This is a genomic window from Chachezhania antarctica (genome assembly GCF_003646465.1).
In the GTDB taxonomy this organism is placed as follows: domain Bacteria; phylum Pseudomonadota; class Alphaproteobacteria; order Rhodobacterales; family Rhodobacteraceae; genus Chachezhania; species Chachezhania antarctica.
This window is the reverse complement of the sequence record NZ_QZEX01000003.1, coordinates 172,061-285,083: the sequence shown is the minus strand read 5'-3', so window position 1 is coordinate 285,083 and position 113,023 is coordinate 172,061. Positions and strand designations below refer to the sequence as shown.

Below are 113,023 nucleotides of genomic sequence, written 5' to 3'. Positions count from 1 at the left end.
GACAGGGGGGCTACGGCATCCAGACCGCGCCCGCGATGGCGCAGTTCGCGGCATCAGCCGTGCTGGGCCATGCACTGCCTTTCCATATCGCGGATGAAGGGTTCGATCCCGCTGATGTGCGCCCGTCGCGGATAAAGGCGGCGGCATGATCTGGGTCGTCCCCATCGCCGCGATCCTGTTCCTGGGCTCCGGCCTGGCGCTGGCCTACGTGATCGGCGGATCCGCGGTTCTGGCCTTCATCGTGTCGGACAACACCCGCTACCTGGCCGTGCTGCCGCAGAAGGTGTTTTCCAACATCTCGGTCTTCTCCTTGCTGGCGATGCCGCTCTTCATCCTCGCGGGTGAGGTCATGAACCGTGGCGGCGTGACAAAGGCGCTGATCGACCTGTCGATGGCGCTGGTCGGTCGGCTGCGGGGCGGGTTGGGGCACGTGAACATCCTGACCTCGGTGTTCTTCGCCGGGATCTCGGGATCGGCCGTGGCCGATGCCGCGGCGCTGTCGAATACGCTGGTCCCTGCCATGCGCGAACGCGGCTATTCCGCGGCCTATGCCGGTGCGATCACGGCCGCGTCGTCGATCATCGGTCCCATCGTGCCGCCGTCGATCATCCTGATCTTCTATGGCGCAGTCATGCAGACTTCGGTCGCGGCCCTCTTCGTCGCGGGTATCCTGCCCGGTCTGGTACTGGCCTGCGCGCTTTTCGCCGTGAACGCCTGGTATGCCTGGCGCGAGGATCACCCACGCGTCGAAAAGGGTGAATCGCCACCGCTTGGCATGTCGATCTTCCGCGCGCTGCCGGCCCTGCTTCTGCCAATGATCATCGTGGGCGGCATTGTCTTCGGCTGGATGACCCCGACCGAGGCTGCCGCCGTCGCCGTGATCGCCGCCGCGCTGGTGGCCCGGTTCTACGAGGGCCTGTCGCTGGATGATATCTGGCAGAGCCTCAGCCGTTCTGCCATCCTGACGGGGTCGATCTTCATGATCCTGTGCGCCGTCGCAGCCTTCGGGCACCTTGCCGCGCTGGAGCGTATTCCGCAGGCCATCGCCATGCTGGTGACCGACCTGGGGCTGGGGCCCGTGGGCTTCATGATCCTGCTGAACGTGATCCTGATCATCGCGGGCATGATCCTGGATGTCACTGTGGCGCTGGCGTTGCTGATCCCGCTTCTGGCGCCCGTGGCGTTGGCGAACGGGGCCGACCCGGTGCACCTGGGGATCGTGATCTGCTTCAACCTGACCATCGGGCTTGTCTCGCCGCCGCTGGGGGGCAGCCTGATGATCGTCTCGACGGTGACGGGCGTGCGCTACTGGGAACTGGCGCGCAAGGTCGTGCCCTTCGTGCTGGCCGAAATCGGGGTGCTGGCCATTCTTGTCGCGGTCCCGGAAATCAGCCTGATGCTGCCGCGCATGATGGGGCTTTGGAACTAGAAAAACCAATCAACAGGAAGGAAAGACAATGAAACTGGCACACGGATTTGCCGCCGCCGCCGCGGCGGTGCTGCTGGCCCTGCCGGCACAGGCCGAGGTGAAGGTTGCGCTCGACAGCCCGCCGGACCTGAAACAATCGGGCACCTATGTATGGGCGAACACCTTCGCCAACTACCTGAACGAACATGGCATGGACGCCGTGGAATACGAACGCAACGCGCTTGGCGAAGAGGCCGAACGGCTGGACCAGGTGTCGACGGGCCTGCTGGAAGTGTCGATGTCGGACATGAAGTCGGCCGGTCAGCTTGACGGCACGATCTTTGGCACCTCGATGCCCTTCTTCTTCAAGGATGGCGAGGAGCTGGACAAGGCTCTCGACGAAGGCGGCATGCTGGAGCGGATAAACGACGGCACCACGCCCCACGGCGTCCGCGTGCTGGACATCGTCTACCTTGGCCTGCCGGCGGGCATCTTTACCACTGAAACCCCTGTTCGCACGTTTGAAGATTTTGCTGGCATCCGCATGCGGGCGCTGGATGAACTGCAGATCCAGGTGTTCGAAACCTGGGGCGCCAAGGGCACCATCGTGAGCTGGAGCGAAGTGCCCAACGCACTGCAGACCGGCGTTGCCGGCGGCTACATCAACCCGCCCTTCGTGCCGCTGGTCTATGGCCACACGTCGTTCATCAAGTACTTCACCGACACCAAGTCGTCGAACTCCGTCCGGATCGCGATCGCATCGGAAGACTGGTACCAGGGCCTGAGCGATGACGAGCGTGCCATCGTGGACGACGCCACCGCCGCCGCGCATGATGCCAACCGTGACTTCCTGCTGGAACGCGAAGCCGTCTTCGCCGATCTGGAAGCCGCCGGGATCGAAGTGATCGAACTGCCGGATGAAGAGATCGCGAAATTCCGCGAAGCCTCGCAGCCGCTCTATGAGAACGTCGACATGCCCGAAGGTGCGTTCGAGGCGTGGAAAGCAGCGGTCGGCCGGTGACCGGATTGCGCGCCATAGCAAAGGGGCTGGACCGGTTATCGGCCCAGCTCAACCGCGTCGGTCTGGCCGTGGCCGTGGTTGCGGTCGTGGTCATGCTCGGCTCCGCCACTTGGCAGGTGTTCGCGCGCTACCTGCTGGCGCAGCCGCCGATCTGGACCGAGGAACTGGCCCGCTTTTCCATGGTCTGGGGCGGCATGATGGGCGCGTCCTGCGCGTTCCGCCTGAAGGCTGACCCGACGCTCTTTCCCGAGGCGCTGGCCTGGCGCGGGGCGCTTGGCATCGGCACCACGCTGGTGCGCAGCACCGGGGTTCTGGTCTTTGCGATCTCGGTCCTGTGGTTCTGCCTGTTCGGCCCCAACATGAACATCGCCCGCGGCTACATCGCGCGGCTGTACGGACGGCAGTCGGAAACCATGGATGTGCCGGTGCTGGTCTTCGGCATCGCCATTCCCATCGCGCTGAGCTTCATCATCATCCACGTCGCGGCAGACATCGCCCGCGCGCTGGTCGCTTCATCCGAACCCGAGACGGCCGCACATGCGGCAACAGAGGACACCGCCGCATGAAACTGTTCATGGCATCGCTCGCCACCGAAACGAATTCCTTCTCGCCTATCCCCACGGGCTGGTCCGGGTTCAAGGAGAACCTCTATTCCAAGAACGCCTCGACCGAGGGCGCGCAGGTTTACGCCACCGCGCTGAAGGTCTGGCGGACGCGGGCCGAGGCGCTGGACTGGGACGTGGTGGAAGGGCTTGCCACCTACGCCCAGCCGGCCGGTCCCACGGTGCGGCACGTCTACGAAACGATGCGCGACGACATCCTGGCCGACCTGACGGCCGCGATGCCTGTCGACGTGGTGCTGCTGTCGATGCACGGCGCGATGATCGCCGAAGGCTATGACGATTGCGAAGGCGACATGCTGGCCAATGTCCGCGCCATCGTCGGCCCGGAGGCCGTGGTCGGGCTGGAGATCGACCCGCATTGCCACCTGACACCGCTGATGATGGACAACGCGACGGCCATCATCTGCTACAAGGAATACCCCCATATCGACATCGCCGACCGGGCGGAGGACCTGTTCACGCTCTGCGCCGATGCCGCCACGGGCAAGACGAAGCCGGTGATGCGCGATTACGATTGCAAGATGCTGGCCATGTACCACACGCCGTTCGAACCCATCCGCAGCTATGTCGACCGCATGTCGGCGATGGAAGGGACGGGGGGCATCCTCTCCGTCTCGCTCGCCCACGGCTTTCCTTGGGGCGACAGCCCCCATGTCGGCACAAGGTCGCTGGTGATCACCGATGGCGACCCGGATTTGGCCGGGACGCGCGCCGAGGAGTTGGGCCACGAACTCTGGGACCTGCGCGACCAACTGCGCACCTTCCCGGACATGGCCACGGGGCTCGACCGAGCCGTCGCGGCGAATGCCTACCCGGTGGTGCTGGCCGATTTCGCCGACAACGCGGGCGGCGGGGCGCCATCGGATTCGACCTTCGTCCTGAAGGAGGTTCTGGACCGCGGTCTGAAGGACGTCGCGCTCTGCACCTTCTGGGATCCGGTGCTGGTGAACATGTGCATGGATGCCGGCGTTGGCGCCGTGATGCCGGTGCGCGTGGGCGGCAAGATCGGCCCCATGTCGGGCGATCCGGTCGACCTGACCGTCACCGTCCGCGGCATCAACCCGGATGCCTACCAGCACTTCGGCCCCTCGCTTGCGGGCCTCGGCGCCACCGTCTGGCTGGAGGCCGATGGCGTGCACCTGGCCCTGTCCTCGCGCCGGACGCAGACCTTCAGCCCCGAGGTGTTCGAAGATCTTGGCCTGAAGCTCGACACGATGAAGATCGTCGTGGTGAAATCGTCCCAACACTTTTACGACCGCTTCGCCCCCATCGCGTCCGAGGTCATCCACCTTGCCACCCCGGGCGCCATCCCGCCGGATTACACGATCATCCCCTACACCAAGCGGAACGACAATTTCTGGCCCAAGACCGAAAATCCATTCGACGAAAGCAAAGCCCAATGACCCATGACCTGCTGATCAAGAACGGCCGCGTGATCGACCCCGAAACCGGGTTCGACGAGGTCTGCGATGTCGCGATCAAGGACGGCGCCATCGCCGCCGTGGGCTCCGATCTGGGCGAGGCCGCAAAGGAAATCGATGCGACGGGCCTGATCGTGGCGCCGGGCTTCATCGACATCCACGCCCACGGCCAATCCGTCGCGGCCGACCGGATGCAGGCTTTCGACGGCGTAACCACAGCGCTGGAACTGGAAGTGGGCACATTGCCCGTGGCCGAATGGTACGACGATCAGGCGGGCAAGGGCCGGCCGCTGAACTACGGCACCGCCGCCAGCTGGATTTCGGCCCGCCGCGCGGTGATGAGCAACCTTGAGCCCACCGGCAAGGTGAACCCGGTGGCGCAGATGGGCGCCTCTAACGACACGCGCTGGCACACCGATACCGCCACCGCCGCCCAATCGGCCGAGATCACCGACATCACCCGCACCGCGATGGAAGAAGGCGCCATCGGCATCGGCATTCCCAACGGCTATGTCGCCGGCGCGGGCCTGAAGGAACTGACCGAGATCTGCGATCTGGCGGCCGAATTCGGGCGCCCCACCTATACCCACATCGCCAATGCCTCCAACATCGACCCGAAAAGCTCGGTCGAGGCCTATGTCCGCCTGATCGGGCTGGCGGGGGCGACCGGCGCGCACATGCATATCTGCCACCTGAACTCGACCAGCCTGATGGATGTCGACCGCTCGGCCGAACTGATCCGGAAGGCGCAGGCGCAGGGCCTGCCGGTGACCACCGAAGCCTACCCGTACGGCGCAGGATCGACCGTGGTTGGCGCCGGGTTCTTCGCGGAAGAGAACTTCACCGAACGCACCGGCAGCCCCTACAGCGCGATCGAGCTGGTCAAGAACCAGCACCGGTTCGAAAGCCGCGAGGAGCTGCTGCAGGCCGGCCACGAAAACCCGTCCGACCTGATCATCTGGCATTTCCTCGACATCGACTCGAATTCCGAACACCAGCGGATGCTGGACGTGTCGGTCCTGTTCCCGGGCGGGTCCATCGCGTCGGACGCGATGCCCTGGGTCAAGCCGGACGGCACGCTGTACGAAGGCCACGAATGGCCTCTGCCGGATGACGTGTTCTCGCATCCCCGGTCGTCGGGCACCTTCACCAAGTTCCTGCGCGATTACGTCTGCGACCGGAAGGTGGTGTCGTGGACGGAAGCGATGGCGAAATGCTCGCTCTATCCCGCGCAGGTGATCGAAAGCTGCGCGCCCCAGATCGCACAGAAGGCCCGGCTCAGGGAAGGATTTGACGCCGATATCATCATCTTCGACCCGGAGACCATCGCGGATCAGGCGACATTTACCGAGATGAACAAACCGGCCATCGGCGTGAAACACCTTCTGGTCGGCGGCACGCCAGTCATCGCGGACGGCGCACTGGATACCGCAGCCACCCCCGGCCAACCCATCCGGTGCCCGCAGGGATGAGCGTTCCCGTCCTTCTGGTCACCGGGTTTCTGGGCGCCGGGAAGACAACATTCATCAACACCCTGCTGCACGCAGCGGACGGCAAGAAGATCGCGGCCATCGTCAATGACTTCGGCAGCATCAACATCGACGCGGCGCTGCTGGAGGCGGAATCCGACGGCGTGATCGGCCTGAAGAACGGCTGCATCTGCTGCTCGCTGCAGGGCGACCTGCTGCGAACATTGCGTACGGTTCTGGACGGCGACACCCCCGACCTGATCGTCATCGAAGCCAGCGGAGTCGCCGATCCGCAGGGCATCGTTCAGGGCCTGATGGACCCGATCCTGTGGGATGCCGCGCGGCTCGACACCATCGTCTGCCTCGTCGATGCCCAGGACATGCAGGCGACGCCTGCGCGCTGGCAGGACGACCTGTGGCGCGCGCAGGTGACATCGGCGGACATCGTGCAATTGTCCAAGACGGACGGGGTCGGTGAAGACGACCTGAACGGCCTGATTTCCCGCCTGGGCGGCCTGGGCAAGACGGTCTTCGACGCAGGCGAACCGGGCCGGTCGGTCCTGTCGCTGATCGGCACTGGCCCCGAGACGCCCCGCGCCACTGGACGTACCAGCATCGACGCCACCCGCTTCGCGACGCTGGAATGGCGTAGCGACGCACCCGTCTCCCTTACCGCCTTCCAACGGCTGATGGGCGCCCTGTCGCCCGACCTGGTCCGCGCAAAGGGCTTCCTGACCTTCACCGAAAAACCGGGGCAGACCTACCTCTTCCAACTCGTCGGCCAGCGGGCCAGCCTCGCCCCGCATGCGCGCCCGCCGGACGGCTGCGAACTGGTCCTGATCGGCGAACGCGGCAGCCTCGATCCCGACGCCGCGCGCGCGCGACTGGATACCCTGACCGTCTGATCTGACCTCGCCCCGGGTCCGCCTCCGGCGGGAGTATTTGGGAAAAGAAGAAGAGCAGGCCCTTCAACTTCTTTGGTCCGCAAATACCTCGGGGGACTCGCGCCTGAGGCGGGGCGGGGGCAGAGCCGCCGCAAACCAACCGCGTAGGGTGCGTGCTCTGCACGCACCGCCCGGCCTAGACCTTGGTCCGCGCCCCGGTCGGATCGTACATCGGCTTCAGAGAGGCCTCGGCCTTAACCCGCGTCCCCGCGATCTCGATCTCGTAGGAGGAGGCAAGCACGCTCTTCGCATCTTCGCCGCCGCAGGGCACGTAGCCCAGCCCGACTGCACCACCCAGCGTATGCCCGTAATTGCCCGAGGTCAGGTAGCCCACCAGTTCCCCGTCCCGCAGGATCGGTTCGGCGTGATAGAGCAGCGGCTCGGGATCGGTCAGCCGGAACTGGAGCATGCGGGCCGACAGACCGGCGTCTTTCTTCCGCAGCACCGCGTCGCGGCCGATGAAGTCGGGCTTCGCGGTCTTCACGGCGAAGCCCAGGCCGGCTTCCAGCACGTGATCCTCTTCGGTGATATCGTGGCCGAAATGGCGGAAGCCCTTTTCGATCCGGCAGCTGTCCATCGCGTGCAGACCGCAGAGCTTCAGCCCGAACTCCGTACCCGCGGCCATCAGCGTCTCGAAGACATGCATGCTCTGATCGGTGGGGATGTAAAGCTCCCAGCCCAGTTCACCGACATAGGACACCCGGTGCGCGCGGGCGTGGCCCAGGCCCAGTTCGACCGTCTTCGCGGTGCCGAAGGGATGGGTGTCGTTCGACCAGTCATGCCAGGGTGCGGCCTTGGCCAGCACGTCACGCGCCCTGGGCCCCATCACCACCAGCACGCTTTCGCCCGATGTCACGTCCAGCAGCGACACGGCATGATCGCCGCGGTGCCGGTCCAGCCAGCTGAGATCGCGCACCACCGTCGCGGCGGGGGTGACGACAAGGTAGCGCGTGTCGGACAGGCGGGTGACGGTGACGTCGGCTTCGATCCCCGCGCGGTCGTTCAGGAACTGGGTGTAGACGATCTTGCCCGGCGCGACCGACATGTCGCCGCCGCAGACATCGTTCAGGAACCGCTCCGCATCGCGCCCGTCGACCACGATCTTCCCGAAGGAGGTCATGTCATAGAGCCCCACGCCCTCGCGGATCGCGCGGTGTTCGGCGGCGGAATTCATGAACCAGTTCTGGCGTTTCCACGAATATTCATAAGCCGCGGCCTGACCGGGGGCCGCGTACCAGTTGGCGCGTTCCCATCCGGCAGTTTCCCCGAAGACCGCGCCGCGGAATTGCAACGCGTCGTGGAACGGGGACCGCCGAACCCCCCGCGCCGTGTCCTTCTGGCGGTACGGGTAGTGGTCGGCATAAAGGAGGCCCAGCGTTTCCTTCGCGCGTTCGACAAGGAAGGTGCGGTTGCCCATGAAGGGCTGCATCCTGCGGATATCGACGTCGGACAGGTCAAAGGGGGGGTAGCCGTGCTCCATCCAGTGGGCGAGCGCCATGCCGGCGCCGCCGGCAGACTGGATGCCCACGGAATTGAAGCCCGCCGCCACGAAATAGCCCCGCAGATCCGGCGCTTCGCCCAGGTGGTAGGCATCGTCGGGGGTGAAGCTTTCGGGGCCGTTGAAGAAAGTGTGGATCCCGGCGCGTTCCAGCAGCGGCATCCGGGTGATGGCCTTTTCGAGGATCGGCTCGAAATGGGCGAAATCCTCGGGCAGTTGGTCGAATTCGAAGTCCTTCGGGATGCCGTGCATGCCCCAGGGTTTCGAGACCGGTTCGAACGCGCCCAGCAGGTACTTGCCCGCGTCTTCCTTGAAATAGGCATGTTCGTCGGGCACGCGGAGCGTGGGGCGTTGGGTCAGCCCGGGGACGTTTTCGGTGACGATATAGAAGTGTTCGCAGGCCTGCAGGGGGACGTTGACGTTGTTCATGCGGCCAAGCTCGGCCGCCCACATGCCGCCGCAGTTGACGACGAAATCCGTGGCGATCGTGCCGGTTTCACCGGTGTCGTCGCGGGTCCACGACACGCCCGACACGCCCCGCTGGCCGTTGCGGTCCACTTCGGACACTTGCGTCACGCGGACATGTTCGAAGACCTGCGCGCCGTTCATCCGCGCGCCCTTGGCCAGCGCCAGCGCAATGTTGCCCGGATCGCCCTGGCCGTCCTTCGGCAGGTAGACGGCGCCCTTGAACCCGGCCGTGTTCAGATCCGGGTGCAGGGTTTGCAGTTCGCCCTCCGACAACGGTTCGACATCCACGCCGAAGGCCCGCGCCATCGAGGCCTGACGGTAGATCTCCTCCCGCCGTTCGTCCGTCAGAGCCATGGTGATCGAGCCATTGCGGCGGAAGCCGGTGGCGACGCCGGTTTCCGCCTCAAGCTCTCCGTACAGCTCTTGCGAATAGCGGGACAGTCGGGTCATGTTCTTGGTCGCGCGCAGCTGCGCGATCAGGCCGGCGGCGTGCCATGTGGTGCCCGATGTCAGCTGCTTGCGCTCCAGCAGCACGACATCCTTCCAGCCCAGCTTGGCCAGGTGATAGGCGACGGAACATCCGGCGATGCCGCCGCCGATGATGACGGCGCTGGCCCGGGTCGGCAGGGATTTGGTCATGAGTGTATTCTCCTCGCCCGGACGGCAGGCAGGTCAGTAGGGGACGGGGATCAACCTGCGGGCAGGCTTTCGGCCTGGGCGATGGCGATGGCGGCAAGGTCGGGTTCTTCGGCGCGGTGGCAGGCGACGGCATGGCCGCCCTCGATCACGCGAAGGGGCGGGGTGGTGGCGCGGCAGCGGTCTTCGGCAAAAGCGCAGCGCCCGGCGAAACGGCAGCCTTCGGGGGGCGAGATCGGCGACGGCGGATCGCCCTTCAGCCGGATCCGCGCGTTCCCGTCCAGCCCGATCCGTTCCGGGCTGGGCACGGCCGAGATCAGCGCATGGGTGTAGGGATGGAGCGGCCGGGTGAACAGTTCCTTGCGCGATCCGATCTCGACGATCTGGCCCAGGTACATCACGGCGATCTGGTCGCAGAGATGCTGCACCACCGCCAGATCGTGCGAGATGAAAAGGTATGACAGCCCCAGATCGCGCTTCAGCCGCCCCAGCAGGTTCAGGATCTGCGCCTGAATGGCCACGTCGAGCGCCGAGACGGGCTCGTCACAGACGATCAGCCCCGGATTGGTCGCCAAGGCGCGTGCGACGCCGATCCGCTGGCGTTGTCCGCCGGAAAACTGGTGCGGGAACAGATCTTTCTGGTCGGGGCGGAGGCCCACCAGCGCGAACAACTCGTCCACGCGGGCGTCGCGTTCTGAAGGCGAGCCGATCTCCAGCAGGTCCATCGGGCGGCGCACGATGGATCCGGCGCGTTCGCGGGGGTTCAGGGACGCATAGGGGTCCTGGAACACCACCTGGATATCGCGGCGGGCCTTCTTCAGCTCGGCACCTGAGACATGGGTGATGTCGCGCCCGTTCAGGCGCACGGTGCCAGAGGTGATATCGGTCAGCCGGGCGCAGGCCATGGCGGCGGTCGTCTTGCCCGAACCGCTTTCCCCCACCAGCCCGAAGGCCGTGCCGGGGGCCAGCGTGAAGGACAGCCCGTCGACCGCATGGACCTTGCCGCCCTTGCCGGTCGGGAAATGGACCTTGAGGTTTTCGACCTCCAGCACGTTCGTCATGCCGCGACCTCCGTTTCAAGCCAGCAGGCGACCTTCCGTCCGTCCGCCCGCACCTCCAGCGCCGGGTTTTCATCCCGGCAGCGGGGCATGACCCGGTTGCAGCGCGGCGAGAAAGGGCATCCGGGGCGGTTCAGGTCGCGCGGGGCCGGAACGACGCCAGGGATTTCGAACAGGTCTTCGACCTCGTCACTGGGCGGCATCATCAGGCGCGGAATGCAGGAGACAAGGCCGCTTGTATAGGGATGGCGCGGATCGCGGACGAACTGGGCCACCGGGCCTTCTTCGATCTTGCGGCCGGCATACATGACCATCACCCGGTCGGTCATCTGCGCCACCACGCCGATATCGTGGGTGATCAGGATGATCGCCGCCCCGATCTGCCGCTTCAGGTCCTGAAACAGGTCGAAGATCTGGGCCTGCACGGTGACGTCGAGCGCCGTCGTCGGCTCGTCCGCGATCAGGATCTTGGGCTCGCACACCAGCGCAATCGCGATCATCACCCGCTGGCGCATCCCGCCCGACAGCTGGTGCGGGTAGTCGTACGCCCGCTGGTCAGGCGACGGGATACCCACCAGCGACAGCATTTCGACCGCGCGCTTCCACGCCTTGGCCTTCGACAGGCCGAAATGCACGCGCGCGGTTTCGGCGATCTGCTCGCCGATGGTATAGACGGGGTTGAGCGAGGTCATCGGCTCCTGAAACACCATCGAGATGTCGTTGCCGCGGACCTGGTTCAGGCGCTGTTCGCGGGCGCCGACAAGGTCTTCGCCTTCGAACAGGATCTGGCCCTTGGTCACGCGGCCCGGCGGAGACGGCACAAGGCCCAGCAGCGACAGCGCGGTGATGGACTTCCCGCAGCCGCTTTCGCCGACGATGCCCAGTGTTTCGCCATGGGCCAAATCGAAGGACAGGTCGCGCACGACGGGGATGTCGGTGCCGTCGCTGCGAAACGCGATCTCCAGATCGCGGACGGACAGGAGGGGCGTTGTCATCAGCGTTCCCTCAGCTTGGGATTGAAGGCATCGTTCAGCCCGTCGCCGATCAGGCTGATCGCCAGCACGGTCAGGAAGATGCAGAGGCCGGGGAAGGTCACACCCCAAGGGCTGTCGAGGATGTAGGGGCGGTTGTCGCCGATCATCCGGCCCCAGCTGGTGCTGTTGGGATCGGACAGGCCCAGGAAGGACAAGCCCGCTTCGAACAGGATCGCGGTGCCGATGGCCAGCGCGCTGACCACGATCAGGGGCGGGGCCGCGTTGGGCAGGATCACCCGCCAGATCAGCCGCGTGTTGCCCGCCCCAATGGAGCGTTCGGCCTTCACGAAATCCATTTCGCGTATGCGCATGAACTCGCCCCGCGTCAGGCGCGCGGTGGAGGTCCACGACACGATGCCGATGGCAATCGAGATGTTCAGAAGATCCGGCCCGAACAGCATCACCACGACCATCGCGAACAGGAGGTTCGGCAGGACCTGGAAGAACTCCGTCACCCGCATCAGGAAATTGTCGACCCGCCCGCCGAAGAACCCGGCCAGCGCGCCCACGCTGATGCCGATGGCGACGGTGATCAGCGCGGCGGCAAAACCCACCGCCAGCGTCACCCGGCCGCCATTGATCAACCCGGCCAGCAGATCGCGGCCAAGGTAATCGGTGCCCAGCACGTATTCGGATGTGCCCGGCGGGGTCAGCGGCATCCACACCATGTCGCGCGGGGGGACGGTATAGATGTAAGGCCCCAGCAGAGAGATCACGATGATCGCGATCAGGATCCCCAGCCCCAGCACGGCGGCATGGTTCTGGCGGAACATCCGCCACGCCTGCATCGAGGGCGAGACCGGCTTCGGAGCGGTTGTCGTCACGTCGGTCATCGGGCTTTGATCCTTGGGTCGATGATGCGGTAGACGAGATCGGTCAGCACGTTCATCACCACCACCATCATGGACGAAAAAAACAGGATCCCCAGCAGCGTGGGCGTGTCGCGCCTGAGGATCGATTCAAAGGCCAGCGTGCCAAGGCCGGGCCAGGCGAAGACGGTCTCCACCAGCACGGCGCCGGAAATCAGCTGACCGAATTGCAGCCCGGCGAAGGTGACGACGGGCAGGATCGCGTTCCTGAGCGCGTGTTTGTAGATCACCAGCCTCTGCGGCATCCCCTTGGCGCGGGCGGTACGGACATAGTCCGAGCCCAGAACTTCCAGCATCGAGGCGCGGGCGAGGCGGCTGTAGAAGGCCAGGTAGATCGTGGCCAGCGTCAGTGCGGGCAGGATCAGGTGGTGCAACACGTCCAGCACATGGGCGATCCCCCCGGCTTCGGACGTGGCGGATGTCATGCCGGAAATCGGCAAGAGCGGGATGGAGACGGACAGCAGCAGAATCAGCATGATGCCAACCCAGAAGACGGGAGCCGAGAAGCCCGCGAGCGCGATCACCGTCACGAAATGCGACAGGATCGACCGTCGTTTCTGCGCGGAGAAGACGCCCAGCACCGTGCCGATGATCATGGCCGTCATCAACGCCGTGATGACCAGCAGCATCGTGGCGCCGATACGGTCCCAGATTAGTTGCGTCACCGGTTGGCCGTAGTAGGTGGACATGCCCAGATCGCCCGTCAGCACGTTGCCCAGATAGGTTCCGATCTGCACGATGAAGGGCTGATCCAGCCCGTACTGCGCGCGCATCTGCTCGATCATCTCGGGCGTGGCGCCGCCCATCTCGCCCACGATGGCCTCCACCGGATCGCCCGGCGCGATGTGGATCAGCGTGAAGTTCAGAACCAGCACGGCCACCAGCAGCACGACGGCATTGCCAAGCTTGTTCAACGATCCCTTGAGCACGTCAGGTCCTTTCAGAAAGGGCAGGGGCCGGACGCGTTGGGCCAGCCCCGTACCGGATCACTCTTCGATGTAGACGTCGACCATGGGTGCCAGACCGCCGAAAGGCGACGCAGGCAGACCCTTGACGTTGTCCCGATAGACGGTGACCGAGAAATCCTGCGGCATGTAGATCAGCGCAAGATCGTCCTGGGCCAGCTTCTGGATGTCGGCGTAAAGGGCCTTGCGGGCCTCCGGATCGGTTTCGACCGACGCGGCGTCGAGCAGCTTGTCCATCTCGGGGTTGCAGTACCCTTGGGTGTTCGACCAGATCACGTTCTTGATGTTGTCGCAGTCGAAGTGACGGTGCACGCCGATGGTGGGATCGGGATAGTTGAAAGACCCGTTCATCGTGGCATCGTAATCCCACGCCGCGATCCGCTTCACCCATGTCCCAAAATCGGGTGCCCGGCGCAGTTCGACGTCGATATCCAGCTTGGCAAGCTGCGCCTGCGTGTACTCGGCCATCGGTACATGGGCCTGCGGCGCCCAGGACGGCACGTCCAGCACGAAGGAGAACCGCGTGCCATCGTCACCCACCGGGTAGCCGGCTTCGTCCAGCAGCTTGGCGGCAAGCTCCATATCGGGTTCGTACATGGCGACCTCGGCCGTGTAGAACGGGTTGCCGGTGTGCAGGGGGCCGGTGCCGGCCGCGGTCTTGCCGCCGAAGATGACCTTGGCCAGGAAATCGGTGTCGATGGCATGGGCCAGGGCCTGCCGCACCTTCAGATCGCTGAACGGCTTTTCACGCAGGTTCAGTTCAAGATAATGCACGTAGCCGATGGCATCGTAGCCGTCGGTTGTCACGTTCACACCGTCGGCACGCTCAAGCCGCGGCCAGTCGGTGGGGCGGATGCCTGCGAAACCGGCATACTCCACCTCGCCCTTTTCCAGCATCAGCATCCGGGTCAGCGGATCCTTCACCAGCGGATAGACGATCCGGTCGAGCTTGGGCTTGCCCTCGATGAAGAAATCTTCGTTCTTCACCAGCACCAGACGTTCGGCGGGGTTGTTCTCGGACACCTTGAAAGGGCCCGACCCGATCACATTTTCCATGTTGCGCGGGTGGGATTTCACTTCCTGTCCGTCGCCATAGATGTGTTGCGGGATCACCGGCATCAGCATCGGCTGAAGCGAGACCATCAGGCTGGGTGTCGGTTCGCTCAGGTGCACGACGACGGTATCGTCATCCGGCGTCTCGATGCTGGAGATCTTGCCGAACATCGCCTGCCCGAACGGGTGGTTGGCCGCGACCGTCTCGAACGAGAACTTCACGTCTTCCGAGGTGATGGGCTCGCCATCATGGAAGGTCGCGCCGTCGACCAGATCGAAGGTGACGGTCAGGTTGTCTTCCGAGACCTCCCAGCTTTCGGCGAGGTACGGTTCGATCGCGTAATCCTCTCCCACAGACACGAGGCCCGCGAAGATTTGCGAGCCCGGAGCACCGGTGGCGGCGCCGGACTGGACGGCCGGGTTCAGAGACCGGAAGCCCGAGGTATAGCTTGTCATCGTACCCTGGGCCTGAGCGGTCGACGCGACTGCAACCGTGGCCACAACGGCGGCGGAGACGAATCGTGTCAGTGATCGTGCTTGCGTTAAGCGCATGTGTATCCCCTGATGGATATGGAACGCCGCTTCGTGCGGCTGAAAATTTTGCCTTGCAATTTCACAGCATGCGGTGAAACTGAAAAAATGCAAACGAAATTTCACATCAGTGAGATTTCCGTGACATATACTGGGGAAATGATGAAAGTTCAGTCCGACACAGACGGCACCGGGAAGCCGGAAGTTGCAGTGGGTCACCAGATCAGGGAACTGCGCCGCGCCCGCGGGCAGACACTGACGGAACTGGCCACAAGCATCGGCCGGTCCGTCGGTCATCTGAGCGAACTTGAACGCGGCATCACGCCGATCACCATCGAAACCCTGTCCCAGATCGCCGAGGCGCTGGATGTGTCGATCAGCTGGTTCTTTTCGGCCCCGTCCTCGGAAGACCTGCCCGAAAGCCGCTATGTCATCCGCCGCGGCAAACGGCGCGAGATCAATCTCAGCCAGGCCGGCCTGCGCGAGGAACTGCTCTCGCCCAATCTCACGGGCTCGATCCAGATGGTGCTGACGACCTTCGCCCCCGGCGCCGGCACGGGCGAGGAAGGCCGTGAACGCAAGGGTGATGAAGGCGGCTTCGTCGTGTCGGGCCAGCTTGAACTGGTGGTCGACGGGCTGACGATCCAGCTTGAACCCGGCGACAGTTTCCAGCTGGCAGGGCAGGGCCACCACCGCTGCCACAACCCGGGCGCTGTCGATGCCGTCATCGTCTGGTGCTTCGGCTCCACCAAATTCTAGACGCTCAGGAAGTGCTGCCCATGTCGCCCATCACGGTTTTCACCGCCCGCAAGATCATTACCATGAACGCCTCCATGCCCGAAGCCACCGCCGTGGCCGTGCGCGATGGGCGGATCATCGAGGTGGGCACGCTCGATACCCTGAAACCCTGGCTCGACAGCCATCCGCACGAGATCGACGACCGGTTCGCGGACCACATCCTGATGCCGGGTTTCATCGACCCGCACCTGCATCCGACGCTGGGTGCCACGCTGATGACCTGCCATTTCATCACCGCGATGGAATGGAAGCTGCCCGACCGGACGTGCCCGGCCGTCACCTCGCACGAGGCCTACCTGAAACGGCTGGCCGAGATCGTGGAAGGCGAGGGCGCCGAGGAAGAGATCATCGTGACTTGGGGTTTCCACCGGATCTGGCACGGCAACGTGGACCGCGCGGCGCTGAACAAGGTGTCGGCGACGAAGCCGATCTTCGTCTGGCAGCGGTCCTTCCACGAGATCGTCGCCAACGACGCCGCCATTGCCTGGCTTGGCACCGCGCGCGAGGATCTGGAACGCCACCCGCAGATCGACCTGGAGACCGGCCGTTTTTTCGAAACCGGCATGGCCATCGCCGTGCAGGGCATGAACAAGATCCTGCTGTCGCCCCAACGCTACATGCGCGGGCTTGAGCTGGTGAAGCAGACCGTCCACCTGGGCGGCCACACGACGATTGGCGAACTGGCCTATCCGCTGATGAACGACCAGATGGAATGGCAGGTCCTGAGCTTCGCGCTGGACCAGCCGGAAACGCCGTTCCGGATGAAGATCGTCCCCCGCGCCATGCAGCGCGGCACGTTGGACGGCAGCCCCGAGGACGACGCCAAACGGGTCGAGGCCTTCCACGAACGCAGCACGCAGAAGCTGTTCTTCGGAAGTTCCATCAAGCTCTTCACCGATGGCGGTTTCTTTGCCGAACTCATGCAGATGCGCGATCCGGGCTTCATCGACGGGCACGACGGCGAATGGCTGATGGCACCCGAGGCGTTCGAAACCTATGCGCGCACCTTCTGGAAGCTGGGCAAGCAGATCCACGTGCATTGCACGGGCGACATGGGGCTGGAACTGGCGCTGGACGTGTTGCAGAAACTGCAGGACGAAAAGCCCCGCTTCAACCACCGCTTCACCATCGAACATTTCGGCGTGTCGAACCCCGAACAGGTGCCGCGGATCAAGGACCTTGGCGCGATTATCTCGGCCAATGTCTACTACGTCCATGAACTGGGCGAGGCGTACTGGCAGAAATCGATCGGGTTTGAACGCGCATCGCAGATGGCGCGGCTGGGCTCGGTCGAACGGGCCGGCATTCCCTTTGCGCTGCACTCCGATTTCACCATGGCCCCCGCGATGCCGCTGAATTCGGCCTGGGTGGCGGTGAACCGGATCGCGGAATCCGGCGCGGTGCTCTGCCCCGAAGAATGCGTGTCGGTCCACGCCGCGATGCGCGCGATCACCATCGACGCGGCCTATGTCATAGGGATGGAGGACGAGATCGGCTCGATCCGCGCCGGGAAGAAGGCCGACTTCACGGTGCTGAAGCAGGACCCCTATGCCGTGGCGCCCGAAACCCTGCGCGACATCCCGATCTGGGGCACCGTCTTCGAAGGCCAGCCCTTCCCGATCGCGACATGAGCCGTATCCCTGTCACGGTCCTGTCCGGCTACCTTGGGGCCGGCAAGACGACGATCCTGAACCATGTCCTGTCCGGGCCCGCAGGGGCGGGCATGGGAGTGCTGGTGAACGACTTCGGGCAGGTCAACATCGACGCCGCCCTTGTCAGCCGCCGCAACGAGAACGTGGTGGAACTGTCGAACGGCTGCGTCTGCTGTTCGATCGGTGACGACCTGGGCGAAACGCTGACCGCCATCGCCAACTGGCCCACCAAGCCGGAGCGTCTGTTGCTGGAGGCAAGCGGCGTGGCCAAGCCGTCGCGCGTTGCCATGACGGTCGGCCACTGGCCGGGCTTCGAGCTTGACGCGATCATCACCGCCGCCGATGCCGAAACCGTCATGACCCGGGCGCGGGACAAGTACGTGGGCGCGCTGGTGCGCAACCAGTTGCAAAGCGCCGACATCGTCGCCCTGACGCGCGGGGATCTGGTCGGTGACGAAAAACTGGGTGAGGTTACGGGCTGGCTCCGCACGCTCGACCCCGCCGCGCGGGTGGTGAGGGCGTCGATGGGCCGGGTTCCGGCAGAAGTGCTGACGGGCGCGGGGCCACGCCGCCATGGGGCGGTGCCAGACGATGCCCATGCCCATTTCTCGACCGACACATGGTGGCCGGACGGGCCGGTCGACATGGACGCCCTCGGCGAGGTTCTGAAAACCCTGCCACCGGGTGTTCATCGCGCCAAGGGCTTCGTGGTGGATGCCCGGACCGGCGAAGGCGTGATCGTCCAGCTTGTCGGCACGCGCTGCACCCTGGCGCCAGTACCGGGAGGGGCCGCGTCCTGCGTCGTCATCATCGCCGCGGGCGATGACCGGGACACGGCGCTAACCGAGACCCGCGCCCGCCTGAAGGCCTGCATTCGCTCAGGGGTCGGGGCGGCCTAGCCGGCGTGCCGCTGCAACGGCCTGTGGTGCTTGCCGTGCCGCTTCAGCAGCGACTTGATCTTGCCGCGCTTCTCAAGAAAGGGACGCGCCTGGGCAAAGACCGGGGCCGAGGCCGCGATTATGTCGGGGAAGATGATCGCCAGTTCCTGCTTTGCGGCCTGGGGCAGGGCCTTGATCGTCTCGCGGCCAAGGTACAGGCTTTCGGTGGCACAGCCGTTCGAGAAGACGATCTCGTGACCATGGCACATGATATGGACATAGTGGATGCCGTCGGCCGGCAGAACTGTTTCGATCCCGGCATAGCCCACCAGCTTGACCGCGGGCAGCAGAATCTGCGCGCTGCCGGTCATGCGTTCCGAGATCGCGGAATCCACCAGCACCCGGTGCTGCGGTGAAACGATCAGGTCCGTGCTGGGGTTGCCGTTGCCAAGCGCGCCCGCCGGAATGCGGACAGGCCGCAGGTTCGGCCGCGCCATCAGTTCCAGCGCGCAAAGTTTGCGCTGCCCGATCCATTCCAGCGCCACCGGGCCGCGATCCATCGTCAGGACAAGGTCGCCCGGGGACAGGTTTTCGACCGGGGTCGGGCCGTCCGGTGTTTCAATCAGCGTTCCCGCCGTAAAACAGGGGACGGACGATCCCATGGATTCGAAATCGTCGTACGAGATCCACCGCCCGCTGGGCAGCTGGATGTTGCCCGAGTCGACGGTGTAGGTCATCCCGTCTTCCACGGTAAACGTACCGTTATTGTTGTCGTAGACGACGGTGCCTACCGGCACGACGAACAGATCCTGCCCGCTGCCCCCGTCGATCCCGCCATAGACGATCGTGTCTTCCGTGATCGCAACGATATCCTTGCCACCGCCCGCCTCGATCCCGCTGTTGAAGGTCCCGCCGTTGACGATGATGGTGTCGTCGCCGTGGCCCGTTTCGACCTCGTCATGGACGGTCGTGTTGGTGAAGGTCAGATGGTCGTCGCCGCGGCCCGTGTCGATATCGTCGTTCACGAGGCTGTCGGTGAAGGTCAGAGAGTCATTACCGCTCCCGGTTTCGATGTCTCCGCTGATCTCGGTATCGGTGAAGGACAGCGTGTTGTCCCCGTCACCCGCATTGATTCCGTTCGCGATGACCGATCCGTCCGTGAAGGTGATCGTGTCGTTGCCATCGCCGGTCTGCATTTCGGGATTGATCTGCGCACCCGAGCCCGTGACGGTGTCGTCACCGTCCCCGGTGTTGAATTCCGAATTCACCATGACACCGTCGAGCGTGATATCGTCGTCACCATCGCCGGTATCGATGCCGCCGATCCGGTGCGACAGGGTGCCCGTCGCTTCAATGGTGTCGTTGCCGCCGCCGGTTTCGATCCCGTCATGCACGGTGGAATTGTCGAGGCTGATGTGATCCTCGCCGCTGCCGCTGGAGATTTCGTGATGGATCAGGCTGTTGGTGAGGCTGGCTGTGTTGTTGCCGCCGCCAAGCTCCAGGTCGGCCGCGGTGGAACCCGTCATCGTGACGTCATCGTCCCCGCCGCCCATCGAGATGCCGCTGTACATGTTCGGCGCGTTCGTGATGGTCGCCGTATCGGGGCCGTCGGCCGCCTCGATCCCGCTTACGTTGGATTGGGTCGGGCCGCCAGAGACCGAGCCAGACGTACCAACAACCACGAACGTATCCCCCGAGGGGTTCGCACCGACCAGAACAACCATTTACTCGCCTTCCACCACTTCTCTTGTTAACCGGTATTACGCGCCCGCGCGGCAAGAACCACCCCGAAAACGGCCTTCTGCTGCAAGAATCGCGCCTCGGGCAAGGAACGTTTCCGTGATGCGCGCATATTTCCACCTTTAATAAACATGAAACCCGTACCGGTTGTGCGCCGCGGCGCATCGGGAGGCATGTCACGCGATGCGCAGATATCGGCCGGCGTCTTCCACCATGTCCGGCAAGGGTTGGCAAGGTTCGATATAAGCAAAGGTAAATGCGCGGGTGGCGGTCAGGGCAGTCCCGCGGGGCCTGAAACGGCCGGTCCCTGACGCAAAAGGCGGCGGCCAGAAGCCGCCGCCTTGAGAGGTCTGCTACCGTCAGGCGACCGCGCGCGCCTCGGCCCCGCAATAGGCGGCGGCACTTTCGCCCGCCAGCTTGCCGAAGACGGACCCCGACATCAGGCCGGTGCCGCCCGGGTAGTTTTCGTAGAACAGGCCGCCCACCAGTTCTCCCGCTGCATAAAGGCCGGGGATCGACTGGTCGGTCATGTCCTGAACTTCACCCTTCGTGTTGATCTGCAGACCGCCGAAGGTGAAGGTGATGCCCGTGGTGCAGACGTAGGCCTCGTAGGGCGGCTGGTTGATCGGCAGCGCCCAGTTGGTCTTTTCGACCTCCAGCCCCTTCGTCGTCACGCCATCCAGTACCGACGGGTTGTAGTCGCCGCCCTGACAGGCGTCGTTATAGTCCTGCACCGTCCTGGCCAGCTTCTCCGGGTCCAGGTCCAGCTCGACGGCCAGATCCTCGATCGTGTTCGCGGTGGCCTTGGTGACCTCCTTGATCCGGTATTCGTCGCGCAGGCGGTGGATCGTCTGCTGGTCGAAGATCTGGATCGCGGTGCGGTTCGGCTGGGCCATGATCTCGCGCCCGTACTTGGCGTAGGTCAGGTTGCGGTAATCCGCGCCCTCATCGACGAAACGCTCGCAATCCGTATTCACCATGATGCCCAGCGGGTACGAGTGCTTCTGGAAGTTGTCCAGCACCCAGCGGTCGCCATAGGGCGGGGCCGAGATATCCCATTCGCAGGCATGGCACGACGACCAATTGCCAAAGGGCTTGGCGCCGATTTCCAGCGCGGCCTGGATGCCTTCGCCCATGTTGTGACGGGTGCCCCGCACGCGGCACAGGTCCCAGCCCACGCCAAGGTAGCGCACGCGCCACTGCTGGTTGGATTCGAACCCGCCACAGGCCAGGATCACCGACTTGCCGTGGATCTCTCCGTACCCCTCCTTGGTGCGGGTCTTCACGCCCGTCACCGTGCGGTCGTTCGATTGCAGCAGGCCGATGGCGGCGGTGCCGTAGCGGATCTCGATCCCCAGCTTCTCGGCGCGCTGGATCTCGGCCTCGACCAGACCTGCGCCGCCACCGACGGCTTCGATGTTCACGCCGCCGTAGAAATGATGCTTGCCGTCCACCAGATAGGACTGGCGCCCGAACATCGGCACGAAGCGGATGGCGTGGCTGCGCAGCCATGCCATGGTCGAACGCGACTTGTCGACCAGAAGCTGGGCCAGTTCCTCGTCCGTCTGGTAGCGCGTGACCTCGCGCATCTGGTCCATGAAGAATTCGCGGGAATGGGGCGGCAGGATAATCTGGTTCTGCTCTTCGTCCGACAGGTCGGTCAGGATGTCTTCCATGACATCCTCCAGCCCTTCATGCGCAAAGCGGAAGCCACCGGCGGTAAAGTATGAATTGCCGCCGCGCTCATCCTCGGGCGCGCGTTCCAGCACCAGGGTCTTCGCTCCGTTCTCCTGCGCCGACAGGGCCGCACAGAGAGCCGCATTACCGCAGCCGACGACGATCACGTCATATTCGCTCAACACTCATCTCCTTTTCAGATCCGCGGGTGCGGCAGATGGCACAGCCAAGCATATCCCGCCTGTGACCGCGGTATATATGGCCGAGTCTCTGGCTGTGGTCAACTGTTGACATTAGGAAGGAGCTGCGGCACCTTCCGTCATCGTGAGAGGCAGGCGCCGACGGGGAAGGGTGGATATGGACGGGCATCGAACGGAAACGGGCACGCTGTCGGAGTCGCTGGCGGCCTTTGCCACGGGCCTTCGGTACGAAGACATCCCGGCCCCGGTTATCGACCGCGCGCTGATCCATATTCTTGACGCGCTGGGGATCGCGGTCGCGTCGCGGACCTTCGCCTTTACCGGCCCCACCCTGACGGCCGTCGCCGCCCTGTCGGGGGGCGGATCGGGCACGATCATCGGATCGACCGCGGGTGCCGCGCCGCGGGATGCCGCGATGGCCAATGGCGTGCTGATTCACGGGCTGGACTACGACGACACCCATCTTCAGGCCATCGTGCACGCCACCGTCGCGGTGCTGCCCGCGGTCATGGCCACGGCCGAGCATTGCGGCGCATCGGGTGCCGAGACGCTCACCGCCTTCTGCATCGGGATGGAGGCCGCCGTCCGCATGGGCGCGGCCGTGAAGGGCGGCTTTCACCACACCGGGTTTCATGCGACGGGCGTTCTGGCGCATTTTTCCTCCGCGCTGGCCGCCGGGCGGCTGACCGGCGCCAGTGAGACCGACCATATCAACGCGCTGGGGATCGCGGGGAGCACCGCCTCCGGCATCCAGGTGTTCCTTGAAGACGGCGCATGGACCAAGCGCCTTCATCCCGGCTGGGCAGCGGCGGGCGGCATGACGGCAGCGACGCTCGCGCGCGCGGGCTTCCGCGGGCCTAAGCGCGCCCTCGAAGGCCGGTTCGGCCTGTTCGAAACGCATCTGCATGGCTGGGCCAAGGACGTCGACGCCAGCTACCTGACCGACGGGCTGGGCGAGACATGGATGATGCAGGACACGGCGTTGAAGCCTTACCCTGTCTGCCATTTCATCCACGGGGCCACTGACGCCGCGCTTGACCTGCGGGACGAGATCGCGGGGGCGGGAATCGAGGCGGTGGACATCCTGCTGCCGGCCGACACGCTGAAGATCGTGGCCGAACCGATCGAGGGCAAGCGCCACGCCGGCACCGAGTACGAGGCCAAGTTCAGCGCGCCCTTCGTGATCGCGTCGGCCCTGCTGAAGGGCCGGTTCGGGCTGGCGGATCTGAGCGACGAGGCGCTGTCAGATCCCGCAACGCGGGCGCTGGCGGCAAAGTGTAGCTGCGCCGCGGATCCCGACAGCCTGTACCCGGACTACTTCTCGGGCGGTGTCAAAGTTCATCTGGCAGATGGACGCACGCTCTCCCGGCACGTGCCGGTCAACAGCGGCGCAGGTAGCCGGCAGTTGACGCTGGACGAGGCAACCCGGAAATTCCTTCAGAACACAGGCCTTGCCCTCGACGATACGCAGGCGATGGCGATCCGGGCCGCCGTGCTGGACCTTGCATCCGGGGGCATCGCGCCCCTGATGCGGGCGCTGCAGGCCTGATCGCGGACGGAGAAATGACACAGGTGACCCATGCCCATCGACTATGACAAATTGCTGGCCCGGCCGTTCCCCCAGATCGAACAGCCCTATTCCGCGCGCGACACGATCCTTTACGCGCTTGGCATCGGCGTTGGCGCCGACCCGCTGGACGAAGACCAGGTGCGCTTCGCATTCGAGGAGGCAGAGGGTTTCGCGCCCCTGCCCACCATGCCCGTCGTGATGGCCGGCCCCGGATTCTGGGTGCGCGAACCCGACACCGGTGTGACGTGGGAACAGGTGCTGCACGGCGAACAGCGGCTGACACTCCACAACCCGATGCCGTCCGAAGGCATCGCCGTGGGCCAGACCCGGATCGACGGCATCGTCGACAAGGGCGAAGGGAAGGGTGCGCTGATCTACGTCGCGCGCGAGATCCACGACAAGGCCACGGGCACGCATATCGCCACTTCGGTCTCGACCACCTTCGCCCGGGCGGATGGCGGGTTCGGCGGCCCGGATGGCCCCACGCTGCCAGTCAGCGCGCTGCCGGACAGGGCGCCGGACATGGCGGATGAAGTCACCACAGTCCCTCAGGCCGCGCTGATCTACCGGTTGTCGGGCGATACCAACCCGCTCCACGCCTCGCCATCCGTCGCCACGCAAGCCGGGTTTCCTGCGCCGATCCTGCACGGGTTGTGCTCCTACGGGATCGCGGGCTGGTCAATCCTGCGGTCGTGCTGCGGCGGCGACCCGGCGAAGCTGAAACAGCTTGACCTGCGGTTCTCCTCGCCCGTCTTCCCGGGCGAAACCCTGCGGACGGAGATCTGGCGCGATGGCACCGACGTGTCGTTCCGCACAAGCGTGGTCGAACGCGACAAGGTCGTTCTGAACAACGGCTATGCACGCATAGCACCCTGACGCGTACCCAAGACGAGAAAGGCCGATCATGACGGATCGCTTCGTTCCCAAACCCACCCCCGAAACCCGCCACTACTGGGATGGCGCCAAGGCGGGCGAGCTGCGGCTTCAGCGCTGCACCGCCTGTCAGCAGACCTATTTCCCGCCGCGCCCCTTCTGCCCGGAGTGCGGATCGCGCAGTGTCGCCGTCTACACGGCGTCGGGGAATGGCACCCTGTACAGCTACATCATCAACAATATCGGCGCCCCGGGGCGCGAGCCGCCCTTTGCCGTGGCCATCGTGGAACTGGAAGAAGGCCCGCGGCTGATGTCGAACATCGTGGAGTGCGACCAGACGCCGGAAGCGCTGGTGCTGGACATGCCCCTGGAAGTCACCTTCGAGGTCCTGACCGACGAGATCACGCTGCCGCAGTTCAAACCGGCGAAAGGTGCCTGAGATGACCCCGAATTCCGTTGCCATCGTCGGCGCCGCCGAAACCACCAATCTGGGCAAGCTGCCCGACATGGGCCAGGTCATGCTGCACGCGGATGCGGCGCTGAACGCGATGAAGGACGCGGGTTTAACCGCGAAGGATATCGACGGCGTCGCCACCGCCGGCCACAACCCGGCCGAGCTGGCGCATTACCTTGGCATCACGCCCACCTGGGCCGATGGCACCTCGGTCGGCGGCTGTTCCTACATGATCCATATCCGCCATGCGGTGGCCGCGCTGGAATCGGGGCTGTGCAACACCGTCCTGATCACCCACGGCGAAAGCGGGCGCAGCCGGGCAGGGGCTCTGGCCTCTCCCGTGTTTGCCAACCACTATGACCAGCAGTTCGAGCTTCCCTACGGCGTGTCTATCGCGCCGACGCGGTTCACGCTGCCTGTCATGCGGATGATGAAGGACACCGGGCTGACAGTCGAACAGCTGGCCATGGTTGCCGTGGTCCAGCGCGAATGGGCGGCGTTCCATCCCCGTGCCTCGTACCGCGATCCGATCACCGTCGATGACGTGATGAATTCGAAGATGATCGCCTACCCGTTCCGCAAGCTGATGTGCTGCCTTGTGACCGATGGCGGCGGCGCGCTGATCCTGACGCGGGCCGACCGCGCGATGGATTTCCCGACGAAGCCGGTTTATGTCCGCGGCGTGGGCGAAAGCCTGGAAAGCCCGGCGATCAGCCAGATGGCCGACATGACATCGTCGCGCGCGTTCAGGACCTCTGGCAAGCTGGCCTTCGACAGCGCCGGGATCAGCCATGCGGACGTCGACCACCTGATGATCTACGACGCCTTCGCGCATCTGCCGATCTACGGGCTGGAAGACCTGGGCTTTGTCGGGCGGGGGGAGGCCGGACCCTTCATCGCCGAAGGCAACACCCGCCCGGGCGGCAAGCTGCCGCTGAACACGAATGGCGGGGGCCTCAGCTACATGCATTCGGGGATGTACGGGATGTACGCCCTGCAGGAAAGCGTTCGCCAGATGCGGGGGATTTCGCCCGCCCAGGTGGACGGCGCCGAAATCTCCGTCTGCCACGGTGTGGGCGGCATGTTCACCGCCTCGGGCACGGTCGTGATGACCAACGTCGCCTGAGGATCGGCGAAGACCCGGCGCGGTTCTCCCCTGCGCCGGGTCACTTCATTTCATCATCTTGAAGGAGCCTGAGGCCTTGGCGATCAGCCGGCCGGTCTCGTCTTCGACCTGCGCATCGCAGAAGGCGATGGACCGGCCCCGTTTCACGCAGGTTCCGATCCCGAAGATCTTGCCGCCGGTCACGCCGCGCACGAAGGACGCGTTCAGCGACAGCGTCACCGCGGCCCGGCCAAGCGCCTTGTCCGATCCGTGGGTCAGCGCGGCCCCGCAGGCGTGATCCAGCAGCGTCAGCAGGACACCCCCGTGCACCGTGGGGATGCCGTTCAGGTGCCATGCGTCCAGATCCAGCTCTACCAGGCCCCAGTTGGGCCTTATGGCGATGGTGCGCGTGCCGACATAATCGCCGAAACCCCGCATGTCCGGCGTGGGCGCGGGCGGTGTCACGGGCGGTGTGGCGAGCGTCATTTCGAAACGTGGGACTTGATCAGGTCACGTCCGATCAGTTCGCGCATGATCTCCCCCGTGCCGCCCGCGATCCGCATCATGCGGGCATCCGTCCACGCGCGGGCGATGGGATATTCCCACATGTAGCCGTAGCCGCCGTGCAGTTGCAGGCAGGTGTCCAGCACTTCCGACTGGATCTCGCTGGCCAGCATCTTGGCCATGGCGGCGTCGATGGCCGTCAGCTCTCCCGCCACATGCATCTCGATGCAGCGATCCAGGAAGACCCGCAGCATGACCGAGCGCGACCGTATCTCGGCCAGCTTGAAGCGGGTGTTCTGGAAGTCGGCCACGGCACGGCCAAAGGCCTTGCGCTCGGTGGTGTAGTCCAGCGTCCATTCCAGCGCGGATTCCACCGAAACGGTCGACCGGATCGCTTGCAGCAGCCGTTCCTGGGGCAGTTCGTCCATCAGCTGGGCGAAGCCGCGGCCTTCCTCGCCGATCAGGTTGCCCACGGGCACGCGAACGTCGTGGAAGAACAGCTCGGACGTGTCCTGCGCCTTGTAGCCGACCTTTTCGAGGTTGCGGCCTTTCGTGAACCCTTCCCGGTCGGCCTCGACAAGGATCAGGCTGACGCCCTTGGCCCCGGCTGCCGGGTCCGTCTTGGCGGCCAACACGATGAAATCGCACATCTGGCCATTGGTGATGAAGACCTTCTGGCCGTTGATGACATAGTCATCGCCATCGCGGATCGCGGTGGTACGGATCTCCTTCACGTCGGACCCGGCCGATGGTTCCGACATGCCGATGGCGCCGATCGCCTCGCCCCGTGCCATGCGCGGCAGCCATTCGGATTTCAGCGCCTCGGAGCCATAGTTCAGGATATAGGGCGCCACGATGTCGGAATGCACCGCGAACCCGGGGCCGGAGTAATTGTGATAGGAGAACTGCTCCTGCACCACGGTGGCATACAGGAAATCGACGCCGACACCGCCGTATTGTTCGGGGATCGTGGTGCACAGCAGCCCGACTTCGCCCGCCTTGGTCCACAGCGCGCGGCTGACCTGGCCGTCCTTTTCCCACTGGGCATGATAGGGGGCCACGTTGTCGGCGATGAAACGATCCACGACATCGCGGAACATCTCGTGATCGGAATCGAATAGGGTGCGTTTGAACATGGGGGCCTTCCCGGTACTAATGGATCAAAGGATGCTTTGAAGGTGATCGCGCGCGGCCGTGTATTCGGCGATCAGTGTTTCCACGATCTCGGCCACCGGTTGCGATTGCTGAACGAAGCCAAGCGCCTGGCCCGCGTAGACCATCCCGCGCGAGGTATCGCCATCGGCATAGGTCTTCAGCGCGACACTGCCCGCGACATGGGGCAGAAGCGGCTCGATCCCGGCGTCGGGGTTGGCGCGCTCCAGCTCCGCCACGGTGCGCGTGGTATCGTTGATGAGGCTCCGCGCATTGTTGCGCACGGACCAGAGGGAAATCGTCGTGTCGTTTTCGGTCGCGGCACATAGGGCGGCCTTGTAGCCATCGTGCGCGGGGATCTCCGACGAGACGAGGAACCGCGTGCCCATCAGCACGCCGGACGCGCCCATGGCCATCGCGGCAAGCAGCTGGCTGCCATGGCCGATGCCGCCTCCGATCAGGTAGGGGATCTTCAGCCGCTTCTGCGCAAGCGCTGCGTTGACGATGGACCCCACGGCATTCGGCCCCGGATGGCCGCCGCATTCCCAGCCGACGATTGTCACCATGTCCACACCAACGCTCTGCGCCTTTTCCGCAAAGCGGAGGCCCGGGACCTTGTGCAGCACCTTGATGCCCGCGCCCTGCAGCACCGGAAGGTACGGATCGGGGCTGCGGCCCGCGGTTTCGACAAAGCGCACGCCCTCATCCGCCACGACCTGAACGATCTGTTCGATCCGTTCGTGCACAGCCGATTTCGGCAGCATCGCGATGTTCACGCCAAAGGGCAGGTCACCGCACAGGTCCTGGGCCTTGCGGATTTCCGCCCTGAGCGCGTCATCATCCGGCAGGTGGTTCGCCGTCATGAACCCGATGATTCCGGCCTTCGCGCACCCCGCCACGTATTCGGCATTCGCCAGGAACTGCAGCCCGCCCGCGACCACGGGAAACCGCGTGCCGAACATGTCGGTCACCGCCGTGCGCACAACGGGCGCATTCGCGGTCGTCACGGTGCTGAGGGTTGCGGCTGAGGTCATCTGCATTCCTTCGCTGTTATGTATACTGTCATATGTTGACAATTATGCCGTCGCAATCGAAATTCCACCCGTTCAACGGGCAGGAGGCTCAAATGACGGCACATGCGGAAATCTACGGCTTTGGGGGTCATATCGGGATCAATGTCGATGCGCTCGACAATGGAGAGTCCCGGTTGTCGCTGGAGCTTCAGGATCATCACCGGAACTTCTTTGGCATCGTGCACGGCGGCGTCCTGCTGACGATGCTGGACCAGACCTGCGGCGCCGCACTGCGCAGCACGCGGGCACCCGGTGGCCCGCAGGGCAGCGTGACCGTCGATCTTCAGACGGTGTTCGTAGCGCCCGCGAAGGGCGACACGCTGCATGCGTTCGGCACCTGCCTGCGGTCCGGCCGATCCATCGCGCATTGCACCGCGCGGATCGAGGATGACGAAGGCACGCTGGTCGTCACGGCGACCGGCGTCTTCAAGCTGATCCACTGAACCCCGCATCCCGACGACACCTTAAAACATTGTCGTCGGGAGCAGCAGGGAGATCATCGGGAACGTCACCAGCAGCCCCAGCACGATCAGGTCGCCCACAAGGAACTTGGCCACCCCGAAGAAGATCGTGTGCACCTGGATTTCGCGCGTGACCACGCTGTTGATGACGAAGACGTTCAGCCCCACAGGGGGCGAGATCAGCCCGATCTCCAGCAGCTTGACCACGATCACGCCGAACCAGATCAGATCCAGCCCCATGTTTTCGACCAGCGGCACAAGGAAGGGCAGCGTCAGCAGCATGGTGCCCAGCGGATCAAGGAACATGCCCATCACAAGGTACAGCAGCACGATGCACAGCAGGATGAACCAGTCGGAAAAACCGCTATTGGCGATGAAATCGGCAAAGTCGCGCGTGACGCCGGACAGCGACACGAAGGACACGAAGATCTTGGCGCCGACCGCGATCAGGAACAATGCGGCCGTCTGCGCCGCGGTTTCGCGAAGCGAGAGCAGGATGTCCCCGAAGGACAGCGTGCGCCAGACAAGGCCGTAGAACAGCATGAAGGCAACGCTGATCGCCGCGGCCTCCGTCGCGGTGAAGATGCCGCCGTAGATGCCGCCAATGATCGTGCCCATCAGCACGAAGGCGGGCCAGGCCTGCAGCAGGGCCATCAGGCGTTCGCCGATGCCAAGGTCCTCTGCCACCTTGGGCGCCACGTCGGGGCGCAGTTTCACCCAGATCACCACGGTGATGATGTAGCCCAGAAGGCTGAGAAGGCCGGGCAGGACGCCCGCAAGGAACAACCGGCTGACCGAGGTTTCGGTGAAAAGCCCGTAGATGATGAACAGGACCGAAGGCGGGATCAGCGCGCCCAGCGTGCCGCCGACCGCGACGGAGGCCGTCGAAAGCTGCGGCGAATACTTGTACTTCAACATCTCGGGCACGCAGATCTTCCCCATGGAAGACGCGCAGGCCATGCTTGACCCCGTGATCGCGGAAAACCCGCCGCAGCCGATCAGCGAAGCCACGGCCAGACCACCCGGCACCTGCGCCAGCCAGATCCTGACGGCAAAGTAGATCTTCGTCGTGACCTTGGAATGAAAGGCGAGGTGCCCGGCAAGGATGAACATGGGCACCATGCTGAGCTCATAGGAATGCAGGAACTCGTAGGCGTTCGACTGGATCAGCCCCAGCGCCGGGCGGAAGCCGCGATCCAGGTCGAATTCGGTGCCCGGCCGCCACGAATAGGCGACCAGCGTGCAGACCGTGGCCACCGACACCAGCGTGAAGGCGATCGGGACCCGCAGGGCAAGCAGGATGAACACGGCGCAGAAGCCGTAGATGCCGATGGTACTGATATCCATGAAACCGGTCCGGTCAGAGATCCGCGTGCGCGGGATCGTCGTCTTCGATCACGCCGAGCACACAGAGAAGATCGTGAATGATGAGATCCGTCAGGCGCAGCAGGAACACGGTCACACCGATGATGTAGACGAAGTAGCCCGGCCATTCGGGCAGGTTCAGCGTGCCGAAGAAATAGCTGCCTTCGGTCCACGTCCTGAGCCCGGCCTTGCCCGCGGCGATCGAGATCGGGATCAGCGCGGCCAGACCCACGGCCGAGGCAAGGATATCCAGCCACAGGCGGGCCTTGCGTCCGGCGCGGTTGGTGAAGATCTCGACCGCGACAAAGCCGCGCTCGGCGGCGACATAGGCGAAGGACAAGCTGATCGCGGCGACCATCATCTCGCCGATGATCGACACTTCGTCGTACAGCTTGCCGGCGAAGAAGGTCCGCAGCACGATGCCCGTGGCCACGTACAGCGACATGGCAAGGATCATCAGGGCGGCGATGGTCAGGAAGACCTTTTCCATGCCCCCCAGCACGCCCCGCGATTTGCGCCAGGCGGGCACGAAGAATGCCCGCCTGTCAGGGCCGTTTAACGGGTCCATGGGTAACCTTTTTCGTCACGCTCCTTGGTGTACTTGGCCAGAAGCTCGCGGTACTGGGTCATCGCGGCGTCGGCGTCATAGCCTGCGGCGGCGAATTCGTCCTTCCATTCCTGGATGTACTTCTCGCTTGCGTCCGCCAGCATCGCGGTATCGTCGGCCGATGCGTGAATGACCTGCACGGGCTTGCCGTAACCGTCGTTTTCCAGCGCGTTCAGCGCTGCATCGTGCTGTTCGATCAGCAGCTGCGCCTGACGGTCGGTCAGGGTGACGCCGGCCTCGATCAGGGCGGCCTGCTGGTCTTCGGTCAACCCGTCATAGACATCCTTGTTGATGCCCGACGCGATGCCCACGACCTGGCCCCAGTCAACCACCAGAACCTGGTCGATCACTTCCCAGAACTTGTAGGGATCGATGGTGTACAGATAGACCTGCGAGCAATCCAGAAGCCCGGAATCCAGCGACTGGTAGATGTCGCCGAAGGTCAGGCTGACGCTGGTCGCGCCCATGTCGGACAGCGCCTGGCTGTAAAGCCCCGCACCGCGGACCTTCTTGCCCTGCAGATCGGCCACGCCCTTGATGTCCGCGCCGTTGCACATGAACTGGCCGGCGGTGGTGTGGATCGCGCCGAAATAGACCACGTTCTGACGCGACAGCGCGTCGATCATGTCCGGGTTTGTCGTCATCAGGTCGTACATCGCGCGCGAGCCGACCCATGCATCACCGGAATCGCCAATGGGCAGGTCGCCGATGCGCAGGGCTTGCAGTTCCTTCGGGTTATAGGCCCCGATCAGCGTGCCCATGTCGGCGGTGCCGACGGCCACGCCATCAAGGATCGCACCCCATTTCAGCAGGGCCCCGCCCCAGTGAAACTCGACCCCCAGCTCGTTGTTGGTCAGATCCGAAAGGTTCGTTCCGAACTCTTCGAGCGCGATGGCCTTCGCCCCGCGGTTGGGGCTGCCTTCGACATAGCGCAGCATCATTTCCGCGTTTGCCGTTGCGGCGGCGAAGGGCAACAGGGCACATGTCAGTGCGCCGGAATACAAAAGTGAATTCATTTCCACCTCCCAGTTTGTGATCCATGAGAATGACCTGCCGGTAGGTGTCCGCCTGTGCCGAATTGCCATGCTTTCGCACGGGTCACGCGTGTCGTGCCCTGCAATTCTGCCGGATCTTCTTGGCACCGAAGTTCATGCTCGCCGTGCAGAGTGGTAAACTGTCGCCTGTCAAAGTGTCAACAGTTGATTGTTTTTCATGAGCCGGCTATATCGCTGTCAGAGCGCCGGGCCTAAGGTGGGTTTCGACACGTCAGAACAGGGCTTTACGCCGATCAACTGGATATCGAGGAGGGGTAAGAGTGGAAGGTTCGGTCACAATCGCCGACAGGTACATGACCAATGACGAGGTGATGGCCTATGCCCGGAAAGTTGCCGCCGGTCTGAAGGACGCCGGTGTCGAATACAGCGAAGCCATCAACACCCTGATGCGCAACGATATCGAGTTCGTGGTCTGCATGGCCGCGGCCAAGCTTATGGGCGCCGTCGCCACACCGGTGAACTGGCACTTCTCGGCCGAGGAGATCGCCTACATCATTAACGACAGCGGCTCGCGCGTCTTGGTCGCGCATTCCGACCTCTGGCACAGGCACGGCCCTGCCGTGTCAAAGCTGCTGGACCGTGACGTGCTGGTCTTGCTGGTGGAAACGCCCGACTACCTGCGGGCGCCGTACTCCGTTGCGGACGAAAACTGCCCGCTGAAGGATGGCGAAACATCGCTGGAAGACTGGTCGAACGGGTTCGCGCCGTTCCAGGACGATGTGGAGGTCAAGCCCACGGCGATGGTCTACACCTCCGGCACCACGGGGCGGCCCAAGGGCGTCAAGCGGAAGGCCGCGGTCAGCGTCGCGCTGAAGAACCACCACAACGCCTATATCCACGGGATGCGCTGCCTGCTGGCCGCGCCGATGTACCATTCTGCCCCGCTGTCGACAGCCGATGGCGTCTGGGCCGTGGACGGGCACCTTGTGCTGGTCACAAGGTTCGAGCCCGAGACCTACCTGGCGATGATCGAGAAGTACAAGATCACCCATACCTTCATGGTGCCCACGATGTTCGTGCGCCTGCTGAAGCTGCCGGATGAAGTGCGCCTGAAATACGATGTCTCGACGCTGGAACACGTAATCCACGGCGGCGCGCCCTGTGCGCGTGACATCAAGCTTCAGATGATCGACTGGATCGGCCCCGTGCTGTTCGAACTTTACGGCGGCACGGAAACCGGCATCGTCACCTATGCCACGTCACAGGATTTCCTGGATCATCCCGGCTCTGTCGGGCCGCCGGTGGAAGGCGCCATCGTCAAGATCTTCGACGATGACGGCAACGAACTTCCGGCGGGGGAGGTGGGCGAGATCTACTGCCGCCACCCGGGCTATCCCGATTTCACCTACCAGAACCGCCATCAGGACAGGCTGGACATGGAACGCCACGGCCTCCTGTCGCTTGGCGATGTGGGGTATCTGGACGAAGACGGGTACCTGTACATCACCGACCGCAAGCGCGACATGATCATCTCGGGCGGCAGCAACATCTACTGCACGATGGTCGAAGCCCCGTTCCTGGAACATCCCCAGATCATGGATTGCGCGGCCTTCGGCATCCCGCATGACGAACTGGGCGAAAGCCTGGCGCTTGCCGTGGAGGCCCGCCCCGGCGTCACGCTGGACCCGGCTGACCTGACGGCCTTCGGCAAGACGAAGCTGAGCGGTTTCATGGTGCCCGGGACGTTCATCTTCATGGACGAACTGCCCCGCGATCCGTCGGGCAAGATCTACAAGCGCAAGCTGCGCGATCCCTACTGGTCCGACGCCAACCGCCAGATCTGACCGGCCCCGGTCCCGCCCCGTCGCGGCGGGACCATACGCACGCACGAAAGGAAGTCCCGTTGAGCGATCTTATCGTGACGGAAGAAAACGGTATCCTCTGGGCCTCGATCAATCGCCCGGACAAGGGCAGCGCGATCTCGCGCGCGGTGACCGATGGGTACGTCGCAGCGATCGGGCGCCTTGCCGAGGAGCCAGAGCTGAAAGGCCTGATCTGGACCAGCGAATCCGAACGGGTCTTTTCCGGTGGCATCGACCTGAAGGTGCCCGAGGGTATGAGCGACGCCGACGCTGGCCCCTACCGGGTGAGCATCGTGCGGGATCTGATTGACGCCACGGTGAACTGCCCCCGGCCCATCGTCGTGATGGCCCGGGGCAAGATGCTGGGCGGGGCGTTCATGAATGCACTGCTGACGGACCGGATCGTGGCGGATGACAGTGCCACGTTCCAGATGCCCGAAGTGAAGATCGGCCTCGCCTCGCCCTATTCCGCGGCCATCGTGGAATGCGCCACGAACAAGGGGCTGGCCTATGACATCTGCATGTCGGCCCGCCGCGTGCCCGCGCGCGAATTGCAGGACCGGGGCGGCCCCTGCACCGTGGTTGTGGCGGAAACCCTGCGCGACAGCGCCATTGAGGCGCTGGAAACCTACGCCGCCATGCCGGCCGAGGCCTTCGGCTACATGAAACGCTGGTTCCAGATCCCCCGGATCCAGGCCATCGAGGCCGCGCTTGCCTATTCGGCCGCTGTGAAGCGCGCCTGACTATAACTGACTTACGATCAAGGAATATTGCCCATGAAGGTACTCGTGCCCGTCAAGCGCGTGATCGACTATAACGTGAAGGTCCGCGTGAAAGCGGATGGCAGCGGGGTCGATCTTGCCAACGTCAAGATGTCGATGAACCCGTTCGACGAAATCGCCGTCGAAGAAGCCATCCGTCTGAAAGAAGCCGGCAAGGTCGAAGAAGTCGTCGTCGTCTCCATCGGCGTCAAGCAGGCGCAGGAAACGCTGCGCACCGCGCTCGCCATGGGCGCCGACCGCGCGATCCTGGTCGTGGCGTCGAACGACGTGCACAACGACATCGAACCGCTCGCCGTTGCCAAGATCCTGAAGGGTGTCATCGACGAAGAGCAGCCGGGCCTCGTGCTCTGCGGCAAGCAGGCGATCGACAACGACATGAACGCGACGGGCCAGATGCTGTCGGCGCTGATGGGCTGGAGCCAGGCGACCTTCGCCTCGGCGCTGGACATCGATGGTGAGCATGCCGTCGTCACCCGCGAGGTCGATGGCGGTCTGCAGACGATCAAGGTCACGATGCCCACCATCGTCACCGTCGACCTGCGCCTGAACGAGCCGCGCTATGCCTCGCTGCCCAACATCATGAAGGCGAAGAAGAAGCCGCTGGATGAGAAGTCGGCCGACGATTACGGCGTCGACGTCACCCCGCGGCTCGAGGTCGTGAAGACCTCCGAACCCGCGGGCCGTGCGGCGGGGATCATCGTGGGCTCGGTCGACGAGCTGGTAGCGAAACTCAAAGAAGTGGGGGCTGTGTAATGGCTGTTCTTCTGCTTGCCGAAATCACCGATGGTGAACTCTCTGCCGATGCGACCGGCAAGGCGCTGAGCGCCGCGAAGTCGCTGGGCGACGTGACCGTTCTGGCCGCCGGCGCATCCGCCGCCGGCGCGGGCGAAGCGGCGGCCAAGCTCGATGGCGTGTCGAAGGTACTGGTCGCCGAAGATCCCGCCCTGGGCCACCGCCTGGCCGAAGCCACCGCGGCGCTGATCGCCTCGCTCGCCGGCGATTACAGCCACATCATGGCGCCGGCCACCACCGACGCGAAGAACATCATGCCCCGCGTGGCGGCACTGCTCGACGTGATGGTGATCTCGGACATCTCTGGCGTGGTCGATGCCGACACGTTCGAACGTCCGATCTATGCCGGCAACGCGATCCAGACGGTGAAATCGTCGGACGCGACCAAGGTGATCACGGTGCGGACGGCGAATTTCGACGCCGTGGGCGAAGGCGGCTCGGGCGCGGTCGAAACCGCGACCCTGCCGGACTTCCCGACGNAGCGCGGGCATCGTCGTGTCGGGCGGCCGTGGCGTTGGATCCGAGGAGAGCTTTGCCATCATCGAAGCGCTGGCGGACAAGCTGGGCGCGGCAGTCGGCGCCTCGCGCGCGGCGGTCGATTCGGGCTATGCGCCGAACGACTGGCAGGTGGGCCAGACCGGCAAGGTCGTGGCGCCGGACCTCTACGTGGCCGTGGGCATCTCGGGCGCGATCCAGCACCTAGCAGGCATGAAGGATTCGAAGATCATCGTCGCGATCAACAAGGACGAAGAAGCGCCGATCTTCCAGGTCGCCGATTACGGCCTGGTCGCGGACCTGTTCGCAGCCGTCCCGGAACTGACCGAGAAACTGTAAACCGCGAAAGGTGCGTGGGGACCACGCACCCTACGGGGTGGGCGCCGCGTTGCGCGAGGCGATGCGGCGTTCGACCAGATCCAGCACGCGGGCGGCTTGCGGTGTGGGCGCCTGGCCCGCGCGCTTGACCAGCGAGAACGGTGTCACCGCGATGTCGGCGTCGATGTCCAGCAGCCGGATGTTGCTGCCCAGACCGCTGCGCGCCGCATAGAATTCGCCCACCGATTGGGTGACCGGCGCGACGGCGTTCGTGTCGCTGATCAGCGCCATCGTCAGCAGCAGCGATGACGTGCCCAGCACCCGCTGGGGCAGGGGAAAGCCGTTTTCCAGCAGGTAGGTTTCCACCGTGCGCCGTTGCAGGCCGCCCGGAGGCTGCATCACCCAGTCGTAGATCAGGCAATCCTCGAGCGTGATGCCGTCGCGCCGGGCCAGCGGGTGTTCGGAGCGTACCACCAGCGTCACAGGCTCTGGCCCGATACGCTGCATCTGGAACGACCGGGCATCGAACCCGTCGGGCAGGCGGCCAACGTAGAAATCGAGCGCCTCCGACATGAGCCCCTCGGCCAGCTTGTCCGACGTATCGACCTGCACCGTGATCTCGATATCCGGGTATGTCACGCGCAGGTCGCGGATGACGGGCAGGACAATCTCCAGCGCCGGACCGGTGACCGCGCCGATGCGGACAAGGCCGCGGGTGCCGCGCGACATTTCCGACAGGGCGTGGCTGGTGTCATCCAGATGCCGCAGGATCGCCCGGGCGCGGGCGGACAGCAATTCGCCCGAATCCGTGAGTACGATTCCCTTGGCGTGACGGGTGTAAAGCGTGGCGCCGACCATGCGCTCAAGCTCGGCCAACAGGCGCGACGCGGCGGGCTGGGTGATCGCCAGCTGCGCCGCGGCGGCCGAGACCTGGCCCGTTTCGGCCAATGCCGCCAAGAGGCGAAGCTGCGAGAACCGCAGGCCTTGGCGGACAAGCATGTCGCGAACGGGCTTGGCTGTATCCGTGAGTTTGACCATTTCGATCCGAACCTGATGTTGCGCCCCACATATATCATTTCCGGTATGTTGAACAGCTGTCTTTTAATTTGAATGCGATGGTGCAGCACGTCATCCCTTGCCCACCCGCAGAGCGTAGGGAATGCCGGATCGGCAGAGAGCCCTGCGGACCATCAGGAATAACCTGCCGACGCACGTCCATCGGGGCGGCGGTGCGGCGCATGGGAGGACAGCATGACACTCATCAAACGCGTCTTGGCGACGACGGCCCTTGTGGCTCTGACGGCGGGTGCCGCCGCGGCCCAGGACAAGGGGACGGTCGGGATCGCGATGCCGACGAAAAGCTCGGCCCGCTGGATCGCCGATGGCGAAAACATGGTGAAGCAGTTCGAAGCCGCCGGTTACACGACCGACCTGCAATATGCCGAAGACAACATTCCCAACCAGCTGGCCCAGATCGAGAACATGATCACCAAGGGCGCGAACGTGCTGGTGATCGCGGCCATCGACGGCACGACGCTGACCTCGGCCCTGGCCAACGCGGACGCGGCGGATATCGACGTGGTGGCCTACGACCGCCTGATCCGCGACAGCGATCACGTGGATTACTACGCCACCTTCGACAACTTCCAGGTCGGCGTGCAGCAGGCCAACACGCTGGTCGACGGTCTGAAGGAACGCTTCCCGGATCAGAAACCGTGGAACGTGGAACTGTTCGGCGGTTCGCCGGACGACAACAACGCCTATTTCTTCTATGACGGCGCGATGTCGGTGCTGCAGCCGCTGATCGATTCCGGCGATATCGTGATCCCGTCGGGCCAGATGGGCATGGACACGGTCGGCACGCTGCGCTGGGACGGATCGGTTGCCCAGGCACGCATGGATAACCTGCTGTCGGCCAACTACACCGGCGACGAAACCGTGCATGGCGTGCTCTCGCCCTATGACGGGCTGTCCATCGGCATCATCTCGTCGCTCAGCGGCGTGGGCTATGGCTCGGGCGATATGCCGATGCCGATCGTTTCCGGCCAGGATGCGGAAATCCCGTCGATCAAGGCAATTCTGCGCGGCGACCAGTATTCCACCATCTTCAAGGACACCCGCGAACTGGCGCGCGTGACGGTCGAGATGGTCAACGCGATGCTGGAAGGCGGCGAGCCGCCGATCAACGACACCGAAACCTACGACAACGGTGTGAAGGTCGTCCCGTCCTACCTGCTGGAGCCGGTGCCGGTCACCGAAGCCAACTGGGAAGAAGTGCTGATCGACAGCGGCTACTACACCAAAGACCAGATCGACTGAACCTCCCGGACCGGGGGGCGGCTTCCCTGCCGCCCGCCCGGTCCCCAAACCCCGTCCGGACCTGTCCGGGCGGCGCCCGGCCCGTCTGCGGGCCACGGTACAGCTGTGCGAAGGCAAGTCATGAACCAGATCCTCGAAATGCGTGGAATTACAAAGACGTTCCCCGGCGTGAAGGCGCTGGATGACGTCAACCTGCAGGTCTCGGAAGGCGAGATCCACGCATTGGTGGGCGAAAACGGAGCCGGGAAATCGACCCTGATGAAGGTGCTTTCAGGCGTCTATCCCCATGGCAGCTACGACGGCGACATCGTCTATGACGGCAACGTCAAAAGCTTTCGCGGGATCAACGACAGCGAAAGCGATGGCATCATCATCATCCACCAGGAACTGGCGCTGGTGCCGCTTCTGTCGGTGGGCGAAAACATCTTCCTTGGCAACGAACGCGCCAGGGGCGGCGTGATCGACTGGCACGAGACCCGCCGCCGCAGCAAGGAGCTGCTGGCCCGCGTCGGCCTGTCCGATCCGCCCGAAACCATCGTCGACAACCTGGGCCTGGGCAAGCAGCAGCTGGTCGAGATCGCGAAGGCGCTTTCCAAGAACGTGCGCCTGCTGATCCTTGACGAACCCACGTCGTCCCTGAACGAGGACGACAGCCAGAAGCTTCTGGACCTGCTTCTGGAATTCAAGGCGAAGGGCATCACCTCGATCCTGATTTCCCACAAGCTGAACGAGATCTCCCGCGTGGCCGACACGATCACCGTGCTGCGCGATGGCTCTGCCGTGGCGCGGCTGGATTGCAAGGACGGCATCAGCGAAGACGACATCATCCGCGACATGGTCGGCCGGTCGCTGAAGGACCGCTACCCCGACCGTGACCCGAAGATCGGCGAGACGGTGATGGAGGTGAAGAACTGGACGGTTCATCACCCGCTGCATCCCGAACGCAAGGTCGTGAACGATGTCAGCTTCCATGTCCGCCGGGGCGAGGTGCTGGGCATCGCGGGCCTGATGGGCGCCGGGCGCACCGAACTGGCGATGAGCCTCTTTGGCCGCAGCTATGGCCGCGACATCAGCGGAACGGCGACCATCGAAGGCAAGGCGGCGAACCTGTCGTCGGTGCGCAACGCGATCAATGCGGGGCTGGCCTATGCCACGGAAGACCGCAAGACCTACGGCCTGATCCTTGATGAAACCATCCGCCGCAACGTGCCCTTGGCAAAGCTCGAAGCCATCGCATCGAACGGCATCGTCGAGCCGCGGCGCGAGGCCGAGGTGGCCGAGACCTACCGCGAGCGGCTGAACATCAAGTCGTCCTCGATCGAGCAGGTGACGGTCAACCTGTCGGGCGGCAACCAGCAGAAGGTCGTGCTGTCGAAATGGCTGTTCGCCGACCCGGACATCCTGATCCTGGACGAACCGACCCGCGGCATCGACGTGGGCGCGAAATTCGAAATCTACACGGTGATCCGTGATCTTGCCGCATCGGGCAAGGCGATCATCGTCATCTCGTCGGAGATGCCGGAACTGCTGGGTATCACCGACAGGCTTTACGTCATGAACGAAGGCCGCTTCGTGGGCGAAATGGCAACGGCCGAGGCCAGCCAGGAAAAGATCATGACGCGGATCATCAAGACCGGGTCCGAACGTGGGGAAGATACATGAGCGAATTGGCTAACGATCCGTCCGAACGCGGGGCAGGGGAGGGGCGATCCAGCCTTGCGTTCCTGCGCGGACACCTGCGGGAATACGGCATCCTCTTCGCGCTGATCGCGATCATGGCGTTCTTCCAGATCGCCACCGGGGGCATCCTGCTGAAGCCTGTCAACCTGACGAACCTGATCCTTCAGAACTCGTATATCGTGATCATGGCCATCGGCATGCTGATGGTGATCGTCTGCGGGCATATCGATCTTTCCGTCGGCTCGGTCCTCGGCTTCATCGGGGCCTTGGCCGCGGTGCTGATCGTGGATCTCGATATTCCATACGGCATTGCAGCCGTGATCTGCCTGGCCGTGGGCGCCGTGATCGGCATGGCGCAGGGCTTCTGGGTCGCCTATTTCCGCATCCCGTCCTTCATCGTGACGTTGGCGGGCATGCTGGTGTTCAAGGGTCTTACGCTGTGGCTGCTCGAAGGCCAGTCCGTGGGCCCGTTCCCGGCGGAATTCCGGCTGATCTCATCTGGCTTCGTGCCGGACCTTCTCGGCGGGGAAGAGCTGAACCTCTTCTCCCTCCTGATCGGCGTGGCCGTCGCGACGGGGCTGTTCCTTCTGTCCTTCCGCACGCGGCTGATGCAGCAGAAGACCGGCATCGCCGACGAACCGCTGCCCTTCTTCGTGGTCAAAAGCGTGCTGATCTTCGCCGCGCTCGTCTACATGAGCTGGCTGATGGCCGATTTCCGCGGGCTGCCCAACGTCTTCATCGTCATGGCCCTGCTGATCGCGATCTATTCCTTCGTGACGTCGAAAACGACATTCGGCCGCAGGCTTTATGCCATCGGCGGGAACGAAAAGGCGGCGTCGCTGTCGGGGATCAACTCCAAGCGACTGACCTTCCTGACCTTCGCCAACATGGGGATGCTCGCCGCTCTGGCGGGCCTTGTCTTCGCGGCACGCCTGAACACGGCGACGCCCAAGGCCGGCATCTCGTTCGAACTGGACGTGATCGCCGCGGTCTTCATCGGCGGCGCGTCGATGTCGGGCGGTGTGGGCACCGTGGTGGGGGCCGTCGTCGGCGCCTTCATCATGGGGGTCATGAACAACGGAATGTCGATCCTTGGGATCGGTATCGACTGGCAGCAGGTCATCAAGGGCCTCGTGCTGCTGGCCGCCGTGATCTTCGACGTCATGAACAAGCAGAAGGGCTGAGCAAATGCTGTTGTCGCAATATCGCAAGACCGATGGCCGTATCCAGATTCTGGCCCGTGACGGGACCGAGGCCTTCGAAGTGAAGACCGACCAGAACCTTTATGATCTGGCACTCGACTGCGCCACCAAGGGCGAAGGCCTGCGCGACCGGATCGCGTCGCTGGGGCTGAACGGGGCGGTCGATATCGAACGCCTGTATGCCGAAGGCCACCTGCTACCGCCCGTGCTGCATCCCGATCCGGCGCATCTGCATCTGACGGGGACGGGACTGACGCATCTGGGCTCCGCCTCCACCCGCGCATCGATGCACGCGGGCGCGAAGGTCGAGGACGAAACCGACTCCATGAAGATGTTCCGTATGGGCATCGAAAACGGCAAACCCGCGAATGGGGCCCCGGGCGTTCAGCCGGAGTGGTTCTACAAGGGCAACGGCGATGCGCTGGTCGCGCCCGGCGCGCCGCTGACGTCGCCCACCTTCGGGCTGGACGGCGGGGAAGAGCCCGAGATCGCGGGCATCTACATCATCGGCGACGATGGCACCCCGTTCCGCATGGGCTTTGCCATTGCCAACGAATTCTCCGACCACGTGCTGGAAAAGCAGAACTACCTGTACCTCGCGCATTCCAAGCTGCGCCCCGCCTCGATCGGGCCGGAGATGCTGGTGGGCGATCTCCCGGAGGACATCCGCGGCAAGTCCCGCGTGCGGCGCGGCGACGAGGTTCTGTTCGAAGAGGATTTCCTGTCGGGCGAAGCCAACATGAGCCACACCATTGCCAACCTCGAACACCACCACTTCAAGTACGATCTGTTCCGCCAACCGGGCGACGTGCACGTGCACATGTTCGGCACCGCGACGCTGTCCTTCGCGAAGGGCCTGTCGTGTCAGGAAGGCGACGTCTTCGAGATCGAGGCGCCCGAGTTCGGGTTGCCGTTGCGCAATCCGCTGAAACAGTTGCCGGTACCGGCTGCGCCCGAAATGGCGCGTGTCACGGTACTGTAGGGGGATCCCATGACCTTCACCAAGGCCGAATGGCCCAGAAAGCTGCGCAGCCAGGAATGGTATGGCGGCACATCGCGCGACAATATCTATCACCGCGGCTGGCTGAAGAACCAGGGCCACCCGCATGATCAGTTCGACGGGCGGCCCGTGATCGGCATCCTGAACACGTGGTCGGATCTGACGCCGTGCAACGGTCACCTGCGCGAGCTGGCCGAGAAGGTGAAGGCCGGTGTCTGGCAGGCAGGCGGCTTCCCGGTGGAAGTCCCGGTGTTCTCGGCGTCGGAAAACACCTTCCGACCCACGGCGATGATGTACCGCAACCTTGCCGCCATGGCGGTGGAGGAGGTCATGCGCGCCCAGCCCATCGATGGCGCCGTGCTGCTGGTGGGCTGTGACAAGACCACCCCCAGCCTGATGATGGGCGCGGCCTCGACCGACCTGCCGTCCATCGTCGTGTCCGGCGGGCCGATGCTGAACGGCTGGTTCCGGGGCGAACGGGTCGGGTCCGGCACCGCGCTCTGGCAGATGTCCGAAGACATCAAGGCCGGGAAGATGACGCAGGAAGATTTCCTGGAGGCCGAACAGGCGATGAGCCGGTCGTCGGGCACCTGCAACACGATGGGCACCGCCAGCACCATGGCCAGCATGGCCGAAGCTTTGGGGATGGCCCTGTCGGGCAATGCCGCGATCCCGGGCGTAGATGCCCGCCGCAAGGTGATGGCGCAGATGACGGGCCGCCGGATCGTCGACATGGTGAAGGACGATCTGAAACCGTCCGACGTGATGACGAAAGCCGCCTTCGAAAACGCGATTCGCACCAACGGCGCCATCGGCGGGTCGACCAACGCGGTCATCCACCTGCTGGCGCTGGCAGGCCGCGTCGGCGTCGACCTGACGCTGGACGACTGGGACCGCCTGGGCCGCGACGTGCCGACCATCGTGAACCTGATGCCATCGGGCAAGTACCTGATGGAGGAGTTCTTCTATGCCGGCGGCCTCCCCGCCGTCCTGAAGCGTCTGGGCGAAGCCGACATGCTGAACAAGGACGCGCTGACCGTGTCCGGCGGCCCGATCTGGGACGAGGTGAAGGACGCCGTCAACTGGAACGACGACGTCATCCTGCCGGTCGAAAAGGCGCTGGCCCAGTCGGGCGGGATCGCCGTGCTGAAGGGCAACCTTGCCCCCGGTGGCGCTGTCCTGAAACCGTCGGCCGCCAGTCCGAACCTGCTGAAACACCGCGGCCGCGCCGTCGTGTTCGAGGACATCGACGACTACAAGGCCAAGATCAACGACGACGCGCTGGAGATCGACGAGACCTGCGTGATGGTCCTGAAGAACTGCGGGCCCAAGGGCTATCCCGGCATGTCCGAAGTCGGCAACATGGGCCTGCCGCCCAAGGTGCTGAAGAAGGGCATAACCGACATGGTCCGCATCTCGGACGCGCGGATGTCGGGCACGGCCTATGGCACCGTGGTGCTGCACACCTCGCCCGAGGCCGCCGCTGGTGGTCCGCTCGCCGTGGTGAAGACCGGCGACATGATCGAACTGGACGTAGACGCGCGACGGCTGCACCTCGATATCTCGGACGAGGAGCTTGAGGCGCGGATGGCCGAGTGGACGTCTCCGGTGGATCCGCCTGTCGGCGGGTATACGCAGCTTTACTATGACCATGTCGAAGGCGCCGAAACGGGCGCGGATTTCGACTTCCTGAAAGGGAACCGGGGAAGCGAGGTGCCTCGTGACAGTCACTGACCTCGCTATTGTCGGCGTGGGCAAAATCGCTCGCGACCAGCACGTCCCGGCGATTGCGGATGGCGGACAGTTCCGGCTTGCCGCGACCGTCAGCCGGTCTGGCGGGATCGAGGGCGTCGACAATTACGACACGCTGGAAGCACTGATGGAGGCACGGCCCGAAATCGGCGTGATCTCGTTCTGCAACCCGCCGCAGGTGCGCTATGACGGCGCCCGCGCGGCGCTGGAAGCCGGTCGCCATGTGATGCTGGAAAAGCCCCCGGGCGCCAGCCTGGCGGAGGTCGACGATCTGGCCGCGATTGCCGAAGCAAAGGGCCTGACGCTTTACGCCACGTGGCATTCCCGGCATGCGGAATCCGTGGCCGCCGCCAAGGCGTGGCTGGCGGACAAGACCGTGGCCCGCGTCCGCGTCGACTGGAAGGAAGACGTCCGCGTATGGCATCCCGGTCAGAAATGGATCTGGGAGGCAGGCGGTCTGGGTGTCTTCGACCCCGCGATCAACGCCTTTTCGATCCTGACGGAGATCCTGCCCGTGCCGGTTCACGTCACCGGCGCAGAACTGCGGTTCCCGGCGAACTGCGAAACGCCCATCGCGGCGGAAGTGCAGTTCAAGGGGCCGGGCATGACGATGCTGGCGGATCTGAACTTCCTTGACGAAGGCGATCCGTTCTGGACCATCACCGCCGAAACCGACGCAGGCACGCTGACGCTGACGCAGGGCGGCGCAGTCCTGTCGATCGATTCCGCCGCGCCGACCGATTGGGACGATGTCGCGCCGGGCATTCATGGCGAATACCCCGCGCTTTACGCGCGGCTCGCCGACCTGTTGGCAACGAACGCGTCCGAGGTCGACACCCGGCCTCTGACGCTGGTGGCCGACGCCTTCATGCTGGGCCGCAGGGTCACGGTAGAGGCGTTCCACGAATAGCCGGCGGGGGAGGAGACCCCGATGCCGGCACCAAGAATTCGATCGCGGGATTGGCCTGCGATCGGACTGCTCCGGAAACTTCCGGTACACTTCGTAGGGAGGAAAGACCGATGACATTGAAGACATTGCTTTCGGCCGCAGCCGCACTGGCGATCACCGCCGGTGTCGGGCAGGCTCAGACTGTCGGGTTCAGCCAGATCGGCTCGGAATCCGGGTGGCGTGCCGCGGAAACCACGCTGACCAAACAGCAAGCCGAAGAGCGCGGCATCGACCTGCGCTTTTCCGATGCGCAGCAGCGTCAGGAAAACCAGATCGCCGCCATCCGGTCCTTCGTGGCCCAGGGTGTCGACGCGATCCTCTTGGCGCCCGTCGTCGCCACCGGCTGGGACAGCGTGCTGGAAGAAGCCAAGGAAGCCGAGATCCCGGTCGTGCTGCTTGACCGCCAGGTCGACAGCCCGGACGACCTGTACCTGACGGCCGTGGGCTCGGACCTCGTCCATGAAGGCAAGGTCGCCGGCGAATGGCTGGCCAACACCGTGAAGGGCGAAGACTGCCGCGTGGTCGAGCTTCAGGGCACCACGGGCTCCAGCCCCGCCATCGACCGCAAGACCGGGTTCGAGCAGGGCATCGAAGGCCACGACAACATCGAGATCGTGCGCAGCCAGACCGGCGACTTCACCCGCGCGCAGGGCAAGGAAGTGATGGAGAGCTTCCTGCAGGCCGAAAACGGCGGCCAGGACATCTGTGCGCTCTATGCCCATAACGACGATATGGCCGTCGGTGCGATCCAGGCGATCAAGGAAGCCGGGCTTCAACCGGGCGAAGACATCCTTGTCGTGTCGATCGATGCCGTGCCGGACATCTTCAAGGCGATGGCCGCAGGCGAAGCCAACGCGACGGTGGAACTGACGCCGAATATGGCCGGCCCCGCTTTCGACGCGCTGGAAGCCTACTGGAAGGACGGCACCGTGCCGCCGAAATTCATCCAGACGGACTCCAAGCTCTACACCCCTGCCGACGATCCGCAGGGCGAATACGAAAGCCGGAAAGACCTGGGCTACTGATCCCGGTCACATGAAAGAGACGCAGGCCGGTTGCGGCCTGCGTCTTGCCAGGGGGGGAAGGCATGCTGCTGAGCATACGGTCACTGACCAAGAGGTTTCCGGGCACGCTCGCGCTCGACGATGTGCGTTTCGACCTGAAGGCGGGTGAGGTGCACGCGCTTCTGGGGGAAAACGGCGCCGGGAAGTCGACGCTGATCAAGTGCCTGACGGGCGCTTACCGCCCCGATGGCGGCGACATTACGCTGGACGGTGAAAAGATCTCGCCCCGCTCGACCTCCGAGGCGCAGGAGCTTGGGATCGGCACCGTCTACCAGGAGGTCAACCTCCTGCCCAACCTGACCGTGGCGCAGAACCTGTGCTTCGGGCGCGAACCGCGGCGGATGGGCATGATCCAGACCCGCGCGATGACCAGGCAGGCCGACGCGATGCTGGAGGCCTACGGGCTCGACATCGACGTGACGCGCGATCTGGGGCTGTACTCCGTGGCGATCCAGCAGATCGTGGCCATCGCCCGCGCCGTGGCGCTTTCGGGCAAGGTGCTGATCCTGGACGAACCCACCGCCAGCCTTGACGCCCGCGAGGTCGAGATGCTGTTCGAGGTCGTCCGGGGCCTGCGTGAAAAGGGCCTGGGCATCGTGTTCGTTTCGCATTTCCTGGACCAGGTGTTCGAGCTGTCCGACCGCGTGACCGTCCTGCGCAATGGCCGCCACGTGGTGACGGAAGACATCGCCGAGCTCGACCGCGTGAAGCTGATCGAACACATGCTGGGCCATGCGCTGGAAACCGAAGTGGACGATCACGCCACCCCCCATGACGACAGCGCGCCCAAGCGCCCCGAGATGCTGAAGTTCCGCCAGATGGGGCGGGCAGGGGTGGTACACCCCTTCGATCTGGACGTCCGGCAGGGGGAGGTCGTGGGGCTGGCCGGGCTTCTGGGATCCGGCCGGACGGAAAGCGCGGAATTCCTGTTCGGCCTGCGCTCTGGCGGGACGGCCACGGATACCGACGGCGACGTGCCGCTCGATACCCCGCGCAAGGCCATCGCCGCGGGTTTCGGCTTCGCGCCCGAGGATCGCAAGACCGACGGCATCGTGGCCGACCTGAGCGTGCGCGAGAACATCGCGCTGGCACTGCAGGCCGCGCGGGGCTGGGCCCGGCCCATCCCGCGGGCGGAACAGGCGCGGCTGGCAGACATGTATATCGAGCGGCTGGATATCCGCACCTCCGACGCGGAAAAGCGGGTGGGCGAATTGTCAGGTGGCAACCAGCAGAAGGTCGTTCTCGCCCGCTGGCTGGCGATGAACCCGCGGTTCCTGATCCTCGATGAACCGACGCGCGGCATTGACGTGGGCGCACATGCCGAGATCCTGCGGCTGATCCATGAACTGACGGCGGAAGGCATGGCGCTTCTGGTGATCTCGTCCGAGCTTGACGAGCTTATCGCCGTCTCCGACCGCGTGATCGTGGTGCGCGACCGGCGGCACGTGGCGGAACTGACCGGGTCGGACATCCGGACCGACACCATCGTGCATGCCATTGCGCATCGTGACGACATCGGGGAGGTCGCCTGATGCGACGTTCGCTGACCGCACTGGCCCCGCAACTGATCACGCTGGCCGCCCTTGTCGCGCTGGTGTCGGTGTTCTTTCCCGGCTTCGTCGAAATCCGCCTGATCGACGGCCGGATGGTCGGCCCGATCATCGACATCCTGAAACGTGGCGCGCCGGTGGCGCTTCTGGCCATCGGCATGACGCTGGTCATCGCCACGCGGGGGATCGACCTGTCGGTGGGCACCGTGATGGCGATCTGCGGGGCGGTCGCCGCGTGGTCCATCGACAAGGGGCTTGGCCTTGGCGGAGCGGTCGCGCTGGCCATCGCCGCCGGGCTGGTGGCAGGGCTTTGGAACGGGACGCTGGTGGCGATCATCGGCATCCAGCCCATCGTGGCCACGCTGATCCTGATGACCGCCGGGCGCGGCATCGCGCAGCTGATCACCGAAGGCCGCATCCTGACCTTCACCCATGACGGGTTTTCGTGGTTCGGCTCGGGCACCTTCCTGACGGTGCCGGTGCCCGCCGTGATCTGGGTCGTGACCGGCATCACCGTGGCGCTGCTGATGCGGCGCACGGCGCTTGGCCTGCTGGTCGAATCCATCGGCATCAACCGCCGCGCCTCGGCCCTTGCGGGCATCAACGCCACCGTGCTGCTGATCGCGGTCTACATGGCCTCGGGCCTGTGTGCCGCGCTGGCGGGGATCATCACCGCCGCCGACATTCGCGGCGCAGACGCGAACAATGCCGGGCTGTGGCTGGAGCTTGATGCGATCCTGGCCGTGGTGATCGGGGGGAACTCGCTTCTGGGCGGGCGCTTTTCCGTCGCCGCGTCGCTGCTGGGCGCGATGATCATCCAGACCATCGACACCGGCATCCTGCTGGCGGGCTTCCCGTCGGAATACAACCTTGTCATCAAGGCCGCGCTGGTGCTGGTGATCCTTGTCCTGCAAAGCCCACGCATGGCCGCCGAATGGACAACATGGCGCGCCGCGCGGCGCGAACCCAAGCCCGCGGGCCGCGTGCAGGAGGACGCACAATGACGAACCCCCGCCTGCTGCCGCTGTTCGCTACCATTGCGATCTTCCTTGTCGCCTGCGTGATCTGCTATATCCAGTTCCCGTTCATGGCCTCGACCCGGGTGCTGGGCAACCTTTTGACCGACAACGCCTACCTGGGCATCGTGGCCGTCGGAATGACCATCGTGATCCTGTCGGGCGGCATCGACCTGTCGGTCGGATCGGTCATCGCGTTCTCCGGCGTCTTCATCGCCGTCCTGCTGCGCGACACGAACCTGCATCCGATGATCGTCTTCGCGCTGCTGCTGATCGTCACCACGGCGTTCGGCGCCGCGATGGGCGGGCTGATCCACGTGCTGGCCATGCCCGCCTTCATCGTGACGCTCGCCGGCATGTTCCTGGCCCGCGGTGCGGCCTACATGCTGACCATCGATTCGGTGCCCATCGACGATCCGTTCTTCGAGATGTTGCAGAAGGCCTATTACCTGATGCCGGGCAAGGGGCGCCTGACCCTGATCGGGGTCGTCATGCTGATCACTGTCCTTGTCGGCATGATCGTGGCCCACCGCACCCGCTTTGGCGCCAGCGTCTTCGCCATCGGCGGCGGCGAACAGACAGCCAAGCTGATGGGCGTGAAGGTCGCGCAGACGACCGTCGGGATCTACGCGTTTTCGGGCTTCATGGCCGGTCTCTCGGGCATCGTGTTCTCGATCTACACCGGGTCCGGCTATCCGCTGGCGACCGTGGGCACCGAACTCACTGCCATCGCGGCGGTCGTGATCGGCGGCGCGATCCTGTCGGGCGGGGCGGGGTACGTCTTCGGGACGCTGATCGGCGTGCTGACGATGGGCCTGATCCAGACCTATATCGTCTTCGACGGCTCGCTCTCCAGCTGGTGGACGAAGATCGTGATCGGCGCGCTGCTGCTTCTGTTCATCGTGTTGCAGAAGGGGCTCCTGCGCCTGTCGGTCGCGCGGCTGTCGGGGGGCACGGCGTGACGGCCAGCTGGATCGGCTGCGACTGGGGGACGAGCAACCTGCGCCTCTGGGCGATGGATGCCGAAGGCCGGGTGCTGGAAGAACGCCAGTCCGAAAACGGCATGGGCCGCCTGCAACCCGGCGCGTTCGAGGCCGCGTTGCTGGAGCTTGCCAGCGAATTCCTGCCCGCGTCGGGCACGATGCCGGTCGTGATCTGCGGCATGGCCGGCGCCCGGCAAGGCTGGCGCGAGGCACCGTATCTGCCCGTTCCCTGCACCCCGGCCGCCCATGGCGCGGTGCATGTCCCAACCGCCGATCCCAGGCTTTCCGTCCACATCCTGCCCGGCCTGTCGCAGGCCGATCCGGCCGACGTGATGCGGGGCGAGGAGACCCAGATCGCGGGCGTCCTGCGTGAAGACCCCGGGTTCGACGGCGTCCTGTGCCTGCCCGGCACCCATGTGAAATGGGCGCGCGTCGCCGGTGGCCAGGTGCAGGGCTTCGCGACCTCTATGACGGGGGAGCTTTTCGCCCTGCTCGCCGACCAGTCCGTCCTGCGGCATTCGGTGGGCGCGGGCTGGAACGATGATGCGTTTGATGCGGCGGTGCACGATGCACTGGCCGATCCCGCCGGCTGGGTATCGCGCCTGTTCCCGCTGCGGGCCGAAGCGTTGCTGGGCGACCCCGCGCCGGGCGTGGCCCGGTCGCGCCTGTCGGGCGGCCTGATCGGGGCGGAACTGGCGGCGATGCGCGGGATCTGGCAGGATCGTCCCGTGGGCATCGTGGGGGCGGACGCGCTGTCCGATCTCTATGCCCGCGCCCTGCGACAGGAAGGAACCACCGTGACCCGCAACGACGCGCGCGAGATGACATTGTCCGGCCTTCGCACCGCCCATGCCGCCCTGAGCGAGGTCACGTCATGAGCCGCACCCTTATCGCCATCCTGCGGGGCGTCACCCCGGCGGATGTCCTGTCCATCGCCGATGGGCTGATCGCGGCCGGGATCACCTCGATCGAAGTGCCGCTGAATTCGCCGGACCCGTTCGAAAGCATCGGTCTGCTGGTCGACCGTTTCGGTGACAGCGCCCTGATCGGCGCGGGCACCGTTCTGGCGCCCGACCAGGTGGCGCGCCTGTCCGACATGGGCGCGCGGCTGGTCGTGTCGCCCGATTGCAACCCGGAGGTCATCGCCGCCTCGAAAGCCGCGGGCATGACATCCTGTCCCGGCGTGATGACGCCCACGGAATGCTTCACCGCGCTCCGCGCTGGCGCCGACGTGCTGAAATTCTTCCCCGGATCGCTGATCGGCCCGGACGGGCTGAAGGCGATCCGCGCCGTTCTGCCCGAAGGCACGCAAGCTTACGCCGTGGGCGGTGCCGGGCCGTCCAACTTCGCCGACTGGCACGCCGCGGGGGCCGACGGGTTCGGGATCGGCTCGGCGCTCTACCGCCCCGGCGACCCTGCGGACGAGGTCGCGAAACGCGCGAAATACCTCGTCGCTCGCTATGATGAGGTGTTCGGATGACAACCACCATGTACGATGACCGCCCCTGCCAGCTGGGCGAAGGCCCCCTGTGGCACCCCGAACGGCAGCAGTTCTTCTGGTTCGACATCACCGGCAAGCGCCTGCTGTCGCGGAAGGATGACGAGCAGCTTGACTGGCAGTTCAAGGAACAAAGCTCGGCCGCCGGGTGGATCGACAGCCAGACCCTGCTGATCGCCACGGAAACCGGGCTGCGCCGCTTCGACATCGAAAGCGGGGCGCACGAGCTTGTCGTGCCGCTCGAACCCGGGAACTCTGTCACCCGGTCCAATGACGGGCGGGCCGATCCGATGGGCGGGTTCTGGATCGGGACAATGGGCAAGAATGCCGAGGCCCAGGCGGGTGCCATCTACCGCTTTCATCGCGGCGCGGTGGAACGGCTGGTCTCGCAGGTCACGGTGCCGAACGCGATGTGCTTCAGCCCGGACGGACGGCTGGCCTACTATGCCGATACGGTGACGGAACAGATCATGGTCCAGCCGCTGGATGCCGAAGGCTGGCCCGAAGGCCCGGCCGAAGTGTTCGTGGATCTCCGCCAAGACGGCCTGAAACCCGACGGCGCCGTGGTGGACAGCGAAGGCGGCCTGTGGAACGCGCATTGGGGCGCGGGGCAGGTGGCCCGCTACCGGCCCGATGGCACCTTCGACCGCGCGATCAAGGTCCCCGGCAGCCAGTCCACGTGCCCGGCTTTCGGCGGCCCGGAGTTGGACATCATGTACATCACGACCGCCCGCCAGGGGCTGAGCGACCCGGACGCCGCCCAGGGCTTGACCTACAGCACGAACCCGGGCGTGATGGGACAGGCCGAACACAAGGTGATCGCATGAAGGGGATCGAAACCTTCGGCACCATGCCCGACGGGGAGCAGGTCGACCGCGTGACCATTTCCGGCGGCGGCCTGACGGGGTCGTTCCTGACCTTCGGCGCCACCTTGCAGGATCTTCGGATGGACGGCGTCGATCACCCGCTTGTCCTGGGCTCGCCCGAACTGGCGCCGTACCTTGGCCCGATGCGGTATTTCGGCGCCATCGTCGGCCGCTTCGCCAACCGGATCGGGCAGGCGCGGTTTTCCATCGACGGGCAGGTCTTCGAAACCGATCCGAACTTCCGCGGCCGCCATACGCTCCACGGCGGGCGTATCAGCGCCGGTGCCCGGATCTGGCGGATCGCCGATCTGACCGCCGACAGCGTGCGGTTCGAACTGGATCTTGCGGACGGAGAGATGGGCTTTCCCGGCAACATGACCGTGTCGGCGCTCTGCGCCTTGCCCGGTGACGGCGTGCTGGAATTCGACATCACCACCACCACGGATGCGCCCACGCCGTGCAGCTTCGCCCATCACGGGTACTTCAACCTCGACGGCGCGGGCGACATCCTTGGCCACCGGATGCAGATCGACGCCGCGCATCACCTGCCGGTCGATGACGACCTGATCCCGACCGGAGAGATCGCCCCGGTCGATGGCACCGCGTTCGATTTCCGCCAGCCGCGCCGCATCGCGCCGGGCGGCTATGACGACAACCTGTGCCTTGCCTCTGCCCGCCGCGACCTTACCCAAGTGGCCCGCGTGGACGGGGCAACAAGCGGCCTGTCGATGACGATCCAGACGACCGAGCCCGGCCTGCAAGTCTATGACGGCGCGCATCTCGACACCGGATCGGGGCTCGATGGCCGGGTCTACGGCAAGAATGCCGGGCTGGCGCTGGAAACCCAAGGATGGCCCGACGCGCCGAACCATCCCGAGTTCCCGAACGCGATCCTGCGACCGGGCGACAAGTACCGCAGCCAGACCCGCTACCGGTTCTTCCGCCACTTACCATAACGCTGATTACAGCATTCGGACGCGCAGCCCGGCGCTTCAGGAATAGGCGTCGGTGTCCTCGATCCGGATCTCGCGCAGCGAGGCCTCCCACGCGATCTGGGTCAGGCGCGAGGGTTCGGGCGTGTCCATCTGGTACTGGCTGGCGGTGTGCTTGCAGACCTCCTCCGGCGGCAGGATCAGTTCTGCCCCGCCGGTCATCGCGGCCAGCTGTGCCTGGCAGGCGCGTTCCAGGAAGTAGATGTGATCCCAGGCCTCGGGCACCGTGCGGCCGCCGACAAGCAGGCCGTGATTGCGCAGGATCATCGCCCGGTGCTGGCCCAGGTCGGCCACCAGCCGGTCGCGTTCGTCCAGTTCCAGCGCGATGCCTTCGTAATCGTGATAGGCCAGCCGCCCGTAGTATTTCAGCGCGTGCTGCGACAGCGGCAACAGCCCGTGCTTCTGCGCCGACACGGCGATGCCGGCGGCGGTATGGGTGTGCACCACGCACATCAGGTCCTCCCGCGCGGCGTGGATGGCCGAATGGATCACGAACCCGGCCGCGTTCACGTCACGAGTGTCCCCGTCGACCGGCTTGCCGTCGAGGTCGATCTTCACCAGGTCGCTCGCCCGCATTTCCGAGAACATGCGGCCATAGTTGTTGATCAGGAAGTGATGTTCCGGCCCCGGCACACGGACGGAAATGTGCGTGTAGATCAGGTCCGTCATCCGGTAATGCGCCACAAGGCGGTAAAGCCCCGCAAGCTGGCAGCGCAGGTCCCATTCGGCCTCGCTGACGCTGTCCTTCATGGTGAAATGCTTGTTCATGTCGTGCTCCTCCCCCGGACGTCCGGTCCGAAATTCCTCGGGGCCAGCGTACGCTTCCTGCGTCAATCCGCAAAGCGGGCCGTTGCGGCACGGGGCCCTTCAGGTGCCTTCGATGGGCCGCGGGCGCGCGTGTTCGTCGAGCGCGACAAAGGTAAAGGTCGCCTCGGTCACCTTCTGGCTGGCGCTGCCATAGCGCGTGCGGCGCCAGGCCTCGACGTGGATGTTCATCGAGGTTCGGCCCACATGCACAATGTCGGTATAGACCGACACCTCGTCCCCCACCTTGACCGGCAGCAGGAACGTTACCTTGTCGATGGCGATGGTGGCACAGCGTCCATGCGCGCGCATCGCGGCGGTTGTGCCGGCAGCCTTGTCCATTTCGGACATCAGCCAGCCGCCGAAGATATCCCCGGCCGGGTTGGTGTCGGCCGGCATGGCAACGACACGGATCGTGGGCGCGCAATCGGGCACCTGCGGTTCCTCGGGCATCTGGCGGTCTCCTCTTCCCAGACAGAACCACGCCACGGGGAGCCATGCGCGCGCAACCCCTTATGTCCGGAACTTCGCCGGAAGACGGGCCGGCAATTGCTGTTCGAATTGCATATCAAAGGCTGAAACAACCGGAAACACATTCCGAAACCCGGCCGGATTGTCCGAATTATCGCCGGGTCAGGACGTTTTATTGAAACGTTACCGGAACCTTTCTGGGCAGCGACGGTTAACAATCCAGAACAGAATTTGTGAAAGGGACAAAATATGTTGGAAGTGACGGGAATCGGCGGGCTTATCCTGCTTGCGCTCGACATCTGGGCGATCGTTTCGATCATCGGCTCGGGTGCCAGCACCGGGAAAAAGGTGCTTTGGTGCCTTCTGGTGATCATCCTGCCGCTGATCGGCTTCATCATCTGGCTGATCGCCGGCCCCCGCGGCAGCCGAGGCGTCGCCTGACAGGTTGATATCCTCTCCCTCCCCCCGGTCGCTTCCCCCGCGACCGGCCTCGGCGCTTCGTCCCGTCCAGCGTAGCGCCCCGCCCCGTCCTCTATTCAGAGGCGGGGCTTTTTTCTGGGAAGTCGTGCACGGATTAACCGCATGCCAATCTGATGATGGCACACCCTGTCCTGCAACCTGACCGGAGCGTTTCATGATCAAAGCCGTGCCTGCCCTTGCCATAGCCCTGCTGCTTGCCGTTGCCGCGCCAACCCGTGCGGATACCCTTGTGGCACAATACCTGTCGCTGCTGGGGCCGCCGGATGCCTACAATACCAGTGGCCAACCGCTGGACGACCTGTGCGCAATGGTGCAGCAGGACCGCGCGAACTGGCACAAGCTGGGCCGGCGCGAAGAACACGACAGCGGCGATCCGTTCTTCAACACCACTGAACGGCGCGCCATGATCGCGGGGAAATGCATCTACGACGCGGATTTCTTCGCCAACGCGGCAAACCGCATCCGCAACGGCTCGCGCACCTTCCCCATCTATGTCGAGGTCTTCGCCAGGAAAGGCCGCGTTTCCCATGTCATCGTGACCGAAGGGGCCGGCTAGACCCACGCGGGATTTGCGTCGGATCGCGGCGTTCTGTACGGATTAGGCATCTCTGACCCTGCGCGGACAGGGACAACCGATGATCGCCTTTTCTGTGGAGCGGAGCCATGGCCAGACTGCAAGCGGTTCGACATCTTGCTTCTGTTCTGGTCTGCGCGATCGCCCTGCTTCCGTCGCCCGGCCGTGCGCAGGAGCAGCTGCTGGCACAGTACCGCGCGGATCTGGGCACGGACGATTACTACACTTCCGACGGCGTCCGGCACGACACGCTCGCCGCGCTTCTGGCGCAGGACCGCGAGAACTATCACATCCACGGGGTTCAGCACGGCCATGACAGCCACGATCCGATCTTTGCCAGCGCGGACATGCGCCGGCAGATCAACCTGGCGACGGTCGACGTCTCCTCGTACCATGCGCCCTATGCCAGCAACCTTCTGACCTGTCAGAGCGGGTGCGGCACGTTCCTGTTCGTCAAGGTGTTCGGGACCGGGGACACGATCACGCGTATCAACATCGACGTTCCCGAATAAAGGCCGGGGCCCCTGCGGAGCCCGTTGGCAGGGCCCGAAAGCTCCAAGCCTCGCACACCGCAGAATGCGCCTCCAAACACAAAAAAGCCCTCCCCAAGGGGGAGGGCCTCTTTATCCGACGCATCGCCTGTATCAGGCGGATTCAAGCCACTTGTCGACTTCCTGGTGCGCCTCTTCCTTGGTCTTGCCGTATTTCTTCTGGATCAGGCCTTCCAGCTGTTCGCGGTCGCCCTTGACCTGCTGCACTTCGTCGTCCGTGAGCTTGCCGAAGGCGCTGCGCACGCGGCCTTGGTATTCAGTCCAGTTACCTTGCACGATGTCCCAGTTCATGACGGGCCTCCTTTTCATTTCAGGTTCGCAAGGACAACGCCCGGAACCGGCGCGGGTTCCACATTGTCTTGGCCTGACGAAAGAAAGTTTTGGCACAGGGCGCAAAAATCCCGATCGCCAAGGGAACCCCGGCCGGGCTGGGAAGTTGATGTATCAGGTGGGAGATTACCTGCCTGGCGGGGCGCCGTGCCGTCTAGCACCTGTCCCTGGTTCTGCGCTCCGCCTCTCCCTCCCCCCGACACCAGATCCAGCACGGCCCGCCGGAACTTTGTGTTCATCAAGGCGTTACCTTTCCAATCGGCCCACGAGGCCGCATCGGAACCATAAAAGGAAACCGCCATGTTGGGTTGGGCCCTCACATTTCTCATTATCGCACTCGTCGCCGCCGTTTTCGGCTTCGGCGGTATTGCCAGCGCATCCGCCGGGATCGCGCAGATCCTGTTTGTGCTGTTCCTCATCCTGTTCGTCGTCACCCTCGTGGTTCGCGCCATTCGAGGCCGCGGCGTATGACGCTGGTTTCAAGGGTGCCGGTAACCGGCGGCCTTGATGCCAACCCCTGAAGGAACAAGAAGGAGACATGACATGACCGACGCACTAAACGTCGTCCCGCACGATATCGACACGCATTCCGGCGTGAAGAACAGCGAAACCATTGCCAACGCGCTGAGCGACGTTCTGGCCGACACCTACGCGCTGACGCTGAAGACCCATATCTGCCACTGGAACGTGGAAGGGCCGCTGTTCTACGCGGTCCATAACCTGACCGAAGAGCAGTACGAGGACATGTTCCAGGCCGCCGACGAGCTGGCCGAACGCATCCGCGCGCTGGGGCTGCTGACGCCGATGAAGATGAGCGCCATTCTGGGCGAAACCGTCGTCGAGGAACTGGGCGACCGTCCCAGCGCCGGCGACATGTGCAACGCTCTGGCCGCCGACCATACCCGTCTGGCGCACCGCCTGCGCGCTGTGATCGAGATTTCGGAAGGCAACAACGACGCCGTGACCGCCGACATGGCCACGGCCCGCGCCGCCTTCCACGAGAAATCGGCCTGGATGCTGCACGCGCTTTCGGCGTCTTGATACCGGCTTGATGGTACGTCCGCTATCGTCCGGGAACGCCCGGCATGGCGGACGTTCCTTTCGCCTTCGTCCAATAGCAATACCTGGTAAAGCGGCGGCACACGTTCCGCCAAGCAACCGGGTGCTGCCGCGGTGAAAGCCTCAGGACACGGGGTAACACTGATCGTCTCAGACAATCGAGGTTTGCCACACATGTCTTCGGAAAAATGCACCACCCTCAATCCAGGTTCCGTGGCCGTCGATACACCGCGGGACGGCGAAATAGTGCACGTTCTGCCGGGGGTTCATGCAAAGCTTGTCCACGACAATGCGTTGGACGGACCGCTCGTCGTCTATCTCAGGCTGACGCCGGGCACGTACCTTCCGGGCAATACAGTTACAGACGATGTCCATTTTCTGACAACCAAGGGCGGATGGAGATGGCGCGCTGCAGATGGGACAGCGCAATCGTCGGGCCAGTTCGCCTTTGTACCTGCGGGCCAGATGCAGGAGATCGAGACGGACAGCGGCGCCGAAATGTTCATGACCATCGTCCGCAGGCACAAGATCGAACCCGCCCTGCTTGCGAAAGTAACGCTTTTCCCGAACAGGGGCTGGGTCGCACGCTTGCTCGAAGTGCTGCAAGATCAAAAGCGCAACTCGGCCGCCCGTCCTTGATCCTGATCTCGGCGACCGGCGGCCAACGCATTTGACGATACCATGGGATCAACTCCAGCTCCCGCGGTCGTCAAGTCGCGAGGTTGCAGGCCCCGAAAGGGCCTCCAAAAGTTTGTCAGGGCGTGAGGGCCGCTTTAAGGTCGCGGCCCTGCGATCAGTTGTTCAGCGTTTCCGTCGACGCGAAGAACATTGCCTGGCTGACGGCCGAGATTACCTGATCGGAATCGTATGGTTTGGCGATCAGGAACGTGGGCTCGGGCCGTTCGCCGGTCAGCAGGCGTTCGGGGAAGGCGGTGATGAAGATCACCGGAACCTCGGGCATTTCCTGCAATAGGTCGTTGACCGCGTCGATCCCGCTGGAATTGTCGGCCAGCTGAATGTCGGCCAGGATCAGGTCGGGCTTTTCCGCCTTGCCAAGCGACACGGCGGCAGAGCGCGTACGGGCGATGCCGGTGACGGAATGTCCCATCATCGCGCAGATACCTTCAAGGTCCATGGCGATGATCGCCTCGTCCTCGATGATCATGACACGGCCCTGCATGCCTTCGTGCATCTCGGACCGCGCGGTGCCCACCAGGGTCGCCGCCTCGTCGATGTTGATCTTCATGATGGCCGCCACGTCCTCGATCGAGAACCCTTCGACCGTGTTCAGAAGCAGCGCCTCGCGGCTGCCCGAGGTCAGCGACGACAAGCGTTCCAGCGCCTTGGCGCGGGTTGCGGGGCCGGCGTCGGGCTCGGCCTGCAATTCGCCGCTGCCGGTCCAGATCGCGTGAAACACCGAAAACAGGGCGGCCTTGCCACCCATGGTCGCGGCATCGAAGCAGGACGGTTCGGCCAGAATGGCCTCGAGCGTGGCGGCAGCATAGGCATCACCGCTCGACTGGGCGCCCGTCAGCGCCCGCGCATGACGGCGCAAATAGGGCAGATGGGGCGCAATGAGATCCGAAAGCGTCATCTTGTTGCCGGGTGCGGCGTCGGTGGAGGTCGTCAAAATTATTCTCCCAGAACATCGTTTTTCACGGAACAAACTCGCGACAGCGGCGTTTGTTCCCCACACGCCGGATAATTTCTACGATCGTCAGACCGCCGAAAGCGAAAAGGGCCGAAGGGACCACATGCCACATAAAAGGGAAAAACGAACTGCAGCCGTGCAGATCGACGAAAGCTTGCGCCGCGTCTTCGAGGAAGACGCAGAAGAGGAGCTGCCGCCGCGGCTCCTGAACCTCCTGAACCAGCTCGACCAGATCGATGCGCCCGAAGTCATGCCCGCGCCGCAACGCAGCGACGGGGAGACCGCTCAATGACAACCGTCCACCCTGCCGGCGACCGCCCGAGCGACGGACATCCGACCGAACCCAAACCGAAACGGACAGACCCGGCGGAATTGGCCCAGGTCAAGGAAGAGCTTGTTTCACACATGAAGGTCCTGCGGGCCTTCGCGCTCAGCCTCACGCGGAACTCGGCCCAGGCCGATGATCTGGTGCAGGATACGGTCCTGAAGGCATGGTCGGCGCTGGACCGGTTCGAAACCGGCACCAATATGCGTGCGTGGCTGTTTACCATCCTGCGCAACACCTACTATTCCGACCGCCGCAAGGCGGGCCGCATGGTGGAGGATGCCGAAGGCGCGCTGGTGGGACGGCTGTCGGAAAAACCGGCCCATGACGGACGGTTGCAGATGACGGACCTGCGCACGGCGCTGGCCAAGCTTCCCGTCGAACAGCGCGAGGTTCTGACCTTGATCGGCGTGCTGCAATACTCCTACGAAGAAGCCGCCGATGTCTGCGGCGTGAAGGTCGGCACGATCAAGAGCCGACTGGCCCGGGGCCGTCTGGCTCTGGCCGAACGGATGGGGCTCGAGCCCGATGAAACGCTCGACATGACCGACGCCGCGACGCGCTCTGTCGTGAACGGGAACGGGAGCGGCCTCGCGTGAATTCGACTGAAGCGGGATCGGGTCATGCCAGTGTATCGGGCAGCCCGGTCATCGATGTGCAGGGCCGGTCATGGCGGCGGTCGCTATCCTTCCGGCTGGGGATCGTTCTGACCCTGGCGCTGCTGCCGCTGGGGCTGATTGCCGTGGCGCAAACGCTGCGGCTTCAGAGCGAACTTGACGAAATCGCCTATCGCGACCGCATGATCCGGCTGAAGGAATTCGCCAGCACCGAAGGTGACGATCTGGATACCGCGCGCGCGGCGGCCAGCACGCTGGCCTCGGTCCTGCCCGAGGTCGATTCCGATGCCGAAGCCTGTGCTGCGCTGATGTCCCGCTTCGTGACCGGATCGCGCGGGCGGTTCTCCTATGCCGGCTTCGTGCCGGTCGACGAGGCGCAGACCGCCCTGGAATCCTCTGCCGGGATCGGCCCGCAACCGCCATCGCCCTGCGCGTCGGACAACCGCGCCGCACCCGATGCCGCCACCGCCGGCCGGGGCATCCTGACGATCCGCCGCATTCCGGGTGCGCCCGAAACCAACACTCCGCCCCAGGTCGTGGTCTCGCTGCCGGTCTGGGCGCTGACCGACAACGGCGCGCAATCACGCCTGACGGGCGCCGTGACCGTGATCCTGAAACGCGACGAAGACGACAGCGTCGCACCGGGTGCCGATGAAAGCGCCGCGGGGCCGGTGCATCTGTTCGTGGTCAATGCCGTCGGAGGGGTGATCAATCCCGGCGTATCGCGCCGTACCGACGACGAGCCCGAAACCGTCCCCCTGCCGCCGCAGGAGGTTCGCGCCGCCCTGATCGCCGAATTCGAAAGCCAGAGCGGCCTGATCGGCACCCGCTCCATCCGCATCGCCGAGACCGGAAACCAGGTGCTGGCCGGTGTCCCGATCCTGTCGGGCGCGGCTTTCGCCATGGCTGTCTGGCCGCGGCGCGACACCACTGTCGTGCGGGCCGCCGCCATATCCGCCGCACTCTTCCCGCTGCTGATGTGGGTCCTGTCGCTGGGCCTTGTCTACTGGGCGGTGCACCGCCAGCTTGTCCGCCCCGTTTCCATCCTGGGCGCGCAGATGCGGCGGTTCGGGCGCACCCGCGAATTGCCGAAGCCCGCGCCCGAAGGCACCCTTCCCCACGAGCTTGAAGCGATCGAGGCCGAGTTCATGGCCGTGGCCGAAACCCTGATCCGCGACGAAGCCGGGCTGATGGACGCGCTCCATGACAAGGACGTGTTGCTGAAGGAGGTCCACCACCGGGTGAAGAACAACCTTCAGTTGATCTCGTCGATCATCAACCTTCAGATCCGCCGCACCGACGACATGGAGATCTCGAACGCACTGGCCAGCGTCAACCGGCGGGTTTCGGGCATGTCGACCGTCCACCAGCGCCTGTACCAGGCGGCCGAGCTGGGCCGCGTGCGTGCCGACGAATTGCTGCGCGACGTGATCGGCCCGCTGATCCAGCTGTCGCCGGGCGGACAGTCGAAACGGCCTCAGGTGACGATGGAACTGGCCCCGGTGATCCTGTACCCGGACCAGGCCCTGCCCTTCGCGCTTCTGACCGTCGAAGCCGTGACCAACGCGTTGAAATACCTTGGCCCCGACAGCTCGGACAATCGCTGGCTGACCGTGTCCCTGACCACGACGGGGCAGGAAGACGGCGACAGCATCCGCCTGTCGGTCAAGAACTCGATCGATCCCGACCCCGACTCGCGCGAGACGAACCAGGTCGACACGCTGTCCAGCGGTCTCGGCACGCAGCTGATCACCGCCTTCGCGCGACAGCTCGACAGCGACGCCGTGGTCGAGATCGAGGACGAGACGTATTCGGTATCGGCAGATTTCCCCGTTCAGGCTTTCGATCCCGACCGATAGAACGGAACCATTTCCGCGCCGGGGCGTTCACGTTACATGAGCATGACCGAGTTCGCCCCGACGCACAGCGCCCTTCACGGCCCTGTCCATGGCCCCGCCCCCACCGGACCTGCCCGTGTGCTCGAACGCGCCACGGTGGCCCGCAAACCACACCCCTCCATCGCCAACAGTCTGGCCTACCCGCCGCTGCCCGAAAACCCCGCCGAACCCCGCCCGCGCCGCGTGGGGATCGAGGTGGAGTTCGGCTCCCTGTCTCCGGAGAAGGCCGCGCGCTGTGCCGCCGCTGCGTTGCATGGCGTGGCCGAACGGATGGGCCCGGCCGAATGGAAGGTCGTGGGCTCCGACTGCGGCGATCTCGATATCTATCTCGACAGCAAGTACCGGCCCCAGTCGGAAGGCATGTTCTCGGATGCGGTCGTGTCGCTGGGCCGGTCGGTGATCCCGGTCGAAATCGTGACCGAACCGGTCAGCCAGAACGCATTGCCGCTGATGGAAACACTGCTGTCCGCGCTGACGGCCCGTGGCGCAAAGGGATCGGGCGAGGGGCTGGCCTGGGGCTTCGGGCTGCACCTGAACGCCGAACTGGCCGACCCGGACGATGGCACCGACATGCCGCGTATCGCGATGGCCTATGCCCTGCTCGAACCGTGGTTGCGCACCCGCGATCCGCTGGATTTCAGCCGCCGCCTGCTGCCCTTCACGCAGCGCTTCCCGGAAACCTATGTCGATGATCTGGTCGCGCACGGCCCCGACATGGGGATCGATACCTTCGCCCGGATCACCGGCACGCATATCGCCTCGCGCAATCACGGACTCGACCTGCTGCCAGCGCTGGCCTCGGTCCGGCCCGAGATCTTCGCCGAGTACTACAGCGATCACAGCTCGGTCCGCGCGCGTCCGGCCTACCACTACCGCCTGCCCGACAGTCGCCTGGGTACTCAGGGTTGGAGCCTGGCCTACGAATGGCGCCGCTGGGTGCTGGTGGAACGGGTCGCCCGTTCGCCTCACCTGCTGACCACGCTCGGCGAGGTGTGGCAGGAATACATGGGCGTCGATGCCGACCGCGAGGACGCCGCGATCTACCATGCCGAAGTCACCCGCCTTCTGGGCGCACAGGCGATGCTCGCCCCCGCGGGTGGCGCCAGCTGCGTGGCATGAGCTGGGGCACGACCGAAGCCCTGGCCCGCGGCATTCCCTTCGATGCGCTGGACCGTGCCCGCAAACGCATGGCACGGATCGGCGTGTCGGCCGACGCGCCCCGGATCGCCGTGACAACGTCGCAGCGATCCGGTTGGCGCATCTTTCCGCTGGTGGCCTTCAACCTGTGGCTTACCGGCGGACGCGCCGTCCGGTGGCAGGTGGGCAAGCCATCGGATCTCGGGTCCGTCGATGCGCTGATCATTGGCGGCGGAGACGACATTTCCCCGGCGCTTTACGATGGCGAATGGATCGTCGAGGCCAGACTGGACCCCGACCGCGACGCGATGGAACGCCGTCTGGCCGAAGCAGCTCTTGACCGGGGCATCCCCGTGCTGGGCATCTGCCGCGGCGCGCAGATGCTGAACGTCGCCGCCGGGGGCACGTTGCACGGAGACGCCTTCGCCGCCCATCCCCGCTCCCGCCGCTACTACACCGTCCTGCCCCGCCGCCGCGTGCAGCTGGAACCCGGCTCGCGCCTCGCCCGCGTGGCGGGTGGCGGTGAGGCCGCGGAACGCTTGAAGGTCAATGCGTTGCACAGCCAGGCCGTGGACCGTTTGGGCGAAGGATTCCACGTCGCCGCCCGCGACGAGGGCGGCATGATCCAGGCGATCGAAAGCCCCGGCCCGGGCTTCGCCCTGGGCGTCCAGTGGCACCCGGAACATCTGTTCCTTGTCAAGGCCCAGCGACGCATCTTCGCCGCCCTGACGGCGGCGGCGCGGGCATCGGTTTCGGCTTCAGAACGCGCCCGGGCCTGAGCGTCGGGCCAATGGTGCGTGCGAAGCACACACCCTACGCCAGCCGCATCCGTAGGGTGCGTGGTACCCACGCACCGCCCCGGTTCACACCAGCGCGCCAACCCCGATCAATGCACCTTGCAGCGCCTCAACCTCCGGCGCGGTCCCTGCCCCCGACGTGAGCGCCGCGGCCACGCCTGCCGCCTCGCCCGTGCCGAATGCCGTGCCCATCACACGGATGGACCCGTAGGCGTGGGGATCGGCCCCGATCACCCGACCGCCGTAATACAGGTTCTCCAGCCCCTCGGCCCGGATCGCGTCGAAAGGTACGTGGAAGAACCCCTCTCCGCCCACGAATTCATAGATCGGCTTGCCGGCCTCGGTGTGCAGCTCGATCGGCCACGCCGCCCGCGCCACGCCCTGATCCGACTGGCGGCCTGACAGCACATCGTCATGGGTCACGTCATAGCGCGCCGCCGGATGCCGCGTTTCGCGGATACCCAGCTGCGGGCCGGTCTGGGCCAGCCACGCGCCTTCGAACCCTTCGACCGTGTCGCGCAGCACCTCGACCAGAGTATGCGCCATCTCGCGGCCCGTCTGTTCGGCTTTCGTGAAGGACGCCGAGGTTAGGTCCGGCATCGCCCGGTCGATCACCAGCCACCAGAAATCGTTCGTCCCCGTCACCTTGGTGTAGATCCCGGCATCGTGCCGGTCGATCTTGTGTTCCGAGCGGTGGTTGAACTCGGCAATCGCCGCCTGCATCTTCTGCCGATCGATGCGCAGCCCGGCGGGCAGGCCCCCGATCCGGATCGGCACGGTCGAGGCCTGAAGCCGCCCTTCGCCGTCGCCCACCTGCATCGCCTGTCCCGCCACCAGCGACAGGTTCGCGTCTCCCGTTGCATCCACATAGGCCCCGGCCTGCGCCTGGAACGCGCCGTCCATCCCGGCCAGCGTGACTTCGGAAATCCGGTCGCCGTCGCGCACCGCGCCTGAAATCCGCGTGTGCAGCATCACGTCGATCCCGCGATCCGCCAGCACCCGGTCCAGCCCCAGCTTCAGCCGTTCGGGATCCAGCAACACGATCCAGTTGCCCGTGGTGGGCGACCGGTACGCTGTCCGGTCCACGCCCATCCCGTCGAGCGTGGCCAGCACTTCCTCGCCCGCGCCGCGGATCACCTGCACCGGATCCTCGCCCCGCTGGAAGAACCCGCAATAGGCCAGCACCTGCGCATTGGTGGCCGCGCCGCCCAGAAACCCGTACTTTTCAACAAGGCACACCCTGGCGCCCGCCTTGGCGGCACCCAAAGCGGCGCCTACGCCGGCAGCTCCACCACCGGCGACAATCACGTCATAGTCGGTCATTCAGCTTCTCCAGCTCAGCAGATATTTCTCGGCGCGGCTGATCAGGAAGTTCACGATCAACCCAAGGATCGACAGCATCACCACACCCGCGATCAGCTGGTCGGTGGCCATCAGGTTACCGGCCAGCAGCACGTAGGCGCCGATGCCGTATTCGGCGCCGATCATCTCGGCCGCGACGAGAAGAATGATCGAGATCGAGGCCGAAATCCGCATCCCCGACAGGATCGACGGAAGCGTCGCCGGCAGCACGATCTTGCGGATAATGTGCCAGCGGGACAGGCCGAAACTCTGCCCCATGCGGATCAGCGTGCGGTCCACGCCGTCGATGCCGGAATAGGTGGCAATGACGGTGGGGAAGAAAGATCCGAACAGGATCGTGGCCACCTTGGAACCTTCGCCGATCCCGAACCAGATGATGAACAGCGGCAAAAGCGCGATCTTGGGGATCGGGAAGATCGCCGACACCAGCGGCGAGATGCCGGCCCGCGCCAGCGAGTTCAGCCCGATCAGCGTGCCCACGGTCAGCCCCAGCAGCGTGCCGCAGGTAAAGCCCAGCACCAGCCGTTGCAGCGACGCCGCAAGGTGAAGCTGCAGATCGCCCGACCGGGCGAGATCCATGAAGGCTTCCAGCGCCTCGGACGGGGCCGGCAGCACCAGCGAGGAAATGAACCCGGACCGAGAGCCCCATTCCCAGAAGGCGAACAGCACGATGAAGACGCCCAGCCCCACGAACTTCCGGTCGATGGTCTTGAAGCCACCGCCGCGGAAGGGCACCGGGCGCACGTCGCTGTCAGTCGAGGCACTGTCGATGTCGGTCACACTCATATCCTGTCCTTCCGGTCATCAATGGCCGCGCGCATGGCGGGCGAGGTGGCCGCGCAGCAGACACCGACGGGGTGGGTGGGCGGGCCCGTCAGGCGCGCGGCCCTGCCCTGCCCCATGAATTCAGGTCGTTAGTTCGCGGTCGGCATCCAGCGCTTCTTCGCGCATCATGTCCCACAGATCCTGCTGCAGCTTCGCGATCCGCGGGTCGGTCATGTCGCGATCTTCCAGCGGCATGTCGATCTCAACGATCTCGCGGACCTTGCCCGGCCGGCGCGACAGCACCACCACGCGGTGGCCCAGCCGCACGGCCTCGTTCAGGTTGTGCGTGATGTAGCAGGCCGCGAACCGTTCGCGTTCCCACAGGCCGATCAGGTCGGCCATCAGCAATTCCCGCGTCTGGCTGTCCAGCGCCGACAGCGGTTCGTCCATCAAGAGCACTGCCGGATCGACGGCCAGCGCCCGCGCGATCGCGACCCGCTGCTTCATGCCGCCCGACAGCTGCTTCGGGATCGCGGATTCGAAATCCGAAAGCCGCGTCCGTTCCAGCACGTCCTTGATCCGCGTGTCGATATCGGTCTTCGACAGCCCGTGCCCTTCGAGCACGAGCGAGATGTTCCCGTGCACGCTGCGCCAGGGCAGCAGCGCGAAATCCTGGAACACGTAGGTCAGCGGGTTCAGCGATCCTTCGGGCGGTTTGCCCACTTCAAGGATCTGCCCGCGTGTCGGTTTCTCCAGCCCGCCCAACATCCGCAGAAGCGTGGACTTGCCGCAGCCCGAGGGGCCGATCACGCAGACGATCTCCCCCTCGCCGATGGTGAAGTTGATGTCGCTCAGGACCGGGAGCGGTCCGTAGTCGTGCGAAACGTTCTCGATCCTGAGCTGCATCGTCTTCCCGTCAGTAGCTTTGCACGAAGGACGTATCGACAAGCTGGTCGACCGTCAGGTCGCTGTCGACAAGGCCCTCTTCGGTGAACCACTGCATCTGCTCGGCGATGTCGGTCTTGTTGACCGCGGCACCGTCGTTCAGGAACATCGCGCCCGCCTGGATCGAAGGCGCGGCCTTCTCGTAGGGGCGATCCGCGTAGACGTACTTGTGGATCATCTTGGTGATCTCTTCCTTCTCGGCCGGGTCGGCATCGTCAGAGAGCATCACGCGGTTCATGTCCGCGATCCCCTTGCCGTAGGCCCGCAGGAAGCGTTCCACCATGTCGCGGTTTTCCTCGATGTTCTCGACCGAGGTGATGATGGTCGAGATCTGGTATTCCGCGGATTCGTTCAACCAGCCCAGTTCCTTGGCGGCCCCGGCTTCCACCAGCGCTTTGGCGATGTGCGGCACCATGATCATCACGTCGACCTGGCCCGATTTCAGGGCCGCCACCATCGATCCCACTTTCTGCAACGGCACAAGGCGGATGTCGTCCATGTTCCAGCCTTTGTCCTCGGCGATCAGGTGGGTCATGTAATGGAAGGTGGAGCCCACCTGCGTCATCGCCACCGAATGGCCCGGGATGTCGTCGACCGATGTCAGGCCTGCATCATAGGCCTTGTTCGAGGCAAGGATCATCATCCCGTCATAGCCGGCCTTTTCATGCAGCACGCCGCCCACGATCCGGATCGCGTCCTTTTCGGCAAGGTTCATCAGGCCGCCGGTGACACCGGTCACACCGAAATCGACGTCGCCCGATGCGGTCGCCACGGCGATGGGCTGGGCCGACTGGAAGAATTCCAGGTCCACGTCCAGCCCTTCTTCGGCGAAGTAGCCCTTTTCCAGCGCCACGAAGCCGGCCCCATGGCTGGTGAAGCGCAGCGCGCCCAGCGTGACCTTGTCTTGCGCGAAGACCGGCACGGCCGTCAGCGTCGCCACGGCGGCCAGCGCCATGCCTTTGGCGCCGGCCATCAGGCCGCGGCGCGAAATTGCGTTGAACATCGTTCTTTCCTCCCGATTGTTCCCCGTCCGGGCGCCGCCCGGTCCGGGTGGTACTCTCTCCCTTCGCATCGCGCGGTGCGACCGTCAAACGGCTCAGGCGCGGTGCGTAATCTCGGAGCCGAACCCTACCCCATTTGCCGGCGGCGTACACGTCGGAAACTCGGTGCTGTCATAGCTTCAGGCTATGTCTCACGCTCCGGTGATGCCGAACCGTTCCAGCGCCATGGCGACCTGCGCGCGCGCCATGGCGGCGCCGGTCTGGATCTCGTGTCCCAGCGCCTGTGCGCGGGCCAGGAACGGTGTCACCGGCGGTTTCGTCACCACGTCGGCCACCAGCGCGCCGGGCGTCAGGTCGTCCAGCGGATCGACCATCGACACGCCATCCAGGCCGATGGAAGTCGCGTTCACCACCAGATCGGTGGCGGCGATATCCCCCGGCGCGCCCGACCGGCACGGGCCGCCAAGCCGCGCGCGGATGGTATCGACCTTCGCGTCGTCCGTATCGATCAGCGCCAGGTCCTTGATCCCGCCCTCGGCCAGCGCCCACGCGATCGAGGCCCCGGCCCCGCCGCACCCGAAGATCACCGCCCGCCGTTCCGCCACGACAAAGCCCTTGCTCTCAAGCGCTGTCACGAATCCCGGCCCGTCTATGTTGTCGCCGATCAGCACGCCGTCATCGCCGCGCAGGACGATATTGACCGCCCCGCACAGTTCGGCGGCGTCCGTCACCCGGTCCACCATGCCAACCAGCGGCAGCTTGTGCGGCGCCGTCGCCACGAAGCCGCGGCAGTTCTTCATGTCGCGCACGGATTCGACGAACCGGGCCAGCCCCACGGGTGGCAGATGCACCGGAACCATCACCGCATCGCTGTTGGCCAGACGGGTGTTGACCACCCCGGGCATCACCGTCTGCGCCACAGGATCCCCGATCATGAACGCGAACACACCGGCTGACGTTAACCCCATGCGGGCAACTCCTTTTGTCTGGCTCCGCCCCGCCCTATAGTGTGGAACCGTCTCAAAAGCGACACCCGCATGCTTTCCCTGCGCCAGCTAGAAGTCTTTCGCGAAGTCGTCCGCCGCGGCTCGATCTCGGCCGCCGCGCATTCGTTAAGCATCGCCCAGCCGTCGGTATCCAACACCGTGCGGCGGCTGGAGGACGTGCTGGGCGTGAAGCTGTTCATCCGCACGGCCAGCGGCTTGCGCCCCACGGTGATCGGGCAGCAGGTGTTCGACGCGTCGAACCCGACGCTCGCCGCGCTGGAGCATCTGTCCGAGACGGTGATGGAGGTGGTGAAGGGCGGCCATGTCACCTTCCGCCTTGGCGCCACGCAATCCGTTGCCAATGCGCTGGGGCCGCGGGTGCTGGCGCGTTTCGCGGCCAAGCGGCCCACGACGCGGCTCCGTCTCGACACCATCTCACTAAAGCAGGTGCGGGATTACCTGCTGGTGGGCGAAGGCGATTGCGCGATGACCATCGTGCCGATGGAGGACGCCGCCTTCATCTCGCGCCGGCTGTCGTCGGTTGCGATGACCTGCGTCGTGCCGATAGATCATCCGTTGGCCCGGAACAACGACATCACAACGTCGGATCTGGCGGGCGAGCCACTGGTGTATCTCCACCCCCGCTCTCCCCACCTGGGCAACCTGACGGCGATGTTCGCCGCCGCCAGGGTCCAGCCGCAGATCGCCATCGAGACCCGGTTCGCCAACACCGCGCCGCAACTTATCCGCGAGGGTTTCGGCATCGCGCCGATAGACGAGCTGACCGCCCGCGGCATTCACGACCCCGGGCTGAAGGTCCTGCCGATCCGCGGCTCCCCGCGGCAACCGCTTCTGTTCCAGTGTCGCGCGGACAAGATAGGCGAGGCCGACATCGACCTGTTCTACCAATGCATGTGCGCGGCGCTGGAAGACTTCGGTTTGCCCGACGAATCCGAAGCATTATAGCGTCAGGCTATTCCACCTGACCCGGTTTTACCTACCGTCTGGCCTGCCTTCGGCCCAAAGTCCGGCCAAATTCCGGGAAGGACACGCCATGATCACAGGGACCCAACGCCAGACGATAGCCCTGGCGGCAGACCGCGGCCTGCCCTTCGCGCTGTGGCGCGGGCATGGCGACACCGGGTTCTCGGCGCTGGTCTCGCTGACGGGCAGCGAAGTGGCGCCCGTCTTCGGCACAACCAGACCGAGTTTCGCGATCTGCCCCTTCCATGCCGAAAGCGGCGCCCGCGCGCACATGATCCCGGCCGACATTCTGATCCTTGACGAGGTGCAGTGCTTCACCGGCACCGGATGGTCCAGCACCCCGGTGACGGACGATCAGCGCGCGTTCCTGTCGGCGGAGGCACCGTCCCGTGCCCAAATCGCGGCGACAGGTCCGGCACCGGCCTGCACCGATGAAGCCAGCTACCAGACGATCATCTCCCGTGCGGTTGCAGCGATCCGATCCGGCGTGGCGCGCAAGATCGTCGTCTCCCGGGCCGAGACGCGCAGCCTTGGCCCCGATCACGATCTGATCGACATGGCCGAAGAGCTGGCCGATCTCTACCCCACCGCCTGCATCGCGCTGTTCCACGCGCCGGAAACCGGCTGCTGGCTGGTCGCCACGCCCGAGGTGCTGTTGTCAGCCGACACCCGGAAGCTGGAAACGATGGCGCTGGCGGGGACACAGTGGCCCGACCCCGGAACCGATCCGCAGACCGTCACCTGGTCCGACAAGATCGTCGAGGAACAGGGCCTTGTCGCCGAATACATCCGCACCGCCTTTGCCGAGGCCGGGATCGCCGACGTGTCGGAAACCGATCCCGCCACGGTCGAGGCCGGGCACCTGATGCACCTTCGCAGCGATTTCGAAGCGCCGCTGGCCGGGAACGCGGCGGAATCGCTGGGCCAGCTGCTGGACCGGCTGCACCCCACCTCGGCCGTCTGCGGCATGCCGAAAACGGCCGCGCTGGACTTTCTGGCCCGCGAAGAAGGCTATGACCGGACCTGCTATGCCGGCTATTTCGGCCCCGTGGCGCTGGACGGGCTGACGAAGCTTTACGTCAACCTGCGCTCGGCCCGTGTGTCGGGATCCGAGATATACCTGCATATCGGCGGCGGGATCGTGGGCGATTCCGATCCGGCAACGGAATGGCAGGAAACTGTCGAGAAAGCCCGCATCATCGGGCGCGCCATCCCGGGCTGAGCCTACTTGCCGATGATCCCGCGCGCCGAGCCGGAGATCAGCCGGGCGGCTTCCGACAGGGGGCCCACGGGCGGCAACGACGTCCGGCAGCAGAAGTACCGCGGGTGCCATTCCGGATCGAACTTGGCCTTGAACCGGCGCAGGCCTTCGAAGCTGTAGAACCGCTGGCCCCGGACATAGATCAGGTTGCCGAACCGCGCCCAGAGCGTCGCCCCCTTGCGCCCGGAAAGCCCCGCGAAGGGCACCATGCCAAGGCTGAAGCGGGTCTTGCCTTCGGCCTTCATGGCCAGCAGCAGCTCGACGAACAGGTATTCCATCGTGCCCGCGGGCACCTGGGCGCCGTGGCGCATCAGGTCGATGGCGGCGCTGCGTCCGGTGTCCATGATATTGGCGAAGGCGCAGACCTCTCCGTTCAGGCGCACCACGGCGATGCGTGTCCGCGCAAGCCACGCGGGATCGAACCGGCCGACCGAGAAACACTTTTCCCGCGCGCTCTGATCGGCCAGCCACGTGTCGGACAGCGGGCGCAGCGCTTCTATCAGGTCCGCACAGGGCGCATCCAGGATCTCGAACGTCAGCCCGTCGCGGCGCGCGCGGTTGAAGGTGGTGCGCAGGCGCTTGCGGTCGGGGCCGTCGAGCGAGAAGCGGGCCAGGGGCACGACCGCCTCCTCTCCCATCTTGTGAAGCTTCAGGCCCATGTCGATGGCCTGCGGCGCAAAGGCGGCGGGCGCTTCGTAGAACACCGGGCGGGAGCCGGCAGCGCGGGCGGCATCGCGGAAATCCCATGCTAGGTCGGCAACATCCTCGGCCACGCCCACGGGCGCGCCCATGGCGATCCATGACTTGCCCTTGACGCCGTAGGCCAGCACCGACTGGCCACCGGGTCCGAACATCAGGGTCTTGTCGCCGGTCAGAATGATCATGTCGGCGCCGTCGCCATGTTCGCCGATGATCGCGGCGGCGCGGGCCAGCGCGGCGGTGTCCGGCGCCTCTGTCGTGGCGCGGGCAACGCGGAGCCCGACATAGAGAAGCACCGCCCCAAGGATCACGCTGCCGGCAAGCGTCGTGCGCCACGCGCTGTCTGCCGGGCTGCCGCCCGCCATCTGCCACCACATCGCGTCGGGCGGCACGGCGCCCACATGCAGCAGAACCGCCGTAACCCCGAACGCGGCCAGCATCGACAGCGCGGCGAACCACCAGCGGCTGGAAAGGACGTTCCGGCTAAGCCGGGCGGTGCGGTAGAACTCCCGACGGCAGGGCCAAAGAAGCAGCGCCATGCCCGCCAGCAGCAACACGCGGGCGGTATCTTCTGTCCGTGTCATCGCAAGGAAAGTGCCCAGCACCAGCGCGCCCAGAACAATCCACAGCGCCAGTTGCGACCGGTGCAGCAGCGGGACGGCCAGAACCGCCAGCAAAGTGCCCAGGATCGACGACACCATCGGCCCGCCTGCCAGCAGGGACAGCGGCAGGATCGTCTCAAGCTCCGCCGCCGCCGGATGCGGCAGGAACCCCGCGAACATCATGAACAGCCCCGCCGCCAGCGCCAGCGCGCCGGTCGCGGCCGGGATCATCGACCGCCCGGCCCGGACGACCGGCATCAGGGAGGGTATCTGCGGCAGGCGGGCGCCGGCGGCGCTCCAGACCTCGGTCAGGGACAGAAGCAGCAGCGCCACCATGAACGGCAGCAGGAAGTAGATGAGACGGTAGAGAAGCAGCCCGGTCACCACGTCCTCCACCGGGACGGTGGCGGGGATGGCGGCGATCACGATGCTTTCGAACACGCCGATGCCGCCGGGCACGTGGCTGGCCACGCCGGCCAGCGTCGCAATGGCGAAGACCGCCAGCAATTCTGTGAACGGTAGCGACCCCGCGGGCAAGAGCAGGTACAAGGCCATCGCGGCCATGACGATATCGACGAAGGTGATGACCAGCTGGCGGATCATGTCGCCGCCCGATGGCGCGGTCAGCCGGAACCGCCCCAGTTTCAGCGCGCCGCCACGCAGGGCGATCGCGGCCCCGATTGCAGCCATGACGGCGCAGAGCGCGATGGACCCCCAGCGCACGGTTTCCGGTGGCCACGGCAAGAGATCCGACAGCGCGCCCGGCAACAGCACCAGCGCCACAAGTCCGATCAGCGTGGACCCGACGCCGAAGGCCGTGGCCGCGAAGGTGGAAATCGCCGCCACCTCGAACGCGTCGAGGCCGAGGGCCGAATAGATCCGGTAACGCACCGCGCCGCCCGACACGGCGCTGAGACCGATGGTGTTGCCAAGTGCGTAACCCAGGAACCCGCCAAGCACGACCGATGACGGGGGCGCCGTCCGCCCGATATAGCGCAGCGCCGACCAGTCATAGCAGATCAGCGCCGCATAGCTGGCCACCGTCGCCGCAAGGGCGCCGGCCACAAGATGCGGCGGCGTGGCCAGCACCTGCTGCATCACCACCCGCATGTCGAGCGGCGCCAGCAGGTGATAGAGCGCATAGGCCCCGGCGATGAACAGCAGGCACGTCACGATCAGCGGCGCGTGCCGCTTCAGGATCACCAGGAACGCGCGCGGTGTGTCCGCCTTGTCGGTGCTGATGATATCGGTCTTCGTCATACGTCCTTCTTCATCCGTTCGCGCCCGCAACCGGGCCCCGTGACCCGGGCACGCTTCATGCCGCCGCCGAACCGTGGTTCGGCAACACTCCCTTGGTAGGTGCTGACGATTACAATTTCCCTAGCCGGGCCATTTCCGGGCCCCAGGGACCGTCACGCCGGCCTCGCGCCGCGGCGCGTGCGCGGATACCTTCATCGTCCGGCCTCAATGTCAACGTGTCCCGGCGGGCTGGTTTTCAGGACTGCAACGCCTGCAGGTCGACGGGGCGATTTTCGATGATGCTTTCCATCGCGAAGAACCCGGTCACCGTCGCCAGATCCACATCGGTGATCAGCCGTTGATAGAACCGGTCATAGTCGGCCATCCCGCGGGTGACGACGCGGACAAGGTAATCCCAGTCGCCCCCGATCCGGTAGAAATCCCGCACCTGCGGCAGGGATTCCACGTGCTTGCGGAACATGTCGGCCCAATCTTTTGAGTGATGCCGCGTGCGGATCATCACGAAGACGGTCAGGTCGAACCCCAGCTCCGCCAGCGCGATCTCGGTCCGGCTGGCCTTGATCAGGCCGCTGCCGTTCAGCCGGTTCAGCCGCCGCCAGCAGGCGTTCTGCGACAGCCCCACCCGGTCGGCCAGATCCCGTTGCGAGATCCGGCCGTCCTTTTGCAGGGCATTCAGGATCGCCATATCGAAACTGTCGATCTTGGTGGCGTTGTCGATCATATGACCCAATTCAGAGTAATTTCCGTAAGTATTGAGTGATGATCGAACGGATCGCGATGGATATCAATAGCGTGAACCCCAAAATCCGCTTTCGTTCTCCGTAAAGGTACCTGAATGTCCAACCCGCACCCCATCGACGCCCCCACCGCCCTGTCCCGTTTCCGCGCCGCGCTGGACGGTCCGGATGCCCTGACCCGCCTGCGCGACGGGCTGATCGGCGAAGGCGTGGAGATCGACGGGCCGTTCGGGCCAAAGCCGCTGGTCTATGCCGATTACGTCGCCTCGGGCCGCGCGCACATGGCGGTGGAACGCTTCGTGATGGAGCATGTGCTGCCCTACTACGCCAACAGCCATACCGAGGCGTCGTTCGTCGGCGCGCACATGACGCGGATGCGCAACGATGCCCGCGCGATCATTGCCCGGGCCTGCGGCGCGGGGCCGGACCATGCCGTGATCTTCTCGGGCTCGGGCGCGACAAGCGGGATCAACCGGGTGGTCACGCTGCTTGGCGCAGGCGGCCCCGCTGCCGAAGGCCGGTACGTGCGGGTGATCGTGGGGCCTTACGAACACCATTCCAACATCCTGCCCTGGCGTGAATCCGGGGCCGAGGTGGTCGAGATCCCGGAATCCCCCATGGGCGGGCCGGACATCGCCGCGCTGCAGGCCGCGTTGGACGGGTCCGCCGAATGCGACCGGGTGATCTGCTCCCTGTCCGCCGTGTCGAACGTGACCGGCATCGTCACCGACGTGCCGACCATAACGCGGATGGTGAAACGGGCGGGCGCCGCGATGGTCTGGGATTACGCCGGCGGCGCACCTTACGTGCCCATCGACATCACGCCCGAACCGGACGCGCCGATCGACGCCATCGTCCTGTCGCCGCACAAGTTCATTGGCGGGCCGGGGGCGTCGGGCGTGCTGCTGCTGCGCCGTGATGCGGTGGTCACCGACAGGCCCAGCTGGCCCGGCGGCGGGACCGTCCGGTTCGTATCGCCCCGGCGGCAGGATTACAGCGCGCAGCTTGAAAACCGCGAGGAGGCGGGAACGCCCAACGTGATCGGCGATATCCGGGCCGCGCTCGCCTTCCTGATCAAGGACGCCATCGGCGCGGGCCATATGCAGGACCGGAACACGGCGCTGACCGCCCGTGCCCTGAAGGCGTGCTCGGGGAATGACATGCTGGAGCTTCTGGGCAATCTGGAGGCCCCTCGCCTGCCGATCTTTTCCTTCCGGGTCCGCGATGGCCGGGGCGGTTACATCCACCAGCAACTGGTCACGCGGATGCTCAGCGACCGTTACGGCATCCAGGCCCGCGGCGGCTGTGCTTGCGCCGGGCCCTATGTGCACCGTTTGCTGGGCATCAGCGACGCGCAATCGGACGCGCTGCGCGACAGCATCCTTGCGGGAAACGAGATGGACAAGCCCGGCTTCACACGCCTGAACTTCAGCGTTCTGATGAGCGACGAGAAGGTCGACTACATCCTTCGGTCGGTCGCGGAACTGGCGGGGGAGGCGGAAGAGCTGGCTGCGGATTACGATTTCGATCCAAGCCACGCGATCTTCTTTCCCCGCCAGACCACCGCAGGGGCCGCCTGAACGAAAACCGGCGGCGACCCGAGGGTCACCGCCGACATTTCAGTCCCATGGAATGTGGATCAGGCTTTGGCCAGATCCTGCGGCAGAACCGCATCGGGCAGGTTCTGGTAGCAGACCGGCCGCAGGAAGCGGCGGATCGACAGGGAGCCGACCGACGTCGCGCCGAAATTGGTGGAGGCCGGGTAAGGCCCGCCATGGACCATGCTGTCGGCCACTTCCACGCCCGTGGGGAAGCCGTTGGCCAGGATCCGGCCCGCCTTGCGTTCCAGGATCGGGAGAAGCTTCGACGCCACGTCCGCGTCACCGTCATCCATCTGCAGCGTCGTGGTCAGCTGGCCTTCGAAGCCCTTCGCAAGCTCGGCCATTTCGTCCACGCCAGACACACGCACCACAAGGCCCAGCGGTCCGAAGACCTCTTCGCCCAGGGCGTGGTCCTGCAGGTAGTTGGAAGCGTCAGTCTCGAACAGGTTCGGCGTGGCCTGACGGCCTTCCGCGTCGGTCTTGACCAGCGTCGACACGGCATTGCGCGCGGCGAACTTGTCCCGGCCCGAACGGTAGGCATCGGCGATGCCGTCGGTCAGCATGGGCTGGGGGCCTGCGGCTTCCAGCGCGGTCTTGGCGGCAGCGACGAAAGCGTCGCCCTCGGCCCCCTTTTCGACCACGGCGATGCCGGGATTGGTGCAGAACTGGCCCGCGCCCATGGTCAGCGACCCGGCCCAGCCTTCACCGATGGCGGCCCCGCGTGCCTTGGCGGCGGCGGGCAGGATGAACATCGGGTTGACGGAACCAAGCTCCCCGAAGAACGGGATCGGAACCGGGCGCTGTGCACACAGGTCGAACAGGGCGCGGCCCGCACCCAGCGACCCGGTGAAGCCCACGGCGTTGATCAGCGGATGCTGAACCAGCGCCTGCGCATATTCACGCTGATCGCCCTGGATCAGGGAGAACGTGCCGGCGGGCATGTCGCAGCTCTTGATCGCGGCAAGGATGGCATCGGCCACGATCTCTCCGGTGCCGGGATGGGCCGGGTGGCCCTTCACGACGACGGGGCAGCCGGCGGCCAGTGCGGCGGCGGTGTCGCCACCTGCTGTCGAAAACGCCAGCGGGAAGTTCGACGCGCCAAAGACGGCCACGGGGCCGATCGGGCGCTGGACCATCTTCAGATCCGGGCGCGGCAGCGGCGCGCGGTCGGGCAGCGCTTCGTCGTGGCGGATGTCGAGGTAATCCTCGCTCCGGATATGGTTCGCGAACATGCGCAGCTGGCCGGTGGTGCGGCCGCGTTCGCCTTGCAGACGGGCCTCGGGCAGGCCGCTTTCCGCGGTGCCGATGGCGGTGATCGCCTCGCCGCGGGCCTCGATCTCGTCTGCGATGGCCTCGAGGAACTTCGCGCGGGTTTCGCGGGACGTGTAGCCATAGGTCCAGAACGCATCTTCCGCAGCCTGTACGGCGCGGTCGACATCGGCGGCGGTGCCGCGCGCAACGTCGAAGCCTTCGCCGGTCAGGGGCGCGGAACGGAACGTGTCGGATCCCCCGACCCATTCGCCTGCGATGAGATGCTTGCCGGTCGGGGTAAAGGTCGTGTCAGCCATGAAGGGGCTCCTACTGAAACTTAGTCTCGATATATGGGCTCGGACGTGAACTTGCCGCCCTGGTAGACGGATTCAGGTGCGTCAGCCGGCGGGCATGGCGCGGCAGCTTCGATCTCGGCGCGGAAGTCCTCGGAATTGTGCTTGGGGCGCCAGCCGATCAGCTTGGCCGTCGATTTGTCCCACCAGCCTTCGTCGTTGTCTGACACGCCCCAGATGACGGGGCAACCCAACATCGGGACGCGGAACACGCATTCCACAAGTGAAACGAAATCGTCCGGCGCCATCCACGTGGCCAGCATCCGCCGGTCGCGGGGTTTTTCGAAGCACGAACCGATGCGGATCAGCGCCGTCTCCTGCCCGAACTTGGAATGATAGAGCGAGGCCATCGCCTCGCCAAAGCACTTGGACACGCCATAAAGCCCGTCGGGCTTCATCGGATCCCTGGTGTCGATCACCTGATCCTGGCGGTAGTAGCCGATGGTGTGGTTCGACGTGGCGAAGAAGATCCGCGGCATCCCGTTGGCGCGCGCGGCTTCGTACAGGTTGTAGACGCCGGTGATGTTGCCGCGCTGGATCATGTCCCACGGACGTTCCACCGATACGCCGCCCAGATGCAGGATCGCGTCGCAATCCTTCACAAGGTCGAACACCGCGGCCTCGTCCCCCAGATCGCAGGGCACGATTTCTTCATGGGGGCCGGCGGCGGGCTCCATTTCCGCAATGTCGGACAGGCGCAGCACGTCGGCCATGTGGCCCAGCCGTTCGCGCGCCAGTTTGCCAAGATTGCCGGCGGCACCGGTGATGAGCAGTCGTTTCATCGGGTCAACTTTCCTATTTCAGCAGGCCTATTTCAGCAGGTTCGGCAGCGTCATCGAGATTGCGGGTACATAGGTCACAAGCAGCAGCGCAACCAGGATGGCGGCATAAAACGGCCAGATCGTCTTGACGGCCTCTTCAATCCGTATCCCCCCCACGACGCAGCCCACGAACAGACACGCGCCCACAGGCGGGGTGCACAGACCAAGGCCCAAGTTCATCATCATGATCACACCGAACTGCACCGGGTCCATGCCCAGCCCGATGACGACGGGCAGGAAGATGGGGGTACAGATCAGAATAAGGGCAGCCATGTCCATGATCATGCCAAGAACCAGCAGCGTGAGGTTCAGAAGCAGCAGGATCACGATCGGGTTGGACGAGATCGAGGTGACGAAGGTCGCCAGGTTGTCCGGCACACGGTAAAGCGCGAGCAGGTAGGCAAAGGCGGATGCCGTGGCCACCAGCAGCATGACCAGCGCGGTGGTCCGCACCGCGGCCAGCACGGCGGCCTTGAAGCCTGACCATGTCAGCTCGCGGTAGACGAAGACGGTCACGACCAGCGCCCAGATGGCGCCGAAGGCACCGGATTCCGTCACGGTCATCACGCCCGACAGCACGCCGCCGACGATGATGATCGCCGTCATCAGACCGGGGATCGCAACGATGAAGCTGACCAGCAGCGCGTTCCAGCCCGGGAACTCTTCCGACGGATAGCCGCGTTTCACCGCGACGTACCAGGCGACGATGCCAAGGCACAGGCACATCAGCATGCCCGGCACGATGCCCGCGATGAACAGCTGGGAAACGGAAACGCCCCCGGCCGCCACGGCAAACAGGATCATGTTGTGCGACGGCGGGATGACGACGCCCGCGACCGACGATGTCACGGTCACGTTCACGGCATAATCCGCGTCGTAGCCCTTTTCCTTCATCACCGGCATCAGGATCGACCCCAGCGCCGACGTATCCGCCACGGCGGAGCCCGAGATCCCGCCGAACAGCATCGACGACACCACATTCACGACGCCAAGCCCCCCGCGGGATTTGCCCACGGCGCTGGCGGCAAGGCGGACAAGGCGGCCGGCAATGCCGCCCTGCATCATCAGTTCGCCCGCGAAGATGAAGAAGGGGATGGCCAGCAGCGAAAAGACGGAAATGCCCGACAGGATGCGCTGGAACCCGATGAACATCGGCAGGCCCTCGTACAGGAAGCCTCCGACAGTGGCGAGGCCAAGGGCCAGGGCAACCGGCATGCCTGCGATCAGGCCAAGGCCGAAGATGCCGAAAAGAAGTGCAAGGCCCATTCAGTGCTCCGTCAGGTCGTCGCCACGCCACAGCGCGACAAGGTGATATAATGAGAACAGAACACTCAGCACGCCGCAGATCGCCATCGGCACGGCGCGCCAGCCTTCGGCGATGCCCAGCATCGGGATGCGGCGGCGCCATGTCTTGTCGGCGAGCTCATAGCCGTACCAGGCAAGATAGCAGCCGAAGATGATCACGCCGATCACGGCGATCCAGCGCAGTGGGATGCGGATCCGGTCGGGGAACATCTCGCGGATGAATTCGATGGACAGGTGGGATTTCGTCCAGATCCCGGCGGCAGCCCCCAGGAAGGTGATCCAGCAGACCAGCAGCAGGGCCGCCTGCTCGACCCATGTGGGCGTGTCGTTCAGAACGTAGCGGCCGAAGACCAGCCAGCCGAAGATCGCGATCAACGCCACCAGCTGAACTCCGGCGACGGTCATGCAGGCCATGGCGGCCATGTCACAGGCGCGTTCGACGGGGCCGCGCTCTGCGAGGGGTCTTGGAAGGGTCATGACCTTCTCCGGCAGGGACAGAAAGACCCCGGCCCGTGATCGGACCGGGGCATCATTGGACCAGGATTCAGCTGGTGGACTGGATATCCTTGATCAGCTTTTCCAGATCCGGGTTCGCCTCGATGAACTTCTCGTAGACAGGGCCCATCTTGTCCTGGAAGGCTTTCGGGTCCTGCACTTCGTTGATCTGCGAACCGGCGGCTTCCACCTTGGCGCGGCTGGCCTTTTCGCGTTCGGCCCACAGCGCGCGCTGTTCCTTGGCCGCGGCGACGGCCGCTTCCTTCACGATCGCCTGGTCTTCTTCCGACAGGCTTTCCCACGTGTCGACCGACACGCACAGGCATTCCGGAATGATCAGGTGGTTGGTGATCGAATAGTAGGGCGCCACTTCGAAGTGGTTCGAACTGTCGTAGGACGGGTAGTTGTTTTCCGCACCGTCGATCACGCCGGTTTTCAGCGACTGGTAGACTTCGCCATAGGCCATCGGCGTGGCGTTGCCGCCCAGCTGGTCGACCATGTCGACATACAGGTCGTTGTTCATGACGCGGAACTTCATGCCCTTTACGTCATCCGGCGTCTGGATCGCCTTCGAGGTGGTGTAGAACGACCGCGAACCGCTGTCGAACCAGCTGAGCGCCACAAGCCCCTCTTCCGCCAGCGCGTCCGAGAAGCGTTCGCCGATCTCGCCGTCCATCACCTTGTGCATCTGGTCGACGTCCTGGAAGATGAACGGCAGCGACAGCACGTTGGTGGCGGGCACGATCTGGCCCATCGGGCCCATGTTGAAGTTCGCGAAATCCAGCCCGCCGTTGCGCACCTGTTCGATGGCATCGGGCTGCGCGCCCAGAACCGCGTTGTGGTAGACCTGCGGTTCGATCCGGCCGTCTGTCTTTTCAGCAACCTCGGCGGCGAACGTCTCGAGCGCGATCGAGTTCGGGTAATCTTCGGGGTGAATGTTCCAGCCGCGCCAGTCGTCCGCAAAGGCCGGGGCTGCAACGAAGGCCGCGAAGGCGCACGAAAGCGCGATTCGATTGAAAGTCATCAGGAGTCCTCCCTGTTTTTGTCAGCGGCAGGCACCGCCGGTATGGCGAGGTATGCGAAATCATCTGATAAGTTGTCAATACATATGATGCATTGCGACTGGCATTTGACAAAGTGGTCGTATATCCGGTTAACCTTCCCCGAAAAGGATAGGGACATGGCGCAGATCTCAACCGGCAAGCCAGCACCGCGGCCGCGGCGCAACCTTGTGGCAGAGGTCGCGGACGGCCTGCGGGCCCAGATCACCGAAGGCAGGTTCGCCGTCGGCGACAGGCTCCCGTCCGAAGCCCAGCTGACAGACGCGTTTTCCGTCTCCCGCACCGTCGTGCGCGAGGCCATCGCGGCCCTGCGCGCCGACGGGCTGGTGGAACCGCGGCAAGGTGCCGGCGTCTTCGTTCTGGAACCCGTGGCCGCCGCGCAGAAACCGTTCCAGATCGTCGACCTGGACAAGATTTCCTCTATAATCGAGATGCTTGAGCTGCGAACGGCCGTCGAAATGGAGGCCGCCGCACTGGCCGCGGCCCGCCGCTCCCCCGCCCAGGAAGAAGAGATCTACGAGGCCGAATCGGAAATCCGCGCACTGGCCGAGGCCGGCCACGCCACGACCGAGGCCGATTTCCGCTTCCACCTTGCCATTGCCCGCGCCGCCAACAACCCGCGCTTCGCAGAGTTCCTGAGCGTTCTGGGCGCCACCGTCATCCCGCGCTCGGCCCTGCAAAGCGTCGGGCGCCAGCGCAGTTCCGACAGCTACATCGCGCTGATATCCGGCGAACACCGTGCCATCGCCGATGCCATCGCCGCCGGGGACCCGGACACCGCCCGCGACGCGATGCGCCACCACCTGAAGGGCAGCCAGCAGCGGTATCGCAATCTTCTGCGCGACTCCTCCAAATAGGTCATACAACTTGTTGACACCTATCAGGGATGTCGGCTAGCTCTGGGCCAATCCCGAAACACCGGAGCGCGACATGGACCCGAACGATCTGAAAACAGCCCTTGGCTCTGGGCTTTTGTCCTTCCCTGTGACCCCGTTCGGTGAAGACGGCGCGTTCAACCGCCCGGTCTACGAAGACCATGTGGGATGGCTGGCGGGCTACCCGGCCGCAACGTTGTTCGCCGCCGGTGGCACGGGCGAATTCTTCTCGCTGAAACCGTCCGAGATCCCGGAAATCGTGACGGCCGCGAAGGCGTCGGCAGGCGACATCCCCATCGTTTCGGGCTGCGGCTATGGCACGGAGATCGCGGTGGACATCGCGCAGGCCGCCGAAAAGGCCGGCGCCGACGGTATCCTGCTGATCCCGCATTACCTGATCGATGCCCCGCAGGAAGGCCTCTACGCCCACGTCAAGAAGGTCTGCCAGTCCATCGGCATCGGCGTGATGGTCTACAACCGCGATAACTCAATCCTGCAGCCCGACACCCTGGCGCGGCTGTGCGACGACTGCCCGAACCTGATCGCGTTCAAGGACGGATCGGGCGATATCGGATTGGTGCGCCAGGTCACCGCGAAGATGGGCGACCGGCTGATGTACCTGGGCGGCATGCCCACGGCAGAACTGTTCGCCGAAGCTTACCTGGGCGCGGGCTTCACCACCTATTCCTCGGCCGTGTTCAACTTCGTCCCCGGTCTCGCCATCGAATTCTACGACCGTCTGCGCGCCGGTGACCGGGCCCATTGCGAAAAGATCCTGAACGAATTCTTCTACCCGTTCATGGAAATCCGGAACCGCTCCAAGGGCTATGCCGTCTCTGCCATCAAGGCGGGCGTGCGCGCACAGGGCTTCGCCGTCGGGCCGGTACGGTCCCCGCTGACCGATCTGGACGAGGCCGAGATGGGCATGATGGCCGACCTGATCGCCCCCTACAAACGATGAAGATAGCGGCCGTCCATACCCACCTTCTGGAACACGTGCTGGACACCCCGTTCCAGAGCGCGTCGATGCGCTTCGACCGGCGCCAGCATCTGCTGGTCGAGGTGATCTGCGATGACGGCACGGTGGGCTGGGGCGAATGCCTTGGCCCCGCCGGGCCCAATCGCGCGGTGGTGCAGGCCTATGCGGGCTGGCTGGTCGGCATGGACCCGCTGGAGACGGAAAAGATCTGGGCGGTCCTCTACAACGCGCTACGCGATCAGGGGCAGCGGGGGCTGACCGTCACCGCGCTTTCGGGCATCGACGTCGCGCTGTGGGACATCAAGGGCAAGCACTTCGGCGTCCCCGTCTCCACCCTTCTGGGCGGGCGCTTCCGTGAAACGGTCCGCGCCTATGCCACCGGCGCGTTCAAGCGCGATGGCGTCGACCGGGTGACCGACAACGCGGAAGAAGCCGCGCGCCACCGCGCCGCCGGTTTCCACGCGATGAAGATCAAGATCGGGTTCGACTACCACGAAGACCTTGCCGTCATCCGCGCCGTGCGCGACGCGATGGGCGATGACATGCGCCTGATGATCGACGGCAACCACGGCTATGACACGGTCGAGGCGATCCGCGTCGGCCGCGCCGCGGCCCAATACGATGTCGACTGGTTCGAAGAACCGGTGACGCCAGAACACCTGTCCGCCTATCGCGAGATCCGCACCAAGCTACCGATCCCGGTTGCGGGCGGCGAGACATGGCACACCCGCTGGGGCATGCGCGACCCGGTGGAGACGCGGGCCGTCGATATCCTGCAGCCCGATCTGTGTGGCTGCGGCGGGTTTACCGAGATGAAGCGCATCGCCGATCTGGCCGCTTTGCACAATATCCGCGTGGTCCCCCATGTCTGGGGCACGGCGGTGCAGATCGCGGCCTCGCTCCAGTTCATGGCGGCGATGGTCCCGAACCCCGTCCGCGTGAACCCGGTGGAGCCGATCCTGGAATTCGACCGGACCGACAATCCCTTCCGCCAGGCCGTCATCACCAAGCCTATCGAGCACGAGAACGGCGTCGTCACCATCCCCGACAGCCCCGGCCTGGGGATCGAGATCAGCCGCGACGCGCTGAAAGAGTTCGCGCCGAAGGAGCCTTCATGATCGACCGCAAACTGACCGGAGACCGTCCGGCGATCCGCATGCCGGAAGGCGCCATCGACAGCCAGTGCCACATGTACCTGCCGGGCTACCCTGCCCTGCCCGGAGGTCCGCCGAACCCGCCCGATCCGCTGCCGACGCCGTCGATGTACCTGCAGATGGCGGCGTGGCTGGGCATCGACCGGGTCGTCGTCACGCAGGGCAACGCGCAGCAGGGCGACAATTCCAACCTTCTGGCCTGCTTGGCGGAACTGGGGGACATGGCCCGCGGCGTCGGCTCCATCGACAGCGAAACGTCGGACGCCGAGATGCAGCGCCTGACCGATGGCGGTATCGTCGGCGCGCGGATCATGGATCTGCCGGGCGGTGCCGTGGGCCTGTCCCAGCTGGAGGCGGTCGATGCCAAGGCCAAGGCCCATGGCTGGAAGATGGCCGTGCAGTTCGACGGCAACACCATCCTCGACCACGAAGATCGGCTGAAGGCCCTGCAATCCGACTGGATCTTCGACCACCACGGCAAGTTCTTCGTCGGCGCCGCGCCGGACGGCCCGGAAATCGCCGCCGTGAAACGTCTGATCGACACCGGCAAGTGCTGGTTCAAGCTGGCCGGATGCTACGAAAGCTCGCAAGCCGGCGCGCCCGAATTCGCCGACATCGCTGCCAACACGCGCGAGATCGCGGCCCACGCGCCCGACCGTTTGTTGTGGGGCACAAACTGGCCGCACAACCTGATCAAGACAACCGAGGATTATCCCGACGATGCGGTGCTTCTCGACACCGTGCTGGGCTGGCTGGATGCCGAGACCATGAAGAAAACCGTGCTGGACAATCCGGAAATGTTCTTCGGATTTTCCTGACGATAGCCCCTTCGCCCCTACCGCCGGGCGAAGGGGTCACAAAATCCGCTGATCCCGCGCGATCGTCGTCGCCTGTGTCCGGTTGGTCACGCCGATCTTGCGGTAGAGCGTCTCGATGTGAAGCGGCGATGCACCGGGCGCTGAGCGGCATCGAAACCCGCGCGAAACGCGACGACCTGTCCCCTGCCGACCTGAAGGCGCTGGCCCCCGCTATGGGCCGAAAGCCGCGGCGCGTTGCAGGACCGGCTGGGCGCCGGACGGGCGTTCAGGCGAAGGGATTGACCAGCCGCAACTGGCCTTCGACCAGAAGGCCGGTGTGCATGTCCTCGGTCAGCAGCGTGTCGCAGCCCGCCAGCAAGGCGGCCGCCACGATCATCGCGTCGTAGACGGAAAAGCCGTATCGCTCGGCCAACGCGCGGCCGATGCGATGTGTCCGGGGTGTGAGGTCCGTCACCCGGCACAGGGTTTCGATGCCGGTCAGGAACGCGCCCGCCTCCTCCCAGCTCAGGCCGGCCTTGCGGCGGCAGTTGACCAGCGCTTCGTTCAGGACCTGCACGCTGATGCAGGGGTGCTCCGCCAGCAGCGTCTCGGCCCGGTCGGCCTTCGGGCCGTCGTCGAGAAGATAGAGAATGACGTTCGTGTCGAGGAACTCACCGCTCATGCGCGGCGTCACGGCTTAGCCGTTCGCCCGCAGGCAGGCGGCCGCGAAAACGGCGGAGCCCCGCCAGAACCTCGTCCGCGCGGGGCTGGCGGGTGACGCTCAGACCGTCGTCTCCGGGCACAAGATCGATGCTGTCGCCTTCCTTCAGGTCCAACCGGCGCACAAGATCCGCCGGCAGGCGCACAGCCAGCGAGTTGCCCCATTTCGCGATCTGCATGTTGGTGTCCTCCGGTCTGGATATACAATTCGCAATGTATATCCTTTACCGCCGGATTTCAATCCGCGCGGACCAGCTCCGCCAGCAGGTCCCGCACCAGCCGGATGTCCTCGTCACGGGACAGGCTGGGCGCATGGCCGCAGTCGAACTCCGTCACGCCGGGTTTCGGGCCGCGGCTTTGCATCATCTGCAGGATCTCGGCCGTCAGCAGGTCGGACTGCCGCCCCCGCAACACGTGGCAGGGCGTGGAGATGCGGGCGTATCGGTCCCAGCTTGTCAGCTCCTCGCGCGAGGCCACGAACTGGATCGTGATCTTCGGATCGTAGTGCAGGGTCAGCGATCCATCCGGGTTGCGCCGAACCGACGTCCGCGCCATCCGCCGCCAGAACGCATCCCCCGCCGGACCGAAGGGACGGTAGACAGCGCGGAGCCACGCTTCCGCCTCGGTCAATGTGGCGAAGACCGGCGGTTCGCCCACGTAACTCACGATCCGCTGGATCGCGGCGACGGGCACGTCGGGGCCGATATCGTTGATCAGCAGGCAGGACAGCCGGTCTGCATGGGGCCCGGAGGCCAGCCGCATCCCGATCATGCCGCCCAGCGACGTGCCGAGCCATGCCACCTTGTCGAAGCCGAAATGATCCAGCAGATCGGCGGCGATCCCGGCGTAGTAGTCGATGGAGTACTCGGCCTCGGGATCATGCGACCAGCTGGACAGGCCCCGCCCGATCGTGTCGGGGCAGATCACGTGGTACTGGTCCGACAGCGCGCTGGCGAGCTCGTCGAAATCCCGCCCCGTGCGCGCCAGCCCGTGCCACATCACCAGCGGCGTGTTGCCGGGCGTGCCCCATTCGGTGACGTGGACCTCGTGATCCATTACCGGCACGAAGGAGAAGCACGGCGCGCTCAACTCCGCGCCCCGCGGGCCATCGCGGTGCCGGCGATGCCTTTCGGGAAGAAGTAGACCAGCAGGATGAAGATGATCCCCAGCCAGAACAGCCAACGGTCGGGTGCCAGCAGTTCGGGCAGGACGGGGATACCGGCCAGCGCCTCGGACGCGGCGCCCATCAGGTCGCGCAGGTAATATTGCGCCATCACCATCAGGACCGCCCCGATCACCGCGCCCCACATCGTGCCCATGCCGCCGATCACGACCATCAGCAGGATGTCGATCATGATCGCGAAGGACAGCGACGTGTCGGGCCCGGTGTATTTCAGCCAGACGGCATAGACCGTCCCCGCCAGCGACGCGACCGTGGCCGACAGGCAGAAGATGAAGGTCCGGTAGGCCACGACGCGATAGCCGATGGCCTCGGCCCTTGCCTCGTTCTCGCGGATGGCTTCAAGGACGGTGCCAAGGGGCGACCGCACGAAGCGCAGCATCAGGACGAAGAGGATGAGCGACGAGAAGAAGACAAAGTAATACGCCGCCAGCTTCCCGTTCAACCGCACGTCGAAGATCCGCAGCACCTTTCCGTCGGCATCGGTCAGGAGCTTCGTGGCCGGTTTGAAGAGGTCCGGCGCGCGGTAGGTGATCCCGTCCTCGCCCCCCGTCAATTGCGACAGTTGCGAGACGAGCACCAGCACCACCGACGCGGCGGCGAGCGTGATCATCGCGAAGAAGATAGCCTTTACCCGCAAGCTGAGAAGCCCGATGGCCACGGCCAGAACCAGCGACACGGCAACGCCCGCGATGGCGCCAAGGATCACGGCGTCCCAGCCCGGGCCCATCGTCTTCAGCAAAATCGCGGCCCCGTAGGCGCCGAAGCCGAAGAACATGGTGTGGGCAAAGCTCACGATGCCGGTATAGCCGATCAGCAGATCGTAGCTGGCCACCAGCACGATGAAGATGCAGATCCGCGCGGCCACTTCCAGCGACCGGACGTTCTGGAACAGGAACGGCGCGAAGAGAAGCAGCGCGGCGATGGCCAGCACGACGAGCTTCACGACAAGGGTTCCGGTGGTCTGTTTCATGGTCCCGTTCCCCTATTTCACGGCCGGGCGCAGCCCGTTCGGACGCCACAGCAGGATGGCCACCATCAGGATCATGTTCGACGCCAGCGCCATCTTGGGCGCCAGAAAGCCCAGGTAATTCGACATCAACCCCACCAGCAGCGCGCCCAGAAGCGTGCCCTCGATGGATCCCAGCCCCCCGATGATCACGACGATGAAGACGATGATCATCATCTCGGCCCCCAGCGCGGGGGTGATCAGCGTTTCATACCCAGCCCACATGGCCCCGCCCAAAGCGGCGAGCGCCGAGCCCAGCATGAACACCCCGATGAACATCCGGTCGACCCGGAAGCCCAGCGATTCCACCATTTCGCGATCTTCGACGCCCGCGCGGATCAGCAGGCCGATCCGGGTGCGGTTCAGCAGGACGTAGAGCCCGATGAACGCCGCCAGCCCCAGCAGGAAGGCAAAGCCGCGGTAGATCTCGATACTCACGTCTCCGATGATCCACGACCCTTCCAGGAAATGCGGGCGCGGGACGGAATAGGGCGTGCCGCCCCAGAAGGCGAGGATGGTCTGTTCGGCCACGATCATGGCGCCCATGGTGATCAGGATCTGGCGCAGGTGATCGCGGTAGACGGGGCGGATAATGACGGTTTCAAAGAACCACCCCGCCACCAGCCCGAAAAGGATCGCCGCCGAATAGGCCGCGACCAGTGCTGCCGCGTTCAGCGCGATACTGTCCGATGCCAGCCAGCCCGACAGCCCGCCCAGCACCGTCGCCGCGATGAAGGCGCCAAAGCTGACAAAGGCGGAATGGCCGAAGTTCAGCACGTCCATCAGCCCGAACACGAGCGACAGGCCCGAGGCCATCAGGAACACCATCATCCCCATGGCCAGCCCCGCGACCGTCAGCGTGACCCATGACGACGGCGCGCCAATCAGCACGAAGGCCACCGCGCCCAGAATGATGGGAAGAAGGTTCACCCCGCCCAGTTTTTCGAATGTCTTGCTTACCTGTTCCATGTCCCGTTCCCTACATCGACAGGCCCAGGAGCTTGTCCTGAAGCTCCTGATTTGCCGCGAATTCTGCCATTGTTCCGGCATGGACGACCTTGCCGTCGTCGATCACGGCCATGTCGCGGCCCAGTTTGCGGGCAAAGTTGAAGTTCTGCTCGACCAGCAGGATGGTGCTGTTTTCCGCGATCTCGCGGAACGCCTCGCCCATCGCCTCGACGATCGAAGGGGCCAGCCCCTTCGTGGGCTCGTCGATCAGGATCAGTTCGCGCGGTTCGATGATCGCGCGGGCGACCGACAGCATCTGCTTCTGCCCGCCCGAAAGCGACCAGGCCTGCTTGTCGCGGAATTTCTCCAGCGCGGGGAACAGGCCATGCACCCATTTCAGCCGCGTGGAGTCGATCTTGCCCTTGGCCGTGGCCAGGACCAGGTTCTCGTCCACCGTCAGCGTGCCGAAGATGCCCATGTTCTCGGGCACATACGCAATGCCCAGCCGCGCGATATCGGCGGTGTGCAGGCCGGTGATGTCCTGCCCGCGAAAGGCGATCGACCCGGGCGAGGGCTTCCACAGCCCCATGATCGACCGCAGCGTCGTCGTCTTGCCCGCGCCGTTCCGGCCCAGCAGGACGAAGACACCGCCTTCGGCGACCTCGAAGCTCACGTCATGCAGCACGGCGTACTGATCGATATTGGTTTTCACGTTGTTCAGGGACAGAAGGCTCATGCCGCGCCCTCCGATGTGCCAAGGTACACGTCGCGGACGATCTGGCTTCCCATCACTTCCGCGGGCGGGCCGTCGGCCAGCAGTTCGCCGTTGTGCAGCACGATGATCCGGTCGGCCAGCGCGCGCACGACATCCATCTTGTGTTCGACCAGCAGCACCGTCTTGGTCGGGTCGGCCTTGATCTGGTGGATCAGGTCCAGCACGTCTGGCGCGTGGTCCAGCGACATGCCGGCGGTGGGTTCGTCGAACATGTAGATGTCGGGCTCCATCGCCATCAGCAGGGCGACCTCCAGCTTGCGCTGGTCGCCATGGGGCAGGTTCGCGGCTTTCTGATGCGCGAGCGGCGTCAGGCGGGTGGCCTCAAGGTAATGTTCGGCCTTGGCCGTCAGCCCGCGGAAGCTGGACACGGGGCGCAGCATGCGCCAGCCGTCGCCCGCCCGCGCCTGCACGGCAAGGCGGATGTTTTCCAGAACCGTCAGCTGCGGAAACAGGTTCGTCAGCTGGAACGCACGGCCGATCCCGTGGCGCGCACGGGCCGAGGGCGACATCCGGGTGATATCGGTCCCGTCCTTCGTGACGCTGCCGGACGTCGCCGTCAGCTGCCCCGAGATCAGGTTGAAATAGGTCGTCTTCCCGGCGCCGTTGGGGCCGACGATGACCGTCAGCTCTCCGGGGTGGAAGGCGCAGGACACCTGGTTGACCGCGACGTGACCGCCGAAACGGATCGTCAGGTCCTGGGTGACAAGCGATGGGGTGGACATGGTCTGGGGCGTCCCGATCGTCTGGGGAAAAAGGCGGCAGGCGGCCTGCCGATCCTCTCCCGCCGGGCGGGAGAGGGGGCCGGAGAACTGTTCGGGCCGGCAGAGAACCGGCCCGTCAGCGGCGATCCGGGTCAGCCGTTGTCGCGGCCGATGGGGATGTTCATCTCATCGGCAGGGATGATCCGGACCTTTTCCGGGATCGCCCACTCGACATCTTCATCCACCTTGATCTTGAAGTGCAGCATGTCCTGCAGCGCCTGGTGATCTTCGGGGCGGAAGGTCATTTCGCCCTTGGGCGTGTCCCACGACATGCCTTCCATGGTCTCGATCAGCGTCTCGGTCTCGTAATCCGGCGCCTCTTTCAGGGCCTTCACGACCGCCAGCGCAGCCGACATGCCACCGGCGGTGAAGAAGTCCGGCGGGCTGTCGAAACGGGCCATGTGCTCTTCGACCAGCCAGTCGTTGATCGGGTTGTCGAAGCCTTCGTAGTAATAATACACGGCGCCTTCGAGGCCCGGGAACCGCTTGTAGGTCGGCAGAACCGGCAGGATGTGCCCGCCCATCGAGATCTCGATGCCATAGCGGCTGGGATCCATCGCCTGGATCTTGCCCGGCGCGTCGCCACCGCCGGCGATGTAGATCAGGATGACCTTGCGGCCTTCCTTGTCCTTCAGCGCGTTGAACATGCGTTCGGCCACGGCGGTGAAATCGGTCGTGCCCTGCGGCACGTATTCCTCGGCCACGACTTCCGCGCCGGTCCCGTCGAGCGCCGACTTGAACGCGGTGATGCCGTCACGGCCAAAGGCGTAATCTTCGGCCAGCGTGGCGACCACGAGGTCTTCGTCCGGGTTCAGCGCCAGCGCCTGCGCCTGCATGTCCATGGAAGAATTGCGCGAGGTCTTGAAGACATAGCGGTTGCTGTCGGGCCCGGTCAGGCTGTCCGCCACGGCGGGTTCGACGATCAGGATCTTCTCGTATTCCTCGGCGATGGGCAGCATGCCCACGGTCACGCCGGAAGACGTGGCGCCGACGGCCAGCAGAACCTCGGCATCGCCGTAGGCCTCGGCCAGAACGGCGCGGGCCACGTCGGGCTTGAACTGGGTGTCCTTGATGATCAGCTCGATCGGGCGGCCGTTGATCTCGTTGGTGCCGTCGGTGCCGTATTCGATGCCCATCTCGAACCCGGTCTGCGCCTGTTTCGAAAACGCTTCGAAGGCCGAACCGGACAGACCGTGCAGCAGGGCGATCTTGATCGGCTCCTGCGCGTGGGCGCCGGTGGCGGCGATCAGGCCAAAGGCGGCCGTAGCGACAAGTCGCTTGACGATATTCATGGTATTCCTCCCATTGGGGTAGGGCGGCGTAGCGTTGCGCCCGGTGTCCGGGTTGCCCTACCTTGCGCGCAGAGGATCACCGCAGACGGGAACCGGGGCAAGATCGTGGAAATACTTATCGATGAGGCCTACCGCACGGGGGACTTCGCGGCCCTGGCCTATGCCTTCGCGCCGGTGGGGCTGGTGATCACCGAAAACCGGGTAATCCGCGATTGCAACGCGGCCTTCGCCGACATGTTCGGTTACACCCGCGACGATCTGCGCAACCAGGTCTTCGCGGTGCTGTATCCGTCGGACGAGGAGTTCGTGAACATCCGCGACCGCGGCGTGGCGCAACTGCGCGAAACCAACACCTACTGGGACGAACGCATCATGGCGCGCAAGTCCGGCCACCTGTTCTGGTGCCGCGTCCGGGGCCATTCCTTCACCCCCGACGAACCCCTGATGCGCGCGGTCTGGAGCTTTGCCGACCTGTCCGAAACCCGCCCCTACGTACCGCTCACCCGGCGCGAGCGCGAGATCATCTCGTACCTGTCGGATGGACTGACGAGCAAGGAGATCGCCAAGAAACTGGATATCTCCCACCGCACGGTCGAGGTCTACCGCGCGAAGCTGCTGAAGAAGTTCGGCGTGAACAACACGGGCGGGCTGTTCCATTCGCTGGGGGGCATCGGCAGCGATCACGTCGTGTCGCGCAGCGGCAACTGAGCGTCCGGCACCAATCCGCGTCACCCCCCTACCCTGCCCCGGCCTCTTCAGGCATGGTCCCGGAAAACCGCGGGGAGGGTCGGCGTGCACAGTGACATCGCAGGCAGGGATGGCAGCAAGACGGCGGGCATCGCGCTGATGTGCGCGGGCGTCGCGTGCCTCAGCATCAACGATGCGTTGGCGAAACTTCTCGTGGCGGGCTATTCGCCGCTCCAGATCCTGTTCCTGCGCAACGTGATCGCCCTGCCCTTCGCCATCCTGCTGGCCTTGAAGATGGGCGGCGCCCGCGCCCTGCGGTCCCACAAACCGGCGGCGCACGTGCTGCGCGGCGCGCTCTGGATCGCGGCGACAGTGCTGTTCTTCACCAGTTTCAAGACCCTCGAACTGGCCGAGGCGACGGCACTGATCTTCGTGGCGCCCCTCTTCATCACGGCCATGTCGGCCCTTGTCCTGCGCGAACATGTCGGCCCCCGCCGCTGGTTCGCGGTGTGCGCGGGCTTCGCAGGCGTGCTGATCGCCGTCCGCCCGGGCGCGGCGGCGTTCCAGCCCGCGTCGCTCCTGCCGGTCGCGACCGCCTTTCTCTATGCGATCCTCATGCTGGGCGCGCGATGGGTGGACCCGCGCGAAAGCCCGTGGACGATGCTTTTGTACCTGACCGGCACCAGCGCGATCCTGAGCGCGGTCATCGTGCCCTTCGTCTGGAGCCCGGTGCGCGCGGGCGACCTGTGGCTCTTCGCGGCAATCGCGCTGTTCGGCACGGCAGGCATGACGATGATGACCCAGGCCTTCCGCCTCGCCCCCGCCGCCATCGTGGCGCCGCTGGATTATTCCGGCATCGTCTGGGCCACCGCCCTTGGATGGCTGATCTGGAACGAGGTGCCGGTCGCCACCACGATCCTTGGCGCGACCGTCATCATCGCCAGCGGGCTTTACGTCATCTGGCGGGAACGCAAGGTCGACGCCCGTCCGTGAGAGCGCGCCGCGGAAACCGATGTGGCAAGGGTCAGATCGACAGTGAAAGCTCCGTCTCGGCCGGCCGCGTCCGGGCCACGACCCGGCCTTTCGAGATCACGGCAAGCCGTGCGGGCCGGGTGCGGATCGCCTCGACCGGATCGGGGGCATCCAGCACCAGCAGCGACGCGGGCTTTCCCGGGCCAAGCCCGTAATCCAGTCCCATGATCCGGGCCGAGGTTTCGGTGACCATCTCGAAACAGGACCGCATCTCGTCGGGGCTGGTGAACTGGCCCACGTGCAGGCCCATGAACGCCACATCCAGCATTTCGGCCCCGCCCAGCGGATACCACGGGTCCTTTGTGCAATCCTGCCCGAACCCCACCTCGATCCCCAAGGCGCGCATTTCCTTCACGCGGGTCAGGCCGCGGCGCTTGGGAAAGGTGTCCATCCGGCCCTGAAGCGTGATGTTGATCAGCGGGTTGGGTACGGCGGCGACCTGCGCCTCCGCGATCAGTGGCAGCAACTTGGCGACATAGTAATTGTCCATCGAATGCATCGAGGTCAGGTGCGATCCCACGACCCGGCCCTGAAGCCCGTGGCGAATGGTTTCCGCCGCCAGCGTCTCGATATGGCGGGACATCGGATCGTCGCTTTCATCGCAATGCAGGTCGACCATCAACCCCCGCTCGGCCGCGATCTCGCACGCACGGCGGACCGATGCCGTGCCCGCCTCCATCGTGCGTTCGAAATGCGGGATACCGCCCACGATATCGACACCCATGTCGAGCGCGCGGATCAGGTTCTCCTCCGCCCCCGGGCTGCGATACCAGCCGTCCTGCGGGAAGGCGACAAGCTGCAGGTCGATCACGTCGCGGACCTTCTCGCGGACCTCCAGCAGGCCTTCGACGCCGGCAAGGCGCGGATCTGTGACATCGACATGCGACCGGATCGCCAGAAGGCCCTTCGACACCGCAAGCCGGCAATATTCCAGCGCGCGGTCCACGACCTCCTCCGGCGTCAGCACCGCGCGAAGTTCCCCCCAAAGCGCGATGCCTTCCAGGAGCGTTCCCGACGCGTTGATCCGGGGCGTGCCGTAGGACAGCGTCGCGTCCATGTGGAAATGCGGATCGACAAAGGGGGGCGAGACGAGCTTGCCCGCCGCGTCGATCACCTCCCCGGCGTCCGCCGTGATCTCCGGTTCCACCGCCGTGATCGTGGTGCCCGTGATGCCGATGTCGGCCCGGCTGCCATCGGGCAAGGTGCCGCCCTTTATCAGAAGATCGAATGCCATGTCGTCGCTGTCCTTCGTCAAGACCCCGGGCGAATCCGCCCTTTTGCCACGCGTGGATCTCCCACGATTCATCGTGCGGGCCTGTGAACCCGCAGCACCGCGCGTTCCCTTCGTAGACTTTCGGGGGGCCGTTGAAAACAACGCCTTGCGTGCCTGAACGCCGGGCGTCTCTCGCAGCGACGGCGCGTCAGTACCCAGACATGGTCCGCGAGCTTGCCACGGTGCGAATGTCAGACCTTCCACGCCGGCCGGTGCCCGGCCTCATTCATGCTGCCCGGTGCCCGGCGCGTGTTCGGGGCGGGCCACGCGCGTGACGAAGAGATCGGCGATGAAGGTCGCGTCGTCGCCCAGCCGGTCGGTCGTTTCATCGACGATGGCCTGGATGCTCATGCCGGAAATCGTGCCGGAAATCGCGCGGACGCTTTGTTCGATGTCGATGTCCGGGCGCAGCTGGCCCATCGCCTCGGCCTGCAGCATGTATTCGCGCAGGTTGTCGCGGTAGGCCTTGTGCAGCTCGGTGATCCGCGGCTTCAGTTCCGGAATGGCGCCCGAGGAATCGACGATCAGCTGGTAAAGCGCCACGGCGCTTTCCGGCATGTCGCGCACGGCCTCAAGCTGGAACCGGATCCGTTCGACCATCGCCTCGCAGCCGGTCTTCGATCCGACGCGCTTGGCCACGTGCCGCATGAACCTGTCCTGGATCGCGTCGATCACGGCTTCGAGCAGGTTCAGCTTGGTGCCGAAACGCTGCACCGGCAGGCCACGGCTGTAGCCCGCGTCGATGCCGATCTGCGCAAGGTTGGCCCCGGCCGTGCCCTTCCGCCCGATCAGCGACGTGGCGGCGCGCAGCATCCTGCGGTCAGAGATCTCTCTGCGCCGTTGCTTGGGGCCCAGCTGAACCGCCTGCGGTTCGGGATCCTTGGACATGGTCACGCTACGCTCCCTTCTCGGTCATTCCATCAGACCCGGCAGGAACAGGATGATCTGAGGGAAGGCGATGAACAGCGTAACCGCTATCGCATCCGCTGCAAGGAACAGGAAGATGCCACGGAAGATCGTGGTCAGGCTGGCCTCGCTGCCCACCACGCCCTTGATGACGAAGACGTTCATGCCGATGGGCGGCGTGATCATCCCGATTTCAAGGAACTTGACCAGGAAGACCCCGAACCAGATCAGCGAGATCCCGGCATCGTCGAGGATCGGCAGCAGCACCGGCACCGTCAGCAGCATCGCGCCCAGCGGATCTAGGAACATGCCCAGCACAAGGTAGATGGCCGAAATTCCCAAGAGCAGGATCAGCGTGTTGGCCTGCATCGCGATGATCGCGTCGGCAATCATGTGGCCCGTGCCCGACAGCGTCAGGAACCGGGTCAGCAGCGTGGCACCGATGGCGATCAGGAACAGCGACGATGTCGTCAGCAGGGTTTCCTTCAGCGAGTCCCACAGCCCCTCGCGCGACAGCGACCCTTTGGTCAGCGCGATCAGGATCGCGGCCAGCGCGCCCACGGCCCCGGCTTCGGTCGCGGTGAAGAAGCCGCCGAACATCCCGCCGATGACAACGACCAGCAGGACAAGGATCGGCCATGTCTCGCGCAGGTCGCGCATGCGGTCCTCCATCGGGGGAAGCTCCTTCAGCCGCGGCGCCATGTGGGGGCGGACAAGGGCCAGCCCCACGACGACGGCCATGTAGAGGATCGCCGTCACCAGCCCGGCCCCGATACCGCCGATGAAGAGCTTGGCGATCGGCACCTCGGCGAAGACACCGAACAGGATCAGCAGGATCGACGGCGGGATCAGCGCGCCCAGCGTACCGGCGGCCGCGACCGACCCGGTGGCCAGCCGCATGTCATAGCCCGCGCGCTGCATCTCGGGGATGGCGATGCGGCCCATGGCGGCGGCGCAGGCGATGGACGATCCCGTCACCGCCGCGAACCCGGCCGAACCCCAGATCGTGGCAACGGCCAGCCCGCCCGGCAGCCACGCCAGCCAGCTTTTCGCCACCTGGAACAGCCCGCGCGTCAGCCCGGCATAATAGCAGACATAGCCCATCAGCAGGAACATCGGCACGGAGCTCAACGTCCAGCTGGCGGTGAAGTCGTAGGGCAGCGTCGACAGCATCCCGAAGGCCGGGCGCGGGCCGATCAGGTAATAGATCCCCCCGAACGAGACCGAGATCAGCGCGATCCCGATATGCACCCGCAGTACAAGCAGGCCCAGCATCAGGCCAAGGCCGATCAGGCCGACAATTTCGCGTTCCATGGCCTCAGACCCCTTCGCGCATCGCGTCGCGCACATCGTCGATACGGTCCACCGGCACTTCGCCCATCCCGCTTTGCAGCGGGGTCCACAGGACGACGACACGGTAGAGCAGGATCACCACCAGCAGGGCAAAGCCCACCGGCGGAAAGAAATAGCCGCCCCAGATCGAGATATCCTGGCCGTTCTCGGTCACGAAGGCCCCGGCGTGGAGCTTCTTCATCGCCTCGTCCCACAGGGGCACGGTGATGATTCCGGCGATCAGCGCGGCAAACAGGCAGACGGCGCCGCCCAGCACGCGGCGCACGCCGGCCCCCAACGTCTGGTACAGCACCTCGACCGAAATATGCCGGTCGAGGATTTCGGTCAGGCCCAGCGGCATGAAGGCCACCGCGACCATGTACCAGTTGGTGACAAGCGCCTGGGTGAACGGGATGCGAAGTGTGAAGAGGTTCTTCAGCAGCACATCGGCCGTCACCTGGACCATCATCAGCACGACACAGGCCGCGCCGATCAGGGCGAACCCGTTGGCCAGGCGGTTAAGGATCACTCCGATCAGGCGCATGTCGGCTCCTTACAGGGCGTTGGGGTCAAGCTTGCCGAACAGCTGGTCATAGTAGACCTGCGCCACGGCATCGACATCGGTGGTGTCCACGCCTTCGAACGCCGCTTCCCACTTGTCGACAAGCGCCACGATGGCGTCGATCCGGTCCGGCGCGTCCTCCTGGCCGTACTTCTCGACCGCAAGCCGGGCCACGGTTTCGATCTCGGTCTTGTAGAACTCCTCGGTCGCTTCCTGCAGGGCGGCGTCGGGTTCAACCGTTTCGGCGCCCCCCAGCGCGGGGTCCTGCAGGTAGGCCTGGTTTTCGCCGTAATAGGTGACGGTCACGTGGGCATGGCCAAGGGCCGCGGCTTCCAGCATCGCGGCCTTGTCTTCCTCGGTCATCCCGTCCCACAGGTCGCGGTTCACGGTGAACACGGACGAGCCCAGGTAAAGGCCGATCGGCACGTTCAGCACGTAATCCACCACGTCGCCGTACGAGAGCGATTTCAGCGTGTCCAGGCCTTGGGTATTGCCGTCCAGCGTCCCCTGGTTCAGCGACTCGTAGATATCGCCCGACGGGATCACGACGGCCTTGGCGCCCATCGCCTCGACATAGCGCCCGAAGGCCCCCACGCCGCGCATCGTCTTGCCGGCGAAGTCGTCCATCGACGCGATCTTTTCCTGCGACATCAGGTAGTAGGGGCCGACGGCGCTGAAGCCCAGGTTCAGCTGGTTCTGCGCGCGGAACTCGTCCCGGCAGGGCTCGCATTCGTTCAGGACGTAATCGCTGATCACGCCGGTCATCACCACCACGTCGGGCGATGCCGTCACCACATCCGTCACCATGTTGGTATAGGGGAATTCGGCGCGGCTGTAGGCCGGGATGGTGTAGGCGATATCGACGATCCCGTCGCGGACACCGTTCGTCATCTCGGCGAATTTCAGCAGCGTGCCGGGATAGACCTCGGTCGTGTACTTGCCGTCGGTCAGCGCCTCGAACGCCTCGGCAAAGGCCACCACGCCGCTGTTCAGCCCGTTCTGCGAGGCCGTCCCGGTGGCCACGCGCAGCTCCTCGGCCGCGGCGGCGCCCGGCAGGGCGATGGTCAGGCTGGCGGCAATCGTGCAGGCGCCGGCCAGCGAAACGCTGGTGCGTGAAATCGTCATGAAGTCCTCCCTTCGGCAACGCGCATTCCGGCGATTGCCTTCCCTTGAAAAGTTTCGCTAACTGGCGAGCAAGCGACATCCATTCGCTAACCGGACAGCAAGCCAAAGTAAAGAACGAAGGAGGGGAAACATGTTCAACCTGAAAGGGAAGACCGTCGTCGTCACCGGCGGGGGCCGCGGCATCGGGCGGGGCATCAGCGTGGCGATGGCGGCGGCCGGGGCGAACGTGGTTTGTTCGGGCCGAAATGCCGCGCCGCTGGAGGAGACCGTGGCCGAGATCGAGGCCGCCGGCGGACGGGCCGTCGCGGTCCCGGCCGACATCACCGACATGGCCACCCCGCCGCTGTTGGTGGCGCGCGCGCAGGAGGCATTCGGAAGCATGGATACCTGGGTAAACAACGCCGGAAGCGCCGCCCGGGGCGACGTGGGGGCGCTGATCGACATCGACGAAGGCCAGTGGGACCGGGTCGTGGACCTGAACATGAAATCCGCCTTCTTCGCGGCGCAGGCAGCAGCCCGGGCGATGCGGGATCAGGGCCGCGGGTCGATCATCAACATCACCTCGCGCTCGGGCTCGCACCCCAACCCGATGACGGGCCAGTACGGCGCCGCGAAGGCAGGGGTCGAGAACCTGACGATGACGATGGCGGTTGAGTGGGGCCACATGGGCATCCGCGTGAACGCCGTCGCGCCGGGTGTCGTGGTGACAGAGGAAACCTCGGCCGTCCTGTCCGGCGACCGCGCGCAGAAGCAGATCGATTCGGTCCCCATGGGCCGCCTGGGCCAGCCGCACGACATCGCCTCGGCCTGCGTCTACCTGGCCAGCGACGAAGCGGAATGGGTGTCGGGCATCACCATCCCCGTCAACGGCGGCAGCCGCATCGCCATTGGTCATCTGGCCTACATGCGACGGGTGGCGAAAAACCGCGGCGCCTAGGCGCAACGGGCCACGACCTGCGGCGTGTCACACCCGGCCACGTGCGGAAACGGGGGCGCTGCCCCGGCCGCATCCCCGGCGCGAATCTACCGGGATATTCCGAGACCCGGCACCAAAAGGGCGCGCCCCCGGTTTCTTCTCTTCCCAAATACTCCCGCCGGAGGCCGGGCTGACTCCGACACGCCCGCAGCGGCAGAACCCGGAGGCGCGGGGCGGGCTGCCGTAGGGTGCGTGCTCTGCACGCACCGCCACCCTAAAGGCTCGCGCTGCTGCCCGGCAGCCAGGTGACGATGCCCGGGAAGAAGATCAGCAACAACACCACCGCAATTGCCGTCAGCGCGAACGGCAGGACGCCAAGGAACACGGTGCCAAGGCTGATCTCGCGGCCCAGGTTGGCCTCCGGGTCCGCCGCGATGCGGTGGACGATGAAGGTCAGGATGCCCAGGGGGGGCGTCAGCAGCCCGACCTCGGCCATCACCACAAGGAACACGCCGAACCACAGGGGATCGACGCCCACCGATTGCAGCGGGCCCAGCAGAACCGGGATCGTCAGCAGCATCATGGCCAGCGTGTCCATGAACATGCCCAGGATCAGGTAGGCCACGATCAGCATCAGCAGAAGCTCGATCCGGCCCAGCCCCAGCTCGGCCACTTCGCTGGCGATGAAATTGGGAACCTGGCTCAGCGCCATGGCGCGGGTCAGGACCGCCACGCCGATGATCAGCAGGAAGACCGACGCCGTTCCGGTCAGCGTCCCGATCAGGCTTTCGCGGATCATGCCCCCGATCTCGCGCCAGCCGGTGCCCGAACTCAGCTGATGCAGCACGCCGAAGAACAGCGCCGCGATCATGCCGAAGACGCCGGCCTCGGTCGCGGTGAAGATACCGGCGAACAGGCCGCCGATGACAGTCAGGATCACGATGGCGATGGGCAGCACGCCCAGAAGCGACCGCAGCCGCAGGGCCCATGTCACGTCGCTCATGTCGACGCGGGGGGCAAGGCCCGGGCGCAGCATCGCCTGCCCCACGATCATCGCGCCGAACGCCACCGCCAGCAAAAGGCCCGGCACGACGCCCGCCAGCAATTGCTGCCCCACGGGCAGCGACGCGGCGCCCGCATAGACCACCAGCAGCAGGCTGGGCGGTATGATCTGCCCCAGCGTCCCCGCCGCCGCGACCGAGCCCACGGCCAGTTGCGGATGGTACCCCGATTTCAGCATCTCGGGGATCGACACGCGGCCAAGCGCATAGGTGATCCCGATGGTACTGCCGCTCGACGCCGCCAGTGCTGCGCCCGCGAAATTCGTGGCCACGGCCAGCCCGCCCGGCATCCAGCCCAGCCAGCGGCGCGCGGCCTCGAACGCCGATGACGTCAGCCCGGTCTTCCACATGATCATGCCCATCAGGATGAACATCGGGATGACCGACAGCGACCATGACGCGGTCGCATCATAGGCCACGCCTTCCATGGTCGAGGTGACGACGCGCAGGCCGGACAGGGAATACAGCCCCAGAAGCGCCGCGCCGAACATGGCGACGCCCACGGGAATGCCCATCAGCAACAGGACGATCGACAGCAACACGGTCAGCAGGCCCACCACCTGCTTCGGCAGATCGCCCCACAGCATCGCGCCGCTGGCGCCGATGGCGATGATCAGGCCGATCACGAAGATGATGATGCCAAGCCCGTGTTTCCGATTCTGGGCCAAGGTCGCGCTCATACCGCCTCACCTTCATGGGTATCAGCCGCGCCAAGGGGCAGACGGCCCGTGAAATAGCGCCACGAGGTCGCCGCCGATTGCAGCGCCAGCGCGCCCACGCCCAGAACGGCCACGAACTTGAACGGCCAGATCGCCACCGGCGGGCGGGAGGACGTCGTCTCCCCGTAGCCGAAACTCTCCAGCGCCTCCGCCAGGGCGTACCAGGCAAGGGCCACCAGCAGGGCCGTCGCGATCAGCCCGAAGCAGCCTTCGACCAGCTGCCGCATCCGCGGGGGCAGTGCGTCCAGCAGGATGGTGACCTTGATATGCTCCTGCCGCTTCTCGGTATAGGCGAAGGCCAGCAGCGTCAGCGTCGGCATCCACCACTGCGCCGTCATTTCCAGCGTGCCGGGGAACGGCTGTTTCAGGAACGCCCGGCCCAGAACGTCGACGAAGACGTTCAGCGCCAGCAGCACAAGGGCCACGGCCGCCAGCAGGGCCAGACCAAGGGCCAGCCTGTCGATGGCGCGCAGAAGGGCGGGATCTTTCATGGGGCGGGTGCGGTCCGGCATGTCGTTCACTGCATGGACCGGTCCGCCGCGAAGGTCAGCGGCGGGCCGGGACGGCATGAAGGATGGTTACTTCTTCAGGCCCGGTGTGACCTCGGCATCGAACTTCGCGTAGAAGTCCGACAGATCGACATCGCGCAGGCCGGCAAAGGCTTCCATGATCGCTTCGGGCGTGCGTTCGGCCACCGTATAGCCCTGATCTTCCAGCACCTTGGTCCAGTAGTCGATCCGGTCCTTGTAGGCGGTCACGAAGTCCTGCGGGTTCTCGACCTGCCCGGGCGCAGAGTCCGGCAGCGCCGCGATGAAGGCCGCGCGCTGTTCGGCGGCGACCGGCTCCAGCGCCGATATATCGTTGGTATGGATCTCCTCGCCCGCGGCGATCAGGTCGCCGGCCTTGGCCTCGATCTCGAGATAGCCGGCCCAGATGTCATAGGCGGCCTTGACGTTCTGCTCGATGATGAAGTTCTGCAGTTCCACCGGGAAGCTGTCCCAGACATCCTTGTTCATCACCCAGGTCGATGCCTGCAGCTGCGCCAGCGTCACCGGCACGTATTCCGGCGCAACGTCCTTCAGGACCAGACCGTCGGCATACTGGTTCGGGTTGATGACCATGCAATCGAACACGCCGCGCTGCAGACCTTCGTAGGATTCCCCCCACGCGATGCTGAGCGGCGTCATCCCCAGGGCTTCCACCGTGGTGGACCAGACCGCGCCGATGGCCCGGGCGCGCTTGCCTTGCGCGTCGTCCAGCGACGCGATGGGCGTGTTGCACAGCAGGTTGTAGGCCGGCGTCGCCGTGGCCTGCAGGATCACCGTGTTGTGGCGGGCGTATTCGTCGATCACCGGCTGGTAGGTCAGCAGCGTTTCCAGCGCCGCGGCGCCGCCTGCGGCCACGTCGTGCACGGTCGATCCCGACAGGTCCGCGCCCATGCCGAACATCCACGACGCAACGGGCAGTTTCTGCGGCATGTAGGACGGGATGATCAGGCCGATATCGGCCACCCCGTCGCCCACGCCGTCCAGCGTGTCGAGCGCCCCCAGAAGCGACGACGACCAGTAGTTTTCAAACGTGATCTTGCCGTCGGTGAAATCGGTGATCGCCTCTTCCCAGGCCACCATCGCCTTGCCGAAATTCGCCGTCTGGTCGCCCGAGAAATCCGCCAGCTTCAGCGTCCGGGGTTCCAGGTCGTCCAGCCAGTCGGCCTGCGCCAGCGCCGTCGTCGACATCAGCCCCGCCGCGGCCACGAACGCCACTGCGGAAACCCGTGTCAGAATTCCATTCGATGCCATGTCATCCTCCCCTTTGCCGCACGCGGCAACCTTGATTGATCCGGTCGGACCCTCCTGTCCTGCGCGGACGCTAGCATCTCCTACTTTGTGGGACAAGAATTTCTCAACAGGTTTGCCAATTCCAGAGGCCATCCCGGACCACAAAGAGCGACAACCGGGCTGATAACAGGTGAAAACCCTTGTTCTTCTACACTACGGCAAGGATCTGCGCGGGAAGGCCGCCACCTTTCAGCCCTACGTCCCATGTCCACATTCTGAAACTATATCCTACTATATGGGATACATGGCCGGGCGACGGCGTTTCGTCTCACCACGTGGTCATCCGATCCCGGCCGCACGGCTGTTCGCGGCACGGGGCAGGTCCGGCGCAATCGCGGACCGGATGACCATCGCAACCGCCATCGCCAGCCCCGACGACCGACCGGCAGCCTGGCCCGCACGGAACCGTCATCGGGGGCGTCTGCACCGCCGGCCCTTTTTCTTCGGAACCAAAACACGATCTCGCGCGCTGTACCTCCAATCAGCAAAAGAGGTTTCCCTTGTCAGATAAAGCTCCCGCCTGGGTGGTTCCCGTCATGCGCGCCGGTTACGCGGCCCGCGCCGCCGTCTATCTCATCGTCGGGGGCCTGGCAGTTGTGGCGGCCTGGCAAGGAGGGCAGGCCGAAGGCACGACCGACGCGCTTGCCCAGTTGCGCGGCGTGCCCTGGGGCCTCGCGGCGCTGTGGGTGATCGCCGTGGGTCTTGTATGCTACGCCGTCTGGCGGCTGATCGACGCCGCGCTCGACCTCGACAATTACGGAAATGACGCCAAGGGCGTCATGGCGCGGATCGGTCTCGTGGTCACGGGCCTGATCCACGCCGCAATCGGCGTGTCCGTGGGACGGCTGGCCATGGGGTCGGGAAACGGCAGTGGCGGTAGCGGCGGTGGCGGGGGCGCGGAAAGTGCCACGCAGCAACTGATGCAGATGCCCTATGGTCCTTGGATCGTCGTCGGGGTCGGTCTCGCGACCATCGGCGCCGGGGTCTATTACGTGATCAAGGGCGTCCAGGAACGCTACAAGGAATACATCCGGGTGACCCCCACGGCCAGCCGGCTGGACCCGGTGATGAAGTTCGGCTGCATCGCAGAAGGCATCGTCGTGGGCATCATCGGGGCGACCATCGTGGTCGCGGGCCTGACGACCGATCCGCAGCAAGCCGGCGGCGTGGGCGAGGCGCTGGACCAGGTGCGGTCCGTGGCCTACGGGCGGATCCTTCTGGGCGTGCTCGCACTCGGGCTGATCGGCTTCGCGGTCGAAAACGCGGTCGAGGCCATCTACCGCATCGTTCCGCGCCGGTCCGGCGAAGACGTGATGACCCTCGCCAGACGCGCGCGCCTGAAAGCCGAAGGCAAGCTGCACGACACCGTGTCCTGAGAGCGCGCCCCGTGCGGGCGGGCGACCGGGCCGGGCCCGCCCCGGCCGGTCCCCTCAGGCGCCTGCGGCCAGCCGTTTCTGGGTGGTCGCGATTTCCTCGGTTATGATGTCCTTCCATTCCGCGATCCGGCGGTCATCGACCTCGGGCGCGTGGGCGGCGATGGAAATGGCGATGTCCGGGTCGGGCGCATGGGCGCGGACCCCCACGCCCAGCCCGTAGATCGACCGATAGGCCCGGCCCTGGCTTTCCGCGAACCCCGATGCCCGCGTCGCGGCCACCGCCTCGCGGATCCGCTCGGGCGTCAGGTCGGAATAGGCATCAAGCTCCGGCGTGACCACGGCGATCACCCGTTCGACCGTGTCGTCGGGCAGCCCGGCCAGCAGGGCCGTGGCCCCTGCGCCCACGCCAAGATACCGGCGCTGGCCCACGTCTACCGGGATCACCCGGATCACCTGCCGGCCTTCGGCCTTGTGGACGCAGACCGCCTCCATCCCCGACCGGCGCATCAGGTAGGTGGTCACGTTGGCCCGCTGCGCCACCCGGTCCACCGCACCGGCCCATGGGGCCAGTTGCAGCACCCGGTCCGTCACCGCGAGCCCCAGTTCATAGCTCAGCATCCCGATCTCGTAGCGCCGGGTCTTCTGATCGTAATGCGCCAGCCCGGTATCGGTCAGGCATTTCAGGATGCGGTGCGCGGTGGATCGGGGCAGGCCCACGGATTCCGAGATCCGGCGCAGGCTGGTGGGCTCGTCCTCCGTGACATGCGCGATGCGCTGCAGAATGGCGGCCGCCCGCCGGATCGCCTGGGTTCCATCCTGGTTCATCGTCATCCTCGCCTCGCGTCCACGCTCCCGTCAGCATAGTGGGAAGCCACGCCCCCCGCATCCCGAAACGTGGGAGGTATGGCGCCTAATCCCGTCCCGCCAGCACCGCAAGCCCGTCGACCGCGACGCAGCGGTCGGGCAGGCAGATCAGCGGGTTCACGTCGAATTCGGCAAGGTCATCGGGGAAATCCATGGCGATCTGCGACAGGGCGGCAACCGCCCCGGCCACGGCCCGCAGATCGACCGCGGGCGCCCCGCGATAGCCATCGAAGAGCCGCGCGCCGCGAAGGGATCTCAGCATCCCCTCCGCCTCGTCGACCGAGACGGGGGCCAGCGCCGATACCGTGTCGGCCAGCACCTCGGTCAGGACACCGCCCAGACCGCAGGTCAGAACCGGTCCGAACCCTTCAGCGTTGCGGAATCCGGCAATGATCTCAAGCCCCGCCGGGACCATCTCCTGCACAAGCACCCCGTCGATCGTCGCATCGGGATGGGCGCGCCGGCAGGCGGCCATGATCCGGTCGTAGGCCGCGCCCGCCGCATCCGGCCCCTGCACGTTCAGCACCACGCCGCCCGCGTCGCTCTTGTGCAGGATGTCCGCGCTGTCCACCTTCAGGGCCAGCGTCAATCCGAACGCCGTCGCGGCCTCTGCCGCCTCTGCCGCGCTTTGCACAAGGCGTTCCTGCGGGACGGGAATGCCGTATTCGGCCAGAATGGATTTCGACGCCTGCTCCCCCAGCGCCCGGCCCGTCGCCGCGGCCAGAAGCTTCGCCGCCGCGTCCCGGTTCGTGGGCTGCCCGGCCCCGACCGCCGCGGTCGCCGCGCGCCGTTTGGCACGGTCGGTCCAGGCCCGGATGATCTCGAAAGCGCGGCGCATCGAACCTATGACCGCAACGTTCGGATCGCGTTCTGCCTGCACGCGGCCCGGGCCTTCCAGCAGCTGGGTCAGCCAGACATAGGTGATCGGCTTGCCGTGCTTGGCCGCCAGTTCGCTCAGGCGCGGCTGGCGTTTGGTTGCCGTCTCGTAGGCGTAGGCATAGCCGTAGATCAGCGTCGCGTAGTGCGGATCGCCCAGCAGCGCGTCGGCGCAGTTCAGCAGCGTGTCCATGTCGTTGATCACGCCCGCCGTCACGTCGCAGGGGTTGCGCGCCGGCACGAAGGGGGGGATCAGATCCTCCAGCCGCGCCACGACGTCGGGGGCAGGCTGGGGCATGGGCACGCCCACGATCTCGGCAAAATCCGCCGACATGATCGCGGCCCCGCCCGAGCCTGAAAGCATCGCCGCCCCGTCGCCCTTCGCGGCAGGCGCCTTGGCGAAGAACCACGCGGTTTCGATCAGCGCGTCGAAATCCTGCACCGACACCGCGCCGCCCTTGTCGAAGACGGCCTCCCACAACACCGCCGATCCGGCAAGCGACGCGGTATGCGACATCGCCGCCGCAGCGCCTTCTTCGCCCACCGCCATCTTGTAGACGATCAGCGGCTTGTCCGCCGCCCACGCCGCTTCCGCCGCGGCAAGGAACTTCCGCGGGTCGGCCACGCCTTCGAAGGCGCAGGCGATGGCCGAACAGGTGGGTTCGGCGGCCAGCGCCGAAACCCAGTCGGCCACGTCCACGTCGGACGAGTTCCCGCAGCTGACCACGTGCGAGAACCCAACGCCCCGTTCCATCGCCTGTACCAGCGCGAAGCCCAGGGCGCCCGACTGGCACACAAGCCCGATGGCCGGACCGCCCTCCAGCCGCCCTTCCGGCGTGCCGGCGAAGGTGATCCGCGCGCCGCTGGTGTAGTTCAGAAGGCCCACGCAATTCGGCCCCAGAAGCCGCACACCGGCCTCGGCCGCGCGGCTGGCCATGCGCGCCTGCGCGGCCTGCCCTTCCTCGGTCGCGACCTCGGAAAAGCCCGAGGCATAGACCATCACCGAAGACACGCCCGCCGCGATGCAATCTTCCAACAGCGGCTCGATACTCGCCGCCGGCGTGGTCAGCACAACAAGGTCCGGCACCGTGGGCAGCGCCGCAAGCGAGGGGTAGCAGCGGTGGCCGCCGATCTCGTCGTATTTCTCGTTCACCGGGTAGACGGTGCCATCGAACCCGCCAAGATTTTCAATCGTGCGCCCGCCGAAGGATCCGGGCCGCGGCGACGCGCCGATCACCGCCACGCTTTTCGGATCGTAAAGCGGCAGCAGGTCATCGCGGGTATAGGGGGCTCGGGTCATGTCGTGGATCCTGTGTTGGCCGCGATCCGGCGCAGTTCGGGTTTCTGTACCTTGCCGACGGCGTTCATCGGCAGGGCATCCACCAGCTCCAGCCGCTCGGGGAATTTCTGCCGGGCGAACCCCGCCTGTTCCAGGTGCGCCACCATCTGCGCGAAGTCGAACGCCGCGCCCGGTGCCGGGACAACGAAGGCCACGACCATCTCGCCGCGTTCGGGATCGGGCGCGCCGACGATGGACACGGCCGCCACGCCCGGGTGTTGCTGCAAGGCGTTCTCGATCTCCAGCGGGCTGATGTTTTCGCCCTTGCGGATGATGATGTCCTTGGTCCGCCCGGTGATCGCGACGAAGCTGTCGTCGACCATGCGGCCCAGATCGCCCATCATGAAGAACCCGTCCTCGGTGAAGCTGCCCGCATCGTCCTCCGGGTCCAGATAGCCCACGAACATCTGCGGCCCCTGCACGGCGATCTCTCCCGCGCCGGTCGGGTCCGGGTCCAGCAGACGCACCGAAACGGCCCTTTCGCCATCTGTATCGGCATGGGCCCGGGCGCCTGCCCGGTCACGGATGCCGGGGAAGGCCAGCGGCACCTCGGTCGATCCATAGGCGCGCGAAACGATGGCGTTGGGGAACGCCTCCAACGCATCGCGGACAAGCTCCGGCGGCACGCTGGCACCCCCGCAGATGAAGCGGCGCAGGCCCGGCAGGTTGGTGCCCGCCGCCTTCGCCGCGTCCAGCAGACCGCGCAGGAACGGCGTGGCGCCGGCCATGAAGGTCACGCCTTCAGCATCCATCTGCCTCACGGCGCGGGCCGGGTCCCAGCCGTCTTCAAGGATCGTCCGGCAGCCGGTGATCCACGGGAATTCGAACGCATAGATCGACCCGCCGATATGGGCGATGGGCGACGGGACATAAAGCACGTCATCTTCCCCCATCCCCCAGAACTCGCCCGTCCGCCGCACCACGGCATCCAGCGAGGCATGGGTGTGGATCACCCCCTTGGGCCGCCCGGTGCTGCCCGAGGTGAAGATGATCATCTTGGCATCGGTCGAGGGCGGCAGTTGCGGCGTGGCAGGCGCACTTTCCAGCAGGCCCGCGAATTCGCAGCCCTCCCCCCGCACGGTGACGATGGTGCCGGGCACGTGGGCAAGCCCTTCGACCGTCGCGCGGTAATCCACCTTGGGAGAGGCCGGCGGCACGAAGATCGCATCGACCCCGCAGGCGGGCAGGATCGTTCCCAGTTCCGCCGCGCGGTAGATCGGCAGCAGCGGCACGATCCGCCAGCCGAACAGCGCACAGGCCATGTTGATGACCGTCGCTTCCCACCAGTTCGGCAACTGGAACGCCACGACGGCACCCGGCGTCAACCCCCGCGCCTGCAAGGCGCCGCCCAGCCGGCGGGCCATGGCGACCATGTCCCAGCGGGTGATGTCGCGGCCGTCCTGGCTGATGACGACGCGGTCGGGATCTTCCGCCGTCAGCGCCAGCGCAATGGCCCCCAGCCCGGGCCCAGGCTCGGCCCGGAACCGTCCGGCGGCCTGAAGCTGGGCCAGCCGGCCAGAAAACCGGCCAGCGAACCGGTCGCGGGTCATCGCTTCTTCTCCGCCCGCTCGACAAAGGCCTTCACGCGCTCGGCATGTTCATCCGTGCGGACGGAGAGCGATTCATATGCCAGGCCCGGATCCATCAGCGCATGCGCGATGCGCTTCAGTTCTATATTGATGGTGACCTTGGTCCACCGGATCGCCTGTTGCGCGCCTTTCAGCAGGCGGTCGCACAGGGCATCGACGGCGGCGTCCAGCTCGGCCTCGGGCACGACGTGGTTGACCAGCCCGATCTCGGCGGCCCTGGCGGCGGTCAGGATCTCGCCCGTCAGCAGGAATTCCTTGGCACGGTGAAAGCCCACCAGTTGCGGCCAGATCACCGCCCCGCCATCGCCCGCGACCAGCCCGATGGCGACATGCGGATCGCCGATCCGGGCAGTGTCCGATGCGATCGTCACGTCGCAGAACAGCGCGATCGTCGCCCCCAGCCCCACGGCAGGCCCGTTGATCCGCGCGATCACCGGCTTTTCGATGTCGAGAAGCGTGAAGATCAGCCGCTTGGCACCCTGCACTTCCTCCTCGAAATCGTCGGGGTGGTCCACGAAATGCTGCATCCGGGCGATATCGCCGCCCGCGGAAAAGGCCCGCCCCGCCCCGGTGACGACGATCACGTCCGACCCATCGTCCTGCCCGGCGAAGGCCAGCGCCTGTTCGATCTCGACATGCATCTTGCCGCCGAAGGCGTTCAGCGTTTCGGGCTGGTCCATCGTGATGGTCAGCCGCCGCCCCTTCCGCTCCAGCAGCAGGGTTTCAAAATCCGGCAGCCGTGTCATGCCGCGCCCCAGCGTTCGGTGGCATAGGCAAGGTACGATGCCGACGACCCGCCAAGATCCGCCCGCAAAAGCTTGGCCCGGTAGGACCAGCGGTGCAGCGGATGTTCCAGCGTCAGGCCCATCGCGCCCATGAACTGGTGCAGGTCATAGGTGATCCGCGTGGCGACCCCCTGCACATAGCCCAGAGCGGCGGCGGCATCCTGCGCCGACCGGCTTTGCGCCGCCTTCAGCATCTGCAACCTGGCGCCTTCGATCTCGACCGCCGCCGTCGCCAGCCGGTGCTGCACCCCCTGGAACGCACCCAGGGGCTGGCCGAATTGCCGCCGTTCGCGCACGTGGTCTATCACCGCATCCATCCCCGCCTTCAGCACGCCCGCCAGTTCCGCGGCCACCGCCACCTGCCACAGCGTGCGCAGGTCACCTGTGTCCACGTCCAGCGCGGTCCAGTCCAGCGCATCCCGGTCAACGGTGCCCATCGGGTATGCATAAAGGCTTTCGACAGGCTGCACCGCCCCCTCGGGCAGATCGGCATAGCGCACGCCCGTGGCGGTGATCGACACCAGCCCCTTCGCCTGCGGCAGATACCGGATCGCCCCCGGCGCGTCGTCGACGACCACGGCCAAGGGCCGCGACACATCGCGCCCCAGGAACGGCCGGATCAGGGCCGATGCCGCGCATTCGATGCACACCGGCACCTGTGCGGCCTCGTACACCATCAGGGCTGCGGTGACGCTGCCCAGCTCTTCCTCCCGCGCCGCGTCGAAGAAGCCGTTCTCGTCCAGCTGCGCGTCCAGCGCCGTGCCGTAATCGTACCGCCCCCAGCCTTCGACGGGCTGGAACCCGGTGTCGGGCGCGGCCAGCATCTGTTCCAGGAAGGTCGCGTAGGTGGACTGGTCTTCGTTCAGGTCGAACCGCATGTCAGGCCCCCTTCGGCAGGTTCAGATGGCGCCGGGCCACAAGGTTCAGCTGGATCTCGGCCGCGCCCGCGGCGATGCCGGTGACGATGGCCCGTTCGTGATGCGACAGCATCGACATGTGATCCGAGCCCGAGAACCCGTCCGGCAGGAAATCCATCCCGAAATCCGTCACGGCCTGTTCGGCGGCCACAACGGCGACCCGCGCAAGGTTCGATTCATTGCCCGGCGCCGCCCCCCGCGCGCGTCCGTCGACCACGCGATAGACCTGCAGGCGCGCCGCCTCGCACGCCGCGGCCGCCGCCGCCGCCCGGCTGCGCACCACGCTGTCGGAAAACTGCCCGCGGCGCTGCAGTTCCGCCACCATGGAATCCAGCTCGGCACTGCCCATCTCGTAGCGCGGAATGCCCACGCGTTCATTGGCCAGCGCGTAGGAAATGATCGTCCACCCCTCCCCTTCCTCGCCCAGGCGGGTCGAGACGGGGATGCGGACGTCGGTAAAGAACACCTCGTGAATGTCGCCATGACCGATCAGGCTGGGGATCGCGCGCACCTCGATGCCGGGCGTGTCCATCGGCACAAGGAAGATCGCGATGCCCGACCGCCCGCCCTCGGCCCCGCCCGTCTGCGCCAGCAGGAAACAGGTCGACGCCAGCCCGGCATAGGACGTCCAGATCTTCTGCCCGTTGATGACATAGTCGTCGCCCTCCCGCACCGCACGGGTGCGCAGCGAGGCCAGGTCCGATCCGGCGCCCGGTTCGGAAAACCCCTGGCACCAGATCGCTTTGCCTTCAGCCATCGGCGGAATGTACTGCGCCTGCTGCTCGGCCGATCCGTACTTCATCAGCACCGGGCCGATCCAGTTCACGTTCATGTACTGCCCTCCCCGGGGCTCGCCCGCGCGCCACATCTCCTCGCCCAGGATGAAATGCTCCCACGGGGGTCGCGCCGCGCCGCCCCATTCTTCCGGCCAGTGCGGGATCAGCAGACCTTCGGCGGCCAGCTTGGGGCAGAATTCAAGGCTGAACTCCGTCTGCTCGGGAGAGCCGGGGCCATGGCGGGCGATTTCGTCCCAGTTCGCGGGAAGCTCGCGGGCCAGGAAATCCTTGATGCGGGCGCGATAGGCCGCGTCGTCTTCGGTCCAGGTAAAGTCCATTCACTCACTCGTCCCATATGTCGGGACAATCTCCTCCAAAATTCCCCGCGAACATGACCATCTGCCATGGGCCTGTCAACTCCGCCGTGCTTGACCCGATGGATTGCACAAGTATATCCTCGGAAACGAACACCATCGACGGGCGAGGGGAGCGCAGGATCATGGTAGAGCACCGTACCAATATATGGAACACACTGCGCAGGCCGGCATGAGACTGGACCCAGGCGCCGCGGATCTGGACTTCCGCCAGAAGGCCCGCACATGGCTGGCCGGCAACGTCCCCCACGCCCCCGCCCCGCCGGATGGCCAGGCCTCCCGTGCCTACGCGCTGGACTGGCTGGCAAAGCTGCATGCCGGCGGCTGGTCGGGGCTCGCGTGGCCCGAGGCCTATGGCGGCAAGGGCCTGACCCCCGGTCGCCTGCTGACGTGGTACGAGGAATACGTCCGCGCCCGCGCGCCTTCGACGCTGGATTGTACCTTCGTCGCGCTGAACCACGCCGGCCCCACGCTGATCGCCTGCGGCACCGAAGACCAGAAGGCCTTCCACCTGCCGCGCATCCTCGAAGGCCGGTCGATCTGGTGCCAGGGCTTCTCCGAACCCGGCGCCGGGTCGGATCTGGCGTCGCTGAAGACAACGGGCCGGGTCGATGGCTGCGACCTCGTGATCAACGGTCAGAAGATCTGGTCCAGCTTCGCCGATATAGCGGATTATCAGGAGCTGCTGATCCGCACCGAACCGGGATCGAAACGCCACAAGGGTCTCAGCTGGGTGATCTGCGACATGTCCCTGCCGGGCATCACCGTCCGGCCGATCCGG

The 113,023-nt window shown here is 65.3% G+C and carries 108 protein-coding genes and 1 pseudogene (2 of these 109 cut by a window edge); 56 read left to right on the top strand and 53 right to left on the bottom strand.

Features of this window, described 5'->3' with window-relative positions; all coding sequences use genetic code 11:
* The 7 genes in view from D4754_RS08485 to D4754_RS08455 are tightly spaced (at most 28 nt apart) and all read left to right on the top strand, a layout consistent with a single transcriptional unit that may run on beyond the window.
* Positions 1–149, top strand: partial view of an NAD(P)/FAD-dependent oxidoreductase gene (locus D4754_RS08485; protein ID WP_121062712.1) — the end only. The gene continues 994 nt to the left of window position 1, outside the view; the window shows 149 of its 1,143 coding nt (coding positions 995–1,143); its start codon lies off the left edge, out of view; the stop codon is at positions 147–149.
* Complete coding sequence (locus tag D4754_RS08480) at positions 146–1,429, top strand: TRAP transporter large permease (RefSeq protein ID WP_121062584.1); 1,284 nt, start codon at positions 146–148, stop codon at positions 1,427–1,429. Before D4754_RS08485 ends, D4754_RS08480 begins: the two co-directional genes overlap by 4 nt.
* A 28-nt stretch (positions 1,430–1,457) precedes the next feature.
* Entirely contained in the window at positions 1,458–2,429 is a 972-nt protein-coding gene (locus D4754_RS08475) for a TRAP transporter substrate-binding protein (protein ID WP_121062583.1), read from the top strand.
* Positions 2,426–2,995, top strand: a complete 570-nt coding sequence (locus D4754_RS08470) for a TRAP transporter small permease (RefSeq protein ID WP_240453805.1) — start codon at positions 2,426–2,428, stop codon at positions 2,993–2,995. Before D4754_RS08475 ends, D4754_RS08470 begins: the two co-directional genes overlap by 4 nt.
* Positions 2,992–4,455, top strand: a complete 1,464-nt coding sequence (locus D4754_RS08465; RefSeq protein WP_121062582.1) for a M81 family metallopeptidase — start codon at positions 2,992–2,994, stop codon at positions 4,453–4,455. Before D4754_RS08470 ends, D4754_RS08465 begins: the two co-directional genes overlap by 4 nt.
* Positions 4,452–5,945, top strand: a complete 1,494-nt coding sequence (locus tag D4754_RS08460; protein WP_121062581.1) for an amidohydrolase family protein — start codon at positions 4,452–4,454, stop codon at positions 5,943–5,945. Before D4754_RS08465 ends, D4754_RS08460 begins: the two co-directional genes overlap by 4 nt.
* A complete protein-coding gene (locus tag D4754_RS08455) occupies positions 5,942–6,847 on the top strand; it encodes a CobW family GTP-binding protein (protein ID WP_121062580.1) in 906 nt (301 codons plus the stop codon). Before D4754_RS08460 ends, D4754_RS08455 begins: the two co-directional genes overlap by 4 nt.
* A gap of 175 nt (positions 6,848–7,022) precedes the next feature.
* Here the strand turns inward: D4754_RS08455 and D4754_RS08450 are convergent, their stop codons facing one another.
* Genes D4754_RS08450 through D4754_RS08425 form a run of 6 tightly spaced genes read right to left on the bottom strand, consistent with a single transcriptional unit; the run spans position 7,023 to position 15,019 of the window.
* The gene (locus tag D4754_RS08450; protein ID WP_121062579.1) at positions 7,023–9,491 is read right to left on the bottom strand and encodes a GcvT family protein; all 2,469 of its coding nucleotides are present in this window, start codon (positions 9,489–9,491) and stop codon (positions 7,023–7,025) included.
* A gap of 50 nt (positions 9,492–9,541) precedes the next feature.
* Positions 9,542–10,549: an ABC transporter ATP-binding protein gene (locus D4754_RS08445; RefSeq protein WP_121062578.1), complete on the bottom strand. Its 1,008-nt coding sequence runs from the start codon at positions 10,547–10,549 to the stop codon at positions 9,542–9,544.
* Complete coding sequence (locus D4754_RS08440; RefSeq protein ID WP_121062577.1) at positions 10,546–11,541, bottom strand: ABC transporter ATP-binding protein; 996 nt, start codon at positions 11,539–11,541, stop codon at positions 10,546–10,548. Before D4754_RS08440 ends, D4754_RS08445 begins: the two co-directional genes overlap by 4 nt.
* Entirely contained in the window at positions 11,541–12,413 is an 873-nt protein-coding gene (locus tag D4754_RS08435; protein WP_121062576.1) for an ABC transporter permease, read from the bottom strand. The genes D4754_RS08440 and D4754_RS08435 overlap by 1 nt, the downstream gene beginning before the upstream one ends.
* Positions 12,410–13,378 (bottom strand): ABC transporter permease, encoded by a 969-nt coding sequence (locus D4754_RS08430; RefSeq protein WP_121062575.1) that lies wholly within the window; start codon positions 13,376–13,378, stop codon positions 12,410–12,412. Before D4754_RS08430 ends, D4754_RS08435 begins: the two co-directional genes overlap by 4 nt.
* Before the next feature lie 57 nt (positions 13,379–13,435).
* Complete coding sequence (locus tag D4754_RS08425; protein WP_163025842.1) at positions 13,436–15,019, bottom strand: ABC transporter substrate-binding protein; 1,584 nt, start codon at positions 15,017–15,019, stop codon at positions 13,436–13,438.
* Between the two features lie 120 nt (positions 15,020–15,139).
* Here D4754_RS08425 and D4754_RS08420 point away from each other — a divergent pair, with 120 nt between their 5' ends.
* The 3 genes from D4754_RS08420 to D4754_RS08410 are packed head-to-tail and all read left to right on the top strand — an operon-like array spanning position 15,140 to position 18,347.
* The gene (locus tag D4754_RS08420) at positions 15,140–15,757 is read left to right on the top strand and encodes a helix-turn-helix domain-containing protein (RefSeq protein ID WP_163025841.1); all 618 of its coding nucleotides are present in this window, start codon (positions 15,140–15,142) and stop codon (positions 15,755–15,757) included.
* A 20-nt stretch (positions 15,758–15,777) separates the two neighbouring features.
* The gene (locus D4754_RS08415; protein ID WP_121062572.1) at positions 15,778–17,427 is read left to right on the top strand and encodes an amidohydrolase; all 1,650 of its coding nucleotides are present in this window, start codon (positions 15,778–15,780) and stop codon (positions 17,425–17,427) included.
* On the top strand, positions 17,424–18,347 hold the full coding sequence (locus D4754_RS08410; protein WP_121062571.1) for a CobW family GTP-binding protein: 924 nt from the start codon (positions 17,424–17,426) through the stop codon (positions 18,345–18,347). Before D4754_RS08415 ends, D4754_RS08410 begins: the two co-directional genes overlap by 4 nt.
* On the opposite strand, the gene D4754_RS08405 is transcribed toward D4754_RS08410, so the two are convergent.
* Together D4754_RS08405 and tcuA are read right to left on the bottom strand one after the other, a co-directional pair.
* A complete protein-coding gene (locus tag D4754_RS08405) occupies positions 18,344–20,050 on the bottom strand; it encodes a Hint domain-containing protein (RefSeq protein WP_121062570.1) in 1,707 nt (568 codons plus the stop codon). The two genes, D4754_RS08410 and D4754_RS08405, sit on opposite strands and share 4 nt — an antisense overlap.
* A 375-nt stretch (positions 20,051–20,425) precedes the next feature.
* Positions 20,426–21,925 (bottom strand): FAD-dependent tricarballylate dehydrogenase TcuA, encoded by a 1,500-nt coding sequence (gene tcuA / locus D4754_RS08400; protein ID WP_121062569.1) that lies wholly within the window; start codon positions 21,923–21,925, stop codon positions 20,426–20,428.
* Between the two features lie 175 nt (positions 21,926–22,100).
* On the opposite strand from tcuA, the gene D4754_RS08395 reads away from it, so the two are divergent.
* Genes D4754_RS08395 through D4754_RS08380 form a run of 4 tightly spaced genes read left to right on the top strand, consistent with a single transcriptional unit; the run spans position 22,101 to position 25,966 of the window.
* A complete protein-coding gene (locus D4754_RS08395; RefSeq protein ID WP_121062568.1) occupies positions 22,101–23,492 on the top strand; it encodes an MmgE/PrpD family protein in 1,392 nt (463 codons plus the stop codon).
* A 30-nt stretch (positions 23,493–23,522) separates the two neighbouring features.
* Positions 23,523–24,389 (top strand): MaoC/PaaZ C-terminal domain-containing protein, encoded by an 867-nt coding sequence (locus D4754_RS08390; protein WP_121062567.1) that lies wholly within the window; start codon positions 23,523–23,525, stop codon positions 24,387–24,389.
* Positions 24,390–24,417: 28 nt separating this feature from the next.
* The gene (locus tag D4754_RS08385) at positions 24,418–24,825 is read left to right on the top strand and encodes a Zn-ribbon domain-containing OB-fold protein (protein ID WP_121062566.1); all 408 of its coding nucleotides are present in this window, start codon (positions 24,418–24,420) and stop codon (positions 24,823–24,825) included.
* Position 24,826: 1 nt separating this feature from the next.
* Entirely contained in the window at positions 24,827–25,966 is a 1,140-nt protein-coding gene (locus D4754_RS08380; RefSeq protein WP_121062565.1) for a thiolase C-terminal domain-containing protein, read from the top strand.
* A gap of 45 nt (positions 25,967–26,011) precedes the next feature.
* On the opposite strand, the gene D4754_RS08375 is transcribed toward D4754_RS08380, so the two are convergent.
* The 3 genes from D4754_RS08375 to D4754_RS08365 are packed head-to-tail and all read right to left on the bottom strand — an operon-like array spanning position 26,012 to position 28,635.
* Positions 26,012–26,431: a PaaI family thioesterase gene (locus D4754_RS08375; RefSeq protein WP_121062564.1), complete on the bottom strand. Its 420-nt coding sequence runs from the start codon at positions 26,429–26,431 to the stop codon at positions 26,012–26,014.
* On the bottom strand, positions 26,428–27,585 hold the full coding sequence (locus D4754_RS08370; protein WP_121062563.1) for an acyl-CoA dehydrogenase family protein: 1,158 nt from the start codon (positions 27,583–27,585) through the stop codon (positions 26,428–26,430). Before D4754_RS08370 ends, D4754_RS08375 begins: the two co-directional genes overlap by 4 nt.
* Before the next feature lie 24 nt (positions 27,586–27,609).
* Positions 27,610–28,635, bottom strand: coding sequence for an NAD(P)H-dependent flavin oxidoreductase (locus D4754_RS08365; RefSeq protein ID WP_121062710.1), 1,026 nt, complete (start codon positions 28,633–28,635; stop codon positions 27,610–27,612).
* A gap of 92 nt (positions 28,636–28,727) precedes the next feature.
* Here D4754_RS08365 and D4754_RS08360 point away from each other — a divergent pair, with 92 nt between their 5' ends.
* Positions 28,728–29,117, top strand: coding sequence for a PaaI family thioesterase (locus D4754_RS08360; protein ID WP_163025840.1), 390 nt, complete (start codon positions 28,728–28,730; stop codon positions 29,115–29,117).
* 21 nt (positions 29,118–29,138) lie between these two features.
* Here the strand turns inward: D4754_RS08360 and D4754_RS08355 are convergent, their stop codons facing one another.
* Genes D4754_RS08355 through D4754_RS08345 form a run of 3 tightly spaced genes read right to left on the bottom strand, consistent with a single transcriptional unit; the run spans position 29,139 to position 32,123 of the window.
* Positions 29,139–30,482, bottom strand: a complete 1,344-nt coding sequence (locus tag D4754_RS08355) for a TRAP transporter large permease (RefSeq protein ID WP_121062561.1) — start codon at positions 30,480–30,482, stop codon at positions 29,139–29,141.
* A 13-nt stretch (positions 30,483–30,495) separates the two neighbouring features.
* Positions 30,496–31,068: a TRAP transporter small permease gene (locus D4754_RS08350; RefSeq protein WP_121062560.1), complete on the bottom strand. Its 573-nt coding sequence runs from the start codon at positions 31,066–31,068 to the stop codon at positions 30,496–30,498.
* A complete protein-coding gene (locus tag D4754_RS08345) occupies positions 31,056–32,123 on the bottom strand; it encodes a C4-dicarboxylate TRAP transporter substrate-binding protein (RefSeq protein ID WP_163025839.1) in 1,068 nt (355 codons plus the stop codon). Before D4754_RS08345 ends, D4754_RS08350 begins: the two co-directional genes overlap by 13 nt.
* A 299-nt stretch (positions 32,124–32,422) precedes the next feature.
* On the opposite strand from D4754_RS08345, the gene D4754_RS08340 reads away from it, so the two are divergent.
* The 4 genes and pseudogenes from D4754_RS08340 to D4754_RS08325 all read left to right on the top strand — a co-directional run bounded on the left by D4754_RS08340 (position 32,423) and on the right by D4754_RS08325 (position 36,372).
* Positions 32,423–33,946, top strand: coding sequence for an AMP-binding protein (locus D4754_RS08340; protein WP_121062558.1), 1,524 nt, complete (start codon positions 32,423–32,425; stop codon positions 33,944–33,946).
* A 59-nt stretch (positions 33,947–34,005) separates the two neighbouring features.
* A complete protein-coding gene (locus tag D4754_RS08335) occupies positions 34,006–34,707 on the top strand; it encodes an enoyl-CoA hydratase/isomerase family protein (protein WP_163025838.1) in 702 nt (233 codons plus the stop codon).
* A gap of 33 nt (positions 34,708–34,740) precedes the next feature.
* Entirely contained in the window at positions 34,741–35,499 is a 759-nt protein-coding gene (locus D4754_RS08330) for an electron transfer flavoprotein subunit beta/FixA family protein (protein WP_121062556.1), read from the top strand.
* Positions 35,499–36,372: pseudogene (locus tag D4754_RS08325) on the top strand (electron transfer flavoprotein subunit alpha/FixB family protein). Before D4754_RS08330 ends, D4754_RS08325 begins: the two are co-directional and overlap by 1 nt.
* Positions 36,373–36,402: 30 nt before the next feature.
* Here D4754_RS08325 and D4754_RS08320 read toward each other — a convergent pair.
* On the bottom strand, positions 36,403–37,389 hold the full coding sequence (locus D4754_RS08320) for a LysR family transcriptional regulator (RefSeq protein WP_121062555.1): 987 nt from the start codon (positions 37,387–37,389) through the stop codon (positions 36,403–36,405).
* Positions 37,390–37,602: 213 nt separating this feature from the next.
* Between D4754_RS08320 and chvE the strand changes: the two genes are divergently transcribed.
* From chvE to D4754_RS08250, 14 genes are all read left to right on the top strand, one after another.
* A complete protein-coding gene (gene chvE / locus D4754_RS08315; RefSeq protein ID WP_121062554.1) occupies positions 37,603–38,670 on the top strand; it encodes a multiple monosaccharide ABC transporter substrate-binding protein in 1,068 nt (355 codons plus the stop codon).
* A 120-nt stretch (positions 38,671–38,790) separates the two neighbouring features.
* On the top strand, positions 38,791–40,332 hold the full coding sequence (gene mmsA, locus D4754_RS08310) for a multiple monosaccharide ABC transporter ATP-binding protein (RefSeq protein ID WP_121062553.1): 1,542 nt from the start codon (positions 38,791–38,793) through the stop codon (positions 40,330–40,332).
* On the top strand, positions 40,329–41,534 hold the full coding sequence (mmsB, locus tag D4754_RS08305; RefSeq protein ID WP_121062552.1) for a multiple monosaccharide ABC transporter permease: 1,206 nt from the start codon (positions 40,329–40,331) through the stop codon (positions 41,532–41,534). The genes mmsA and mmsB overlap by 4 nt, the downstream gene beginning before the upstream one ends.
* A 4-nt stretch (positions 41,535–41,538) precedes the next feature.
* Positions 41,539–42,534, top strand: coding sequence for an AraD1 family protein (gene araD1, locus D4754_RS08300; protein ID WP_121062551.1), 996 nt, complete (start codon positions 41,539–41,541; stop codon positions 42,532–42,534).
* Between the two features lie 9 nt (positions 42,535–42,543).
* The gene (gene araD, locus D4754_RS08295) at positions 42,544–44,286 is read left to right on the top strand and encodes an L-arabinonate dehydratase (RefSeq protein WP_121062550.1); all 1,743 of its coding nucleotides are present in this window, start codon (positions 42,544–42,546) and stop codon (positions 44,284–44,286) included.
* Positions 44,273–45,214, top strand: a complete 942-nt coding sequence (locus tag D4754_RS08290; RefSeq protein WP_121062549.1) for a Gfo/Idh/MocA family protein — start codon at positions 44,273–44,275, stop codon at positions 45,212–45,214. The genes araD and D4754_RS08290 overlap by 14 nt, the downstream gene beginning before the upstream one ends.
* Positions 45,215–45,324: 110 nt before the next feature.
* On the top strand, positions 45,325–46,278 hold the full coding sequence (gene ytfQ, locus D4754_RS08285; RefSeq protein ID WP_121062548.1) for a galactofuranose ABC transporter, galactofuranose-binding protein YtfQ: 954 nt from the start codon (positions 45,325–45,327) through the stop codon (positions 46,276–46,278).
* A gap of 62 nt (positions 46,279–46,340) precedes the next feature.
* Entirely contained in the window at positions 46,341–47,849 is a 1,509-nt protein-coding gene (locus tag D4754_RS08280; RefSeq protein ID WP_121062547.1) for a sugar ABC transporter ATP-binding protein, read from the top strand.
* On the top strand, positions 47,849–48,871 hold the full coding sequence (locus tag D4754_RS08275) for an ABC transporter permease (protein ID WP_121062546.1): 1,023 nt from the start codon (positions 47,849–47,851) through the stop codon (positions 48,869–48,871). The genes D4754_RS08280 and D4754_RS08275 overlap by 1 nt, the downstream gene beginning before the upstream one ends.
* Positions 48,868–49,845 (top strand): galactofuranose ABC transporter, permease protein YjfF, encoded by a 978-nt coding sequence (yjfF, locus tag D4754_RS08270; RefSeq protein ID WP_121062545.1) that lies wholly within the window; start codon positions 48,868–48,870, stop codon positions 49,843–49,845. Before D4754_RS08275 ends, yjfF begins: the two co-directional genes overlap by 4 nt.
* Positions 49,842–50,744, top strand: a complete 903-nt coding sequence (locus D4754_RS08265) for a 2-dehydro-3-deoxygalactonokinase (RefSeq protein WP_121062544.1) — start codon at positions 49,842–49,844, stop codon at positions 50,742–50,744. Before yjfF ends, D4754_RS08265 begins: the two co-directional genes overlap by 4 nt.
* Positions 50,741–51,346: a 2-dehydro-3-deoxy-6-phosphogalactonate aldolase gene (locus tag D4754_RS08260; RefSeq protein WP_121062543.1), complete on the top strand. Its 606-nt coding sequence runs from the start codon at positions 50,741–50,743 to the stop codon at positions 51,344–51,346. The genes D4754_RS08265 and D4754_RS08260 overlap by 4 nt, the downstream gene beginning before the upstream one ends.
* A complete protein-coding gene (locus tag D4754_RS08255; protein ID WP_121062542.1) occupies positions 51,343–52,191 on the top strand; it encodes an SMP-30/gluconolactonase/LRE family protein in 849 nt (282 codons plus the stop codon). Before D4754_RS08260 ends, D4754_RS08255 begins: the two co-directional genes overlap by 4 nt.
* Positions 52,188–53,186 (top strand): aldose epimerase family protein, encoded by a 999-nt coding sequence (locus D4754_RS08250; RefSeq protein ID WP_121062541.1) that lies wholly within the window; start codon positions 52,188–52,190, stop codon positions 53,184–53,186. The genes D4754_RS08255 and D4754_RS08250 overlap by 4 nt, the downstream gene beginning before the upstream one ends.
* Before the next feature lie 36 nt (positions 53,187–53,222).
* On the opposite strand, the gene D4754_RS08245 is transcribed toward D4754_RS08250, so the two are convergent.
* Positions 53,223–53,990, bottom strand: a complete 768-nt coding sequence (locus tag D4754_RS08245; protein ID WP_121062540.1) for a class II aldolase/adducin family protein — start codon at positions 53,988–53,990, stop codon at positions 53,223–53,225.
* Positions 53,991–54,089: 99 nt separating this feature from the next.
* Positions 54,090–54,479, bottom strand: a complete 390-nt coding sequence (locus tag D4754_RS08240; RefSeq protein ID WP_121062539.1) for an acyl-CoA thioesterase — start codon at positions 54,477–54,479, stop codon at positions 54,090–54,092.
* A gap of 267 nt (positions 54,480–54,746) precedes the next feature.
* Between D4754_RS08240 and D4754_RS08235 the strand changes: the two genes are divergently transcribed.
* From D4754_RS08235 to D4754_RS08225, 3 genes are all read left to right on the top strand, one after another.
* Complete coding sequence (locus D4754_RS08235) at positions 54,747–54,938, top strand: PLD nuclease N-terminal domain-containing protein (protein ID WP_163025837.1); 192 nt, start codon at positions 54,747–54,749, stop codon at positions 54,936–54,938.
* A 193-nt stretch (positions 54,939–55,131) separates the two neighbouring features.
* A complete protein-coding gene (locus D4754_RS08230) occupies positions 55,132–55,533 on the top strand; it encodes a hypothetical protein (RefSeq protein ID WP_121062538.1) in 402 nt (133 codons plus the stop codon).
* A gap of 107 nt (positions 55,534–55,640) precedes the next feature.
* Entirely contained in the window at positions 55,641–56,063 is a 423-nt protein-coding gene (locus tag D4754_RS08225; protein ID WP_121062537.1) for a hypothetical protein, read from the top strand.
* Between the two features lie 132 nt (positions 56,064–56,195).
* On the opposite strand, the gene D4754_RS08220 is transcribed toward D4754_RS08225, so the two are convergent.
* Complete coding sequence (locus tag D4754_RS08220; protein ID WP_121062536.1) at positions 56,196–56,393, bottom strand: CsbD family protein; 198 nt, start codon at positions 56,391–56,393, stop codon at positions 56,196–56,198.
* 339 nt (positions 56,394–56,732) lie between these two features.
* On the opposite strand from D4754_RS08220, the gene D4754_RS08215 reads away from it, so the two are divergent.
* From D4754_RS08215 to D4754_RS08205, 3 genes are all read left to right on the top strand, one after another.
* Positions 56,733–56,903: a DUF1328 domain-containing protein gene (locus D4754_RS08215; RefSeq protein WP_121062535.1), complete on the top strand. Its 171-nt coding sequence runs from the start codon at positions 56,733–56,735 to the stop codon at positions 56,901–56,903.
* Positions 56,904–56,975: 72 nt separating this feature from the next.
* Entirely contained in the window at positions 56,976–57,473 is a 498-nt protein-coding gene (locus D4754_RS08210; protein ID WP_121062534.1) for a Dps family protein, read from the top strand.
* 192 nt (positions 57,474–57,665) lie between these two features.
* Positions 57,666–58,130: a cupin domain-containing protein gene (locus D4754_RS08205; protein WP_121062533.1), complete on the top strand. Its 465-nt coding sequence runs from the start codon at positions 57,666–57,668 to the stop codon at positions 58,128–58,130.
* 154 nt (positions 58,131–58,284) lie between these two features.
* Here the strand turns inward: D4754_RS08205 and D4754_RS08200 are convergent, their stop codons facing one another.
* Positions 58,285–59,085 carry a response regulator gene (locus D4754_RS08200; protein ID WP_121062708.1) on the bottom strand — a complete coding sequence of 267 codons (801 nt, stop codon included), beginning with the start codon at positions 59,083–59,085 and terminating at the stop codon, positions 58,285–58,287.
* Positions 59,086–59,107: 22 nt separating this feature from the next.
* On the opposite strand from D4754_RS08200, the gene D4754_RS24355 reads away from it, so the two are divergent.
* From D4754_RS24355 to D4754_RS08175, 5 genes are all read left to right on the top strand, one after another.
* A complete protein-coding gene (locus tag D4754_RS24355; protein ID WP_240453804.1) occupies positions 59,108–59,434 on the top strand; it encodes a NepR family anti-sigma factor in 327 nt (108 codons plus the stop codon).
* Positions 59,431–60,066 (top strand): RNA polymerase sigma factor, encoded by a 636-nt coding sequence (locus tag D4754_RS08190; protein WP_121062531.1) that lies wholly within the window; start codon positions 59,431–59,433, stop codon positions 60,064–60,066. Before D4754_RS24355 ends, D4754_RS08190 begins: the two co-directional genes overlap by 4 nt.
* Positions 60,063–61,943: a sensor histidine kinase gene (locus D4754_RS08185; protein WP_121062530.1), complete on the top strand. Its 1,881-nt coding sequence runs from the start codon at positions 60,063–60,065 to the stop codon at positions 61,941–61,943. The genes D4754_RS08190 and D4754_RS08185 overlap by 4 nt, the downstream gene beginning before the upstream one ends.
* A 36-nt stretch (positions 61,944–61,979) precedes the next feature.
* A complete protein-coding gene (locus tag D4754_RS08180) occupies positions 61,980–63,101 on the top strand; it encodes an amidoligase family protein (RefSeq protein WP_121062529.1) in 1,122 nt (373 codons plus the stop codon).
* Positions 63,102–63,169: 68 nt separating this feature from the next.
* A complete protein-coding gene (locus tag D4754_RS08175; protein ID WP_121062707.1) occupies positions 63,170–63,898 on the top strand; it encodes a gamma-glutamyl-gamma-aminobutyrate hydrolase family protein in 729 nt (242 codons plus the stop codon).
* 84 nt (positions 63,899–63,982) lie between these two features.
* Here D4754_RS08175 and D4754_RS08170 read toward each other — a convergent pair whose 3' ends face one another.
* The 5 genes from D4754_RS08170 to D4754_RS08150 all read right to left on the bottom strand — a co-directional run bounded on the left by D4754_RS08170 (position 63,983) and on the right by D4754_RS08150 (position 68,957).
* Positions 63,983–65,239: an FAD-dependent oxidoreductase gene (locus D4754_RS08170; protein ID WP_121062528.1), complete on the bottom strand. Its 1,257-nt coding sequence runs from the start codon at positions 65,237–65,239 to the stop codon at positions 63,983–63,985.
* The gene (locus D4754_RS08165; protein WP_121062527.1) at positions 65,240–66,064 is read right to left on the bottom strand and encodes an ABC transporter permease; all 825 of its coding nucleotides are present in this window, start codon (positions 66,062–66,064) and stop codon (positions 65,240–65,242) included.
* Positions 66,065–66,184: 120 nt separating this feature from the next.
* Entirely contained in the window at positions 66,185–66,949 is a 765-nt protein-coding gene (locus D4754_RS08160) for an ABC transporter ATP-binding protein (RefSeq protein ID WP_121062526.1), read from the bottom strand.
* Between the two features lie 10 nt (positions 66,950–66,959).
* A complete protein-coding gene (locus D4754_RS08155; protein WP_240453803.1) occupies positions 66,960–67,991 on the bottom strand; it encodes an ABC transporter substrate-binding protein in 1,032 nt (343 codons plus the stop codon).
* Between the two features lie 189 nt (positions 67,992–68,180).
* Complete coding sequence (locus D4754_RS08150; RefSeq protein ID WP_121062525.1) at positions 68,181–68,957, bottom strand: shikimate dehydrogenase family protein; 777 nt, start codon at positions 68,955–68,957, stop codon at positions 68,181–68,183.
* Between the two features lie 69 nt (positions 68,958–69,026).
* Between D4754_RS08150 and D4754_RS08145 the strand changes: the two genes are divergently transcribed.
* Together D4754_RS08145 and D4754_RS08140 are read left to right on the top strand one after the other, a co-directional pair.
* The gene (locus D4754_RS08145; RefSeq protein ID WP_121062524.1) at positions 69,027–69,941 is read left to right on the top strand and encodes a LysR family transcriptional regulator; all 915 of its coding nucleotides are present in this window, start codon (positions 69,027–69,029) and stop codon (positions 69,939–69,941) included.
* Positions 69,942–70,029: 88 nt separating this feature from the next.
* Complete coding sequence (locus D4754_RS08140) at positions 70,030–71,181, top strand: chorismate-binding protein (RefSeq protein WP_121062523.1); 1,152 nt, start codon at positions 70,030–70,032, stop codon at positions 71,179–71,181.
* 2 nt (positions 71,182–71,183) lie between these two features.
* On the opposite strand, the gene mprF is transcribed toward D4754_RS08140, so the two are convergent.
* Entirely contained in the window at positions 71,184–73,781 is a 2,598-nt protein-coding gene (gene mprF / locus D4754_RS08135) for a bifunctional lysylphosphatidylglycerol flippase/synthetase MprF (RefSeq protein ID WP_121062522.1), read from the bottom strand.
* A 235-nt stretch (positions 73,782–74,016) separates the two neighbouring features.
* Positions 74,017–74,502: an Lrp/AsnC family transcriptional regulator gene (locus D4754_RS08130; protein ID WP_121062521.1), complete on the bottom strand. Its 486-nt coding sequence runs from the start codon at positions 74,500–74,502 to the stop codon at positions 74,017–74,019.
* A 114-nt stretch (positions 74,503–74,616) separates the two neighbouring features.
* Here D4754_RS08130 and D4754_RS08125 point away from each other — a divergent pair, with 114 nt between their 5' ends.
* Entirely contained in the window at positions 74,617–76,098 is a 1,482-nt protein-coding gene (locus D4754_RS08125) for an aminotransferase class V-fold PLP-dependent enzyme (RefSeq protein WP_121062520.1), read from the top strand.
* Between the two features lie 59 nt (positions 76,099–76,157).
* Here the strand turns inward: D4754_RS08125 and D4754_RS08120 are convergent, their stop codons facing one another.
* From D4754_RS08120 to D4754_RS08100, 5 genes are all read right to left on the bottom strand, one after another.
* A complete protein-coding gene (locus D4754_RS08120; RefSeq protein ID WP_121062519.1) occupies positions 76,158–77,687 on the bottom strand; it encodes an aldehyde dehydrogenase (NADP(+)) in 1,530 nt (509 codons plus the stop codon).
* 20 nt (positions 77,688–77,707) lie between these two features.
* Positions 77,708–78,505, bottom strand: coding sequence for an NAD-dependent epimerase/dehydratase family protein (locus D4754_RS08115; protein ID WP_121062518.1), 798 nt, complete (start codon positions 78,503–78,505; stop codon positions 77,708–77,710).
* 27 nt (positions 78,506–78,532) lie between these two features.
* Entirely contained in the window at positions 78,533–79,810 is a 1,278-nt protein-coding gene (locus D4754_RS08110; protein WP_121062517.1) for a TRAP transporter large permease, read from the bottom strand.
* Positions 79,811–80,326: a TRAP transporter small permease gene (locus D4754_RS08105; RefSeq protein WP_121062516.1), complete on the bottom strand. Its 516-nt coding sequence runs from the start codon at positions 80,324–80,326 to the stop codon at positions 79,811–79,813. It abuts the gene before it with no gap.
* Between the two features lie 67 nt (positions 80,327–80,393).
* A complete protein-coding gene (locus D4754_RS08100; RefSeq protein WP_121062515.1) occupies positions 80,394–81,368 on the bottom strand; it encodes a TRAP transporter substrate-binding protein in 975 nt (324 codons plus the stop codon).
* A 156-nt stretch (positions 81,369–81,524) separates the two neighbouring features.
* On the opposite strand from D4754_RS08100, the gene D4754_RS08095 reads away from it, so the two are divergent.
* The 4 genes from D4754_RS08095 (at position 81,525) to D4754_RS08080 (ending at position 85,231) form a co-directional block, all read left to right on the top strand.
* Positions 81,525–82,262 carry a FadR/GntR family transcriptional regulator gene (locus tag D4754_RS08095; protein ID WP_121062514.1) on the top strand — a complete coding sequence of 246 codons (738 nt, stop codon included), beginning with the start codon at positions 81,525–81,527 and terminating at the stop codon, positions 82,260–82,262.
* A 73-nt stretch (positions 82,263–82,335) separates the two neighbouring features.
* Positions 82,336–83,241: a 5-dehydro-4-deoxyglucarate dehydratase gene (kdgD, locus tag D4754_RS08090; protein ID WP_121062513.1), complete on the top strand. Its 906-nt coding sequence runs from the start codon at positions 82,336–82,338 to the stop codon at positions 83,239–83,241.
* A complete protein-coding gene (locus D4754_RS08085; protein ID WP_121062512.1) occupies positions 83,238–84,377 on the top strand; it encodes a mandelate racemase/muconate lactonizing enzyme family protein in 1,140 nt (379 codons plus the stop codon). Before kdgD ends, D4754_RS08085 begins: the two co-directional genes overlap by 4 nt.
* Positions 84,374–85,231, top strand: coding sequence for an amidohydrolase family protein (locus tag D4754_RS08080; protein WP_121062511.1), 858 nt, complete (start codon positions 84,374–84,376; stop codon positions 85,229–85,231). The genes D4754_RS08085 and D4754_RS08080 overlap by 4 nt, the downstream gene beginning before the upstream one ends.
* Before the next feature lie 265 nt (positions 85,232–85,496).
* Here the strand turns inward: D4754_RS08080 and D4754_RS08075 are convergent, their stop codons facing one another.
* The 8 genes from D4754_RS08075 to D4754_RS08040 all read right to left on the bottom strand — a co-directional run bounded on the left by D4754_RS08075 (position 85,497) and on the right by D4754_RS08040 (position 91,895).
* The gene (locus tag D4754_RS08075; protein WP_121062510.1) at positions 85,497–85,892 is read right to left on the bottom strand and encodes a PIN domain-containing protein; all 396 of its coding nucleotides are present in this window, start codon (positions 85,890–85,892) and stop codon (positions 85,497–85,499) included.
* Complete coding sequence (locus D4754_RS08070) at positions 85,882–86,109, bottom strand: AbrB/MazE/SpoVT family DNA-binding domain-containing protein (RefSeq protein ID WP_121062509.1); 228 nt, start codon at positions 86,107–86,109, stop codon at positions 85,882–85,884. The genes D4754_RS08075 and D4754_RS08070 overlap by 11 nt, the downstream gene beginning before the upstream one ends.
* Positions 86,110–86,167: 58 nt before the next feature.
* The gene (locus D4754_RS08065; RefSeq protein WP_121062508.1) at positions 86,168–87,019 is read right to left on the bottom strand and encodes an alpha/beta fold hydrolase; all 852 of its coding nucleotides are present in this window, start codon (positions 87,017–87,019) and stop codon (positions 86,168–86,170) included.
* Positions 87,016–88,083, bottom strand: a complete 1,068-nt coding sequence (locus D4754_RS08060) for a branched-chain amino acid ABC transporter permease (RefSeq protein ID WP_121062507.1) — start codon at positions 88,081–88,083, stop codon at positions 87,016–87,018. The genes D4754_RS08065 and D4754_RS08060 overlap by 4 nt, the downstream gene beginning before the upstream one ends.
* A 12-nt stretch (positions 88,084–88,095) precedes the next feature.
* Positions 88,096–89,088 carry a branched-chain amino acid ABC transporter permease gene (locus D4754_RS08055; RefSeq protein WP_121062506.1) on the bottom strand — a complete coding sequence of 331 codons (993 nt, stop codon included), beginning with the start codon at positions 89,086–89,088 and terminating at the stop codon, positions 88,096–88,098.
* A 10-nt stretch (positions 89,089–89,098) separates the two neighbouring features.
* Positions 89,099–89,803, bottom strand: a complete 705-nt coding sequence (locus tag D4754_RS08050) for an ABC transporter ATP-binding protein (protein WP_121062505.1) — start codon at positions 89,801–89,803, stop codon at positions 89,099–89,101.
* The gene (locus tag D4754_RS08045) at positions 89,800–90,564 is read right to left on the bottom strand and encodes an ABC transporter ATP-binding protein (protein WP_121062504.1); all 765 of its coding nucleotides are present in this window, start codon (positions 90,562–90,564) and stop codon (positions 89,800–89,802) included. The genes D4754_RS08050 and D4754_RS08045 overlap by 4 nt, the downstream gene beginning before the upstream one ends.
* A 131-nt stretch (positions 90,565–90,695) precedes the next feature.
* Positions 90,696–91,895, bottom strand: a complete 1,200-nt coding sequence (locus D4754_RS08040; protein WP_121062503.1) for a substrate-binding domain-containing protein — start codon at positions 91,893–91,895, stop codon at positions 90,696–90,698.
* Positions 91,896–91,997: 102 nt separating this feature from the next.
* On the opposite strand from D4754_RS08040, the gene D4754_RS08035 reads away from it, so the two are divergent.
* Together D4754_RS08035 and D4754_RS08030 are read left to right on the top strand one after the other, a co-directional pair.
* Positions 91,998–92,603, top strand: coding sequence for a helix-turn-helix transcriptional regulator (locus D4754_RS08035; RefSeq protein WP_420837206.1), 606 nt, complete (start codon positions 91,998–92,000; stop codon positions 92,601–92,603).
* Between the two features lie 84 nt (positions 92,604–92,687).
* Positions 92,688–93,575, top strand: coding sequence for a DMT family transporter (locus tag D4754_RS08030; protein WP_240453802.1), 888 nt, complete (start codon positions 92,688–92,690; stop codon positions 93,573–93,575).
* 31 nt (positions 93,576–93,606) lie between these two features.
* Here D4754_RS08030 and D4754_RS08025 read toward each other — a convergent pair whose 3' ends face one another.
* The 5 genes from D4754_RS08025 to D4754_RS08005 form a co-directional block, all read right to left on the bottom strand.
* Positions 93,607–94,848 carry an amidohydrolase family protein gene (locus tag D4754_RS08025; protein ID WP_121062501.1) on the bottom strand — a complete coding sequence of 414 codons (1,242 nt, stop codon included), beginning with the start codon at positions 94,846–94,848 and terminating at the stop codon, positions 93,607–93,609.
* Positions 94,849–95,109: 261 nt separating this feature from the next.
* Positions 95,110–95,775 carry a TetR/AcrR family transcriptional regulator gene (locus D4754_RS08020; RefSeq protein WP_121062500.1) on the bottom strand — a complete coding sequence of 222 codons (666 nt, stop codon included), beginning with the start codon at positions 95,773–95,775 and terminating at the stop codon, positions 95,110–95,112.
* Between the two features lie 24 nt (positions 95,776–95,799).
* The gene (locus tag D4754_RS08015; protein ID WP_121062499.1) at positions 95,800–97,107 is read right to left on the bottom strand and encodes a TRAP transporter large permease; all 1,308 of its coding nucleotides are present in this window, start codon (positions 97,105–97,107) and stop codon (positions 95,800–95,802) included.
* Positions 97,108–97,111: 4 nt separating this feature from the next.
* Positions 97,112–97,669 (bottom strand): TRAP transporter small permease, encoded by a 558-nt coding sequence (locus D4754_RS08010; protein ID WP_121062498.1) that lies wholly within the window; start codon positions 97,667–97,669, stop codon positions 97,112–97,114.
* Between the two features lie 9 nt (positions 97,670–97,678).
* Entirely contained in the window at positions 97,679–98,812 is a 1,134-nt protein-coding gene (locus tag D4754_RS08005) for a C4-dicarboxylate TRAP transporter substrate-binding protein (protein WP_121062497.1), read from the bottom strand.
* Positions 98,813–98,942: 130 nt separating this feature from the next.
* Between D4754_RS08005 and D4754_RS08000 the strand changes: the two genes are divergently transcribed.
* Positions 98,943–99,749 (top strand): SDR family NAD(P)-dependent oxidoreductase, encoded by an 807-nt coding sequence (locus D4754_RS08000; RefSeq protein WP_121062496.1) that lies wholly within the window; start codon positions 98,943–98,945, stop codon positions 99,747–99,749.
* A 253-nt stretch (positions 99,750–100,002) separates the two neighbouring features.
* Here the strand turns inward: D4754_RS08000 and D4754_RS07995 are convergent, their stop codons facing one another.
* The 3 genes from D4754_RS07995 to D4754_RS07985 form a co-directional block, all read right to left on the bottom strand.
* Complete coding sequence (locus D4754_RS07995) at positions 100,003–101,469, bottom strand: TRAP transporter large permease (protein WP_121062495.1); 1,467 nt, start codon at positions 101,467–101,469, stop codon at positions 100,003–100,005.
* Complete coding sequence (locus D4754_RS07990; RefSeq protein WP_240453801.1) at positions 101,466–101,999, bottom strand: TRAP transporter small permease subunit; 534 nt, start codon at positions 101,997–101,999, stop codon at positions 101,466–101,468. The genes D4754_RS07995 and D4754_RS07990 overlap by 4 nt, the downstream gene beginning before the upstream one ends.
* A gap of 87 nt (positions 102,000–102,086) precedes the next feature.
* The gene (locus D4754_RS07985) at positions 102,087–103,307 is read right to left on the bottom strand and encodes a C4-dicarboxylate TRAP transporter substrate-binding protein (RefSeq protein WP_121062494.1); all 1,221 of its coding nucleotides are present in this window, start codon (positions 103,305–103,307) and stop codon (positions 102,087–102,089) included.
* 539 nt (positions 103,308–103,846) lie between these two features.
* Here D4754_RS07985 and D4754_RS07980 point away from each other — a divergent pair.
* Positions 103,847–104,722, top strand: a complete 876-nt coding sequence (locus D4754_RS07980; RefSeq protein ID WP_240453800.1) for a DUF1206 domain-containing protein — start codon at positions 103,847–103,849, stop codon at positions 104,720–104,722.
* 54 nt (positions 104,723–104,776) lie between these two features.
* Here D4754_RS07980 and D4754_RS07975 read toward each other — a convergent pair whose 3' ends face one another.
* The 6 genes from D4754_RS07975 to D4754_RS07950 form a co-directional block, all read right to left on the bottom strand.
* Entirely contained in the window at positions 104,777–105,547 is a 771-nt protein-coding gene (locus D4754_RS07975) for an IclR family transcriptional regulator (RefSeq protein WP_121062702.1), read from the bottom strand.
* Positions 105,548–105,632: 85 nt separating this feature from the next.
* Positions 105,633–107,762, bottom strand: a complete 2,130-nt coding sequence (locus D4754_RS07970) for an acetate--CoA ligase family protein (RefSeq protein ID WP_121062493.1) — start codon at positions 107,760–107,762, stop codon at positions 105,633–105,635.
* Complete coding sequence (locus D4754_RS07965) at positions 107,759–109,351, bottom strand: AMP-binding protein (RefSeq protein WP_121062492.1); 1,593 nt, start codon at positions 109,349–109,351, stop codon at positions 107,759–107,761. Before D4754_RS07965 ends, D4754_RS07970 begins: the two co-directional genes overlap by 4 nt.
* Positions 109,348–110,136, bottom strand: a complete 789-nt coding sequence (locus D4754_RS07960) for an enoyl-CoA hydratase/isomerase family protein (protein WP_121062491.1) — start codon at positions 110,134–110,136, stop codon at positions 109,348–109,350. The genes D4754_RS07965 and D4754_RS07960 overlap by 4 nt, the downstream gene beginning before the upstream one ends.
* The gene (locus D4754_RS07955) at positions 110,133–111,053 is read right to left on the bottom strand and encodes an acyl-CoA dehydrogenase family protein (RefSeq protein ID WP_121062490.1); all 921 of its coding nucleotides are present in this window, start codon (positions 111,051–111,053) and stop codon (positions 110,133–110,135) included. Before D4754_RS07955 ends, D4754_RS07960 begins: the two co-directional genes overlap by 4 nt.
* 1 nt (position 111,054) lies before the next feature.
* Complete coding sequence (locus D4754_RS07950; RefSeq protein ID WP_121062489.1) at positions 111,055–112,206, bottom strand: acyl-CoA dehydrogenase family protein; 1,152 nt, start codon at positions 112,204–112,206, stop codon at positions 111,055–111,057.
* Between the two features lie 208 nt (positions 112,207–112,414).
* Here D4754_RS07950 and D4754_RS07945 point away from each other — a divergent pair, with 208 nt between their 5' ends.
* On the top strand, positions 112,415–113,023 hold the 5' portion of the coding sequence (locus D4754_RS07945) for an acyl-CoA dehydrogenase family protein (RefSeq protein WP_121062701.1). The gene runs 522 nt beyond the window's last position; the window shows 609 of its 1,131 coding nt (coding positions 1–609); it begins with the start codon at positions 112,415–112,417; the stop codon falls past the right edge of the window.

What these genes read in the sequence shown, in the direction of transcription:
- D4754_RS08480 (WP_121062584.1), top strand. Translation starts at nt 146, where the DNA reads ATGATCTGGGTCGTCCCCATCGCCGCGATCCTGTTCCTGGGCTCCGGC.
- D4754_RS08475 (WP_121062583.1), top strand. Translation starts at nt 1,458, where the DNA reads ATGAAACTGGCACACGGATTTGCCGCCGCCGCCGCGGCGGTGCTGCTG.
- D4754_RS08465 (WP_121062582.1), top strand. Translation starts at nt 2,992, where the DNA reads ATGAAACTGTTCATGGCATCGCTCGCCACCGAAACGAATTCCTTCTCG.
- D4754_RS08460 (WP_121062581.1), top strand. Translation starts at nt 4,452, where the DNA reads ATGACCCATGACCTGCTGATCAAGAACGGCCGCGTGATCGACCCCGAA.
- D4754_RS08455 (WP_121062580.1), top strand. Translation starts at nt 5,942, where the DNA reads ATGAGCGTTCCCGTCCTTCTGGTCACCGGGTTTCTGGGCGCCGGGAAG.
- D4754_RS08450 (WP_121062579.1), bottom strand. Translation starts at nt 9,491, where the DNA reads ATGACCAAATCCCTGCCGACCCGGGCCAGCGCCGTCATCATCGGCGGC.
- D4754_RS08445 (WP_121062578.1), bottom strand. Translation starts at nt 10,549, where the DNA reads ATGACGAACGTGCTGGAGGTCGAAAACCTCAAGGTCCATTTCCCGACC.
- D4754_RS08440 (WP_121062577.1), bottom strand. Translation starts at nt 11,541, where the DNA reads ATGACAACGCCCCTCCTGTCCGTCCGCGATCTGGAGATCGCGTTTCGC.
- D4754_RS08435 (WP_121062576.1), bottom strand. Translation starts at nt 12,413, where the DNA reads ATGACCGACGTGACGACAACCGCTCCGAAGCCGGTCTCGCCCTCGATG.
- D4754_RS08425 (WP_163025842.1), bottom strand. Translation starts at nt 15,019, where the DNA reads ATGCGCTTAACGCAAGCACGATCACTGACACGATTCGTCTCCGCCGCC.
- D4754_RS08415 (WP_121062572.1), top strand. Translation starts at nt 15,778, where the DNA reads ATGTCGCCCATCACGGTTTTCACCGCCCGCAAGATCATTACCATGAAC.
- D4754_RS08410 (WP_121062571.1), top strand. Translation starts at nt 17,424, where the DNA reads ATGAGCCGTATCCCTGTCACGGTCCTGTCCGGCTACCTTGGGGCCGGC.
- D4754_RS08405 (WP_121062570.1), bottom strand. Translation starts at nt 20,050, where the DNA reads ATGGTTGTTCTGGTCGGTGCGAACCCCTCGGGGGATACGTTCGTGGTT.
- D4754_RS08395 (WP_121062568.1), top strand. Translation starts at nt 22,101, where the DNA reads ATGGACGGGCATCGAACGGAAACGGGCACGCTGTCGGAGTCGCTGGCG.
- D4754_RS08390 (WP_121062567.1), top strand. Translation starts at nt 23,523, where the DNA reads ATGCCCATCGACTATGACAAATTGCTGGCCCGGCCGTTCCCCCAGATC.
- D4754_RS08385 (WP_121062566.1), top strand. Translation starts at nt 24,418, where the DNA reads ATGACGGATCGCTTCGTTCCCAAACCCACCCCCGAAACCCGCCACTAC.
- D4754_RS08380 (WP_121062565.1), top strand. Translation starts at nt 24,827, where the DNA reads ATGACCCCGAATTCCGTTGCCATCGTCGGCGCCGCCGAAACCACCAAT.
- D4754_RS08375 (WP_121062564.1), bottom strand. Translation starts at nt 26,431, where the DNA reads ATGACGCTCGCCACACCGCCCGTGACACCGCCCGCGCCCACGCCGGAC.
- D4754_RS08370 (WP_121062563.1), bottom strand. Translation starts at nt 27,585, where the DNA reads ATGTTCAAACGCACCCTATTCGATTCCGATCACGAGATGTTCCGCGAT.
- D4754_RS08365 (WP_121062710.1), bottom strand. Translation starts at nt 28,635, where the DNA reads ATGACCTCAGCCGCAACCCTCAGCACCGTGACGACCGCGAATGCGCCC.
- D4754_RS08360 (WP_163025840.1), top strand. Translation starts at nt 28,728, where the DNA reads ATGACGGCACATGCGGAAATCTACGGCTTTGGGGGTCATATCGGGATC.
- D4754_RS08355 (WP_121062561.1), bottom strand. Translation starts at nt 30,482, where the DNA reads ATGGATATCAGTACCATCGGCATCTACGGCTTCTGCGCCGTGTTCATC.
- D4754_RS08350 (WP_121062560.1), bottom strand. Translation starts at nt 31,068, where the DNA reads ATGGACCCGTTAAACGGCCCTGACAGGCGGGCATTCTTCGTGCCCGCC.
- D4754_RS08345 (WP_163025839.1), bottom strand. Translation starts at nt 32,123, where the DNA reads ATGAATTCACTTTTGTATTCCGGCGCACTGACATGTGCCCTGTTGCCC.
- D4754_RS08330 (WP_121062556.1), top strand. Translation starts at nt 34,741, where the DNA reads ATGAAGGTACTCGTGCCCGTCAAGCGCGTGATCGACTATAACGTGAAG.
- D4754_RS08320 (WP_121062555.1), bottom strand. Translation starts at nt 37,389, where the DNA reads ATGGTCAAACTCACGGATACAGCCAAGCCCGTTCGCGACATGCTTGTC.
- chvE (WP_121062554.1), top strand. Translation starts at nt 37,603, where the DNA reads ATGACACTCATCAAACGCGTCTTGGCGACGACGGCCCTTGTGGCTCTG.
- mmsA (WP_121062553.1), top strand. Translation starts at nt 38,791, where the DNA reads ATGAACCAGATCCTCGAAATGCGTGGAATTACAAAGACGTTCCCCGGC.
- mmsB (WP_121062552.1), top strand. Translation starts at nt 40,329, where the DNA reads ATGAGCGAATTGGCTAACGATCCGTCCGAACGCGGGGCAGGGGAGGGG.
- araD1 (WP_121062551.1), top strand. Translation starts at nt 41,539, where the DNA reads ATGCTGTTGTCGCAATATCGCAAGACCGATGGCCGTATCCAGATTCTG.
- araD (WP_121062550.1), top strand. Translation starts at nt 42,544, where the DNA reads ATGACCTTCACCAAGGCCGAATGGCCCAGAAAGCTGCGCAGCCAGGAA.
- ytfQ (WP_121062548.1), top strand. Translation starts at nt 45,325, where the DNA reads ATGACATTGAAGACATTGCTTTCGGCCGCAGCCGCACTGGCGATCACC.
- D4754_RS08280 (WP_121062547.1), top strand. Translation starts at nt 46,341, where the DNA reads ATGCTGCTGAGCATACGGTCACTGACCAAGAGGTTTCCGGGCACGCTC.
- D4754_RS08275 (WP_121062546.1), top strand. Translation starts at nt 47,849, where the DNA reads ATGCGACGTTCGCTGACCGCACTGGCCCCGCAACTGATCACGCTGGCC.
- yjfF (WP_121062545.1), top strand. Translation starts at nt 48,868, where the DNA reads ATGACGAACCCCCGCCTGCTGCCGCTGTTCGCTACCATTGCGATCTTC.
- D4754_RS08260 (WP_121062543.1), top strand. Translation starts at nt 50,741, where the DNA reads ATGAGCCGCACCCTTATCGCCATCCTGCGGGGCGTCACCCCGGCGGAT.
- D4754_RS08255 (WP_121062542.1), top strand. Translation starts at nt 51,343, where the DNA reads ATGACAACCACCATGTACGATGACCGCCCCTGCCAGCTGGGCGAAGGC.
- D4754_RS08250 (WP_121062541.1), top strand. Translation starts at nt 52,188, where the DNA reads ATGAAGGGGATCGAAACCTTCGGCACCATGCCCGACGGGGAGCAGGTC.
- D4754_RS08245 (WP_121062540.1), bottom strand. Translation starts at nt 53,990, where the DNA reads ATGAACAAGCATTTCACCATGAAGGACAGCGTCAGCGAGGCCGAATGG.
- D4754_RS08240 (WP_121062539.1), bottom strand. Translation starts at nt 54,479, where the DNA reads ATGCCCGAGGAACCGCAGGTGCCCGATTGCGCGCCCACGATCCGTGTC.
- D4754_RS08235 (WP_163025837.1), top strand. Translation starts at nt 54,747, where the DNA reads ATGTTGGAAGTGACGGGAATCGGCGGGCTTATCCTGCTTGCGCTCGAC.
- D4754_RS08230 (WP_121062538.1), top strand. Translation starts at nt 55,132, where the DNA reads ATGATCAAAGCCGTGCCTGCCCTTGCCATAGCCCTGCTGCTTGCCGTT.
- D4754_RS08225 (WP_121062537.1), top strand. Translation starts at nt 55,641, where the DNA reads ATGGCCAGACTGCAAGCGGTTCGACATCTTGCTTCTGTTCTGGTCTGC.
- D4754_RS08220 (WP_121062536.1), bottom strand. Translation starts at nt 56,393, where the DNA reads ATGAACTGGGACATCGTGCAAGGTAACTGGACTGAATACCAAGGCCGC.
- D4754_RS08215 (WP_121062535.1), top strand. Translation starts at nt 56,733, where the DNA reads ATGTTGGGTTGGGCCCTCACATTTCTCATTATCGCACTCGTCGCCGCC.
- D4754_RS08210 (WP_121062534.1), top strand. Translation starts at nt 56,976, where the DNA reads ATGACCGACGCACTAAACGTCGTCCCGCACGATATCGACACGCATTCC.
- D4754_RS08205 (WP_121062533.1), top strand. Translation starts at nt 57,666, where the DNA reads ATGTCTTCGGAAAAATGCACCACCCTCAATCCAGGTTCCGTGGCCGTC.
- D4754_RS08200 (WP_121062708.1), bottom strand. Translation starts at nt 59,085, where the DNA reads ATGACGCTTTCGGATCTCATTGCGCCCCATCTGCCCTATTTGCGCCGT.
- D4754_RS08190 (WP_121062531.1), top strand. Translation starts at nt 59,431, where the DNA reads ATGACAACCGTCCACCCTGCCGGCGACCGCCCGAGCGACGGACATCCG.
- D4754_RS08180 (WP_121062529.1), top strand. Translation starts at nt 61,980, where the DNA reads ATGAGCATGACCGAGTTCGCCCCGACGCACAGCGCCCTTCACGGCCCT.
- D4754_RS08175 (WP_121062707.1), top strand. Translation starts at nt 63,170, where the DNA reads ATGGCACGGATCGGCGTGTCGGCCGACGCGCCCCGGATCGCCGTGACA.
- D4754_RS08170 (WP_121062528.1), bottom strand. Translation starts at nt 65,239, where the DNA reads ATGACCGACTATGACGTGATTGTCGCCGGTGGTGGAGCTGCCGGCGTA.
- D4754_RS08165 (WP_121062527.1), bottom strand. Translation starts at nt 66,064, where the DNA reads ATGAGTGTGACCGACATCGACAGTGCCTCGACTGACAGCGACGTGCGC.
- D4754_RS08160 (WP_121062526.1), bottom strand. Translation starts at nt 66,949, where the DNA reads ATGCAGCTCAGGATCGAGAACGTTTCGCACGACTACGGACCGCTCCCG.
- D4754_RS08155 (WP_240453803.1), bottom strand. Translation starts at nt 67,991, where the DNA reads ATGTTCAACGCAATTTCGCGCCGCGGCCTGATGGCCGGCGCCAAAGGC.
- D4754_RS08150 (WP_121062525.1), bottom strand. Translation starts at nt 68,957, where the DNA reads ATGGGGTTAACGTCAGCCGGTGTGTTCGCGTTCATGATCGGGGATCCT.
- D4754_RS08145 (WP_121062524.1), top strand. Translation starts at nt 69,027, where the DNA reads ATGCTTTCCCTGCGCCAGCTAGAAGTCTTTCGCGAAGTCGTCCGCCGC.
- D4754_RS08140 (WP_121062523.1), top strand. Translation starts at nt 70,030, where the DNA reads ATGATCACAGGGACCCAACGCCAGACGATAGCCCTGGCGGCAGACCGC.
- mprF (WP_121062522.1), bottom strand. Translation starts at nt 73,781, where the DNA reads ATGACGAAGACCGATATCATCAGCACCGACAAGGCGGACACACCGCGC.
- D4754_RS08130 (WP_121062521.1), bottom strand. Translation starts at nt 74,502, where the DNA reads ATGATCGACAACGCCACCAAGATCGACAGTTTCGATATGGCGATCCTG.
- D4754_RS08125 (WP_121062520.1), top strand. Translation starts at nt 74,617, where the DNA reads ATGTCCAACCCGCACCCCATCGACGCCCCCACCGCCCTGTCCCGTTTC.
- D4754_RS08120 (WP_121062519.1), bottom strand. Translation starts at nt 77,687, where the DNA reads ATGGCTGACACGACCTTTACCCCGACCGGCAAGCATCTCATCGCAGGC.
- D4754_RS08115 (WP_121062518.1), bottom strand. Translation starts at nt 78,505, where the DNA reads ATGAAACGACTGCTCATCACCGGTGCCGCCGGCAATCTTGGCAAACTG.
- D4754_RS08110 (WP_121062517.1), bottom strand. Translation starts at nt 79,810, where the DNA reads ATGGGCCTTGCACTTCTTTTCGGCATCTTCGGCCTTGGCCTGATCGCA.
- D4754_RS08105 (WP_121062516.1), bottom strand. Translation starts at nt 80,326, where the DNA reads ATGACCCTTCCAAGACCCCTCGCAGAGCGCGGCCCCGTCGAACGCGCC.
- D4754_RS08100 (WP_121062515.1), bottom strand. Translation starts at nt 81,368, where the DNA reads ATGACTTTCAATCGAATCGCGCTTTCGTGCGCCTTCGCGGCCTTCGTT.
- D4754_RS08095 (WP_121062514.1), top strand. Translation starts at nt 81,525, where the DNA reads ATGGCGCAGATCTCAACCGGCAAGCCAGCACCGCGGCCGCGGCGCAAC.
- kdgD (WP_121062513.1), top strand. Translation starts at nt 82,336, where the DNA reads ATGGACCCGAACGATCTGAAAACAGCCCTTGGCTCTGGGCTTTTGTCC.
- D4754_RS08085 (WP_121062512.1), top strand. Translation starts at nt 83,238, where the DNA reads ATGAAGATAGCGGCCGTCCATACCCACCTTCTGGAACACGTGCTGGAC.
- D4754_RS08080 (WP_121062511.1), top strand. Translation starts at nt 84,374, where the DNA reads ATGATCGACCGCAAACTGACCGGAGACCGTCCGGCGATCCGCATGCCG.
- D4754_RS08075 (WP_121062510.1), bottom strand. Translation starts at nt 85,892, where the DNA reads ATGAGCGGTGAGTTCCTCGACACGAACGTCATTCTCTATCTTCTCGAC.
- D4754_RS08070 (WP_121062509.1), bottom strand. Translation starts at nt 86,109, where the DNA reads ATGCAGATCGCGAAATGGGGCAACTCGCTGGCTGTGCGCCTGCCGGCG.
- D4754_RS08060 (WP_121062507.1), bottom strand. Translation starts at nt 88,083, where the DNA reads ATGAAACAGACCACCGGAACCCTTGTCGTGAAGCTCGTCGTGCTGGCC.
- D4754_RS08055 (WP_121062506.1), bottom strand. Translation starts at nt 89,088, where the DNA reads ATGGAACAGGTAAGCAAGACATTCGAAAAACTGGGCGGGGTGAACCTT.
- D4754_RS08050 (WP_121062505.1), bottom strand. Translation starts at nt 89,803, where the DNA reads ATGAGCCTTCTGTCCCTGAACAACGTGAAAACCAATATCGATCAGTAC.
- D4754_RS08045 (WP_121062504.1), bottom strand. Translation starts at nt 90,564, where the DNA reads ATGTCCACCCCATCGCTTGTCACCCAGGACCTGACGATCCGTTTCGGC.
- D4754_RS08040 (WP_121062503.1), bottom strand. Translation starts at nt 91,895, where the DNA reads ATGAATATCGTCAAGCGACTTGTCGCTACGGCCGCCTTTGGCCTGATC.
- D4754_RS08025 (WP_121062501.1), bottom strand. Translation starts at nt 94,848, where the DNA reads ATGGCATTCGATCTTCTGATAAAGGGCGGCACCTTGCCCGATGGCAGC.
- D4754_RS08020 (WP_121062500.1), bottom strand. Translation starts at nt 95,775, where the DNA reads ATGTCCAAGGATCCCGAACCGCAGGCGGTTCAGCTGGGCCCCAAGCAA.
- D4754_RS08015 (WP_121062499.1), bottom strand. Translation starts at nt 97,107, where the DNA reads ATGGAACGCGAAATTGTCGGCCTGATCGGCCTTGGCCTGATGCTGGGC.
- D4754_RS08010 (WP_121062498.1), bottom strand. Translation starts at nt 97,669, where the DNA reads ATGCGCCTGATCGGAGTGATCCTTAACCGCCTGGCCAACGGGTTCGCC.
- D4754_RS08005 (WP_121062497.1), bottom strand. Translation starts at nt 98,812, where the DNA reads ATGACGATTTCACGCACCAGCGTTTCGCTGGCCGGCGCCTGCACGATT.
- D4754_RS08000 (WP_121062496.1), top strand. Translation starts at nt 98,943, where the DNA reads ATGTTCAACCTGAAAGGGAAGACCGTCGTCGTCACCGGCGGGGGCCGC.
- D4754_RS07995 (WP_121062495.1), bottom strand. Translation starts at nt 101,469, where the DNA reads ATGAGCGCGACCTTGGCCCAGAATCGGAAACACGGGCTTGGCATCATC.
- D4754_RS07990 (WP_240453801.1), bottom strand. Translation starts at nt 101,999, where the DNA reads ATGAAAGATCCCGCCCTTCTGCGCGCCATCGACAGGCTGGCCCTTGGT.
- D4754_RS07985 (WP_121062494.1), bottom strand. Translation starts at nt 103,307, where the DNA reads ATGGCATCGAATGGAATTCTGACACGGGTTTCCGCAGTGGCGTTCGTG.
- D4754_RS07975 (WP_121062702.1), bottom strand. Translation starts at nt 105,547, where the DNA reads ATGAACCAGGATGGAACCCAGGCGATCCGGCGGGCGGCCGCCATTCTG.
- D4754_RS07970 (WP_121062493.1), bottom strand. Translation starts at nt 107,762, where the DNA reads ATGACCCGAGCCCCCTATACCCGCGATGACCTGCTGCCGCTTTACGAT.
- D4754_RS07965 (WP_121062492.1), bottom strand. Translation starts at nt 109,351, where the DNA reads ATGACCCGCGACCGGTTCGCTGGCCGGTTTTCTGGCCGGCTGGCCCAG.
- D4754_RS07960 (WP_121062491.1), bottom strand. Translation starts at nt 110,136, where the DNA reads ATGACACGGCTGCCGGATTTTGAAACCCTGCTGCTGGAGCGGAAGGGG.
- D4754_RS07955 (WP_121062490.1), bottom strand. Translation starts at nt 111,053, where the DNA reads ATGCGGTTCGACCTGAACGAAGACCAGTCCACCTACGCGACCTTCCTG.
- D4754_RS07950 (WP_121062489.1), bottom strand. Translation starts at nt 112,206, where the DNA reads ATGGACTTTACCTGGACCGAAGACGACGCGGCCTATCGCGCCCGCATC.